Origin of the sequence: Mesorhizobium sp. M0119, assembly GCF_040322615.1 — a bacterium.
Taxonomy (GTDB): domain Bacteria; phylum Pseudomonadota; class Alphaproteobacteria; order Rhizobiales; family Rhizobiaceae; genus Mesorhizobium.
On record NZ_JAMYTU010000017.1, the window covers coordinates 1 to 114,876 of the forward strand.

Genomic DNA, 114,876 nt, shown 5'->3' on the forward strand with positions numbered 1-114,876 from the left:
ATCTTCTTCCATCACAAGGTGTCCACCTATTTTGGTGGACACCTCATGCATCAGAGCACTCAACAGCAAAAGGTGCGGGGAAATTCGCGCTTACCCTTGAGGATAGGTTCTTCGCTTCAACTTTAGTTGGCGACGCTCTTGATGCCAGATGCGACCGCTGCGTTATCAGCGGATTGGGTTATGCTGTTGAAAAGGACACACGCACTTTCTTTTTTGCGGAAATTGAACCCTAAGCAGGATTTGTCGTTTGCACATTGCAGTATGCAGTCTGGATATCGGAGCGGAGAGGTCCAATAGGCGTTGCCAGAAATTTCCGTTTTTGTGGCGAACACCAAATTCGAGTAGCGCAAATTGCTCTCGACCACTTTTTTTGCGGCCATGATCGACTCTTCGCTTTTGACCAGTAGCGATGCGTCCCCTTTCATGAAACAAGCTCGAAATTTTGTGTTATAAGTAACCGCTAGACACCTGAAGTCGGTGTCGCAGGCGGTTTGACACTGCTCAGAACTCACGTTCCTAATTGGCATATCCGGCAGGTCGTTTCCGATCGCGTCCCACCCGGACACGACAACAAATCCACTATCTGGATCGACCTCTGTCGCAGGAGTTTCTGCGGGGACAGTTGCGGCCTGCTCTCGTGACGAGTCAGGAATGATGTCTGAAGACGCAAATGTGCGACCATCCAGCCACGCGCATCTTGTTGCAAGATCGACGGCGGATGAATCATTAAGGCCGACCAACTGAAGCGTCTGAGCAGCAGCGCCAGGCCCGGCTGGTGGCGCTGTCGGTGCAGAACGAGCTGCCAATGATACATTTACGTCTACGCCGTTCACACTCCGCCGAGAGTAACACCACGCTCGGTCCCAGGTTTGGTCGTTCTCATCCTTGAAGTGGTGACCTGTGATTAACTCCCAAGTGGTGCCTTGGAACTCGACGTTCTTGGTGGCGAACTTGTTGAAGTCGACGGTCACCACGTCAGGCTTGGTAGGGACGTCAGCCTGGGGCGCCTGCTCCTGAGTTGGCTTTGGAGTTGGAACAGGAATAGGCGGCTCATCTTTTGGGGAGGTGAGATCGCTTGGCTGCTCTATGATCGGCAAAGCCGCCGGCTCCGGCAAGGTTTTGTCCCATAGACCAAGATTGATGCCCAGCCCAATCCCGACCGCCGCCACTGCAATGGCTCCGCCAGTCGCCATTCGGCGAAAGGCGGTCGCTCGGGCTGTCTTCTCTTGGGCCGCGGCTTGAGCCTGCAAGGTTGGAATCGCTGACCTTTTGACGGCGAGATCGACGGCTTGCTCAAGCAGGGTGGTATTATGCCGGACGAGCACTTTTGCGACCCTTCATTGATACCGTCACGAGGTCTGAGACCTCAGGCGGCAAATCCTGGTCGAGGGCCTTGCGAAGGACTTCGGGATCATCGGTGAAGAGCGGAACATAGAGGATCTCTTTGACCACCTTTTCCACAGGCACCTCAACCCGCTTCTCAACCTCTTTCTCGACCATAACTTCGATTGGTACCTTAATCGTTCGAATTCGGCGCCACCGCCAACTCAGAAGCATTCTGCGGAGCAGCCTGGAAGTCTTGCTGTCTGAATTGTCCTCTTCTCGGGCGGCAATGCGCTGGAGCGCTAGAGCGACCATTGCCGTAATTGGTCCCGCGAGCGCGGCGATGAGCGCGAGCGAGCCGAACCAAATCACAGAGATTATTCCGGCCTGTGCCTCAGTCACCAGTTCAGGTTTGCTGCCGTACCACCGTGAGGCAATACGGCGGACCTGATCTGTCCGCGCCATTGGGATCCGCTCCTTGGCCAAGGCGCTGAGGGCTTTGGCAATCTGGTCCTGTCTGACCTGGTTTTGCGCCGAGGTGTTTGCCTTGTTGGCTTCTGCCGCCTGGGCATCTGCGAGCCGTTTGCCCGCTTCATCCAATCGACGCTGCCAAGCCGCGGCATCACTATCGCGCGTTTGCTCCAGAGACGAACGCCTATCGACAAGCTTCTGCCTCTGGTCAGTAGTCATAGGAGGGCTATTTGCCCGCAAACGATCGAAATTTTCGCGCAGCGCAGCAATCTCTTGATCGAGCGGCTCAATCCGAGTGTCGAACTTGGTGATAATTTTCGTGCGGGGGTTGGCAAGTTTAGCCACTTCCGATTCTAGCCTGCGTGCCGAGTCGCTGTCGCCTGAATCGCGCGCCATCTTGATACGTTCAACAAAGCTGTCGCGTTGGCGCTCAAACTGATCGACAGCGTCTTTAACTTCGCGATCACGCTGTTGAATCAGCGCCGATCGAACAGCATTTTTCTCATCCACTTGATCGCGAACACGCGAGGCCTCTGGAGTAAGGGCTGTCGTTCCCTCCAATTCCGCATTGGCCTCGGCAATTTGCGACTGAGAGGTCGCACGCGATTTTTCTGCAAGAGAGGTCAGCTGCTCAATTTCGGAACGGGCTTGATCGACCTGATCGGCTCTTCGACCAAGTTCGTCAGCAGAGGCGAGCTTTGTCGCTTCCTGCTCAAGGGCATCAATCTTGTTTACGAGCTCCTCATAACGCAGCTGACGCAATGCGCCTGCCCTCTCCATCCCCATAAAGACAGTTTCGAAAGTGATGCCTGCAAGAACCAGGAGGAAGACCAAGATTATGGGCTTCCAGAGCCAAGACGCGCTGAAAAGCAGTGTAGCTATCGGTATCTTGGTGAGCTCCGCGATTGCCACCATGAGAAAGGGTGCACTGGCGAGCGTCAAATCCATTGCAGTGACAGACTCGCTTGCAGAAAACGCTTGTACGCCTAATGCTACACCTGTCGTAAGACCAATCGCTGCGGCCGCAATCTCTAGGGCCCAGGCACCACGGTAGGTCCACTGGCCATAGCTTGCCAGCTTTTGACTCATCACAGTCTGCATTTTACTCGCCCCCCCGACAGGGCAACATCACGCCTTGATCGCCTGCCAGCATACATTTAACGGTTTTGAAAGTCTTAGTTAAGGCGTCTCTCCTCTCTATTGTCGCAATAACTTTTTCTGCCCTTCAGATATAGAATACCTCGTCAAAAAAATGGGGTTAGCAGACCGCGTCGCCCATGCATGGTTTTCGTTGGATCGGTGTAAGCGGAAAGCCGAACAGGCCGTAGCGCGCTTACTCCGTTACATTTCAGCTAGCAGAGTGTTTCGCATGCGATCCCATCCTTGTCGCGATCGAGTTTTCCGCCCCATGAGCAGTTTTGCAGGTACCAGTTGGCTTCGTCGCAGGAACCGATCTGCTTGCACGTTCTCCGCGGCTCGCAAGAATAGCCGCTCTGCGCGACCAGCTTACGGCTGATGATGCCCAGCGGGCGACTCGACGGCGCCGCGCCGTCGGCGTGCGCAGCGCGCCATTCCCAGGGTGCCTGAAACGTCCCGGCCCACAGGCCGATCTTTGAGGCTTGGGCTTGCGCCTGCTGCCCCCCATAGGCGCCCTGGCTGTAGTGAGGCCAATCCAGCGCCTGGCCGTGCTTGACCATCCAGGCGGCCACGCCCGCGCCGTCGGCGCGCCGACAATCGCCGACAAAGCGGTGGTAGCGGTCCCACGTCACGAATGTGCATTCGAGCGGCCTCGACGCGGCCAGGAAAGTGTCCAGCGCTTCGGCCGATCGCCGGCCGCAAGGATACTCGGCGCCATTCGCATCGCGGCACAGCTGCCGGCCCTCTGGCGCGTCGATGCCGTTGAAGCGGACGCGCTGGCCGTGGATTTCGATCGTATCGCCGTCAATGACGGAAGCGACACCGGTAAGCGAGGCGGGCGCCGCCCTTTGTGGGCTGGCCTTTGATGCATCGTCGCTACGTTGCGCGCCCGACGGCGCCAGGAAGGCGGCCACCGCCGCCGCTGCCGTAAGACCGAGCATTGCCGGCACGCTCGCAAGTTGGCGCCGCCACAGCTTGGCACCGGTGGGTCTCTGCCACCGATTGGATCGATATTTGCGGTATGGCCTGCTCATCCGCTACGCCGACCAGCCCGGCCATGCGCTGTCGACCATGGGCAGGCCGGCGCAATAGTAATCGTCAACGAACCGCCCGGTGGACCGGTCGCGGCAGCGCCAGATAACGCTGTAGTTCTGGCCATAGAATTGGTCCCACGCGACGCCATAGGTTTGTGGTGGCGGTGGCCGGTAATATGTTCCGCCTCCATAGCCGTTGTTGGCAGCGACACCCACAGCTGCGCCGCCGACAGCCGCGATCGCTATGCCTGTCGCGACAGCATTGTCGGTTTGCACAAGCCTGGTGCACCTCTCTGCTGTTGCGCCCCTGCGCACTAGAAGGGCCGCTACCCTGCTACGATACTGTTCGTCCGTGCTGCTGGCGAGAACGTGACATAGCGCAACGGTATTCATTGCCGTGAGATCGCTGTCCGACAGGACAGCGGTCGTAGAGCAGCCGCTGACGCACAGGGCTGCACTTGCGATGAGTGCTCCAATTTTCATGTGAATCCCCCAAACAAATATTGGGGCGAGTCCGACCTAGAAGTCCAGAGTTTTGTTTTTCACTTTGCTACGATTCACAGCATGCTGCGGCTAGCTGGCATCCACTGCAACCAACCCTTCCGCCGGTCGTTGACTGATGCTGGGTTGATCTCAGCCACTCCAGAACTTGCCCGCTGGCTCAAAACCGGCGGGCTTTTTTTCCGCGACGCCGGAAGGCTCTATCTCGCCGTATGTTGTGGTACATCGGCACGCCGTCATCGGGCCGTGCCGTTGACCGAGGTGGTCCCTCCGCCATGGTCGGCCGGCGCAGCCTTGACCGTCCGCGCGGGCCATCCCAATCAAGCCCGCTGGCTTCGGTCGGCGGCTTTTTATTTGATGCCCGGCGCCGTCGGCTTGGATCTAGATCCTCGCCAGTGCCGGATTGAAGGTAAGCTGCGGCGGTATGATCGCACTTCGCGCGGGACGGACCATTGGTGTGCAGCAAGAGCGCCGAGTTCATTCGGCCAAGATTCTGCACTAGGCCGAGGTAGGTGAAGGCAGATAGCTATCCGGTAATCGCTGAGATATTGGAGATAATGTTCCCCCATGGAGGTGTGTACCAGTATTATAAGTTTCCAAACTTCATGTACGAACGCCGTGGACGAGCTGCTGTGTGCGCTTGCCGTAAATCGCTTCCGCGAGTTCACAGTCGGAGGTTGGCTAGGACCCTAACGCGAGAGCTTCAACGGCCCCCTTCGCGATGAACTCCTCAACGAGACGCGGTTCACGTCCCTGGCCCAGGCCCGCGCGAGGCTCAATGTATGGCGCGCCGATTACAACGGCGCGCGTCCGCACTCGCACATCGGATGGCAGACACCCAACGAATGTGCATCGACCTTCAACCCGCGACGGTCGCTCGCGCTGCGCAACGTGAAACGCTCCGCGCCAGCACCCGTCGCGTCCACCGGCCATCAGGGCAAATCCACCCCCGGAAACGAACTCACGACTGGATAGAATTGGGGGAAACGTCAGGGCGGCCATAACTTTGCAGTCTTCAGACGCGAGGCGGCCTACAACAGCGCTGCCCACCATGCTTGTGGCCCGCGACCCACACGGCTTTTCCCTTCAGATCGTACATTATGCTTCCTTCATGATTACCGATGTCTGCATGACCTTGAGGTCTTCCCGCACCATTTCCGCGGCGAGCTCGCGCACGGATGTCTCATGCACCCAGCCGAGCTTCTCCTTCGCCTTGGTGGCATCGCCCAGGAGAAGATCGACTTCCGTGGGGCGGAAGTAGCGTGGGTCTACCTGGACTAGGCATCTGCCGGTCTCGACATCATAGCCCTTTTCGTCGACTCCCTCACCACGCCATTCGAGCGCGACGCCGACATCTTCGAAAACCCATTCGACGAATTGGCGGACAGGGGTCGTCTTGCCCGTCGCCAGCACGTAATCATCCGGTTGATCCTGCTGCATCATCATCCACATACCACGCACGTACTCACGCGCATGGCCCCAATCGCGTTGAGCATCCAGATTGCCGAGATAAAGCTTGTCCTGCTTGCCGAGGTAGATAGCAGCGGCGGCGCGGGTGATCTTGCGCGTCACAAAAGTTTCGCCGCGCAGTGGGCTTTCATGATTGAAGAGAATGCCGTTGGAAGAATGGATACCATAGGCCTCGCGATAGTTGACCACGATCCAGTAGGCGTAGAGCTTGGCGGCGGCGTAAGGGCTGCGCGGATAAAAGGGCGTTGTTTCGTTCTGCGGTACGGATTGCACGAGGCCGTAGAGCTCTGAAGTCGAGGCCTGATAGAAGCGGGTCTTGTCCTTCAGACCGAGGAGGCGGATCGCCTCAAGAAGTCGCAATGTTCCGATACCGTCGGCGTTTGCTGTGTATTCCGGCGTTTCGAACGACACCTGGACATGGCTCTGAGCGGCCAAGTTGTAAATCTCGTCTGGCTGGGATTCCTGAACTACTCGGATGAGATTAGTCGCATCAGTGAGGTCACCGTAATGCAAAATTAGGCGCGGATCGGGATCGTGCGGGTCTTGGTAGATGTCTTCGATGCGACCCGTGTTGAAGGAAGAGGAACGTCGCTTAATCCCATGAACGACGTAGCCTTTTTCCAGCAGAAGACGGGTAAGATAGGCACCATCCTGTCCCGTTATGCCCGTAACCAGAGCAACTTTCCTGTTCTCGCCCATTTTCTTCCTGCTCTATTATAGTTGAAGTTTCGACTCCGGCTCGCCACACCGCCAGCAAACTGCGGCCCGCCCCATACCCTATGATAGGATTTCGACAGATGCGGCGCGGAGCTCGTCATTGACAGTGTCAGCCAGCGAGCACACCTGCTCCTGCTTGGAGGCATAGCAAAACAGAGTCTCGCCGCTAACCTGCCTAAGTCGCACATGCGGCCTGAGTGCCGAACTCAGCTCACGGGGTGAGCGACATAGATTTCAATCACGTCGCACCCGATTTGCTCATCAATCAGCGAGTGAGGACGCACGTCCGTTCTCAAGCACGCAGGTCGGTTGCATAGCCGCTCCGCTTCTTCCACGAAGTGGGTGGCCAGTAGAATCGTCTTGCCCTGCGCCAACAGGGCACGTAGCCATTCCCAGATAAAATGGCGGGCATGTGGGTCCAAGCCGACAACTCCACCTTACCGCTCTCTTGCGCTAACCAAGTAATCTTAATCATTGCCTGCTTCAGCGTCTTCTAATGGAAATTGTTTTGATCAGTGAAATCGATTGTTTGGATGAGGTGCATCCATAAAATGGATTGTTTGACAGGGCAGCGCGGCACATCGGCGGCACAAAGTCGTGGGCGCGAGGTTTCGCTCCGCGCGAAGACAAAGTTCGTGGCAGTCGGGGGCTTTGGGCGAACCGCACATTTGAGACGGCGGCGAAAAGCCGGGTAGGGCATTACGTATTGACCTCCAAGGAATTTCGGGCGCGCTAGCCCGAAAACGGTAGCTGGGCTTCAACGATGGGGGGACGAGGCGACCATCAAACTGTGTTTCATACTGTAGGCGATCGCAGTGCGGCGAATTTGAACGGCCGCCTTTGCCAGCCCTCGCCATCGCATCCGGCTACAGGTGCCGAAGATCTTCTCGATCCGAGTACAAATTCTGTGGATCGGTTGGTTCCAGGCGTCGAGCTTTCGGCCTCGTCGCGCCCCCACAGCGGTTGCGACGATGCGCGGCCTTCCACCCTTGGCGCGCACCGCGTCGCCGAGATGATTGCCTCGGTAGGCGCTGTCGGCAAACACTTCGCCGGGATTGTCGGGCAGAGCATCAGGAACGGCGTTGCCGTCCTCGGTGTGGGCGCCGTGACGGCGATCTCCTCGACAAGGGCCGTATCGGCGTAGGCACCGAAATGGGCTTTGAAGCAATGAAACGCTGGTCGGCGCTTGTACTTGACCCAATGGCCCTCTTCATCATCTTCGCTGGCCGAGGCGATGATCGCCGCATCGACAGGCGTGCCGATCTTCACCTGGATCGCTGAACTGGCGGGTGATCTCGGCGAACAACAGGGTCATGAACCTCAAGGGCCTGTCGAAAACGGACGAGAGCGGGTTCGCACAGGTGTCGGCTCCGACACCGAGAACCCGCAGAACCGTCGGAACGATCCTCCACATGGCTGCAGACGCCAAAATTCCTCTCTCGGCCGTCGTCGCACAGCATCGCGTGCCAGTCGCTCAGTCCGGCCGGATCGAAAGCTATCCGGTCGACACGAGTTGCGCCATGTTGGCGCACTTGAAAGCGTCAGAGGGCGCTGTGTCGCATCTTTCGATGGGACCGGACGCCATGATGGCCATAAATGACGTGGATGGCCTGCGCCTGACATTCGACGGCTGGCGGGTCCTGCACATCCGTCCTTCAGGAAACGCCCGCAAATGACATGTTACGTTGAGGCAGTTAAGAATTGGACTTGAAAAAGGGACTTTGTGGACTGCCTCGAACGGCTGTTTCGCTTAGCAAAGCGCGGCCTCGCGTCAGCAGAGGCCCATCGTCAAGGAATGCCTTAGTATCCAACACATGGATGGGCCACATCCACGCAATCAATTTTACAGATGTCGCCCGGCGCATTAGAGAACGCTGAATTTAACCGGAAGCGGGAGTACCCGGCGTCAAGATTTGCGAGCGTCACAGAGATAAGGATAGGCAGTGCAGAGGGAGCTCTTCTGCCCCACGCGCAGCCTCTACCAAATCGCCCGGCGTAACGGTCGACTAGTATCGATTAAGAGATCCCAAGCCAGATGCAACCTCGTCTCTGAAACGAAATTTCCGAAAATGCAGGTCAGTGGATTGGTAAAGCGCAGGTTCGTCGTCTCTCAGAGGCGTACTGGGTTCGGTGATTGTCTATGGTCGCTGGCGGCCGCTTGGCGCTACGCTCAGCGGTCGGGACGAACGCTAGCCGTCGACTGGCGCGGGTCCTGCTATCTCGACCAACCCTTCACAAATGCCTTTCCGGTGTTCTTCGAACCGATCAATGACATCGCTGGCGTACCGGCTATTTGCGACGACCGGATCAACGACTTTTCCTTCCCGGGTCCATTCTTCCCGGAGTGGTGGAATAGGCCAGCGATCGACTGCCTTTACCGCCCAGATGAGCAGATTTTCCAAGAGCGCGACGAGTTGGGCGAGCTCTTTCAGGCCGAACACGATGTCGAAGCGAACACAGTAGTGTGTGACGCTTGTTTGATGTGGCGCTGCGATGAGGATGCCGAGCGGCAGGTCTTCCAGAGTGTCAAGCCTCGGTCTGAAATTCAAACACGCATAGATGCCATTTACCAAGAATGTTTTGAGGGGCACAGCATCATCGGGGTTCATGTTCGACATGGTAACGGTGAAGACATCATGGACCATGCGCCCTACTGGGCCGATCCGGAGTTCGCCGTTCGACAAGTGTGCACTGCGGTTGATAAGGCTAAAGCGTTACCGCACCCCAAGCCTGTGCGGCTGTTCTTGTGCACGGACAGCGCGCAAATCCTGGATCACCTGTCGGCCAAGTTTCCCGATCTTCTCACCGTCCCCAAGCATTTCCGATCCGATCAAGACGGCCCCTTACACACTGCAGCACTTGGGATGGACGGCGCAATTTCCGCCCTCGTTGAGATGTATCTTCTCGGGCGCTGCGATACTGTAATTCGGTTTCCTCCGACGAGCGCCTTTACACGATATGCACGCCTTTTCGTACCACGCGTAATTGAGTTCGATCTGAAGGAGCCAAGTCGTTTGATTTTGATAGAAGACAGCCAAAGAATCTCTGGTCTCAGTTAAGACCCGCCCCCTGCACAATTCGGCGGATGCAACCAACAGGCATAGTTGAATGTCCATTTCTCATCGAGGCCACGGAAGCGTCGTACGATACCGATAGCGTCGTCATCTGAGGCCGTTCGGCAACGCGCCAGAACTTCGCCGTTACTCGGAAGCCGCAGACCAAGCCAGAGCGACGGCGATCGTGACGCTAACGCTCGAAAGGGCGCGGGCAATCACTCCAGAGACGAAATCGAGGTTGTTATATGAAAGTGGTTCCCGTCATCATCAGCGGCGGAGCCGGATCGCGGCTATGGCCCGCCTCAAGGCAATCGCACCCTAAACCTTTCCTCAAAGTGGCAGACGGGCATTCACTGATGCAGCACACTGTGCTGCGCGTCGGTTCGATAAAGGGCGTAGTGGAACTCGTCGCCGTGACATCTGGGGAACACCTCTTCCTTACCAAGGACGAGTTCGACGAACTAGATTCCGTGGTCCTGCCACGCACCTTTCTGCTCGAGCCTGAAGGCCGGGATACGGCCGCAGCCGTTGCGGCAGCCGCCATCCATGCCAAGGCAACGCAAGGCCCTGACGCGATTCTATGCGTCTTCCCAGCCGATCACATGGTTGGCAACCTGCCTGCATTTTTAGACGTCATGTGCCGGGCCATCGAACATGCGAAGCTCGGGCGGATCGCCACATTGGGCATCACCCCAACCAGACCGGACACGGCATTCGGCTATATCGAAGCGGATGGTGAGAAAGTCGTCCGTTTCGTTGAAAAACCGGATCTGGACACAGCCAAAGCCTATGTCGCGTCCAAGCGCTTCTTCTGGAACGCCGGCATTTTCTGCTTTAGCGCACAAACCATGCTCGACGAGATGGCATCGCATTGCCCCGCGGTGATCCGGGCCGTCTCCGACAGCTACGAGAACGGGCGCTTCAGTCAAGGCGAAGGCTTTGCCAAAATCGAACTCGCGCCTGAGCATTTCGGCTCCGCCCCGCGAATCTCGCTCGACCACGCTGTCATGGAGAAGACGAACAAACTTGCCGTGGTTGCCTGCGACATGGATTGGAACGACATCGGATCCTGGAACGCAATGGCCGATTTGATCGCCCCCGACGAAAGCGGGAACAGGATACGCGGCGATGTGCATATGGTCGACACGACCGGCAGCTATGTGAGCTCCGACAAGCGCGTCATCGGCACGGTCGGTGTCAGCGATCTGGTGATCGTCGATTCCCCGGACGCTTTGCTTGTCGCATCCCGCGACCGCGTTCAGGACGTCAAGAAGCTGTTCGAGGGCCTCAAGGCTTCAGGACATGAAGCTCACCTGGTCCATAGCACGGTACACCGGCCGTGGGGTACCTACACGGTTCTTGAGGAAGGCGAGCGCTTCAAGATCAAACGCATCGAGGTGAAGCCCGGTCGGCGGCTGAGCCTGCAGATGCACTATCATCGTTCGGAGCACTGGGTCGTGGTCAGCGGCTCCGCGAAAATCGTCAATGGCGAGCAGGAGTTGTTCCTGGCGACAAACGAATCAGCCTACATCCCCTGCGGCCATAAGCATCGGCTGGAGAACCCAGGCAGAATTGACCTGGTGATCATTGAAGTGCAGAGCGGCGATTATCTCGGCGAGGATGATATCGTTCGCTTCGACGACGTATATGGTCGAACGTAGATTTCACCCGCGCATGACGAGAACGGTCAACGTGTCGCTGACTAATTACCACTAGGAAGGCCGTCTGCCCACTCAGGACCGGATACTTGTGGAATCGGGAATTGACCAAGGCAGCGGCGAATGACCGCAATCGGCATCAGGGTGGGACAAATCAACCGGAAAAGACCGGAGAGCATAGTAACGCAACACAGTCCCACTGTCGAATAGCCTTTGATAGTTCTGACTTTCCAAGCACCCTCAGGGCCCACCAAAATTATATCAATGGCTTATGGCCGACTTCGCTCTGAAGTGGGCCAAATCGACCTCGCTGTCCCCGCAGCACTCAGTTTGATTGTTTTCGCATGAAAACGAGCAAGGACAGGGGGAGGGCGATCTTGTGCTGGCTTCTATGTCCAATCTTGCTCCTGTTCGTCGTCAGGTTGTGTGCAGCCCATGGCGCGGCTATCGCGAGGCTGGAAGGCCTCCGATCGATAGGTGCGGCGAACGGCGGCAACGAGGTGCGAATAGGATGGCTGAGCGTATGATCGAGAATACCGCAGCTGCGGTCTAGCGCGAAATGCAGCGTCTGTGACTCATCGGTCATTGCAGCGCGATGAACCGGAAATCATGACCCTAAGCCGCCCTTCATCAGCCCACCAGCGCCCAGAAGAAAGCGAAGATCCGTCACAATGCCTACCTGTACCAAGGCTTCAAGCAGTTCACCGCGAATGTGAAGACCGCCAGCCATTGCTTCTTCATTTTCGGCCATTCGCTCGCTACGAAGGACGACCACATCCTTAACCGCATAGCGCGTGGCAAGTTTCGCAAGCTCTGTGTTGGCATCTATGGTGAACCAGCATCCGCGGATAACCAGCAGATCATGAACCACGCGAACGAGCTAGCGGTGCAGCGCAACGAAAAATCGCCGCTTGATGTCGCCTTTTATGATGCTGCTACAGTTCATGTCTGGGGTTTCGGCTTAGAAGCGGAATGACTGCCAACCAGGTCATCGAGCCGGAAACTGACCGGCCGGTCGGCCCAAAAATGACATTCAGTTGCCTCCAGCCTTTCGACACGAGCCACTTCACGATCTCGCGATTGCCAGCTAGCGGCTTGTTGCTCGAGCTGCGCGATCCTAGTCTGTGGTCGCTATGCCTCGGCAATAAGAATCCGGTTCCTAGCCGGGCGGAGGCGCAACGAGATAGCCAGCTCAGGACAAGGAGAGCAAACCATGGTCGCTTTTACCCTCAATGGCGAGGCGCGAACACTCGACGTCGATCCAGAGATGCCGCTGCTCTGGGCGATCCGTGACGGCATCGGACTCACAGGAACGAAATTCGGTTGCGGCCTTGCCCAGTGCGGCGCTTGCACGGTTCACGTTAACGGCATGCCGACGCGCTCGTGCCAGACCGCAGTCGGCGACATCGAAGGAGCCTCGATCACCACCATTGAGGGCGTGTCGGGCAAGATCGGCGAAACGGTCCAGGCCGTGTGGGCCGAGTTCGACGTACCTCAATGCGGCTATTGCCAGTCTGGCCAGATCATGTCGGCCGTGGCCCTCCTGACAGAGACGCCGAAGCCGACGGACGATGATATTGATTCGGCGATGAGCGGCAATCTCTGCCGCTGCGCCACCTATCATCGCATCCGCGCGGCCATCCACGAGACCGCCAACCGGCTGGAGACTTGAGGCATGTTGCAGTTTCTCCCGAAGCATAATGCCGTGGGGCCCACGCGGCGCCAGTTCCTCCTCGGCACGGCCGTCACCACCGCGGGCTTCGCCGTGGGCTACCGGCTAATGATGGCCGCGCCCGCCAACGCACAAACGACGCCTGCAGCGGTCCAGGCGAACCCCTTCCAGACCTATGTCGAGATCACACCGGAGAACCGAATCGTCATCCACTCGTCGCAGTTCGAGATGGGACAAGGCTCCTATTTCGGCATCGCCACCCTGGTTATGGAAGAGCTCGACGGCGCCTGGGCGCAGGTCCACGTGGTCGGCGGATATGGCAATACCGCGCTCTACGGCAATCTCGCCTGGGGCGGGGCCGCGCAGGGAACCGGTGGCTCCACGTCGATGAGCTCGTCGTGGGAGCGCTACCGCAAGGCGGGTGCTGCCGCACGGGCCATGCTGGTGGCGGCCGCGGCGCAGCGGTGGGACGTGCCAGCCGGCGAGATCACAGTCGCTTCCGGGGTCGTGTCGCACGCCTCAGGGATGCAGGCGCGCTTCGGTGACCTGGCTAAAGCCGCAGCGGGAATGCCGGTTCCCGACGACGTGCCGCTAAAGCCGCGCGACAAGTGGGCCCAGATCGGATCGGACAGCCTCAAGCGCTACGATTCCGCCGGCAAGACCAATGGCGCGCAGACCTACACGATCGACCTCAAGATAGATGGACTCAATACGGCCGTTATGATCCATCCGCCGAAGTTCGGCGCTGAGATCGAGAGCTTCGACGCCTCCAAGGCCAAGGCACTCGACGGCATTGTCGATGTCGTCCAGACGCCGCGCGGCATTGCCGTGGTCGGCAGGGACATGTGGACGGCGCTCAAGGGCCGCGATCTCGTGGAGGTGACCTGGAACGAAGAGAAGGCCGAAAGGCGCGGCACGGCCGAGATCATGGCCGAATACACTAAGGCAGCAGACGATCCGGGCGCGGCCACCGCGCGCGACGACGGTAACACTCCCGCAGCGTTGGCCAGTGCTGAGAAAGTCATCCAAGGGCACTACGAATTCCCCTATCTTGTCCATGCTTCGATCGAGCCACTCAACGCGGCCGCCCGAATCAACGAAGACGGCACCATCGACGTCTGGGGCGGACACCAGATGCCCGATCTTTATCAGGCGGCTGCCGCTCAAGTAGGCGGCACCACGCCGGACAAGGTGAGGCTGCACGTGATGAAGACCGGCGGCAGCTTCGGCCGCCGAGCGGTCTCGGACGCAGATCTCATTATCGAAGCTGTTTCCACAGCGCGTGCACTGGGACCCGGCAAGCCAGTGAAGGTGCAGTGGACCCGCGAGAACGACATGCGGGGTGGGCGGTACCGGCCGGTCTATGTGCACGCAGTCAAGGCGGGGCTCGACAAGGAAGGCAATGTCGTCGCTCTCCATGACCACATCGTGGGCCAATCGATCGCGGGCGGTTCGCCCTTTGCGGCGATGATCGAGAACGGCATCGATCCGACCTCCGTGGAGGGCGCCACCAACCTGCCCTATGCGATCCCGAACCTGAAGGTCGAGCTGACCACGACGGACGTGAACATCCCAGTGCTGTGGTGGCGTTCGGTAGGCTCCACCCACACCGCTTACGCAATGGAAACCCTGATTGATGAGCTCGCCGCCGCTGCGAACCGTGATCCGGTCGATTTCCGCTTGTCGATGCTCGGTCACCATCCACGGCATGCCGGCGTGCTGAAATTGGCTGCTGAGAAGGCAGGCTGGGACAAGCCTCTGCCGGAAGGCCGTTTCCGCGGCGTGGCCCTGCATGAAAGCCTCTCGACCTATGTCGCCGAGGTGGTGGAGATCACCTTCAACGATGCAAATGATTTCAAAGTCGACCGCGTCGTCTGCGCGGTAGATTGCGGCACCGCGATAAATCCTGACCAGATCCGCGCTCAGATGGAGGGCGGTATCGGCTTCGGGCTAGGCGCGATCCTCCAGGAGGAGCTGACCCTGACGGGCGGTGTCATAGACCAAGAGAACTACGACACCTATACGCCGCTCAGGATCGAGCAGATGCCGCGCGTCGAGGTGCACATTATGCTGTCCGACGAGCCGCCCACGGGCGTTGGCGAGCCCGGTGTGCCGCCGATCGGCCCGGCCGTCGCCAACGCGCTACGGGCGGCGACGGGCAAGACGATCCGCAAGCTGCCGATCATAAAGAACTTGTCAGCATAGCCGGGAATGACACCATGAAAACGGCCGCGATGAAGATCGCGGTCGTAGGTCGTTTTTGAACGCCTCCTGACAGGCGATCACCTCCATTCGATCAATTTCCGGCGGCTGCCCGGTCCAATATCCGGTTTAGAGACGGTAACCCGTGTTCTGAACGACCGCAGACGGTCGTTGGTGCTGGTAGCACTGAAGAACCGCTTTCGAGACGCAAATGCCGCACGCAAATGTCTCGAAAGGGTCACGCTAGAGACTTTTGTACCACCTATTGCATGTCTGCTATCGCTTTCTGGGCGCGAGAAGCGGCCGGTCCTCTGACGGCCCCATAACAGGACATTGATGTCTTCGCGCTGAGCGTCAGCAGTTGGCTCTACCGCGACCTTTCTCAGGAAGGCTGCACACCGACGCGATCTTCCTTTCACCTTGCGCAAACCTCCCTTCCGAGTGAGGCGTTCAGTGCGTCGGCTTGGTGGACTGAGGCACTTCTGAGTGGGACAACAACATTGAAAAATATTGGAAAAGATTTGAATGCTCTGAAGTCCCACTGATCTCTTACCAATTGATTTTTATGGCTTTCTGAATACCCTCCGGGCCCACCAAAGTATTGGATTTTATTGCGAAAAAGTGGCCTCGGCCCAAAATGTTTTGGGCTCATTATGGGCCCAACAAAAAAAGCGGCCGATAAGCCGCCCTGCACCGGTCCGATTGAAACCATTCATTTGATGACGCATAGCGGTGTCCGCTGCTTTATAGCGTCGCGTTTCGCCTCCCGCTTGTTGATGGCGGGGCGATGTCGACGGCCATCCGCTTCTTGTTGGCCTTCCGTACGTACGCGTCCGTCACCGTCATCGAGGAATGTCCCATCGCTTCCATAATGGCGCGTGCCTGGATGTTGCATTCGGCGAGATACGTGCCGAAGGTGCGGCGCAGACGGTGCAAGGTGTAGCCGTCCGGAATGCCGGTCTGCTTGTTCCAATGTGCCATCATGCCGGTGATGGCGACCGCAGCAGCATTCGGTAGTCGCCGCTCCCTTGGGGGCCTTGGTCCTAAGATAAGATCTACGCCGGAACCGTGCTAGGATGGCCGCCACGCGGCGCGACTTGTCGTGCTTCAAAGCGCTCGGGAACGATTGTAATGCTCAATCCAATCTCCATAATGGCAGACCGGCTCGGCGATTATCTGTCAGAACTCTATCTCCAGTATTTCTCGCATCGCAATCCGGAATATGCGAGTTACATAGGCGGGGCGGCCCGCCTTGTCCTGGAGCGCATCGGCAATTCGAACGCGCTCTATCACAACATCGAGCATACACTGATGGTTACGCTCGCTGGCCAGCAGATCATCCGCGGCCGGCTGCTTTCGGAATCCCTGATTCCCGATGACTGGCTGCATTATACCTGCGCGCTGCTTGTCCACGACATTGGCATGGTGCACGGCGTATGCCAGGGCGACACCGAGGACAGCTTCGTCATTAACGACCGCGGCGACCGCCATACGCCACCGCGGGGCGCCTCCGACGCGGTTCTTGCGCCCTATCATATCGAGCGCGCCAAGATCTATGCGCGCCAGCGTTTTGCTTCCTCGAAGTTCATCAACGAGGAGCGCATTGTCGAGTCGATCGAGATGACGCGCTTTCCGGTGCCGAACGATCCGGCCTACCAGGTCACCAACACCGAGCCGGCGCTGGTCAGGGCCGCGGACCTGATCGGCCAACTCGCTGATCCCTTCTACCACCGCAAGCTGCCGGCGCTGTTTGCCGAGTTCTCTGAGATCGGAATGGTGGAAAAGCTCGGCTGCAAGACCGCCGCCGATCTCGGCGCCATCTTCACCGATTTCTTCACGCTGCAGGTAGAGCCCTATATCGGCGACGCGATCCGCTATCTGGAGCTGACGACCGAAGGCAAGCAGTGGATCGCCAACCTCCACAGCAACCTCTTCCAGTCCGGGCATCGCCCGGCCAGGATCGGGCCGTTCCCCGGCGTGTTGTAGCCGACCTCGGCGAGCCTTTCGGTGTAACTTAAGAGCCCGGGATTGTTTCCTTTTTCCACCTGTGCCAAGCCGGCATCCGGCGGCTGTCGACGAAGGTGAACGCCGGGTCGAGCTGCCTTGCCACGATCGCGAGAAGGCGAAATGCTCAACATGCCGCATTTGGGGTTCTCGACGGCATTGAGGCTTGCCCGGACCGGAATCCGGACGAAACCCTGATGGCGAACCGGTTGAGATTGGCCGATGAGGTTCGGCTGGCCTGTTAGCTCAGGCCGGAAGGCGAGCTTCGCGCCCGACGCCTGGTACTAGACGAACCGACATGATGATCACCAGCCAGCTTGGCGCTTCTGCCGCGTCGCGTTGCGGCGTCCGATATTTCAGTTTTCCGTCGCGATCCCATGTCGTCTTTTCTCCGAAGCTGACCTTCGCGGAACCAATTGCAATTGTCCGGATCGGGTCATTGTCGGTTGTGGGCTGTCTGTTCACTTTCCCGGACATCTGAGTTCACCGTTGGTGATGAGCATCGCAGCGAAAGTAAGCACCTTTGCGCTTGCCTTGAAGGCATCCTATTCTGGAGGGTAGTATCCGCTCGTGGGCATAGAATGTCGGTACTGCCTTTCTTAAGAATTTACGCGCCGCTCAACGCGCTGCTGGCTGCGACTGGGCTTGTGGCGGTGGCTGCGCTCACGACACCGGACATGTCCGGACGAAGCAGACTGGCTTTGGCTGCCGTGCTCGCGGTCATTTGGGGCGTCTATCTCCTGGAACTGGCCGAGACGCTGCTCAAGCGCCGGGCGGGAGACGTTCGGGACAGGACGGCGGCAATCGCCATAGATGTGCTCGCGGTTTTGGTTCCGCTAGCCGCATTTCTGCTCGTCGGCACGCCCGACTGGAGCCTCTACTGTGCTGTCTGGCTGCTGAAACCGCTGCGCGACTCGACTTTCTTCCCGCTGCTGGGCAGGATCCTGACCAACGAAGCGCGTAACCTGATCGGCGTCACCACGGTCTTCGGCATCGTTCTATTCGGTGTTTCGCTCGCGGCCTATGTCATCGAGCGCGACGTCCAACCGGAAAAGTTCGGCAGCATCCCCCAGGCAATGTGGTGGGCGGTGGTCACGCTGTCCACCACCGGCTATGGCGACGCTATTCCGCAAAGCTTCGCCGGCCGCGTCCTTGCCGGGGCGGTCATGATGAGTGGCATCGGCATCTTCGCGCTCTGGGCTGGCATTCTTGCCACCGGCTTTTATCAAGAAGTCCGTCGCGAGGATTTCGTCCGTAATTGGCAATTGGTCGCCGCCGTGCCGTTGTTTCAGAAGCTCGGCCCGGCCACACTAGTCGAGATCGTGCGCGCATTACGACCTCGCATCGTGCCGGCGGGCGCTGTGATCTGCCGCAATGGCGAGACCGGTGATCAGATGTTCTTCGTCGTGGAGGGGCGCGTCAGCGTCGCGACGCCGAACCCGGTGGAGCTTGGCCCTGGCACCTTCTTCGGCGAGATGGCGCTGATCACCGGCGAACCGCGCTCGGCGACCGTCAGCGCCACAACGGTGGTCTCACTCCTGTCGCTGCACTCGGCGGATTTCCAGATGCTGTGCAGCAGCAGCCCGGAGATCGCGGAAATCATCCGCAAGACCGCGCTCGAGCGGCGCGGCGCGGCACCTAAGGGTTGACCGTACTAGACTAGGTGTTCGTCAGGAGGAGGATGCGCTGCCAAGACTGCCAATTGCCTGCCGATGGTGGCTGGCTGGAACTACATGGTGCGGCTCTATCGGCCACGCGCGGAGGTTCTGGACGGTACGTGGAAGTTCGGTCATTCAGAGGGCCGCAACTGTGCTTGCGCTATCATATCAGAAAAACATAATGTAAGCCGCGTCTGGCCATTGAGCGCGCCCGCGGCGCAGTCGGATTGGCCGCTATCCATCGGGTGGGCATGTGGAGCACGCAAAGGGAGGACAAAATGAGACTGGCTCAGTCATTTGCATTTGCTGCTTTGCTGCTTCTTTCCTCTGCATTGTCTGCGGCCGCCCAATCGGCTCGCGAGGACATCGAAGCGGCGTTGACAAAATTCATGGATGCCTTCAACAGCGGAAACGCGGCAGCGGTGGGTCAGATGTATACGGACGATGCCGCCCTGCTGCCGCCCGACAGCAAGCGCATCGATGGCCGCAAGCGCGTGGAAGAATTCTGGCAGGGCGCAATCAAGGCCGGGATGAAGAATCTCACCCTAAAGGCGCTGGAAGTGGAAGGGAGCGGGAATCTCGCCTACGAAGTTGGCGCATTTACGCTCGGTGTGCCGAGCAAAAGCGGCGACCCCTCCACCGTCGCAGGCAAGTACATTGTCGTCTGGAAAAAAGGCGACGACGGGACATGGCGTCTGCATCGGGACATTTGGAACTTGGGTGCGGCCCGATAGGGATGCCGTGACCCCTGAGACCGGGGAGGGCGAAGTGTCCGACGAACCAATTACCGTTCTGATGGTCAATGAGTATCCTGACTACATTGATGCACAAGTATGGGCTGCTGAGCTAAAAAGCCGTGTGCCGCAGCTGGAGTTCAGGCTCTGGCCAGACGCCGGGGACAAAAGTGACATAGATGTTGTGCTGATCGACATGACCTCGCCCGGGAGGCCGCCAGCGGCGGTGATGACCAAGTCACGCTCGCCGGCGCGGGAGTTCACGACGGTGATCATTTGGGCGTAACTGGGAACAGGCTGGCGACGTCAGGCAAGACCGTCCGGCTGCAGTTAGGAAGTTAGTCGCGACCCACGGCGGACCGCCCCGTGCGCGCGCGCGGCGTACGCAAGCTGCATAGCCTCAGTCCCCGGATGTGATCAGAGCCGCTCAGCCCGGATTTTCAGGATCTGATACAGCATGTTCCGAATTCGCTGCCAAACGGTCAGCCGCTTGGTCATGCCTTCCCCTCCTGTTCATCGCAGATGCCCCGGGCTGCCGCTCAGATTATCTGTGCTGCCAGCGCCACGCCGACCAACGACGTGCCGACCCCTGCCGTGCGGAAGGCTCCCGGCCAACGCCGAAGTGTCAGGGCGGCCAACGCGCCGGTCGCGTGAAGAGCCGAGGTGGCGACCACGAAGCCAACCGCATAAGCGATGCCGCTGGCAGTCTCGGGAATTTCGACGCCGTGGGCATTGCCGTGGAAGAGGGCGAAGAGGGCAGTCAGCGAGGCAGCCACAGCGAGCGGAAACGGCTTGGCAAGCATCATCATGGCGCCGAAGACTACCAGCGATAGCGCTATGCCGGTTTCCAGTGAGGGCAGGCCGATGCCGGCGATACCGAGCAGGGCGCCAGCGATCATCGCCGAGACAAAGCACGACGGCACGATGATGATCCCCCTGCCGCCGGCGCGAGCGGCAATGATGCCTACAGCCATCATGGCAAGCAGGTGGTCCATACCGGCCAGCGGGTGCTGAAGGCCGTCTACAAACCCATGGGCATGAAAACCGCCGCTATGGGCGAAGGCCAATGAGGGGATGAGGGTTGTGGCGGCTGCCAAGGCGAGTCTGCCGAAGAATGAAAGCGTTCTGTTCATGGTTCTGGACCTGTTTGATAGAGGTGCGATCGGTTCAAGGCCGGTGCTCATTGTCCGGCCCCTGGCATGGTGAATTGTGCGGCGCCGGACCTGTCGGCCAGAAGCCGCGCCTCGCCGAAGTCGAGGGGTCTTTGTCCCCTGCCGTCATGGTAGACGAAGGCCAGGCGGCGCCGGCGCGACGTCAGTTTCGCGGGCAGCGGGTGATAGGTGACGCCAGCGCCGCCGATCATCGGCATGACGGCGCCGACATCGACCATGTCCTGCGTCTCGACGCGCAGGAGATGCAGCCGCATGCCGTCGGCGGTTTCGCCGACGAAGGGAATTCCGGCGAGGCGCAGGAAACTGGAGGGGTCTGGCGCCCGCGAAAACCCTTCGAGAAACGCGATCTCGACGAGATCGAGATCCGTCGCCCGCGCGTCGGCGGGTTCGGGCGCATGGTCGTGCGGTAGATGCGGTGTCTGCCATTGCAACGGCTTGCCGGCCGGGCCGTTGTGACCGACCGGGTGCGGATGGTGATGATGACCGTTCGGCCCGTGATGGTGGCCGTCGCCATGGTCATGGCTGTGGTGATGATGATCCTCATGCATGGTTAAAAACTCGTCGGCTTGTCGATGATGGATTTGTGCTTGCCGAGATTGCCGTGCGCGACCATCGAGCCGAGCGCCTCGACGACAACCCGCACGCCAAACAGCGCCGTGATGTCCGACGTGTCGTAGGGCGGCGACACCTCGACCACTTCCAGTCCGCAGATGCCGGGCGCCGACACCAGCCCGAGCAGCTTCAGTGCCTCGCGCGGCAGGAAGCCACCGGGCTCCGGCCAGCCCGTACCCGGCACGAAACCGCAATCGATGCTGTCGACATCGAAGGAGATGTATACGGCGTCGGTGTCCTTCCATGCGAGCTCGAGCGCGATCTCCGCCGCCTTCTCCAGCCCCATCTGTTCGATATCGGAAATCGTCAGCACGTTGGTGCCGCGCTTCCGCGCCTCGGCGACGCCGTAGCGGGGCACCTGCCAGCCGCCGATGCCGAGCTGCACCAGATTGGTGGCCGAGACGTTCGGCAAGTTGGTTGCCCAGTACCAGGGCGTCGTGTGCATGCGTTCGTCGAGATCCTTTTCCTGGATGTCGATGTGGCGATCGAAATGGATGATGCCGATGCGCTTGGAGGTCACGTCGGCAATGCCGCGCACGCACGGAAACCCGATCGAATGGTCGCCGCCCAGCATGATCGGCAGCGCGCCGGACGAGGCGACATGGCTGACGCCCTTGGTGATCTGGTCGAAGCTCTTTTCGAGATTGGCGGGGATGGTGAAGACGTCGCCGGCGTCGCAAAGCGTCATCTGCTCGCGCAGGTCGACACCGAGCTCGTAATTGTAAGGCGTGTAGAGCGCCGAGATGCGGCGAATGCCTTGCGGCCCGAAGCGGGTTCCGGGCCGGTAGGTGGTGCCGCTGTCGAAAGGAATGCCCATGACGGCAGCGTCATACCTGCCGACATCGCGGACGTTCTCGACATAGGGCGCCTTGAGGAAGGTGTTGATGCCGGCGAAATGCGGCAACTCGCCTCGCGCGAATGTCGGGATCGACTTGTCGATGATCGAATCCGATCCGGGCAGGCCCATGTCGAGTGCCCATTTCTGTTCCTTGCGCCAGCCATCCTCGGGCAGCTTTCCTTCCGCCTCGATCGACTTCCAGCCCTGCATGTCGCGGATCTCGAAGTTCGGATGGTGGAAGCGTTGGCGTGGCTGGCGGTCGGTGAGCCCGGCGCGGCGATACCGGCGTTCTGGACTATCTCTGTGCATGAAAACCTCCTTCACGACGCCGTCGTCGCGATTGCGCTATCCAGTCGGGTCGTCCCGACCATCGCGGCCACTTCGGCCACGTCTCGTGCGGAAGCCCGGTGCTTGCGGTCGAGCTTCAGATCGTAGGTGATCGTCGCGCCATAGGCGGACGGGAACTGGGGGTCGTGGCGCACCTTGTCGAAGACGAGCACGCGGGTGCCGAGCTTGAATGCCTCGCCTATATCGTGGGTGACCATGACGACGGTCATGCCTTGCTCGGTCCATAGCTCGATGAGCAGCTCATGCATCTCGGCACGGATGCCGGGATCGAGCGCGCCGAAGGGTTCGTCGAGAAGCAGGATCTGCGGCCGGCCGAGCAAGGTCTGCGCGATCGCCAGCCGTTGCTGCATGCCACCCGACAGCGAAGCCGGATAGAGGTCGCGCGCATGGGCAAGCCCGACCCGTTCCAGCATGGTTTCGGCCTCTTGCCTGGCGCTTTTGCGCCTGGCGCCGAAGACGCGGCCGAACGGTCCCCCCGAACGGAAGTCCTCGACCAGCAGCAAGTTCTGCAGCGCGGTCAGATGCGGAAACACGGAATAGCGCTGGAAGACGATGCCGCGCTGCGGCGTCGGCTCCGGCACGATCGGCTGGTCGCCGACGACGACCACGCCGCCGCTTTGCTGTTCCTGGCCAAGCAGGATGCGCAGGAACGTCGATTTTCCACAACCGCTGGCGCCAACCAGCGACAGGAATTCACCCGCTTCGGCGGAGACGTTGACCCGTTCCAGCACGCGGGCGTCGCCGTAGCTCTTCTCCAGCCCATGGACGAGGATCCGGCTCATCTGGTCCGCACCGGATGAGCCCAGGGCGAGATGATGTGAGAGAGCCGCACGAGTAGCCAGTCGGTCATCACCGCAAGCAGCGTGATCCAGGCGACGTAAGGCAGGATGACGTCCATCGACAGATAGCGACGAACGAGGAAGATGCGGTAGCCGAGCCCCTCGGTGGAGGCGATGGCTTCTGCCGCGATCAGGAACAGCCATGCCGGCCCAAGCGCCAGCCGTACGCACGTGATGAGACGCGGCATCACCTGTGGCAGCACCAGCCTGAGCACCATGGTCCAGCTGTTGCCGCCGAGCGTCTGTGCCTTGGCGACGAGCTCCGGCGGCAATTCCATCACCCGGTTGGCGATGTCGCGCACCATGACCGGCGCGACGCCGAGAGCGATCAAGGTGATCTTGGCCGTTTCGCCGAGGCCGAGCGCAATGAACAGGATCGGCAGCAGCGCCAGTGGCGGGATGACGCAGACAACTGTGACCAAGGGCAGCAGAAAGGCCCTGACGCGCGGGATGAACCCTATGGCGACGCCGAGGCTGAGCGCCACCAGCGTGGCCATGCCGACTCCGGCGAACAGCCTGATCAGGCTGGCATAGGTGTCGGCCCACAGGATCAGGTCGCCGGAGCGCTTGTCCGGCACCGTCGCCAAGTCTGAAAAGGCCGACCACATCTGTGCAGGGGAGGGCAGCAGCTTGTCGCTGGGATTGACCGCCAGCCTTTGTGCCGAAGCGAAGAGATAGGCAATCGCCACGGCGGCAAACGGCAGCGTCCCAAGCAGCAACGCTCTGCCGCGCGAGACCGTCGCGTTGATGAGGCGAAGCCGCGCTTTCGGCCTGCTAAGTTGCAGGCGTGCGACTTCGGGGCCCACCGCGGCCTGCGTGATGCCGGTTCCTCTGGCTAGCATGTCGCGCTCCCGCGTCAGAGCGTTCCGCCCGCTGCCTCTGCCATAAAGGCCGGATCGAAGCGCAGCTTGACGTTGTTGACGTCGCCCAGCGTCGAGCCGTCGGGGAAGCTCATGCCGATCACGTCGACGCTCGGCGCGTTGGTACCAAGAATGCCGTGGCTGAACAGGAAGTTGCGCACCAGATCCATGGTCTTCGGCAGTTCGGCGCCGTTGGTGAATGCGACCGCCTTGGCCGGCTCGAAGAACATCGCCGTTGATGCAAGCTGAGCGTCGAAACCGGCAAGATCCGTACCCGATGCCTTGGCCATCTCTTCCTTGGCCGCCTTGCCTTCGGGCGTGCCCGAGGTCATCAGCGCCATGGCTTCATACCATGCACCGACAAGCGCCTTGCCCAAGGCCGGATTGTCCTTCAGCGTCGCGGTGTTGACGACCATCATGTCGATGATCTCGCCGGGAATCTCAGTCGAATCAAATACCTTGTGGGCGCCCGGCATGGCGGCGATTTCCGAGACCAGCGGATTCCAGGTGACGACGGAAGTGACATCGCTGGTGCCGTAGGCAGCGACCATGTCGGCATCAGAGGTGTTCACCACCGTAATGTCCTTTTCGGCCAACCCCACCGTCTCCAGCGCGCGCGCAAGTAGGTAATGTGAGACGGAAAGCTCGACGAGATTCACCTTCTGGCCGGCAATATCCTTGAGCGCGGCCTTGTTCTTGAGGATGACCGCGTCGTTGCCGTTGGAGAAATCGCCGACGATCAAGGCCGTCGTGTCGACACCGCCGCCGGCCGGGATCGAAAGCGCATCCATGTTGGTCATCGAACAGCCGTCAAAGCCGCCGGCGGTGTACTGGTTGATGCTCTCGACATAGTCGTTGATGCGGGTGATCTCGACATTGATGCCGTATTTGTCGGCCCATTTCTTCATGATGCCGCTGTCCGAGAGATAGCCCCACGGCATCCAGCCGACATAGATCGACCAGCAGATCTTGAAGTCTTTCTTCGGCGCCGCTTGCGCGGCTGCGATGAAGGGGAGGCTGAGTGATGCGGCTAGGATGATTGCGGCCAGTTTGCGAAGCATTGCATACCCCTGTTTGCGATCCGGATTGCGTCCGAACGTCTGTTGGGGGGTTCACGGAGCGCGCATCCGGGAGAGGTTCGCGCCAGCAAACCCGTGCAGGGTTCTCCCGGGATTTTGGCCCGCCGTGTTCCGCCGGATGCCTCAATGCATCCCAAGCGGTCGCGTCTCTTGGACCAGCACCGTGATCGACACGGCCGGAACCCTAGACGCTCTGCACGTGAATAACGAAGCAAGGGGCGTGCCAGTCCGGAAAGCCGTCCTGAGGCGGCCTTTCCCCGGATTTGCAGGCAATCGCGTTATGCTGATGCCACAAAAGTCATCGCAACGCCGACGGATTAGGCAAAGAAAATCTAGCGTCAACCAATGTGAGCCGCCTTGTGCCCTGGGGAACTCCGCTGAGAAAATGGCACCCTGCCCCATAGTCGCCCCGCACATATATCCCCAGTAGGGACACGTTCGGGGAGGGCGTGAGAGCGCGCGGCGGATCCGGATGCCTATTGGCGCCGATCCATGTGACGACTGCGCCCAATCGTGCAAGGGCAATTCGTGAAATAAGCGCGACTGCAATGGTGCTAGGCAAGCCCGATCGCGTGTCGGGAGGCAGTTGTGAAAGTTGCGATCATCGGACCAGGCTCGCTCGGGAAGGCCTTGGCGAAATGTCTTGGCCTCGCCGGGCACGAAATTCGTCTCAGCTTCAGTCGCGACGAAGGCAAGTTGCGCGCAATCGCGGCAACCCTCCGTGTCGGCTTCGGTGCCCCTGACGAAGTAGCGAGATGGGCCGACGTAATTGCCCTGGCGACGCCATGGCCGGCTCTCGAGTTGGCGATGGACGCGCTTGGCGATTTGTCCGGCAAGATCGTCTGGGACAATACCAATGCAGTCGCGCCTGACCTTTCCACGATGCTGCTAGGCACTACGACGTCGGTAGGCGAGGAGGTTCAGAGGCGCGCGCGGGGCGCGCTTGTCGTCAAGTGCATTCCGACCTTTGCCGAATTGCTTGACAGGGATGATCCGCGTCTCAACGGCGATCCAGTGACGAGCTATGTCGCCGGCAATGACGCAGATGCCAAGGCGGCGGTTTGCCGGCTTCTCGCCGATCTGCCGACAATGCCGGTCGATGTCGGCGATCTCACGGCCTCGCGCCTGATCGAGCCGATGATGCTGCTATTGGTCCAGCTCGCCTATCGGCACGGGATGGGGCCGACAATTTCCTTCAATCTCATTCGACAGGACGGAACCGGTTCATGACTGATTATCTACCCGCGCGGCGCAAGGCGATTCCAGTAGGACGCCTGCTGATCGATGGCCAATGGCGCGATGTCGTCAGTGGCGAGACTTCGACGACTTTTGATCCGACCACGGAGGCGGCGATCACCAATATTGCGATGGCGGGCGTCACCGATACGAGCGATGCCGTCGCGGCCGCGCAGCGGGCTTTCGAGCAAGGACCCTGGGCGCGGATGCATCATGAGGAGCGCGCCAAGATCCTGTTTCGCATCGCCGATCTGATGGACGAGCGGGCCGAGGATTTCGCTGTGCGCGAGGCGATGGATATGGGTATGCCCTATCGCGATTTCCGCGATATCATCATGCCGCACTGCTCGGGACTGTTCCGCTTTCACGGCGGGCTCGCCATGAGCGCGATGGACGGCGCCTATCGTACCAGCTACGAACCAAATATCAGGATCCTGACGCAACGTGAGCCGCTCGGCGTGGTCGCTGCGATCACCCCGTTCAATTTTCCCCTCGCGCTGTCCTGTTCGAAAATCGCGCCGGCACTCGCGGCGGGTAACACGGTCGTTCACAAGCCTGCGACCGACACGCCCCTGACGGCCCTCGCCTTGGCGCAAGTGATCCTCGACGCGGGCGTGCCGCCAGGCGTCTACAATCTCGTCACCGGCCCGGGCGGCACCATCGGCGACGCGCTGGTCAACGATGCCCGCGTCGACAAGATCGCCTTTACCGGGTCGACCGCCGTCGGCCAGGGCATCATGCGCAACGGTGCCGGGACGATGAAACACCTGACCATGGAGCTCGGCGGCAAGAGTCCCAATATCGTTTTCGCCGATGCCGATATCGATGCCGCGATACAGGCAGCCTTCTGGGGCATCTTCTGGAACAAGGGCGAAGTCTGCGTCGCCGGATCGCGCCTGCTGGTCGAACGCGCCTGCTATGACGAGGTCGTCGAGAAGCTGAGCGCCATGGCGAAGTCGGCGACGCTCGGCGATCCGCTGGACCCTGCGACGATGATCGGGCCGATCGCGTCGCGCGGCGAGTATGACAAGGTCTTGAGCTATGTCGAAGAGGGCAAGCGCACCGCGCGACTGACCGCGGGCGGCGGCACCTGCCAGATCAACGGCAAGGGCCTCTTCATCGAGCCGACCATCTTCGCCGATGCGACCAACGACCTAAGGATATCGCGCGAAGAGATTTTCGGCCCCGTCCTGCCGGTGATTCCGTTCGACAGCGAGGAGGACGCGATCCGGATCGCCAACGACACGAGCTACGGGCTCGCCTCGGGCATCCAGACCGGCGATCTCGGCCGCGCCTTGCGGCTCGCCGACCGGATCAAGGCAGGCACGGTGTGGCTGAACTGCTGGCACAAATACCATCCTAATGCGCCGTTTGGCGGCTTCAAGATGAGCGGCTATGGCCGCGAGCAGGGCCGCGAGGCGTGGGAAAGCTACACCCAATACAAGACGATTTGGGCGAATCTCGTCTGACCAAGTGCCTGCTACCGCCAAGAATAGGGATCAATCATGGCCTATATCACTACGATCGACGTCCTCGGAATCACACCGAAGGAGTACCGCGCAATCCTTGATGAAATGGGCGTAGAGCTCCGACCCGAACCGGGGATCTATCTGCATTTGACCGCACCGATTGAGGGCGGCTATCGCGTCATCGAGGTGTGGGATCATCGCGAGGGATTCGAGGCATTCATGCAGGCGCGGTTGGCTCCGGCGGCGGCGGCGATCGGCTTGAATCGAGAGATGAAGGTGACGATCGAACCGCTTTACAACATCTTCGCGCCCAGGTTGGACGAGCTGCCGCCGCTGGTCGAGGACGCGTTTTTGCGCCCAAACGCTCCCATTTCGGCCTGATATCACGCATGTCGGTCCGCGATCCCAACCCGATCGACCCGCTGCATCCAAAGCGGGTCGCAATGGTCCTTTCAAACCCGGCTGTGTCAACCACCACAGGCTGGCCGGTCGGGTTTTGGTGGAGCGAGTTAACTCATCCCTGGCTCGCCTTCACGGAGCGCGGATACGAAGTCGCGATCTTCTCGCCTGAGGGCGGCAAATGCGAGGCGGATGCGTTGAGCGACCCGCGCGATCCGTCCGGCTATTCGGATACGGATCTGATCTCGCTCGGTTTCCTGTCGACGCCGAAACTGGCGGCGCTGGTGGAGACGACACGGCCCATCGCAGAGCTGTCGGTCGACGCGTTCGACGCGATCGTCGTCGCTGGCGGCCAAGCGCCGATGTTCACCTTCCAAGGTGCGACTGAGTTGCAGCGGCTGTTCGCCAACTTTTTCGCGGCCGGCAAGGTCGCGGCCGCCTTGTGTCACGGCGTCGCGCTGCTGCGTTACGCGCGCCTCTCAACCGGCGAGCTGCTCGCCAAAGGGCGCACTGTTACGGGGTTCGCCAATGTCGAGGAAGACTTCGCCGACAATGCCGTCTGGGAGATGGGCGCTCTGCCGCACGGTGCGCATCTGATGCCATGGCGGATCGAGGATGAGATGCGTGCGCTCGGCGCGAACTATGTTCAGGCCGGGCTGTGGCGCGATTTTGCCGTGCGCGACGGCAATTTGATCACCGGCCAGCAGAACTTCTCCGGAGCGGCGACCGCCCGTCTTGTCATCGAGGCGCTCGGTGGCTGAGGACCAAAGACCGCTCCTGCCGGTGAAGTCGGGAGTCAAACTCGCCGTCAGGACGGCGATGCCAAACGACATCGGCCCAATAGGATCCGAAGTCAGTCCAGGAACTCCACGTCAAACAACCGCCATCAGCAGCGAGGGTGAACCATGGCCGTAGTGACGACACTTGATATTGAAGGCCTGACGGCCGAAGATTATAGCCGCATCCTCGATCGGATCGGCGTGGAGAAACGGCCCGCTGGCGGCATCTACCAGCACATCGCGCATGCCACCGACGATGGCTATCGCATCATCGAGATATGGGACGACAAGGCAGGCCTGGAACTCTTCTTGCAGGACACATTGTTTCCCGCCGCACAGGAACTGCAAATTCAGCGTGAAATGACCATTATGACTCAGACACTGCACAACATCTTTGTGCCCCGGATTGGTGAACTGACTGCCCTGGCAAATGATGCGCCTGGTGGACCAGTCAAACGGGCAAAAGTGTAGGCGTCAAGGATCGAGGATGCGGCGATCGATCATCGAAGTCCTGCAGGAACTTGCGTCCGGACGCCCGGTACAACGATGGTGACTGCGGCAAATGCAAAGAGGTTGTTCTTTCCTGCCGGCGACTATCGCCATGCGCCGGCCGGAGTCGTTCAGCTGCGTGTGATTCGCAGCGGTTCATCCTATGCAGAGATCGATCTTGGCCGCGGGCTGCGGCGCGTCTTCACCCGCCCCGGCGACCTGCTGCTCAGCCTTCCCGAGCGTGCCACGCGGTTCAAGATCGAGGAGCCGCGCGAGCTGACGATGATCACCGTTGACTCCGCTCTGGCGTCAAGGCTCCTGGTATCCGCAGGCGGGACCCCCGAGGACCTGGTAATCCTGACCGATCGACCGATACGCGATTCGCTGGTGGCCGAGTTGTGCCGACGCCTCGAAGGCGACCCGCCAGCCAACCCCATCGTCCGCGAATGGACGCTGGGCCTGGTTTTCGCGAACCTGCTCCGTCTCGGGCATGCACGTCAGCGGCAGCAGAAGTCTCCGGTCCTAACCTCGCAGCGGTTCGACCGGGTTCTCGCTGCGATTGACGGCGATCTGGAAAAGGGGGTGTCGATCGACCATCTTGCCGGAATCGCGGGAATGCCACGACGCGCCTTCACCGCCGCCTTTCGCGAGGCGACGCAATTGCCGGTACATCAATTCATTTTACGCCGCCGCGTTGATCGCGCGGTCGAGCTTTTGGAAAATAGCGATCTGCCGCTGGCCGAGATTGCTCAGCACGCGGGTTTCACTCACCAGGCCCATATGAATCGCGTCGTGACCCGATTGAAAGGGCTGTCGCCAGGCCGGCTGCGGTCTCGCAGGCGCGAGGGCTGACTTGTGATCTATTCCAGCATCAGGATTCGAATGGCGGAGACGTGATTTGCTGAAACGTCCGTTGGCTAAAATGCCCGACAGTTTGCGTGCAGAGCTCGAGGCCGCAAATCTGATGCCTGCTTTCAAGCAACGGCCTCCCTATCAGCGTAATGATTACTTGCATTGGATCGAGCGCGCCCGTCACCCGGAAACACGCCGAAAGCGCATAAATCAGATGATTGACGAGCTTACGAAGGGAGGAATCTACATGGGCATGCAACAAGAGCTGGCATCGCCGCGAAGCTAGCAGATCGGTCAACGATCATTTTCCAACCCGTGGCTTATCGAGATCGGGTGCTTTCCGGATTAATCTTCATCGGTTTCCCCGCGCTTTTGCGCAGAGGATGCAGAGAGCCAATAGTGACAATCGAACCTATCCTCCATTTTAGTTTGCGGCGGGTGGCCTTATGATCGTGACATCGCAAAGCAACAACGTGCTCGGCAGCACGTCGGGACGGTGGCGCGTCTGGTCGCTCTCGGACGGTTACATCGAGATGTCGGCGGACCTTCTGCGAGACCCGCAGGATAATCCGGTGCCGCAAGCTCTGCAGGCAGAGCCGCTTCGCCTGTCTGTCAATTGCTTCGCGCTCGCAGGTCCAGGCGTTGACGGCGTTCTGATCGACAGCGGAGGAGGGGGCTGGGCCCCGACAGTGGGGTGTCTTGAGCAGGCCATGGCGGAAGCCAAGATCGACCCGGCTTCGATCACGGTCTTGGCGCTCACCCACGCCCATCAGGATCATGTGCACGGACTTTTGACCCCCGACGGCCGAGTGCTCTTTCCAAACTTGAAGGCGATCGTAATTCCCGAGGCGGCTGTGGAGGGCTTTTTCGCTTACGCGCACCTTGCGCAGTTCCGGCCCCTGCTGAAGCCCGTCCAGAATGGCGACCAGGTGGGTGAGCGATTGAGGGCGGTCGCCCTGCCCGGTCATGCTGCCGGTCATACCGGCTACGCGTTCGACACGGACGAGGACCGTTTCCTATTCTTCGGGGACATCGTTCATGTGCCGGCCTTGCAGTTCGGCAATCCCGCGTTCAGTTGGGGCTATGACGACGATCAGCTGACCGCGCGCACAACCCGCCTAAAGGTTTTCAGTGACGCGGCCGAGGCGGGGACGTGGATCGCCGGCGCGCACCTTGGCTGGCCGGGCATCGGTCGCGTGGTGCGTCAGGGCGAAGCATACGGCTATGAGCCGGCAGAAGGACGAGTGACCGGATAGGCAGCGTGGTGCTGACCGGTTATACCGCTCTCTCCGCCCAAGGATCTCGAGCAGCGCGCCGCACTCCGGCGTCCTCAACGCCGGCGGCACATCGTCCAACCAACCAAAATATCTGATTCTTGATCCACTGGCGGCCGATCGACGCCCGAGGCCTACCGGATCGGCGTCTCGCCGCGAAACAGCGGCTGGTGCGCCCGCATCAAGGCAGCGATCCGGTCGGCGACTTTCCGTACCGGCGGGGAGTGACGTTCCTCGTGATGGGTGACGATCCATTGGTCGGTTTCGAGTTCGGGGATAGGGTGAGCGACGCGAACCAGCCGCGGATCGCTGTCACCGACGAAGCACGGAAAGACCGAAAGCCCGGCGCCGGCGGCCACCAGTTCGCGCACCGAATGGGTGTTGTTGCCGCGTACGGCGATGCGGTCGCCGTGATGGGCCTGCAGCCAGCGCGCCGAGGCAATGTTTGCGCCTTCGCCGGTGACGCCGACGAACAATCCGGCGGCGATGCCGTTGATCAGGTGGCGTCCGGAATAAATGGCGTGGGCGACCTTGCCGCTCTGACGGCCGGCCAGCCACTGCTCGGTCGGGCGCTCGCTGCGGATACCGATGTCGGCGGCACGGCGGCCGATGTCGACCCGGTCGGTGGTGGTGACAAGCTCCACCCTTATGCCGTCATCGACCGTCCAGATCTCGCCGATATGGGCGGAAACGAAGGCCGAGGTCCATGGCCCGGCCGAGATGCGGACAATGCGGTCGGGCAGATTTCCCTCGCGCCAGCGGGTCAGCGACTGCATTGCCGCCTCGACGTCTTCGGCGCGCCGCAGCAGTTCTTCCCCGACCGGGGTCAGCCGATAGCCGGTCTGCTGGCGCACGAACAGAGGTTCGCCGATCTGCTTTTCGAGCGCGGTGACGCGTCGTCCAAGGGTGGCTGCGCTGAGGCGCGTGGTTCCCGTCGCTGCGCTCAAGCCACCCAGCCGCGCAACGTCGAGAAACAACCTGAGATCGTCCCAGCCGATATCCATTTTGCAGAAATGAAAAACTCCTTGCGACCGTGGCTGTAGCGCGAAGCGAGCACCACGCGCAAGTATGGAGGCGTTGGACAATCCTGCTTGGCGGGGCGTGACAAGCGCCTCGGCTGGCCAAGAAGCGAACTCAACCCTTTCGATCGCGCATGCGATTGGCGCAGATGCTTTGCGCTTTCGATCAACCCAGGCGCGCGGGCATTCTGCGGGCCAAAGGAGACGATCATGTTGGATGAACTTCGATACCGTTTCGCCCGCTGGATTGCCTATCGCCAGACGCTTGCGAGCTTGAGGCAGGCCCGGGACAGCACACTGGCGGATGCCGGCATTTCTCGCGAAGAGATCCGCGAGCGTGCCCGCCGCGCCAGCTTGCGTCGTTGAGGAACCGGGCATGCAGATGATGATGCTTTGCGATGGCCGCTCGGTACCGCGCATCGGCATCGGCACCTGGGCGGCGGGTGGCCCCGCGCGCTGGCGTGACACGGCGACAGTCTATGGCGAGGTCGACGATGTCAGGTCGCAAGCCGCGCTGGCGATGGCCTATGAGATCGGGGCGCGGGTGTTCGACACGGCTGCCGCCTATGGCGCCGGCAATGCCGAACTGATCCTCGGGCGGGCGTTGAAGGGTAAGGACGAAGCCGTCATCGTCACCAAGGTCGGCTATTTCGGCGATCCCGAAACGCGCAAGATCGCACCCGAGGATGCCTCTGCCGCGGCGATCCGGACATCGATCGACAATTCGCGGCAGCGCCTGCAGCGCGATTGTATCGACGTCGTGCTGCTACATATCAACGAGTATCCGATCGAGCGCGCCGGCGAGGTGTTCGATACGCTCGGCCTGTTGCGCCAGGAGGGCAAGATCGGCGGCTTCGGCTGGAGCACCGATCACCGCGAAAGGCTTGCCGCCTACGCGCCGCGCGAGGGGTTCGTCGCCGTAGAGAACGACTTCAATGTGTTTACCCCGGCGAACGAGCTGATGGCCGTTGCGGCGCGCGAGAACCTCGTCTCGTTCAGCCGGCTGCCGCTGGCAATGGGGCTGCTCACCGGCAAATACACGCCGGCCATGCGGCTGCCCACCAACGATGTGCGCGGCGGGAATGCCGAATGGATGGTGTTTTTCAGGGATGGCGCCGCCAACCCGCACTATCTGTCAAGGCTCTCGGCAATCCGCGACCTGCTCACCTCGGGCGGTCGCACGCTTGCGCAGGGCGCGCTCGGCTGGATACTCGCCAAGTTGGCAATCGCCCTGCCGGTTCCCGGCTTCACGCGGCCCGAGCAGGTCGAGGACAATCTCGGCGCGCTGGAAAAAGGGCCGCTGCCGGCAGCGGTGATGGCCGAGATCGACACCGTGCTGAAAATTGCCGAGACTGCTTAGAGTGTGGCGAATCCGAAATTCGCATTGGCGATAAGCGGCCAACTTCGATCTGTCGGATGTCCGCCGGTATCGCATCTTCCTTGGTCAAGCTTCCGTGGCGCAATTGAACAAAGACGGAGCGGCGGACACGACTCGAGTCGAAGGTCCGCCGCTCCGGTTTTTAGATCAAAGAGTGGTGCTGCCACGGAAGATGGGTGGCGAGCTGCGCTTGAGCTGCGCCGTCGACCGCGTCGCTGTCGAGAGAGAGCGACCCGGTTGAGCTGTCAAAGATGATGTGGTGGGAACCATCATCCGTGGCCGTACCAGCAGGGGTAGCATGCAATGAAAGCCCGCCCGACTTAAGCTCGGTAAGAGCGGATTGATCGAGGTGGAGCTTGTCCTGGAGCTTGCTGAAGTCGAAGGCATCGTTGCCTCCGTGACCGGACATGATCTCGGCGGCGGCGCCGTTCTTTGCCTGGGCGCCGACATTTTCATCGGGCTGGACGGTTTGCGCGAACCCTGGGCGGATCAGGCTGGTTGCCGTCTTGTCGGATGGGTCGTTGGTCGGGAGAAGCTCCGAGCCCGCCGAAAGAGAATGGCTCAACGCAGCCAACAGGCGGCCAACGCCGCCGTCCTCGCTTACCTTGTCGCCGGCATTATCGTGGTTGGTGTCCGTCGTGCTGCCGTCGCCGGCGAGGAGGTGCGACAGCGCGGTCTTGGTGTGACTGCCATCGCTGGTGGTAGCGCCGGAAGCGGCGGCATCAGTCGATCTGCCATTGCCGGCGAGGAGGTGCGAAAGCGCGGTCTTGCTATCACTGCCATCGCTGGTGGTGGCGCCGGAGGCGGCGGTGTCCGTCGAACTGCTATTGCCAGCGAGGAGGTGCGAAAGGGCGCTCTTGCTATCACTGCCATCGCTGGTGGTGGCGCCGGAGGCGGCGGTGTCCGTCGAACTGCTATTGCCAGCGAGGAGATGCGAAAGGGCGCTCTTGCTATCACTGCCATCGCTGGTCGTAGCGCCGGAAGCGGCGATCGGAGTCGAAGTGCTGTCGCCGGTGGCGTCATGGGAAGGGGCAGTCACAGTCGAGCTGCTATCGCCGGTGGCGGTGTCGGAAGGGGGCGTCGCGGCAGCACTAGCGTCGCTGGTGGCGTGGGAAGGGGCAGTCACAGTCGAAGTGCTATCGCCGGTGGCGGTGTCGGAAGGGGCAGTCGCAGTCGAAGTGCTGTCGCCGGTGGCGTCATGGGAAGGGGCAGTCACAGTCGAGGTGCTATCGCTGGTCGCGGCGTCGGAAGGGGGTGTCGCGGTAGCGCTGCCGTCGCTGGTGGTGGTGTCGGAAGGTTCGGCTCCGGTGGTAGCGAGGTTGTGCTCCCGGAAAACGGCTTGCAGTTCGGACGAGCTTTCAAGCGCGGTGTCGCCGTTCTGCGTTCCCCATTTATAGGTGTAGTCGAAGCCGGGCGTCGGCACCAGTGCGGCCCAATGATCGATCATGGTTTGCATCTGTTCGGGGGTGGGCATGACCTGTCTTCCGCCGTCGGAAGTCTCCCAGTTACCGCCGCCAAAGGCCTGATAGACCGGAACGATGTTGTTAGCCGGGATGCCGGATTTCACCGCTGCAGCCACGGCTCGATCGATCATGTCGTAGTCGACCGTGTCCGTTCCCGTGCGCACCGGATAGGGGTCTATGCCGAAATAGTCGATATGCGTGTTGGCCGGATTGTAGGTATTCGTAAAATCCGGATTGGTCGGGGATCCCATGTTCATCATGGTGATGAAGGTCTTGGCGCCTGGAAAATGCTCATGGATCCAGTCGGATTCCGCCTTCAGGTTCTCAGCGGTTGCATAGGTGCCCCACCTGCCGGTGGGATCGGGCTCGTCAACAAGATAGAACCCAAACACATTCGGATTGCCAAGGAAGGGGGTCATTTTCTCGATGAAGGATGCGGTTACGCCCTCATGCTCATTGAGATACACCAGACCCTTCGTGCCATCCGGCAATGCATCGACCTGGCTAGCATATTGAACGTCGGCCAAATTGAAGCCGGCGGTTGCAATTTCGGTGGCGGAACCACCCGAGGTGTAGTGCAGAGTTGCCATCCAATATTCCTTTTTTCTCGTTCGATAGCGCCCGAGGCCTACCTACTAGAGGGTGTATATTAGCACCAAATCACATACAGACACCCATTGATAGAATCATTGACCGTTTGTAGGAATGCTGCATGCATTGTGGCTTATTTTGACAAAACCGATTGTAGACAAGAAATTTATCGCTTTCTGAGGTCACAATCCCGGCGGAATCGCGACATTATTTTGAAGCAGCTGTAGATTCGCAACTCATGACGTTTGATTACGGGGACGTTACATTATTGGTCTGTTTTGATTTATAAATTTACCTTGCGAGATGAAAATAAGACAGACGTTAACCTAAGAGCCAAGCCGCTCCGCAGTCTCACTGCCGCAAGCAATTAGTTGTGGACAATTCGTAGGCATCTGCGCGCTCATCATCTTATATCGGTCGGCAGATCTCCGTGATCGAGATCAAATCAATGTAGGAAACCGCTCAAGGTGAGAATAGGGGCGGTTCCCAGTCGGAGCGCCTGCCGCACTCGCTCATGAGGAAGACTTAAGCGACGTCAAAACTGTTCGGCCGACGTTTATGAGCGAGGGACAACTGCCGAATGACTGCCGGGGTCGCGGTGCCTGGTCCCTGCTCTCGCGCTCAGGTAATTGGCATTCCCGATTTATCTATCCCTGATCTGCGAAGGGGCGGTTTGCGAAGCTATGGCCGCTATTGCGCAGAGGATCTGATAGCGGCCTAGGGATCTGGTACTCGATTCCAGGTTCAGATGGGATCTGACCGTTCGTTGCCGAGAAGAATCGAATAAGAGTAAAGAGACGAGAAAGTGCATACCGGATTACTCGCGAAGCCGTTTTGCTTCGTCATGCACCGTGCGATGAGCTTCTATTTCACTGAGATGCACTAGCCCGTTCAAGGCACGGAAGCGGTCGAGAACCGCGCCGAGTAAACTCGGTGGCGGGCAGAGTCAAGCCACCCTTCAATGATGCCCTGCTAGCGAACCCGCTGGGTGACAAGGTTGAGCATCAGCCCGAATGGGCACCCGCTTTGGAAAAATCCGGTGCTTGAACAAAGACGGAACGGCGGACCGGCTCGAGCAGAAGGTCCGCCGTTCCGGGTCGTTCAGATCACAAGAAACGAACCTGCTGCAAGCGACAGACCTGGAGAGAGAGTGGCGAACTGTATTTGAGCTGCGCCACCGATCCCGTCGCTGTCGAAAGAGAGCGCCCCGGTTGAGCTGTTGTAGATTATATGGTCGGAGCTGTCATGCGCGGCCGTGCCAGCAAAGAAAGCATCGGATGAAAGGCCACCCAATTTAAGCCCGGCAAAAACGGCGTCGTCGAGCTGGATCTTGTCCTGGAGCTTGTTGAAGTCGGTGATCCTGTCGATATTGCCGGCCCCAAGAGCACTGTTGAACACGAATGCATCATTGCCCCCGTTACCGGTCAAGATGTCGGCACCTCGTCCGCCGTTGATTACATTGGCGCCGGCATTGCCCAGGATGGCTTGGTTAAGCTCATTGCCAGTGAGGTTGATTGCTCCCGTGCCGGAAGGATTTGTGGTGGCAAGAAGCTCAACCTGCGAGCCGGCCGAAAGAGCATAGCTCACCGAGGAAAATACCCTGTCGGCCCCGCCGCCGGCCGCCTCAACCACCCTGTCGCCGGCATTGTCGACAAGATAGGTGTCGTTGCCGCCATAGCCGGTCATGGTGTCGGCACCACCCATGCCGTTGATGTAATTGGCACCGGCATTGCCTTGTATGGTCTGGGCGAACTCGTTGCCGACGAGATTGATTGCGGCCGTACCGGAGGGGTTCGTGGTCGCAAGAAGTTCGACCTGCGAGCCAGCCGAGTGTACAAGCGCAAAGCTTGCCGAGGCGAACACCCTGTCTGTACCGCCGCCCACCGCCTCGAACACCTTGTCTCCGGCATTGTCAACATAATAGGTGTCGTTGCCACCATAGCCAGTCATCGTGTCGGCGCCGCCGAGGCCGTTGATGACATTGGCGCCGGCATTGCCCTGGATAGTCTGGGCGAACTCATTGCCGGTTAGGTTGATTGCCGTGGTGCCGGACGGGCTGTTGGTGGCAAGAAGCTCGATCTCCGAGCCGGCCGCAAGAGCATGGCTAACCGAAGCGAACACTTTGTCGGCACCGCCGCCCGCCGCCTCAACCTCCTTATCGCGGACATCCTCAACATAATAAGTGTCATTGCCGCCATAGCCGATCATCGTGTGGCCGCCGGCGCCGTGGAACACATCGTCGCCGCTGGTGCCGTATAAGGTGTCGCTTGTGTCGACGGGAGGCGGTTCGGTCCCGGTGGTAGCGAGGTTGTGCTCCCGGAAAACGGCTTGCAGTTCCGGAGAGCTTTCAAGCGCGGTGTCGCCGTTCTGCGTTCCCCATTTGTAGGTGTAGTCGAAGGCAGGTGACGGCACCAGTGCGGCCCAATGATCGATCATGATTTGCATCTGTTCGGGGGTGGGCATGACCTGTCTTCCGCCGTCGGAAGTCTCCCAATTACCGCCGCCGAAGGCCTGATAGACCGGAACGATATTGCTAACCGGGATGCCCGACTTCACCGCTGCAGCCACGGCTCGGTCGATCATGTCGTAGTCGACCGTGTCCGTTCCCGTGCGCACCGGATAGGGGTCTATTCCAAAATAGTCGATATGCGTGTTGGCCGGATTGTAGGTGTTCGTAAAATCCGGATTGGTCGGGGATCCCATGTTCATCATGGTGATGAAGGTCTTGGCGCCCGGAAAATGCTCATGGATCCAGTCGGATTCCGCCTTCAGGTTCTCAGCGGTTGCGTAGGTGCCCCACCTGCCGGTGGGATCGGGCTCGTCAACAAGATAGAACCCAAACACGTTCGGATTGCCAAGGAAGGGGGTCATTTTCTCGATGAAGGATGCGGTTACGCCCTCATGCTCATTGAGATAGACCAGGCCTTTCATGCCATCCGGCAATGCGTTGACCAGCGAAACATACTGAACGTCAGCCAGATTGAAGCCGGCGGTTGCGATTTCGGTGGCGGATCCACCCGATGCATAGTGCAGAGTTGCCATCCAATATTCCTTTGTCTCATTCGATAGCGCCCCGGAGCTTGCCTACTAGAGGGTGTATATTAGCGCCAAATCACATACCTGCAGGCTCTGATAGAATGGTTGATCGCCAATAGGAGTGCTGCACGGAAGGAGAAATCTAAATAGAGATATTCAATGATATCAAGAATATCATCGCTTTCAGTCCGTATATCTATCAAGATTATCTGATTTAATTGGAAATCGGTAGTTTCATGATCTAAAAAGGTAGCTTGCGTGTTGCGGAATTGAATTGTGAACTAATTTTTTATTTAGCTGTTAACTTGCCAATTTACAGATCAGACGAACATTTAATCTAAGAGCCAAGCCCCTCCACAGTCTCATTGCCGCAACCAATTAGTTGTGGACAATTCGTAGGCGTCTGCACGCTTGTCGCGGGATATCGGTCGGCAGATCAGGTTTCCGACATCGGGAGGGGTCGAATCGGCTTATCCGCTGGTCGCAGGAGGCAAGTCGCGTCGGGCGTTGTGGCTGAGGGGGGCTGATCATCATGCCTGGTAGCACGCGGACCGGACAGGGAGCTTAGGAATCCCAGCGCAGAGCAGCCGTACAGCGCACGACTGTCGGAAGCGCTTTCTTCGCTTGTCTTATCAGTGGCGAGTCCGGCTTGGCAGAACTCCCTTGAGTTCGAGGCGCAATTCATCCGCGTACCAACAAGGTGCCGCCGAGGTGCTTCGCGATATGCGTAAGGCCGTGATCCCAATGCGGTTTACCTCATTCAAACAGACGAGGACAGTAGGCAAGCCTCCTCCTACCGTACCCTTTCACGCGCACAGAAGTAACGAAGCAAAACCATGAAAGCAGATGCGAAAGGCAGTTACTTCACGCGACCGAAACACGGCGCACGGACGGGAGCTTCGGGATGAATCCGCATCTCGTTTGTGTGGGAGGCGAAGATCACGCCCTGAGAATTCCGTTCCTAATGTCGCTGCGCGAAAGCGGCTTCCGGGTCACTGCAGTTTCGACCGGTGATGAGGCCGCGTTTTTGCGGCATGGCATTCCGCATCGCCGCTACGGTTTCGATCGATTTGCCAGCGGCAGTGGCGAGTGGACCGCCGTAAGAGCGATTCGGAAACTGGTTGCGGAACTCCGGCCTGACATCATCCAAAGTTTCGACACCAAGCCTAACCTGCTGGCGCCGTTTTCGGTGCGCGGAACGGTGCCGGTCGTGCGCACGATCAACGGCCTGGGCTGGACATTCTCCTCGCTGGAACCGCGGGCTCTGGCCTTGCGTCCAATGTTTTGCGGATTGCAATGGCTTGCCTCCTTCTGGACGGCAGCGACGGTGTTTCAGAATCGGGACGATGAGGCTTTCTTCAAGCGCTTTCGATTGATTGAACCCGGCAGCGGAAGAGTGATCCGCAGTTCTGGCATCGACGTCGATGCGTTCGCCATGGCGAGGCATCTTGCTCCGCCGGCAACGAAAATGCGCCAGGAACTCGGGCTCCAGTCAGCAGAGATCGTAATTTTTGTGGGCCGGCTGACCCGCCAGAAGGGCATCCCGGTACTGCTTCAAGCAGTCCCCCGCGTCCTTTCTAAAAGGCCTAATGCTCGTTTCGTGCTTGTCGGCCCTTGGGAGTCCGAAGGTCCATTTGCAGTCGACAAGTCGGAAATCGATCGACACGCTCCTCATGTCATCGCGCTTGGCCCACGGCGCGATATTCCAGCCCTTCTTGGCATGGCAGACGTGTTCGCCTTCCCCACACAATATCGAGAAGGAATCCCGCGCGTCCTGCTCGAGGCAGGGCTGGCGGGATTGCCCATCGTCGCCTCAAAGATGCCGGGCTGCAATGAAGTGGTCGAGGATGGATGGAACGGCTACCTTGTCCAGCCGCACGACGCCGATGGTCTTGCATCTCGAATAGTTGACATCCTGTCCGACCGCGGCCACGGAAAAGTCATGGGCGGTCGTTCTGTCGAACTCGTCCGGGAGCAGTTCGCGCTGCCGCGGGTGGTGGCCCAATATTGCGATCTGTACAAAAATATCCTTGGCGCCAAATCTCACAGCGATCTCGCCCGACCGGCGTCTCCGATCTTGTTTGGAGAGGGTGCTGCGAGAAGCAGATTGGATGTGAGCCGATGATCCGGGACGCGATCCTGGCCTGCGGCCTCGCAATGACCTATGCGGTGCAACTCGACATTCCTGGATCGCCCTTGGGGATTGGCGAACTATTCCTCGTACTTTGGATCATGCTGTCGATTGGGCGCGTACTCGCCGGCGGTCACCTGGAGACCAGGCCGGCGCTGACACGCCTTGTGAGTTTCTGGACGATCATGGCGCTTGCTCTCGGGGTCGGCACCGTCGTCGGCTATCTGACCACAGTTCTATATCTGACGGGCCTGATGCACGATACGATGGCCTACCTGCTGTTGGTTGGCATTACCTGCCTTGCCGCTGCAGAACCCGAGGCTGATCGCCGTCTGCGTCGTACCGGCTGGTGGGTTGTGGGCATCGCGAATATGGCCCTTGCCATTCAGCTGGGACAGGGTTGGGGCTGGATCCCCCGAGCTGGCGTCGATCCCTGGTACTGGGACCGCTTTCGTGGCTGGTCGCATAATCCAAACCAGCTCGCGCTCTACTGCGCAATCTTTGGCCCCCTAGCCTTGCATCTTGCGACCACCACCAGCAACCGATGGGGCAGGTTTCTTGGGATCGCCAGCTTGTTCCTGACCTTCTATGTCGGGAGGCTGACAAAGAGCGATACCTATTTGTACACCAGCATCCTGACCTGCCTGACATTCCTCGGGCTGCGGATCAGGACATGGCTCAAGACCGGTGGCAACGGGATCAGCTTTTCACGGCAAGCCGTCCTCCTGTTGCTTGTCGGTATCCTTCCGTTGGCGATGGCGATAACCCCCTATGCCGTAACGGAGGCGAGCGTCCTCGAAAACTTCGCCAAGGGCCTGACCAAGGACAAGGGCGGCGAGGCTACTGCGGAAACCGCCGCGCTCCGCGTGCATCTCTGGGACGAAGCGTTGGAGAAGGGCGCCGAATCCGGATCGCTTGGCCTTGGTCCAGGTCCGCATCTCGAGCGCCCATCAGTGTTCGACTCGCAATTTCTGGAACGACCCTTCGAGGCTCACAATACGATCCTCGACCTGTACACTCAAGGTGGTCTCATTGCGGTTCTGGCGCTGGTCTGGATCGTCGGCGCCGCCATCATGTCGGTGTGGCGTGCGAAGCTCGACGCGCTGTTAGCGCTCGTGGTGTCAATCATCATCTTCGGGATGCCGCACCTGATCATCCGCCACCCGATCGTGTGGTTTGCGCTGACCATCTGCCTTGTCGCCGGTACGCCGAAAGCAGTTTCTGCAATCTCCAACAATCCGGGGTAATGGTATGTGTGGTATTGCCGGAATTCTTCTTGCATCCGATTCAGCGGACACGAGGCCGCTCAGGGCAATAGAGCAGATGACGGCCGCACTTCGCCACCGCGGTCCGGATGGCGAGGCATTCTGGGTAAACTGTGAATCGGGTGTCGCCTTCGGTCACAGGCGGCTGGCCATCGTTGACCTATCGGAGGCTGGCCGTCAGCCGATGCATTCCGAAAGCGGCCGATATGTCATCACATTCAACGGCGAAATATACAATTTCCGTGATTTGCGCCGTGAGCTGGAGAGTACAGGCCATCATTTTCGGAGCGCCAGCGATACCGAAGTCATGCTCGCCGCAGTTGAGAGTTGGGGCCTCGAAAAAGCACTCACGCGTTTCGCCGGCATGTTCGCTTTAGGATTATGGGACCTTAAGACAAGGACGCTCCATCTCGCCCGCGACCGAATGGGCAAAAAGCCGCTTTATGTCGCCTCAACACGCGATGCACTTGTTTTTGCTTCCGAGTTGAAGGCGATCAACCGTTTTCCAGGGTTTTGCCAGGAGCTCGATATCGATGCGGCCGCGGCAATGCTTTCGAAGGGATGGGTACCGGATGACAGCTGCATTTGGCGAGGCGTATTCAAGCTGCCGCCGGGTTCGGTCCTGTCGGTAACGGCCGCTGAGTTCTCCGGGGAACGCAGTGTCGCCTCCCTGTCGCATCGCATTCGACACTGGTGGTCGCTGGCCGAAGCCGCCACGAAAGGGCGGACGGAGCAGGTCGCCGGCAGCGACGAGGAACTCACCGATGAACTGGACGGCCTGCTTCGGCTTGCCGTTCGGGAGCGCATGATCGCTGACGTCCCGCTGGGGGCCTTCCTGTCGGGCGGAATAGACAGCTCGACGGTTGTGGCCCTGATGCAGGCTCAATCGGAAAAGCCTGTGCGCACGTTCACGATCGCTTTCGGAGAGGGCGGGTTCGATGAGGCTCCCCACGCCGCGGAAGTCGCTCGGCATCTGGGCACCGACCATACCGAACTCCACCTTTCGGCTGCCGTAGCGCGCGACGTCATTCCAGAACTGCCGCAGATCTGGGATGAGCCTTTCGCTGACGAATCGCAGATACCAACTCTGCTGGTGGCGCGGCTCGCCCGCCGGCACGTTACGGTGGCTCTGTCGGGCGACGGTGGCGATGAATGCTTCGCCGGCTACGCCCGCCACTTCATGGCGGCCCGTCTGCGACGACAGCATACTCTGCCGTCAGCACTGCGTCGGGCGCTCGCGGCAGGCACTGGGTTACTGGCCCGTGCAGCCCGTCACGATCTCGTCGGCAAGCTGCCGCTTTCGGAGGGTGCACGGCATGCGCTTCGGGGGGATCGGCTGAATCGCCTAGCTCAGCTCCTCGCTGCAGCCAATGAGGACGAGTTGTATCGGCGGCTTACGGGATCATCGACCGAGAACCTGAGCCTCCACCAGCCACCCTCATCAATTCACGTCGAGCACCGGCTTGATGGGCTGCTGTCCCGGCTTTTGTATGACGATATGGCCGGATACCTGCCCGGGGATATATTGGTGAAGCTGGACCGCGCCAGCATGGCCAACAGCCTCGAGGGGCGGTGCCCGCTGCTCGATCATCGTGTTGTCGAATTTGCCTGGCGCCTGCCGACGAATACGAAGGTTCGTAATGGCAAAGGCAAGTGGATCCTTCGTCAGTTGTTGCGCCGGTACGTTCCGCAGCGGCTGATCGAGCGGCCGAAGCAGGGTTTTGATGTTCCCATAGCAGTCTGGCTGAGAGGCCCGCTGCTCAGTTGGGCAAACGATCTTGTCGCCGATATGCGCTTGTCCGGAGACGGGATTTTCGACCTTGCGGAGGTCGATGCGTGCTGGCGCGATCACGTTGATGGCAGGCACGACCATTCTCGCAAATTGTGGCCCGCTTTGATGTTCCAGGCCTGGCACAACGAGGCAAGGCGGCCATCGCCGCCCGCAACGGGTTCTCGCGTGCCCGAACTTACAGGAGATTAAGATGGAAGGGTCCATAGTTAGCCGCATCCACCTTCCGCACGTTAACGAAATGCACGTGCCTGCGCGCGAAATCGCTCCGCGCATGAAACGTCCGCTACGCGAACAGATGGACACGCAAACCCCGTTCCATCAGCTCCTCGTTACCCTGGCAAGAAAAAAATGGTTCCTGATGACCATGGTCGTCAGCGGCGGCGTATTAGCCGCGCTTGCCGGTCTTGCACGGCCTGCCCTGTATGAAGCCACCACACAGGTGATCGTCGACGCACCCAGCAGAGCGGGACCTGCCGGCGGCTTGGTCTCTGCTCAGGATGCGGTGGATTCCAGCATTGACGACCATATAACGATGCTCTCGTCGCAAAGCCATCTGCGAAGCGTGGTGGCAGCGTTGCGCAAAACGGACGCTCTCAACAGTACTACAAAGGTTGACGCTGGCACCGAAAATTCTGCTGCTAACCCTGCGGGCCTTGAGCCGCCGAAGTTGCGCTCGGGTACAGCCGATCTGCTGGCCAAAATTTGGCCGCGAAGCACTCCGGCGGAGCCAGATGCGGCTGAACTCAAGATACTGCGCAAGGGTATAAGGATCGGCCAGGAGCTGCGATCGAGGGTCATCAGTGTCGGCTTCACCGATCACGATCCGGCGCGGGCCGCCTTGATCGCCAACACGTTCGCCCAAGTGTATATTGGCGATCTGGCGAGGAAAAGCCAAGCATCGGACAGACTGGAACTTGAATCGATAGTTGCCGGACTTCCAGCTACACAAAACAGTCTCGCAGAAGCGACCGATCGTCTTGAGAGGTATCGGCTGAGCCATGGCGCGGTCGACCAAGGTGCAGCGGACAATGCCGCCAAAGAGATAGTCGAACTTACCCAGCAAATCTCCTTGTCGAAAGCGGATCTCTCCGCATCGGAATCTCGACTCCAACACATTCAGGACTTGCGAAAGCGGGGCGCGTCGGTTGCCTCGATCGCCGAAGCCGTCGGATCACCCGTGCTGGCCGATCTCTTGGCACGCCAGGCCAACGACACGACAGATGAGGACGTCACAGATGCGATCGACCGTCAGATTGACCAAGAAATCGCCGGCGCCGCTGCCGAGGCCAACATCTATCGCTCTCAGATTGCGGCGCTGCAAAAGCGCAAGGATGTCCTGGATGCGGTCGTAGCCGATACAGCCGGCCGGCTTTCCGGATTGCGCGCTCTCGAGCCGCAGGTCAGCATCCTGACGCAGCGCTACAATGACCTTTTGACCCGGCAACAAGACTTGACGCGGCGTATTGCAAGTCCATCCCCCGGAGTCAGGCTTCTCTCAGCGGCGTGGCCCCCTACCAATCCAACGACTCTTTCGCCAATATTTCTTATTCCGCCCGGCATGGTCGTGTTTGGCCTGATTGGGGGGATATTCATGCTTGTCCGCCAACGCTTCGATAGCACCTTGCGCGGAGAGGCCGAAGCTGAAGCAGCGCTCAAGGTTCCGTGCCTCGGGCTAATACCCCAGGCTGCCACAACGCACGCGAGGCGACTGCAGCAGCTGGTTTCAGGCCAGCAGGAGTCCAGATACAGCCGCGCCGTGACGGCCCTGCTTGTCGCCGCGGCGCCCCAACGGGCGAGGGATTGCTCGAACATAATCTTGATAACATCCTGCGGTGAGGATGATGGCAAGACCGAGCTCGCATGGAGCATGGCCTTGGCGGCCACCAGACTTGGAGGGCGAGTACTCTTCATTGATCTGGACCGTACGGACCGCCGCCTCACAGGCGAGTTTGTGAAGGAATTCAGCGCACGTAAGCCGCACAATTTTTTCGGAGACTATATCAGTGACCGTTGTGCACTGCACGATGCGACAGCTGGAATGTCGGCAATCGGAATCGATTTCATGGCGCTCGCACCGTCGGAGGATCTGCTGCCGTTGCTGTCCAGTGTCGATGGCTCCCCTTTCAAAGATGAACTGCACTCGGTCTATCGGGTGGTCATCATAAATGGACCGCTGGGGCTTGAGGGACCAGAGGCCAGACTCCTGACAGGCTGGGGTGACGTGGTTCTTTTCGCCGTTCGCTGGGCGAAAACGCGACGCGGCATCGCGCGAGGCGTTCTAGACCTGGTTGCGGGCGATACGCCAGCTTCGGTTCCCGTCGCAAGCGTTCTCACGAAGGTCAATCTCAGGAAGCACGCCGGTTACCGGTTCGGGGACAGCGCTGATCTCTTGCTGGAGAGGGCATGACGAGCTCGGCTTTTATTGTCGGGTACTTCCCACCGCCGCCTGGTTGAAAATCACCGCTTTAGGCGCTGCGCCGATCGACTGCCGGCGCGGGCCAGCAGCCGGGGTTGCCGCGGAGAGGTCCATCCGGAGCGTGGGTCCGAAGTGTCACAACGGAACCTACTGGCCAGGAGCCGCCGGACGGGCATTCATGAATTCCGGAACCCACACCTGAGGCGACGCCCCTGACGCCGTCCTTCGTCTGCTTGGCAGGTCCCGCAGCCTGGTGGTGTCAAAATCACCTTCCCGCTGCAAGCGGCGTGGCGCACCGCTCATTACTGCTTGGCTTGGCGATGAATCCGTAGCGCAGGTGACGAGACTTTGTCGATTTTCGCCCAGAGTGCGCTCCCGCCCATCGTAGATGCGTTCCTGATGGCGTATGCCCATGCCGGCAAGCGTGACGGTGAAATCGCAAGGGCAGTCAAACCTTGCGCCATTCGTTGCGCTTTGCTTCGCGGCAGGGCCCGCACGAACTCACTCACACTACCTGGTTTTTGTCCCTTTCGCAAAAAGCTGTGGACGATGTCTTGCTTCAGGAATTTGGCGAGATTGAATGGCTCGCGCTCGCATTTGCTCAATTGCAAGCCGTGCCGCCGACATATGGCATCGAAGGCTTCTTTCGTCCATCGGCCAATGTGGTTTGGTGGCATGTCTACGAGCGAGCCGTGAGACTCCATATAGTACGTTCTGTTTTCATTTGGCACGGCAATGAAGGCAGATCCTTGCGCGTTCAGAAGATATTTTAAGCGAGCAAAAACCTCATCCACTTGGTCCATATGCTCGAAGACCTGAAACATGAAAATAAAATCGAAGGCCTCTTTCATAGAATCGAAGCTGTCCTCCCGAAAATCGCTCGCAAAGGTCTTGAAGCCTTTTGACGCCAAAACTGATCGCGCCGTTTCGTTGTAGTCGACCGCAGAAATATCCGAAGTATGGAAGAATTTGTTGTTGATGCGGTCGAGAAAATACCCGAACCCCGATCCCACTTCGAGAGCAGTCTTTCCGCCAGTATTCAGGCCCGCGAGCTCTTCGATTGTCCTTGCATATTCCCATTTCATAGTTGGATAAGAAGGGTACGCCCAGGCTAAGTTATAAAACTCAAAGCCTCCGGCGACGAACGGATCTGCGAAACCGAATCCGCAATCTGCGCATTTGCGAATGTCGCAAGTGTTACTGCCCCAGAGATCCGACAGGTGGCTTGTTAACTTTCGAGAGCGATCGGGGTCCTGACGCGGATTGATGAAATGTCGAGAGGCCTCGTCTGCTGTCACTTCGAACAATTTTGCGGTTGATACACTGCCACACGCCGGACAAATGGTCATCTCGCTATCCCCAAAAGCTGGACGAAGGAACGTCGCCTTCGACGGTATAGAATGCACACCGGCCGGCCCGCCGCGGGCGCTCGACGCCGCCGCCACGCTAAATTCGTCTCCGGCTACGCAACCGGCCCAGTCTCGGGCGGATCGCGAACACGTAGGTAAGAATGTGCTGGCTCGCAATTTTCATAACTGATGGGCGAAGAATTTGGATAGCATCTTGGATCGTCGCTCGCCAGGACTGCTGGTGGAATCTGCTAGGAATACGAGCAACCCGCAGCGCCCGTAACAAAGTCTCGGGGCGAGGGAGGTGTTTACGATCCTGAATTAGATTCCAGTTAAGCTCTTTGACAGCAAGAGTTACTTGATCAACTTCATCGAAGCTCTTGGTTGTAGTGATGCTCGGGTGATTCGTCGCGTCGTAGAAGATCAAGCCGTCATTTATCGCGACCATGTCTCCGTGGCATGCCAGGTCGACAAAGAACAGCTGGTCGACTCCGGCCGGGATTGAATTGTGTGCGCGCATCAGGCAACCCGCGTGAATGACGTCGCGGTTGATCAACAGCGTCGACGGGATGATCCCAAGGCTCCGCGTCGTACGGACCAGATAGAGGTCCGTTAGGCATTGCTGGCTCGAGTAGACGGAGATCCGTTGTCGCCCTTGCGGTGGCAATCGGAATTTCATCCGATCGTCCTCGATTATGTTCGCGGCACAGGTCATGAATGCAGCCGAGGGATGCTTGGTTGAAACCTCGGCAAAGGTCTTGAGTGCGCCTGGGGCCAGCCAGTCATCGTCATGGAGCAGCTTGATCCATTTTCCGACGCAAGCGAGCATGGCGTTGTTGGTATTCTCGACCTGACCCCGGCCACGGCCGTTCTCGACAATTCGGATGCGAGGCTCGGTCCGTGCATACTCGGCCACGATTGCCCAGGTCGCTCCCTCTCGGCCCTCGTCGTCGCTGACGACCAGCTCCCAACTGGCAAAATCTTGACTCAGAATGCTATCCATCGCCCGGCGGATCGTGTCCGGTCGGCGAAAGGTTGGGATGGCAACTGAAATGAAAGGGCGCAGTCGCGAAGCATCAGCGCGATGATGTTGGTCAACCACATCGGTCGTCAGAAGCTGATCAAGCTGCGATTGCTTCATGGTGTTTTTCCCTCGAGATGATGACTCTGCTTTGGTATGGCGGCTCCCACTGGTTCGACGTCGTGGCGGAGAAGATACAGAGAGGCCGCCGTTTTCAGTGCAAACCCGACGGCGCCCCCGGCCGCCATCAGATAAATGACTTTGAGTGGTTCCCAACCTGCCTCAGCACCGGCGAGTAGCGGGCCAAATACAAGCGCCGTCCGCGCGCCGTCGACGAGAAGTCGTACCTCTTGCCGCCGCAGAAGAGCTGGGACATCTTGAAGCGGTGTCGACAACGCCTGCGTAGCACCCATGAACGCCAGCGCGGTCATAATGTCTGCGGCGGGGACCCAGGGCGCGCCCAGGAGGGGAACGACGATATATGGCGCGGCTAGGCCAAGCGCTAATATTGGCAATGCAGTGAGGCCGGCTGAAAGCATCAAGAGGCCGTGCGCGGTGCCGAGCAAATGGGCGCGACTGCTGGTTTTGTTCGCCTCAGATACAAAAACATTGCTAAGCGGGTTGGCGATCAGCGTGACGGGTGCGGTCACCAGCCGTGACGCAACTCCCAGGTAACCGGCAAAAGCGGCGCCAAACAGCGAACCAACGAGTATTGCGGGAAGATTAATGATGGCGAAACTCGCTAGGGCCGAGGGAATGTCGAACAACGGAAACTTGTATTCTCGCCTGGCGACGGCAAAGACGGTCCGCCACGGCGCTCGGGCGATGCCGCCTATGTCCTTCCTGCTCAGAATCCGAGAGCCGAGGATTCCGATAAAGATGAATTGGCTCAGGATATGAGCATGCACCATCGCCTCACCTCCGAAATGGGCGAGCCCAAAAGTTAGTTGCAGCAGGGCCATGGTCACCGGCAAAATCAGGCGGCCGAGGGCGAAGTCGCGTAGCAGGCCTACGCGCAGACTCCAGCAGTTCATTGCTTCGACGAGACCGGCGCCCCCCATCCCAAGTGGAACAAGCCAGGCGAGGTGGCCAACCCGCGCTGGAGCGATGCTCGCCCACAGCAGTCCTGCCGCAAAGGCTAGGACACTCGTTACCGAGACAGCCAGGAGAATGAGCTTAACAGTCACGTATGCCTGCGCACTGTCCTTGACCCCATAAAGGGAGGCCTCGAAACGCAGTGCTGCGATCGCACCGAGGATGTTTACGATCGACAGGTAAATCGTGAAGATCCCGAAATCTGCCGGGGAATAGAGCCGGGCCAAAACGGGAATAGCGGCGACGAGGGTCAGCTGGCCGGCAATCGCCATGGCCGAAACGCCTCCTGCCGCGCGAAGAATACCGCCGATCGGGCTTGGAGGAACACGAGTGATTATTTTCTCGACCGTAGGAACCGTCCTGGATCTCAGAAAGTAGCTTTGGGACATGAGCTCGCGATTCCGAGGAGGCAAAATGCGGTTGAGCAGAGCTTACGATGGGGCCCGAACGTCACCATCATCCATCTGAATGACATTGTTCGGCAGAACGCGGATGCGGCGAATTCTTTGTGCTCCGTGCCAAGTACAACTGCAGTCTCTGAATTGAGATCGCTCATTGGAATTGCCCGCGATGAGCCGATTCTGCGAGGATCGCGCGGGCATCGATGACCGGAAATGTCGTCGTTACGCTATGCGGCATCAGCTTGATCTTTTGACCAGACCAGCAGCCGCGACCAGGATAGCGGACGCGTGGATCCGTCGCTCCGATAAGGCGCGGATTACACGGTGGCCTCTACATGCATCAACGTTTGTTGCCATATGCTGGCCGCGGCATCTGTTCCATGAAAGTCCCGGTACCATTCGACAAAGCGTTGCACTCCGTCCTCAAGCCGTGTCGTCGGGACGAAGCCGACGGCCTTGCGAAGATCGCTGACGTCGGCGCGTGTCTCCAGAACGTCGCCAGGCGGCAACGGCACATCCACGCGAAGCGCCCGGCTGCCAAGGGCGGTCTCGATGATCGAAATCAGCCGGTTGATCTCCTCGGGCCGGTCGTTGCCGATATTGTAGACGCGATACGGCGCGGAACTTGTAGCAGGGTCGGCGGTGCAAGGGTCCCAATGCGGATCGGGCCGCGGCGGTGCAGCAAGTGCTCGAACCACGCCCTCAGCGATATCGTCGATATAGGTGAAGTCTCGCCACACGCGGCCGGCATTGGCTACTTCGATTGGGTTCCCCTCGATAATCGCACGCGTGAACATGTAGACCGCCATGTCGGGCCTGCCCCAGGGGCCATAAACGGTGAAGAAGCGCAGTCCGGTCACGGGCAAGCCGAACAAGTGACTGTATGAATGCGCCATGAATTCGTTTGAACGCTTGGTTGCGGCGTACAGACTGACAGGATGATCGGCGCCGTGATGCTCGGAAAACGGTATGGTTCGATTTGAGCCGTAGACGGAGCTCGAGGAGGCGTAGACGAGGTGACTAACACCGAAGTGCCGGCAGCCCTCAAGGACGTTGAGAAACGCCACTATGTTCGATTGCACATAGGCATGCGGGTCAACTAGTGAATGTCGCACGCCGGCCTGAGCCGCGAGATGCACAAAGTTTGAAGGTCGAACTTCTGAAAACAGCAACTGGACGCGCGCCGCATCCGCCAGATCAATTCGCATCGGAGTGAAGCCGGACTCGGCACAGAGGCGCGCAAACCGCGCTTCCTTGAGTCGTGGATCGTAGTAGGGGGTGAAATTGTCGACACCGATGACTTCGACACCCATACGCAAAAGCCGCAAGGCGACGTGGAAACCAATGAAGCCTGCCGCGCCGGTGACGACGATCGGTCCGGTCCGTGCAAGTCTCTTCACCGCGCGGTCCGAACGCGATCGAGCGATTTCCACCTTCTCCGCTGCGGCAAGAACAGACTCGCTGCATAGATCGTTGTCCAACTTGTCGCCTTTCGAATCCGTTCGACAGTACCGAATTGCCGGTCCGGGATTGCGGCTTCCGATATTTACGCCGGCGCATCGAACCTGGTGGAGTGCCCAATGCGGTGCACAACCTGCCAAGTCATGACACTCCTACTCGCCCCAACCAAATCCCGGGCGGATGCCGACGTCCGGCGATTGTGTCCAAGTGACCGGCCCTTATGGCAGGACCGAAATACGCCCAAGAAGGGCCACCAGTTCCGCCTGGCGTTTTGTTTCGGTCTTGGCGAACAGCGAGGCAAGCTGGGAACGGATCGTGGTGCGGCTGAGACGCCAGCTGCGAGCGATCTCCAAAGGTGCGTCGCCCTGAGCCAAGCGCAAGGCGAGGTGCGTTTCTGCGCTCGTCAAGCCAAACATTCTTTGCAACGTGCGAGGATTTGGCCCAGATCTGTTGTCCCGATCCAGCAACGCCACAATGCTCGTTCCGTCGGGAGCGATAACGCCGTTCTCGTTCAGTATCACCGGCCGGTCGCCCCTGCTGCGGATCACGACCCAGGACAACGAGCCCGGCAGGAATTGGCCCGGAACATTCGCGATCAGCCGCCTCAGGGCGGCCGTAAGTCCGCTCGCCGTGTCGGCCGCTTCGCCCTGGCGCTCAAGCGTGGTTTGGGCGGCTGCGTTCCACTCGACTACTTTTCTTTCGCGATTCAGCACAAGATAGCCACAGCCAATGCGATCAAGCACGCCGGTTATGGATTCCAGACTGCGGCCTTTTGGTTCCCCGAGCCTTGCGTCCAATGGATCCGATGCACGATCGGGAAGGTGACCAGAAGAGGGTCGCGTATTCCGCGCCTCAAAATCATACTTGGTCCTCGTAGCAATGTACCGATTGCTCGAAGAAGCATCGACCTGTCTATCGATCAGATTCATTTTCTACCCCTAACCCAAAAGTTTCACACGCCCGAAATAAGTAATCGGGATTCAGACAGTCTTCTATGTTTAGCTGGATTCTAGTCTTCTATGCGCTGACGGATGATATGTGCATCACCACCTTGAAAACTTAGTATGATCTGACAGTTCTAAGGCAGCTCTTAGGCCCCGCTGCATCCGATAAAATGCGCGCTATGATAGCGGTATGGCAATCCGGCAGTGGTACTAAGCTGTACGTTTTTTGCTCTAGTCTCGACGGGCTAGTCAGAAGGTTGTAGTCTGTGTCCATGAGCTCGCAGTCGCGCAGGTCGAATTCGAACCCGTCAGGCAGATTGCTAACTCATATTGCCTCTGCATCGGTATTAGCTGCCACACTGATATTTGAAATAAAATCGTCGGGCTATATTGGGCAAGGCGCCAGTTTTCTGGAATTTGTTCCGGCTATTATTATTATCGCCTATCTCGAAGATCGCGTACCTGCGCTCGCTGCGACCATTCTGATGGTGGCTGTCGGCCTGTGGGCACGAGGACACGATCAGATCTCAAATGGAGATTGGGCACGCGCAATCCTGCTTCTGGTTTCGGGCGGGGTGATTGCCATGACGTTCCATCGCCTTCGGCAGGACTTGCGTGAGTTGCTGGAAGTCGCCGAGGCCAGGCTCGCTGCCGTCGAAGCGACCGAAAGCCGCTATCGTTGGGCCTTCGAACGTGCTGCCATGGGATTCGCGAACACCAACGAGAAAGGCGAGTTGCTGCAGTCCAACAAACGCCTTTGTGAGATGACCGGGTACAAGGAGGAGGAGCTTGCCCAATTGCAGCTCGATACGCTCGCCCATCCGAACGACCGGCACACCTTGGCGCAGTTGCTGGCGAGGCTGGGCAATGACATTTCTTCGTTCGTTTCGGAGGTGCGTCTGTCACGAAAGGACGGTACGGCATTCTGGGCTCGTCTAACGCTTTCTTCGTCCGTGCCCGAGGGGGTTCTTTCGGAGAGTATCTTCGTGGTGGTCGATGATATTTCGGACCGACGAGCTGCTCACGAAGCGCTTCGGGCTCAGAAGGAATGGCTCGACCTCGCCCTGTCTGCTGGACGCTTGGCCACGTGGCGGATCGACCTTAAAGACGGGACAGTCACGGGCTCCGACACGTTCTGGGACATTCTCGGCCTGGCCCACGCCAATCGCCGCCGTTTAGAGGAACTATCAGCTGTCGTTCATCCGGCGGACTGGCCAAAGCTGGCGGCATCGAGAAAGTCCGCACCATCGGTCACGGATTACGATGTTGAGATACGCGTCCGCCGACCGGACGGACATATCCGCTGGGTTGCCCTGCGCGGAAGGGAGGAAAGACATGACGATGGTGGACAGCGGCTTGGAGTGGCTGCCGACCTGAGCGAGAGACGACAAACCATGCTGCTGCGCGCCGCGGCAAAGAAGCGGGAGCGTATCATGCTCGAACAGCGTCATAGATTCGGCAATGTTTTCGCGGTGATCACGGCGCTCGTGAAGATGGTCGATGTTCCCGGAAACAACGTCGCCAAATACAAGGAAATGCTGATCGACCGGATACGCGCGCTCGAGGCAACCCATCTGCTCCTTTCACGCAACGGCAGCGTATCGGGCGCGATAAACGATCTCGTTGCGCAAGAGTTGCACCCTTATATGGGAACACGCGCCATATCGGTCAGCGGTCCTTCCGTGGCGATGTCGGGAGGCGCCGCCGAGAGTTTTGCAATGATCGTTCACGAGCTTGCCACCAATTCCATGAAATATGGAGCGCTTGGCGATCCAAAAGGCCGAATCGACGTAAGCTGGACGTTCGCACCTGAAGACACAGGCAGTGATATTGTGTTCGAGTGGGTGGAATCAGGGCGGCGCCGGACCTCAAGCGTAGTCCGTCATGGCTTCGGTTCCATGATAATCGGAGTGGATGGATCGCCGCTTGTCGGTCACTCTCCCAAGCTGGAGATATCGGACCAAGGGTTGCGGTATTCGCTGCGGCTGTCACGCAAGGAAATCGGTTCGTAGTGCAGTGCTCCAATCGGAAAGCAGATATCAAAAGGCGGGTCGCTGAGCGGCCTTTGAGATGCGCAGGGTTCCTTCCAAGAATGTCGTTGGCCCAAAGCTGCGCCGCGGCATTGGGATATGCAGTAATATGCATGAGGAGTCTCATGAGGAGTCTTGGGACGCCGTTTGCACGTCCAAAAGGACGCGCGGCGTTCTAGCTGGCATGTCTCGAAAGCCAAGTCTTCAGCATAACGGCAGCCTCGGTCCGATTGCGTACCCCCAACTCACGCAGAACCGCAGCAGCGTGGATTTTCGTGGTCGCCTCCGCGATTTCCAGATCGCGCGCAATTTCCTTGTTCGAATAGCCTTCCGCCATCAGCTTGAGGACTTCCTTTTGCCTCGAGGTCAGCCTGCCAAGGTTGACGCCAGCGGTACGCCTCTGTGGGCTTTTGTCGTCGGAATGGGTATGCGCGTGGGTTGTTTGCGTTGCACCCGAGCGTGACAGAAGTGCAGGAACATAGATGCGGCCGGAGAGGATTTCGTTGACGGCCAAAACAACCTCTTCGTCCGTCTGGGACTTTACGATGTAGCCGTGAAGCCCGATCGACAGAGCCGTGAGTATTTCCGAGCGCGAATCGTTTCCCGAAACGATCGCAAATCGCGTGTCCGGATAGGCAGACAGAATCCCGCCGAGCACTTCTTGATTGAACAGGCCCGGCATATTCAGGTCCAGGATCGCAAGATCCACGAACGATTGCTCTGCCAGCAAACTGAGCACCGCGTCGAAACAAGACGCTTCAAATATCTCCACACCTGGAATGCCTGCGGTCAGTGCCAATCGCAAGCCGCGACGATACAAGCCGTGATCGTCGGCGATGACGATTCGATACATTGAACTACCCCAACGCCTATCTGAATGGATTGAACGGTGATGGCCTGAAAGTCGTGGCCATCCACTCGTCGATTCATCCAGCCGACGCTGCGGCACCCCGAACACCGCAAACGCCAGATTTCTAATATAATCTTAAATGACGGGAAACGCTCCTCTTTTTTTTGCCCCTTATGAGCGAAACCCGCCGAACGTCATCGAACATACGTTCTGACCTTTTGGACAGCTGACAGACCGGTCGGTCGTTCAGCACTGCTATAGGTCTAAAGACATAGAACAGCAAAACGGCTGAATTGTTACCATTCGAATGCACGACGACATCCACCCTGACGGCCACATACCATCCAGATGCAATGTCCGGATCAGGGGACAGTGGGGAAATCTCACCGGTCTTCTACGGGAAATCTCACCGGTTCTTCTGAGGGGACAAGAACGCGTTTCCCGGGTGCTGACCAGGGCAGGATAGCCGGCCCGTGACGACAGCGTTCAGGCCGAATGAACAAGGGAGGACCAGGATGAAAGCGGTTATTCAATGTGGAGGAATGGGAACACGCCTCCGCCCCTTCACTTCGGTCTTGCCGAAGCCGCTCATGCCGATCGGCGCACGGCCGGTTCTCGAGATGCTTCTGAAATGGTTGCGACGCAACGGTATTCAGGAAGTCTATATTACAACCGGGTATCTCGGCCACTTGATCCGCACCGTGTGTGGAGATGGCTCGCAGTGGAACCTGAAAATTCGATATACGCAGGAGATGGAGCCGCTTGGCACCATCGGGCCGCTGTCTTTGATCAGGGATGAACTGACGGAGCCATTCATCGTTCTCAATGGCGATGTCCTCACGGATCTAAGCCTCAGTCGATTTGTAGCAGCGCACCGTAAGCACACCGATCCAGTGACGATCGCAACAGCCTGTCGCCTGATCAAGATGGATTTCGGCGTCATCGACGAAGTCGACAATACCGTGCAGGTCTTTCGCGAAAAGCCGACGCTCTCGCATTTGGTCAGCATGGGAATTTACTGCATGAACCCGGACGTTCTGCAGTTTATCCCATCCGGCATACCCTTTGGGTTCGACGACCTGATGCTGCAGATGATGCAGAACGGCACGACCGTGCACGTGTACAAGCATGAGGGTCTCTGGCTCGATATCGGGCGCGTCGACGACTTTCAGAACGCACAGACCATTTCCTGGGAAGACCAGTCGGCGTCGATCGAGGTCACTGCGACGGCTGCATGACGAAATCACGAGCCCGGTCCCACAGTTATCAGTCTAGGAGGTTGTGATGCTCTTGGTCAGTGCCCCGATCTTGGGTGTGCCGGAGAAGACTGCTTTGACCAAGGTCATCGACAGCGGCTGGCTGACCATGGGGGAGCAGGTACGAGCCTTCGAACAAGCTTTTGCCGACGTGCATGGCGCGGAGGATTGCGTCGCGGTCAGCTCTTGTACCGCAGCACTTCATCTCATTTTGCACGCACTTGGTATCGGACCGGGCGACGAGGTGCTGGTGCCATCCTTGACTTTCGTGGCGACCGCGAATGCGGTCCTCTATGTCGGTGCGACGCCGGTCTTCGTCGACATCGAGTCAGCCGACGTGCCGCTGATGTCGATCGTGGAAGCCGAAGCGAAATGCACGACCCGCACCAAGGCAATCATTCTCGTCCATTTCGCCGGCTACCTCGCCGATCGGGAACAATGGCAGAGGTTCGCCCGTGCCCGGGGGCTGCATATCGTCGAGGACGCGGCGCATGCGCCGGGCTTGAAGGAGGTGGGGACATTTGGTGCCGCGGCCGCCTTCAGCTTCTACGGCAACAAGAACATGACCACGGCGGAAGGCGGGGCTGTGATCGCCAGGGATGCCGGTCTGCTCGAGACAATCCGCCAGGCGCGTGGACATGGGATGACCACCGGGACACGTCAAAGGCTGAACAGCCGCACCCCTCAGTATGATGTCACCATGCTCGGATTCAACTATCGCATGGATGAATTGCGGGCTGCGATCGGACTGGTCCAGCTGCAAAATTTGCAGGAGTGGAATGAGATCAGGCGTATCCTGGTCATGCTGTATCGCCGTCTCATAGCCAAGCATTGCCCGGCCGTGACCATCCCGTTCCACGAGCCGCGGACGTCGGCCTACCACATCATGCCTATCCTTTTGCCACGCTACGCCGACAGGCAAGACGTCATCGACGCACTGCGCGCGCAAGGGATACAAACCACTATCCACTACCCGCCGGTGCACCAGATGACGCTCTATCGTGAGCTTATTCCCGGTACTCATTTACCGCGCACTGAAGATTTCGCGCAGCGCGAGCTGACGGTACCGCTGCATCCGCAGGTCACAGCACCTTTGGTCGAAACGGTGGTTGTCGCTCTTGCCGCAGCGGTTAACAGTTGCGCCCAGACAGGAACAGCCGCATGAATGCCCTGGACCTAGCCATTCACCGGCCTAACGTCTCGAGCGCCGCCCATGGGTCTGTGAGACGAGCAATTGATCTCGTCGTTGCTGCGGCCGCGGCGATCGTCTTCGCTCCGCTGATGCTGCTGATTGCCGTGGCGCTGCTGCTGGAAGGTGGTCGGCCCATCTTCTTTACGCAGACCCGCGTCGGGGCCGGTGCTCGCCCATTCCGCATGTACAAGTTCCGCAAGTTCAGCGTGCAATGCGATCCCGGTGGCTTGGCGCTGACCATGGCCTATGATAGCCGCATGACGCCGGTAGGACGGTTCCTCGCCGCCACCAAGTTCGACGAGCTGCCGCAGCTTTGGAACGTCTTCAGAGGCGAGATGGCAATCGTCGGGCCCCGCCCGGAGAGCCTTGTCTTCGCCGATTGTTTTCGCGGGAGCTTCGAGGGTATTTTACAATACAAGCCAGGCTTGCTGGGTCCAGCCCAGGTCCTCTTCCGGAATGAAGCGCATTTTTATCCGGGATCCGTGGACCCGCTACTGTTCTACCGCGAGGTTCTGTTTCCTGCGAAAGCCAGGCTCGACCTTTCCTATTATCCGCAGCGCACAATCGTCTCCGATGTCGTGTGGATGGTGCGCGGGCTGCTGGCGGTGCTTGGCGTCGTTTCGCCGCCGCCGATCGGAACTTGAGAGCAGGCGGGACATCCGCGCTCTCGTGGATTTGCAAAGTCAGTGCCTCACGTCATAGGGGGAACGCTTGGGTCATGGCATACAAGGGCAGGAAAGTTCTGGTTACGGGTGCCGATGGGTTCATCGGTTCGCATCTCACCGAAGCACTCGTCCGTAGCGGTGCCGACGTCACGGCGGTGGCTCTCTATAATTCGTTCGACAGCCACGGCTGGCTGGACGATTTACCGGACACCATACGAAGCCAGCTGAACCTCATCCGAGGCGATGTTCGCGACAGCGCGTTCCTTAATCGGATCGTGCGTGGCCAGGCGGTCGTGTTTCATCTCGCCGCACTGATCGCTATCCCGTATTCGTATGCGGCCGCCCAGTCCTATGTGGAAACCAACATCCTGGGCACGGTCAACGTCCTCGAAGCGGCGCGCCAATGGGAGACTGAGCGTGTGGTGCACACCTCGACAAGCGAGGTCTATGGCACCGCGCTGACAATGCCTATCAGCGAATCCCACCCTTTGCAGGGACAGTCGCCATATTCGGCATCCAAGATCGGTGCGGACATGATGGCGGAGTCCTACGCCAGATCGTTCGACATCCCCGTGGTTATTATGCGGCCGTTCAATACGTACGGCCCACGCCAAAGTGAGCGGGCCATCGTACCGACCATCATACGTCAGGCTCTCGACAAAAAATGCCCGGCGATCATGGTGGGAGACACAAGCCCGATCCGCGATCTTACTTTCGTGGAAGACACTGCGGCGGCGTTTTTGACCGCAGGTTCGGCCGAGCTCGAATTTGGCCATGCCTACAATGCCGGAAGCCAGCGCGCTGTGACGATCTCGGACATATTGGATCTGGTGATCGAATTGAGTGGCTGCAAGAAACCGATTCACCGCGACGAGCGCCGCCTGCGGCCGCAGAATTCCGAGGTGCGTGCCTTGCTGGCCGATTCTTCGCTCCTCGAAAGCAAGACTGGATGGCGCGCCCAGACCAGCCTGCGCGAAGGCTTGGAGCGGACCATCGGATGGTGGCAAGGGCGCCTCAGCGAAGGCCGAGTGCGACACGAAATGGGCTACATGACATGACCTTTCGCCCGCGTGGGTTGGCTCCACTGTTGATTGCGGCTGCCTTGTCGTTGAATTTGTCCACGGCCGGCGGCCGGCAAGACAGCGCGCCGACACAGTTTGTCGCGCCAGTGATGATGGATCTGCCCGATTATCTCCAACCCGCGACGGATCCAGCCTTCGGGACAATTTTCATGCGCATTACCAAGCCTGGCGCTCTTGGCAATGGCGTCGTATGCGAGAAAAAATTTTGCAGCCACCGTTATTCCAGCTCGCAGGCGTGGAATTCAGACCAGAGTCTCCTCCTCATCACCAACGGCTGCAATGGCATGTGCTTTTTCGACGGGCAGACCTATGTCCCGCTTTTCCGTCGCGCTCGATCGGCTGAATGCGAATGGCATCCGCAAAATGCCGATCTGATGATTTGCGTTCAGGACCGGAAAATTTCGACCTGGGCGCCGCGGACCAATCGCGAAGACGTGCTGTTCGTGTCGCCGAATTACCATGGTCTTCAGTTCGGGCCGTCCAAAGGCAATCCCAGCCGTAACGGCGATCGCATAGCAGTGCGCGCAATCCGTGGCGATGGTGCGATGGTTGTCTTTGCCTATGATCTCAAGCAGCGCCGGAAATTTCCGGACATCGATCTTGCCCAGCTTGCCGGAACCGTCAGCGCCTGCTCGATCTCCCCGCTAGGAGCGAATATCCTGTGCTTTCAGAACGTGAAGGAAGACACAGAACAGCGAGCTGTTTTCTCCGTCGACGGGACGTTGCGGCAGAGATGGACGGACCATCATCGGCCCGGCCATGGCGATATGACGGTCGATGAAGACGGCAGCGAAGTTTTCGTGGGCATCAGCAAATCCGACCCCGACAAATATCACGTCATCAAAAGGAGACTGGTCGACGGGAAGGTCACCTCGCTTATGAAGTTTGGCGAAGCCGAGCATGCGTCCGTGCGGGCACTGGACAGGAGCGGCTGGGTGTTCGTGAGCTATGGCGGCAATCCCGATGAGATCTCTGCCAATCCCGACTGGGCGCCATATGCGCGAGAGGTGATCGCGCTGCGCCTCGATGGTAGCGGTGAGGTTCGACGGGTCACGCAAACCCACAACGTCCCGTCCGACTATTGGAGCGAAACCCATGCCTCGCCGTCCCCCGACGGCTCTCAGGTAATCTGGTCGAGCAACTGGGGCGTGCCTGGCGGGCCGGTCTACGAATTCATCACCCGTCTCGATTGGCCGGAAGAGCCGCGGTCGAACCAGAAGGAGATTGCCGCCAATGGTCCTCGTTAATCGAATCCTTCTTGTCGTGCTCGGTATGCTGGCTACCGTGGAAACGGCCGCTGCAGCGGAAGCGCGGGTTGCTTATCGACTTTCCGCGGGCGATACCGTCGAGATAGGAATTGCCTCCATCTCTGAGCGAACGCAACGTGCGGTGGTCCAGATGGACGGCACGATCGCGCTTCCCGAAGTCGGGATGGTTTCGGTGGGCGGCCTGACTCCGGCCGAATTGCAGACACGCATGCAGACGATCTTGCCAACCAAGATATTCCACCAGCGGCTGCCTGACGGGCGGGAGCAAATGATCGTCATCAAGCCGACAGACGTGACCGCCGTGGTTGCAGAGTACAGGCCGATCTATGTGACCGGCGACGTGCTCACTCCCGGACAGCAGGCCTACCGCCCGCTGATGACCGTGCGGCAGGCGATTGCCGTGTCAGGTGGTTTCAGCCTTTTGCGGTCCCGGGCAACCCAGGTTGGCCCCGATCCGGTGGATCTGCGGCGCGATTATGAGTCGCTTTGGGGGGAATACACGAGAGACTATTTTCACAGCGCCCGTATCCGCGCCGAACTTCAGGGTAAGTCGACTTTCGACATGCAGCCACCACAAGGGTCGCCTTTGCCGGCAAGTTTTGCGTCGGCGATCGCGCAGGCCGAAGCAGAAGGTCTGAAGCTCTCCTTGGACAATTTCCAGAAAGAGCAGAGCTTTCTCGATAAAAGTGGCAAGGATGCTGCTGCACAAACCGAGACCTTGCTCGAGCGCGAGAAGGCCGAAGCGGATGGGGTGAAGGCGGACGAAGACGAGCTGGCGCGCGTAAGAAAAGCGTTTGAGTCGGGAAATCTAACCAATACCCGGCTCGCCGATGTCCGGCGCGCTTTGGTGCTCTCTTCCAGCCGGGCACTCGAAACCTCGGTTGAACTAATGAGAGCACGACGTCAGCAGGACGATTTTGCCAGACAGCACGAACGCAATGACAACCAAAGAAGGATCGGTCTGCTGACCGAGCTGAAGGATACCAATGTGCGTCTTGCCGACGTCAGCGCAAGGCTTCGCGCCGCGAGCCAGAAGTTGCAGCCCACGGGAGCTGCCGCCCTGCCGTTGCCGGTTGCCGGCGAAAGGATCCAGGCCGAGGTCACGATCATTCGCAAAGTCGACGAAGAATGGCGGAAACAGCCGGCCCAAGAAGACACTGAGGTCATGCCGGGAGACACGATCGAGGTCAGGTTCAGCAGCGCTCTCGAAAACGCGGCGACCCGATAGACCGGGCCGCCGTACTGCCGGTTGAGTTTGGCAACCGCTTTACTGCCTGAAGGCTCTGGAAAACTGGTCGGTAAGGGGCTTCATCAAGTAGGACCAGACACTGCGCTCGTCGGTTCTTATGTGGACTTCGGCGGGCATACCGGGTTTGAGTATTTTCTCTCCTGTCAGGCAGGTCGCTTCATTGTCGACGTCGATGCGCGCCGAAAAATAGGAAAGCTGGCGTTGCTGATCCTTGATCAAATCTGCTGAGACGCGGTTGACCGAGCCTTCGCAAGCAGGTGTGGTGCCGGCGTCGAACGCCGGAAAACGGATCGACACCTGCTGTCCGGGATGAATCTCATCGATACGCGACGGCGGAATCGAAGCGTCGACGACAAGGTTGTCGGAATCGGGCACAATCATCATGAGCACCTCTCCAGCGCCAATCACGCCGCCGACGGTGTGGACCGAGGATTCTTGTACCGTGCCCGATTGCGGGGAACGAATGTCTGTCCTGCCGAGTTCGTCTTCGGCCACCACCTTGCGCTCACTGAGTTCGGTCTGCTTGGCTTCCGTTTCGCGAAGTTCGTTGGTCACGTCGCTCCGCATTTGTTCGTCGAGTTGAAGCACCTGCAGGTCCGTTTCACTGATGTGAGCTTGTACCTCAGCTATCGCTGCGACAAGGCGTCCCGATTCGCCGCGAGTCCGGGTCTTCTCCAGGCTGACATTGCTCAACCTCTCCTTGGACACCAACTTCTTTGCGTAGAGAGATTCGACATCTGTAAGGTTCTTGGTCAGCAGATCCAGAGACTCGTCCGTCGCAGACTGCTGCGATTTGAGGCCATCGATCTGACGTTCCAGCTGCTTCGCGCGGCTTTGCAATTGTGCCTTCTGGCCAGCCAGCGCCGCAGCACGACTTTCAAACAAGGCACGCTCGCCACTGACAAGTGCCGCCACTTGCGGGTCACCCATCTGAGCCCGAAGGTCGGGCGGGATCTGCATTTCCGGCAGACCCTGGCGCTCGGCCTCCAGTCGGGCCAGACGAATGGTGGCGCGATTGAGATCCTCGGTGATTATCTGCAGGTTTGCTCGGGTCAATGTGTTGTCCAGCCTGACCAACACGTCGCCGGCCTTCACATGATCGCCGTCCTGCGCGAAGATACCGCCGATGGTGCCGCCGGTTTGATGCTGGACTTTTTTTATGTTGCTTTCGACCACCACAGTCGCAGGCGCAATCACCGCGCCGGCAATCTTGGTCAATCCCAACCAGAGCCCTCCGCCAAAGATCAACAGCAAGCTGGTTGCCAGGCCCAAGAGCAGATTGGCCCGGATGCCATCCGGATCCGGCTTCGTCTCCAACGAACGGCTCTCGCCACCGGCGGCGACGTATGACGACACGATAACGGTAGAGCGATACTTCACATATGCCCGGCTGCACCTCTGTGCGGCGGAACGACAATTCGCTGCCAGGCTCCGGACCAGATTACCCCAGGATAGATTGGCCCGAATGCCATCCGGCTCCGGCCGCGCCCCGATCGGCTGGCCTTCGCCGCCAACCGCAGCATATGACGACATGGTCACGTTAGACACTAAGCAATACCTCACGCATGCCCGCTTGCACCGTGCTGCAGCGGAACGACAATGTTTGGCTTGTCCGGACGCGGGAAGGGCCGGACCACATTTGCCAGAACGTCTTCGCGCGAGCCGAACGAATGGAGCATCCCGTTCGACAGGACGAGTACCTGATCGATGTTGACGAGAGCGGAGGGGCGATGCGCAACGACGATCACGATACCGCCGCGCTGACGCACTGCCAGGATTGCGCCGGCCAAAGCAGCATCGCCGTCTGCATCCAGATTGGAATTTGGTTCGTCAAGAACGACGAGGAATGGATCGCCGTAAAGTGCCCTGGCAAGCCCGACGAGCTGCCTCTGCCCAGCCGAAAGGGCCGCGCCGCCTTCTCCGATGCGTGTTTGAAAACCCTGCGGAAGACGCATGATCATCTTGTCCACGCCCGCAGCCTTGGCAGCTGCCAGCACGCCTTTTGCGTCGCTTTTGCCGCCGAACCTCGAAATATTGTCGGCGATCGTCCCGTCGAACAGCTCAACGTCCTGCGGCAGGTAGCCAATATGAATGCCGAGCAGTTCTGAGTTCCACTGATCGAGCGAGGCGCCGTCCAATCTTACCGTGCCACGAAGCGGCTTCCATGCCCCGACCAAAGCGCGCACGAGCGTGGTCTTGCCGGAGCCGCTCGGGCCGACGACCGCCAACCCTGCGCCTCTCGCCAAGCGGAAGCTTACATTGAAGATGGTTGGCTTCTGCAGACTTGGTGGTGCGACGGTCAATTCTTCGACCGCAAGCTCCGCCTTTGGGCGCGGCAGTTCCATTGTCTCTTGCTGGCTAGCAAAGGCGTCCAGTGCTGCCGCCAGCTCGGAATAGCTTTTGCGGGTTGCCAGAAACCCCCTCCAGTTTGCGATGGCCACATCGACCGGCGCCAGTGAGCGGCCCAGCAAAATGGACGATGCGATGATCACGCCCGGCGAGGCCTCGCCCCCGATCACAAGGTAGGCACCAAGCCCCAGCACACATGATTGCAAGGCCATTCGAAGCGTCTTCGACAGTGAGCTCGCTGCGCCGACGACGTCGGAAAGCCGTTCCTGGTTCTTCAGATAAAGATGACTGACCTCGTTCCAGCGCCGGCTAAGCGGAGCGGACAGGCCCATCGCCTGAACAACCTCTGCGTTGCGGCGGCCGGAATCGGCCAGAAGCCGCTGTGCTACGAGTGTTTCAGATGCACGAGCCGCGGGTTTGCGGCCGATGATCTCGGCAACCACCGTCAAAAACACAACGGCGCATGCGCCGAGCGTTGCCAGCACACCAAGCGCCGGGTGCAGCAGATAGATGACCACCATATAAAATGGTATCCAGGGAGCATCGAATAAGACGGTCGGCCCCAGTCCGGAAAGAAAGCCACGTAGCTGGTCCAGATCACGAAGCGGGTGTACCCGGTTCGCATCCGGCCCGGCGACGAGGGGCAGGGAAAGCGAGGCTGCGAACGCCTTTTGCTGAAGATTTTTATGCAGGCGGCTGCCGATGCGGACTAACAGGCGAAGCCTCACGAAATCGAGGAGCCCATAGGCCGCGTAAAGTCCCAGCATCCCGACTGTAAATCCGATAAGAGTCGGCACGCTCTGCGAAGGCAGCACGCGGTCGTAGACCTGGAGCATGTAGACGGAGCCGGTCAAGGCGAGGATATTTATCAATCCGGAGAAAACGCCTACGCCAACGAGGCCGTGCACACAGCCGAACATTGCGGAGCGTAGATCGAGCGAGCGCCCTTTGGTTGACTTCATGATGTGCGCTCGTTGACGCGAAATTGCCGCGCAATCTCGTCGGTTCTTTCGATGAGGGACAAACTTTAACCTTCCGGGAAGCAGCAGCTCCGCCCCGCTGCTGGAACATTACGAATTGCTTACATACGTGCCTTCTTTGATTAAAATGTAGCAAAATCGTGACGCCAGGCTGAGAATTCGGCAACTGGCTCGCCAGCCTGGGGATAACTGGGTCGAGTAAGGAGATATTCCTAATCATGACACCGCGCAGAAGCTTATGGTCATCTTCGTAGCATCAAGGCTTCAAAGCGTCTGGGGAGGGATGGGTTTTGATTTTGTCGATCGAGAGTTAAACGATTTTGAGATACACTTCATCGGTACGCCATTGTCGGCCACCAACGCCGGCTAATACGGGAAGGCGAGTGTCGTGAGCGAAGAGATCAATGTCGCCGATGCCTATGGCAGGGGCCGCAGCACCTTCATGGGATTGCAATTGCTGGTCTCGCCCGGTGCGCTTGTTCCTCGGCCGGAAACGGAACTGCTCGGCAAGGCCGCTCTCGATGCTCTGAGCCAACTGAACTTACCGGTACCTCGCGTTATCGACATGTGCTGTGGGGCGGGTAATCTGGCGTGCGCCATCGCACACCACGCTCCCACCGCGCGCGTGTGGGCAAGCGATCTTACCGACGGATGCGTGGAGGTCGCGCGCCGCAACGTCATCCATCTTGATATGGAGGAGCGGGTAACGGTGCTTCAGGGCGACTTATTCAGCGCCTTCTCCGGCCTGGAGCTTGACGGCACGATCGACGTGATCGTTTGCAACCCGCCCTACATTTCCGAAAAACGGCTCGAGGGCGACCGTTCGCATCTGGTCGAACTCGAGCCGCGTGAAGCGTTCGCAGCCGGCCCCTACGGCCTGAGCATCCATATGCGGGTGCTCAAGGAGGCGCCGCGATATTTGCGGCGCGGAGGCATCCTGCTTTTCGAGGTCGGGCTTGGCCAGGACCGACAGGTCATGAGTTTGCTCGAGCGTTCCAAGGCTTATGAGAGTATCCGGGCAGTTACCAATCCAGCGGGCGAGGGCAGGGTGGTTGTGGGACACACAAAAGCGCAGGCATAAGCACTGCAGTCGCGGCAGGCTTCAGACACGCTGTCGCGGCTTAACGGCCGGGGACTTGAAACAGAGCTGCAAGGTTTTCGGGAATCAGTTTCTCTTGCGCATGACGTATTGCGCAATTCCCTGGATGGAATCGAGGTTCTCGGGCAGCAACTCGCTGTCTTCGACCGTGATGCCGAAGGTCTCCTCGATGAAGCCGATAACCTCGAGCACCCCCGTCGAGTCCACGATGCCCTGGTCGAGAAGCGAGGTGTCGCTCTCCAGGCTCTCCGGATCGGCTATATAGAAATTCGAGGCCAGGAAAGCGCGAATTTGTTCGCTGCAGGTATCGGTTCTATCCTTGGTAGATAACATTGATTTCGCCTCCGGTACAAAAGATGAATGCTGATCAACTTCGCCCTGGTACCGACTCATGACAGGGCCGTTTTTTTGAGTTTGCCCGTGTCGGTCATCGGCAGACTGGGTACGATGACGATGGACTTCGGAACCATGAAGTTTTCCAGCCGTCTCTGGCACTCTTTCTGCAACTGCTTTTCACCGATCATGCTTCCCTGCTCCATCACGACAAACGCCTTCACTGCTTGCCCGAGCAGCTCGTCCGGAACACCGATGACCGCGGCTTCCCGTACGCCCGCAATGTTCATCAGCACGTTTTCCACCTCCTTCGGCGCTATCTTCTCTCCGCGCGATTTTATGATCTCGTCGCCGCGACCGACAAAGTAGAGGTAGCCCTCGGCGTCCATCCGGCAGTAGTCGCCCGTGTACAGGACCTGCTCACCCGGCAGCGGGCCGGGCTTGAGCTTCTTGGCTGTCGCCTCCGGCTTGCCCCAATAGCCCTTCATCACCGTCGCTCCGCGGATGACGAGCTGACCAACGACGCCGGGGCCGACCCGCCTGTCATGCTCGTCGACAATCCACATTTCTGTATTGGGGATGGCGATCCCGACGCTCAACGGCTTTCGCTCCAGATCGTCCGGCGGCAGGTAAGTGCAGCGCTTGCATTCGGTAAGGCCGTACATCGAATAGATACGGGCGCCAGAAAACAGCTCCTGAAGCAGGAGAATGTGCTTGAGCGGCAGGGCGGCCGCAGTGTTGGTGACGTAGCGAATGCTCGAAAAATCCTGATCCCTGAGAGACTTGAGCTCCCCGAGTGCGGCAAAGATGGTCGGTACGCCGGGAAAACCCGTCACCCTCTCTTGCTTGATCAGCCCAAGGATCTGCGCCGGGAAGGCGAACGAACGCTCAAGCACGAGGCGGGCGCCGGCGCCGAATGCCATGATCATCTGGTAAAGACCGTAGTCGAAGGCGAGGGGCAGGACGTTGAGGATCACCTCGTCCTCGGCAAGCGCCAGGTATGAGGAAATCGAGGCGCACGCGGCAATCATGTTTCGGTGCGTCAGCATCACGCCCTTGGGTTCGCCCGTCGAGCCGGACGTATAAATGATCGCAGCGAGATCGATATCGATGCAGCGGTGCGCGGGCGGCGTGCTGCGGGCTGCCGCGACCGCAGTATCCCAGCGCACAGCATGCGGCAGTTCTTGCAGGTCGTTGCGTTCGATCGGTCCGGAGACGATCATGCGGCGCAACGATGGGCAATTCCGCGCCGGCTCCCTGAAAATCGAGTGCAGGTGTTTGTCGGTGATCAGTGCCGTCGGGCGGCAATCGTTGAGCAGATAATCAAGCTTGTCGCTTTTGGTGAGCGGATTGACGATGCACACCACGGCGTTGGCCTTGAGCACCGCCCAGAACGCGACGACAGCCTCGACAGTGTTGTCCGCGAAGATCACCACCCGATCGCCACGTGTGATTCCAGCCTCGGTCAAATTATGCGCTATGGCGTTCGAGCGCATATCGAGATCGCCATAGGTGACACGTTGGTTGCCGCACACCAGGGCCACCTTGCCGCCGAGCCGGCTGGCAGAGTGGGTGAGATAGTCGTGCAGGAGCGGTACGGCGCCATGCATCACGCGAGCACCTCTTCGCGATGCACGCGGTCGATGTCGATGCTGAGCTTGAGCGTGCGAGCCCCACTTGGCCGGCTCGCGATAAATTGCTGATGGAGAAGCTGCGTCGACAGCACCCCGACCAGCGCCATATTGTCGGAGTTGGACAGGTCGCCGCCGCCGGCGCTGGCCTGGCACTTGCTCAGGAGCCGGGTAACCGACTTAGGATCGAAAACGTTCGCTTCGCGCAGCGCGGACTCCGAAAGTGCTTCGCGAATGTAGGCCGGTGCGCCCTCTGCGACGAAGCAAAGCGCGTTGGGGGCCCGGTAAGGCTGCTTCTTGCGGGTGACGATTTCCGACGGCACGATCGGTTGCGCCACGCGCTTCAGCACATGCTTCTCATCGAGCACGCGCAGCTTGTAGGCGGCCGGAAGCGAATTCGCGAGCCTCACGAGTTCATGATCGAGGAACGGGAAGCGCCCCTCGACGGAATGAGCCATCAGCATCCTGTCCCCTTGTGAGGAAAGCAGGTATCCCGACATCAGCGTCTGGATCTCGATATACTGGTCCTGCGCAAGAGAGCCCCATCGCGAAAACTCCGATGGCAGGCGGGCAAGCAGCTCGGACACGGCGTTGCGGCGCTCCGTTTGGGCGCGCATGTCTGCCGAAAACAGCCGCTTGATAGCGCTTGTGGTACGCCAGCGCGTGCCATGCGCAAAACCAGGCGCGTCACAGGCGTGGATGTCGCGCCCGAAGAACTGGCGTGCCATCGCCTGCTGCTGCACCGGCGAGCGGCTGAGATAGGGATAGAGGCGCTCCAGCAGCCGGGAGCGTCGCGTCGAGGCGGGCTGGCGTCCCCAGAAGCGGCGGACCTTGCCCTCGCGGAACAAATCGTAGCCCGCGAACATTTCGTCGGCCCCTTCGCCGGTCAGCACGACCTTGATGCCATGCTGGCGCACCAGTCTCGAGAGCAGGAACAGTGGCGCCGGCGCGGTCCTAAGGATTGGCCGCTCGGTGTGGTAGATTACCTCAGGGAAGATGCCAGCGATATCGCTGCGCGAAACAACCACCTCATGGTGGTCACTGCCGGCCACGCCGGCAACCAGGCGCTGGAAATGCGTCTCATCATACTCGGCGTCGGCAAAACGCAGCGAGAAGGTCTGGAAGCGCTCGCCCGCGAAGCGTCTCCCCAGCGTGGCGATCAGTGAGCTGTCGAGCCCGCCGGACAAATAGCAGCCGACCGGCACGTCGGCGCGTACTATCCTGAGCGCCGTCGCGGCCTCCAGGGCGCTGCGCACTTCCTCCACCGCGTCATCAAGCGAGCCGCTGAATTCATCATCGCCGGGTGCGCCAACCTCTGGATAGCCAGGCTTCCAAAAAGCCCGCTCGCGAACGACGCCGCTGTCATAAATGCGGACATGCCCCGGCGTGAGTTCGCTTACTCCTCCAAACACGCCTTGTGGCGGCGCGACAGTCCAAAGTGTAAAAGTCTGATCGATGCCGGCTGGATCGAAGGCGCGGGGTATGTCCGCATCGGCCGCGAAAATGGCCTTCACCTCGCTGGCGAAGTAAAGCTGTCCGCCATGCTCGCAAAAGTGCAGCGGGCAGATTCCGAACCGATCCCGCGACAAGACGAGACGACCCGCCACGGAGTCCCAGATGGCGACTGCCCACTGCCCATTCATTCGTTCGAAGGCGGCCTCGCCCCAGGCATGATAGGCATGGACGATGACCTCGGTGTCGCTGCGTGTGCGGAAGCGATAGCCGAGCGCGACCAGGTCTTGTCGCAGCTCGACGTAATTGAAGATTTCGCCGTTGAAGACGATCCACATTGTGTCGCCCGCGCCGGCGAGTGGCTGCTGGCCGCTCGCGAGATCGATGACGGACAGGCGGGCATGCGCCAATCCCGCACGTCTGTCCCGGTAAAGGCCGCGCTCGTCCGGGCCGCGATGCGCCAGCGCGCCCACCATGCGCATCAGCGCATCCCGGGAAGGGGGCGCCGCGGCGGTGCTCAGCGACACAATTCCGGCGATGCCGCACATCGCCTAGCCCTCGCCCATTGAACTAGCCCTCGCCCATTGAAGAGGACACCAGCGGCCGCGCGTGAAGATAACGGGCGGCGCGCCGCTTGCTGTCGATATCCTTGAAAACCTTCTGAACCTGCACCACGGTCAGGCCGGTGGCCTCAGCGACGTCTTCGTTGGCGATCCCGTGGTTCAAGCCGTAGAGGCACAGATCCATCAGATAATATGGAAGCGCGAAGTAGAACTCCTCCTGACTCTGCGCCAGCGAGAAGGTGTCCGTGGTGGGCGGTCTGCGCCGGACCTCTTCCTCCACCCCAAGATATTCGGCCAACTGGTAGACCTGGGTCTTGTAGAGGTGAACGATTGGCATCAGGTCGGCAATTCCGTCGCCCTGCTTGACGAAGAAGCCCTGGTCGTACTCCAGGCGGTTCGGCGTGCCCGCTACCGCGTAGTTGAGGCGGTCGGCATGGTAGTATTCGGTCATCTTGCGCAGGCGCTGCTTGTAATTGGTTGCAGCGACGATCTGCAGGTAGGCGGCCGACGGCAGACGCACCGTGTCGGTCTTGCCTTCAGGGTCCTGAACCGTGAGGCGCGTGATGTTGAGACCGTTGCTCTCGAGAACCGAGGCGAGCACCAGCTTGCATTTCCAGCCGTCCCCATATTCTGGAACGACAGTCTGGATTGCTTCGGTCTGCCGTCTATAGGCGCCGATCGCTTCAAGGGCCGGCGTTATCTCCTCCAGGATCGTATCGATACCAAGTTGTGCGGCAACAGTGCGGCCGAGCCTTAGCGAGTCGCCGGAGGAATGGCGCTCCGGCATGAATATCCCGAGGACCTTGTCTTTCCCAAAGGCGCGAACACACAACGCCGCAACGACTGAGCTGTCGATGCCGCCTGAGAGGCCGACAACCACCCCTCGACGTCGCAGCGTGCCAAAGACCTGCTGGCGCAAGATCTGGACGATGCGATCGACTTCCGCGCCAGCGTCGAGCACCAGCGCGTCCTTGCCGAATGTTGAGATCAGGTCGATGGCTTGTACTCCAGTTTGCGAGACTCGGTTGGCGAATAGGTCTGCGCCACCGCTTTCTCGATAAGGGGACGGTTGGTGGCGAGGTGAGGCTCTATGACCAGATCGATGTGGGTGCCGACGATCGGAATCACATCCAGATGGGCGAAAACGCGATCCCAGCCGATGGCCAGAGTCATTCCGGGTCGAGCACAGCGAAACAGGGTGCCGGTGATCGGCAGCGCCGGCTTCGGCTCCGTCAGCCATTGGAAGAAGGCCCGCGCCCGCAAAACCTCCTGCAGTTCCAGTTTGGTTCTAAAGCTCGTCGCATTGAACTGTCCCTGAGCGTAGCGATCGAGAAGCTGGACCAGTTGCGCCTCTCGCCGCATTTTCACGGCGACTTTCGCGAGGGCGCGGCAAGCCATCCGGTAAGCGGATACGCGGTTGGTCCGGATTCGATTGAATGTGCGCGTAAACGTCTCCAAGTAGGCGCTTCGCTCGCCGACGAGGCTGGTGTCGAGGATGCCGACGAACTTTACGGTTCGCCCCGCGGCCAGCAGCCGCGCCGCAACTTCGAAAGCAACAGCGCCACCGAGCGAATGGCCGAGAAGTCGTACATGGCCCGACGGTTGAGCGCGGCGGATCTGCTCGACGGCGGCATCGGCCATGTCGGCGAGGCTGTTTTGTCCGCGCAGTATCAGAGCCAGAGCCGGATACCTGATCGGGGCAACGCGGGTGACCTTGCCCATCGCTGCTGCAAAGGCAGCAAGGCTCGGGCCATAGCCGACGGATCCCGGGAACAGAAAAAGAATGGGAGGGTTGTGCTTCTCGGCGCGCGCGCTTTGATCGCCTGTCTGGGCAGATACGACCGCCTTGACCATTTCGTCCAGACTCATCCCGACGGTGAAGGCCTCAAGACCGAGTTCCTGCCCGATGGCGCTTTCGATTTCCATGACGCAGTGCAGCAGCTTCAGCGAATCTCCTCCGGCGTCATCCCAGCGCCCTGCCGCCACGCGCGTATTGAGAATGCTGGTCCATGCCCGCTGGACGACCTGCTGCGCCGTCAGCTTGCCTCGCGGCTCGAGCGGACGCGCGGTCGCTGCTGTCTCTCTGGCTGAAAGATCCATCTCTGCAAGTGTCGTGATGTCGGCTTTGCCGCTCGGCAGACGCGGAATCTCGGCGATCGTGTGCAACCGCAAGGGACGCAGCGGCGGCGGCAGATTGGTCCTTACAAGCTGGCGAAGCTCGTCCGAAAAGGTCGCTTCGGCCGAGCCCCGAGGAACAACAAAGGCGACAAGCTCATTCGCCGCAGCCACGATTGCCACAGCATCCGCAACAGAGGGTGCGCAACGCAGCACCCGTTCGAGTTCGGCTGGCTCGACGCGTCGACCATTGATCTTTACCTGGCGCCCCTTGCGACCGACGATGTGCAGTAGGCCTTGATTATCAAGTCGAACGAGGTCACCTGTCGCGAAAATCCGAAGGCCTGGATCGTCCGGGTCTGATGTTGCCGGGACAACCGCCCCGTCCTCCCAATGGCCAAGCAAGACATACGGGCTCCTGATCAGAAGCTCTCCTCTGCGGCCCGGTTGAACGCGGCGGCCCGTTTCGTCGACAATTGCGAAGGTGATTCCAGGCAGCAGCCAGCCAACTGGAACCGAATCTCCATGCTCCGGCCAGTCTCGCGGCAGGAACCATTGCGCGCCGGTGGTCTCGGTTGACGAGTAACCGATCTGGATGAGGCACGTATCGGAGACGGCCTTGCGCAGCAGGGCGATGTCGGTCCAGGGCACCTTCTCGCCACCGATCCGGGCGACTCTAAGTGAATGGAACGCTTCAGCAGGTCCGTCTGCCATGAGCGCGCGAAGCAGCGCCGGCACCAGATAGGTGATTGTCACGCCTTCGGAACGCACCAGGCGTTGAACGGCGCGCAAGCCGATCGCTTCGACTTCGACCAGATGCAAGGTGGCGCCAGTGAGAAGGGCTGCAAGAATTTCCCGGCACCCCGCGATTGTGGCGGGTCCCGTCAATGGCAGGAAAACATCATCCGAGTTGATGTGGCATGCATCGACATATTGCTGGACCCGGCACAGCAAGCTGCGCTGGCTGTTAACGATGCCTTTGGGCCGGCCCGTGCTTCCTGACGTATAAAGCACGATGGCGGGCGCATCGACAGATACGGAATAAGACTGAGGCACTTGCCCAGCCTGCGAGGCCGCGCTGGCGGACACATCGATCCAACTGACCCGGTGAGGCAGACCGTCGGGTCGGCCGTTGCCCTCGCCCAGGACAGCTGAGAGCCGCGCCCCGGCCACGATTTCAAGAATCCGCGAGCTAGGATCTCGCGCGTTCAGTGGCACCGAAGGCCGTCCAGCCGTCATGCTTGCCAGCATGGCGATGGGATACCAGGCCGAGTTGGCCTGAAGAATACCTATCGCCTGTCCGTCTGGGACGGCCGCCGCGATCTGGTAGGACAGCGTCTCAACTGACCGAAGAAGCTGGGAATAGGTCAGACGATTGGCGCCGTCGCTGATTGCAAGCTTGTCGGGGTACTGGCGGACGATACTTCTCAGGTGCTCGAAGGCGGCAATGTTGGTAAAATCGGCGCCCAATCTTTGAAATGGGCGCAGTGCGGGACCACCCTGATCCAGTGCGTATTGTGAGACACTTGACCAACTATTGGAGGTCGCTGTCTGACAATCCACCGCTAGATCCTGATCCGCGATTTCTGATCCCAAATATGCCGAAGACATGAGTTGCCCACGCTAAGATTAGGGTCACTTATCGCCCCCCGCCCCAATCTTTTCATCGATCATTCTGATGATGCCCTGATCTTCCCTCAAGGACGCTTGGTTAGTCACTTCGCCTGTTTCGCAAGCCGCCGGCCGAGCCAATCATTCCGGGCTCGCTGGGTGCTGTGGTGCGCATGACGCAGCGAGCATTGGCGTTTGTACCAAGTTGGCAACACCTGTTGCACACATGCCAAGGCGGGATCGAAGACCAAGGTGGGATCGAAGACGGAATTTGCCGCTATTCAGGCATTATTCAGCATATTGCCTATTCTGTGTTTGTCCCGGGCGATACCGGCGACGCTTCGGTGTCGGAATAGCTGCCGGGGACGAAACAATATGCATAGATCTGTCCCCGATTTTCGTCAGTCACACGGATCCAGTCCTTTTCCCATTTTCGGAAGGTAATATGTCCATCGGTCACCATGGCCGCAGCTCTGAACGGACTCGGCGCGTTGACGACGCGCACCGAGATCACATCGTCGCCGTCCATACGCTCGACGAGATACGTCTGCATGAAAGCCTCCCGCTAAACCACCCGAACTTTAACGGCCGCTAATGGTTTCGGTTGCAACGTGCTTGGCGAAATTTGGGGGGACACGTTCCATACCTGCAGGCACCGAATTCCTTCGCACTCGGCGTCGACCGCGCTGGTCTCGCCTGTCGTCAACGGTTCGCGCGCCCTGAGCGTCGGGACCAAAAGAAGCTCAAGACAGCTCAGCGCGCTGAGATATCGGCCGGATGGCACAGCGCGCAGCCTGCGCGCCGCCCAGACCGGCACCATCGCCGCGCCGATTTCGGACGTCACCACCCCCTTTTTCGCCGAGTTCGTATGCGGAGTGGAGGACGCGGCCCACCAGCGCGCCGAGCGCCATAATATTCTGCTGTTCAACACCGACGAGAAACACGGCACGCGAAGCGCGCGAGATCGACCCGGTGCTGGAGCGCCGCATCGACGGCATCGTCATGGCACCGGCGGCGGCAACGAGGAGTTGCTCGCCGACCTTGCCGAGAGTGGACTGTCATTCGTCTTCGGCCACCGCAGGCTGAAGGGCGTGGTGCTGGAATGTCAATCGTATTTGGCCAGGAAGCGACCGACGGCGGCGAGGCAGTCGTGCTTTTCCTCGACATGCGGCATGTGGCTGGAATTCGGGAAGACCAGGCCTTCGACGTGCGGAATACGATCGAGAAAGGGCTGGACACAGGTCTCGGTCGCTTCGTCGTAGAAGCCGCGAAAAACCAGGGTCGGCGTCTCGATCTGATGCAGGCGGTCGACGATGGTCCAGTTCCGCATCGTGCCGATGACGTGGAACTCATTAGGGCCGTTCATGGTGTGATAGACGGTCGGATCTTCCTCGATTGCTGCAAATGTCCGGGCGACCTCCGGCGGCATTGGAACGATGCGACAGACATGACGGTCGTAGAAAGCCTGCGTCGCCGCAACATATTCGGGGTGATCGGTGGTTCCCGCCGCTTCATGCCGGTCGAGCGCACTTTGAACATCGGCTGGCAACTCGGCGCGCAATTGCCGGGCTCCTTCCACCCACAGCGCCATCGAGGCCAGTGAATTGGCCAGGATCAACGCTTTGAGCCCCTCAGGGCGGCGCACGGCGTGCTCGGCCGAAAGTATGCCGCCCCAGGACTGGCCGAGCAGGGCATAGTGGCCGGCGATGCCGAGATGGGTGAGCAGCGCATCGAGTTCGCCAACGAAGAAATCGACGGTCCAGAAGTCGCCGCCCTTGTCCCGCAGATGGGTCGACTTGCCATTGCCGATCTGATCGTAGTGGATGACGGCTCGCCCGGTTCCGGCAAGCTCCTTGAATGAGTCCACATAGTCGTGCGTGCAGCCCGGTCCACCATGAGCGACGACCAGGGGCAGCTTGCCCGACCCGAGGTCCCCGGTCACACGGTACCAGGTGCGATAGCCCTTGTAGTCGCTAAATCCTTCGGTGATCGCATGTGCCGTCACAGTCCAGCTCCGCATCATGGCGCGGCAGGAGCCACTTTGGTGCGCCCCTCCCAAGCCTTGTTTGCGGCCGACGGTACTAAGCGGCCCGGCGCATTTACAGCTAGCACTATTTATAGGTTCGCCGGTTACGGGTTTGCCCGAGGCGAGGCTGATCGCCCGCAGGTCGAGAGCCTCAATGCTCCGGTTCAAGCAGCCGGTAATGGGCGGCGAGCGCGATGGCATGGAAGCGATTGCGCGCGCCAAGCTTTCGCTTCGCCGCGTTGAGGTGCAGCGTTGCGGTCGGTACCGCGCGGCCAATCTCACGCGCGACCTGCTTGGCCGTCAGTCCGGCAGCGGCCAGGCGCAGGCACTGGCGTTCGCGCGACGTCAGATGGACATGTTGGCAGGTGCGGATTCCGGCGTCGAAACCGGCGTAGACGGAGTCATGGAGCAGATGACCCAGATCGCCGATCTCGGCGATGAAGGGTCTGGCTTCGAGCTCGAACCCGGCCTCCGGATCGGCACGGATCGCGGTGAAGGTGGCGAGATCGCCGCCGGCAAGGCGAATGGGTACGGTGACGCCGCAGGTCATCCTGGTGTCAAGCAAATAGCTGACCACAGGATCGTGCTTGGACTGGAGTACGCGCTGCATGACGGTGCTCTGAACGCCGCTGTGCGACCAGAGAAACGGTCTCGATACGGTGAGCGCGGCCTCCTGCACCGGGTCAAGTTGATAATATCCGCCCTTGCACCAGAGATCCTGCATGTCGCGCGGCACGTTGCGCAGAGCCATCAGCGAGGGCGTGATAAGCTCGCCCTTGTGACTGACCGGCACGGGCGTATAGTCGTAGATGAATGCAGTGAAACCGATCGGCTCCAGCACCTCCGTTGCCACGGCCATGGCAGCGTCGATGCTCATTCCAGTTCGGAACCGGCTCTCTAGATCGCCTGGAAGGCTTTGCATCCGGCAAGCTTACCCGCTGATGATTGCTTGTCAAATAGCCATGTCGGCCGGCTGCTCAACAAATAGGCGGCGATAAGCCTGTCCGACCCTATCTATCTTAATAGCTATCCCGTCCGGCTTCGCTCGCCGTAGTCTTTTGCGATTGGGCGAAGTAGCGGACGCCGTTCGCAAACCCAGCACTGTTTTCAGCGGCGCGATGGTCGATCGACCGGGTCCAGCGCGGCAAAAGCCGACACGCCTCCATGAGGGAACAAATATGCGACTCCAAAAAGCATTTACAGCGTTGATACCCGGGCTGGCTCTGCTCGGCGTGACGATGATGTCGCCGGCCTTGGCCACCGAGGGCAAGCCAGGCGGCACACTCCGACTGCTGGCCAATGCCGCGGCAGGCACCGCCGATCCGCACATCATTACACGCTGCAGTATTTCCAGATCAATTATGTCCTCTACGATGGCCTGGTGACCTACAAGAAGGCCGGGGACAAGACGGGCTTCGAGGTCGTCGCGGACCTGGCGGAGAGCCTCCCGCAGGTCGAGAACGGCGGCAAGACCTATGTCTTCAAGCTGCGCAAGGGCATCAAATTCGCGGATGGCTCGGATGTCACCACGAAGGACGTGGTGGCTTCGTTCCAGCGCATCTTCAAGATCAGCGGGCCGACGGCCGGCACCTTCTACAAAGGCATCGTTGGTGCGGATGCGTGCTTGAAGGCGCCCGCGACATGCACCCTCGACGGCGGCCTGTCGGTTGACGATGCGGCCGGAACCATTACCTTCAAACTCGTCCAGCCGGATGCCGAGTTCCTGCAGAAGCTGGCCGTTCCACACGCGTCGATCCTGCCGGCGAGCGCGCCGCTCAAGGACGCCGGCACCGATCCGATTCCGGGCACCGGACCCTATATGATCGCCAGCTACGACCCCAACAAGCTGATGAAGATTGTGCGTAACCCTCATTTCAAGGAATGGAGCAAGGAAGCGCAGCCGGCCGGATATCCGGACGAGATCGACTATGAATTCGGCCTTACCGACGAGGCGGCGGTGACGGCGGTCGAGAATGGCCAGGCGGACTGGATGTTCGATCCGCCGCCGTCCGACCGTCTCGCCGAACTCGGCACCAAATATGCCAAGCAGGTCACGGTTCACCCGCTGACGGCGATGTGGTACGCGCCGATGAACACCAATCTGGCGCCGTTCAACGACATCCGCGTTCGCCAAGCCGTGAACTTCGCGATCGACCGCGCCGCGATCGTCAAGCTGTTCGGCGGCAGCAATCTGGCGCAGCCGGCCTGTCAGATTCTGCCGCCGGGCTTCCCGTCGTTCGCAGCCTATTGCCCGTTCACCGCCAATCCGGGTGAGAAGTGGTCGGCGCCGGATATGGACAAGGCCAAGCAATTGGTCGCGGAATCGGGAACCGCAGGTCAGGAGGTGACGATCATCACCGAGGACACCACGGTCTCCAAGGCGATCGGCGTCTACCTGCAGGATGTGCTCAACCAGCTTGGCTACAAGACGTCGGTCAAGCCGATCTCGCAGAACATACAGTTCACCTACATCCAGAACACCAATAACAAGGTGCAGATTTCGATCTCGCAATGGTTCCAGGATTACCCGGCGCCGTCGAATTTCCTGCAGGTCTTGTTCAGCTGTGCCTCGTTTACGCCGGGCTCCGACGCCTCGGTCAATATTTCGGGGTTCTGCGACAAGTCGATCGACGAATCGATGGACGAGGCAGAGGCAGCCACCATCGCCGATCCGGCCAAGGGCGCGACACTCTGGACCGCCATCGACAAGGCCGTGACGGACAAGGCTCCGGTCGCTGTCCTGTTCACGCCAAAGCGCGTCGATGTGATCTCTTCCAGGCTGAAGAACTTCACCTTCAGCCCGCAATTCTACTGGATTGTCAGCCAGTCCTGGGTGGAATAGCCGACCGGAGCCAATGCGACGGAGTGCCGCTGGCTCTCCGTCGCATTTCCTTTTCCGGCGGATCAGCGCATCTTCGAGGCCGCGATTTTTCCTAGGCAATCCTGTTCATGGTCAATGTCATTGCGGACCAGCCCGCCATCCCGGTTCGCCGGGCCACCGATGGCCCGTGGCGCACCGCTTGGCGCAAGCTGAAAGGCGATCGTTCGGCAATATCTGCCTTCGCCGTGCTCGTCGTCATCGTGATCGCCTCGCTCGCGGCACCGCTTTATGCGCGATACGTCTCCGGCACCGATCCATTTGTGACCAATCTCAATGGCGAGATCATCGTCGATGGGGTGACCCAGCCGGTGCTGCAGCCCTCCACCGAAGGCCTTGGCCTGGGCATGACGCCGATCGGGCCGACCTGGCGCATCGGCCCCTATATGCTCGGTGCCGACAACCAGGGCCGTGACGTCGCGGCGCGGCTGCTTTACGGCGGACGGGATTCGCTGTTGATCTCGGGTGCTGCAGCCGCGCTGTGCCTTGTCCTCGCGACGTTTCTGGGGGTCGTTTCGGGCTTCTTCGGCGGCATCGTCGACATCGGCCTGTCGCGCATTCTCGACGTGCTCTGGGCCTTTCCGATTTTCCTGTTGGCGATTTCGTTGTCGATCGTGCTGATTGCGCAGAGCATCCAGATCGGTCCATTCGAAATCCGCTCCGGCAGCCTGTGGCTACCGGTCTTCAGCATCGGTATCGTCTATGTGCCCTATGTGGCGCGGCCGATCCGCGGCCATGTCCTGACCTTGATGCATGCCGAATTCGTCACCGCTGCGATCGGCCTGGGCGCGTCGCCCTGGCGCATCCTTTTGCGCGACATCATGCCCAATGTGGTGACCCGCATCATCGTTTTCGTGCCGTTGATTCTGGCGCTCAACATGATGACGGAATCCTCGCTGTCGTTCCTGTCGATCGGCGTGCAGCCGCCGGATGCCAGCTGGGGCACGATCATCCAGGACGGCCAGGGCCTGCTCTATTCGCGGCCGGTCGTGGCACTGGCGCCGGGGCTAGCCATTGTCATCACGGTGCTGGCCCTCAACATTCTGGGCGACGGCGTGCGCGACGCGCTCGATCCGAAATCCTCACCGAGGGGCGTCTAGTGGTTGCCGCGCTCGGCTTCCGGCTTGGCCAGATGGTGCTGGTCATGTTCGGCATCAGTGTCGTCGCTTTCCTGATCTTCTTTGCGACGCCCGGCGCCGATCCGTCGGCGCGCATTGCCGGCCGCAATGCTTCGCAAGAGACATTGATCCAGGTGCGCCACGATTTCGGTCTCGACCGGCCATTGCCGGTGCAATATGGGCTGATGATGAACCGGCTTTTCGTCAGCCGCGATCTCACCTCCTTCGTCAATCGCGGGCAGCGCGTCATTCCGACCGTGATAAGCGCCATTCCCGTAACGCTGTCGCTGGTCGGTGGCGCGGCAGTGCTGTGGGTGCTCGGCGGATTGATCGTCGGGGTGATCGCAGGCGCAACGCGCGGTACATTCGTGGATCGGGCGCTGATGATCCTGAGCTTGATAGGCGTGTCGATCCCGGTCTTCTGGCTGGGCGAGGTCGCCAACCTGCTGACGCAAAGCCGCTGGCACGACAGCTGGCTGTTTTCCTGGGTTCCTCCGCTCGGCTACATCCCCCTGACCGAGAACCCCTGGGGCTGGTTCAAGGCGCTCGTCATTCCGTGGTTCACGCTGGCAACCCTTTATGTCGGCCTCTATGGCCGGGTGCTGCGGGCAAGCCTGATCGAGATGATGCAGGAGGATTTCATCCGCACCGCCCGGGCCAAGGGGATCGGCGAACGCCGGGTGCTGCTGCATCATGGCCTCAGGACCTCGCTGGTCGCATTTGTTACCATGTTCGGCCTTGATTTTGGAGCCCTGGTCGGTGGCGGCGCGCTGCTGACCGAAGTGGTCTTCGGACTGCAGGGCGTCGGAAAACTGACCTACGAGGCGCTGCAGACGCTCGATCTGCCGATGATCCTGGCCACGGTGATCTACGCCGCCTTCTTCGTGGTGATGGCTAACTTCGTCGTCGACGTGGTCTTCGTCTTCATCGACCCGAGGGCTCGCGATGTCGGCTGATGCTCCTCTTCTGGTGGTCAAGGACCTCACCGTCTCCTTCCGCAGCGACGAGGGCCTGGTGCGCGCGGTGGGAGGTGTTTCGTTCTCCGTCGAGCAGCGCGAGATCGTCGGTGTGGTTGGCGAATCCGGTTCGGGCAAAAGCCAGACCTTGCTCGCCATTATGGGGCTGATCGACAGCCCCAACGCTATCGTCTCCGGTTCCATCCGTTTCATGGGACAGGAGCTGATCGGACTCAACCGACGTGCGCTCGATGCCATTCGCGGCCGCCAGATCGCGATGATCTTCCAGGATCCGATGTCGGCACTCACCCCGGTGCATACGATCGGCAACCAGATCGCCGAGCAGGTGCGCGCGCATGAAAAAGTGTCGGCGAAAGCGGCACGGGCGAGGGCCGTGCAATTGCTGGATGCGGTCGGCATCGCAAATCCGGATCGGGTCGTCGACAACTACCCGCACCAGCTTTCCGGCGGCATGCGCCAGCGTGCGGTGATTGCCATGGCGCTCTCCTGCAACCCGGCGCTGCTCGTCGCGGATGAACCGACCACAGCCCTCGATGTTACCGTGCAGGCGCAGATCCTCGAACTGATCGGACGATTGCGCGACCAGTTCGGCTCCGCCGTGATCCTGGTCACGCATGATCTTGGCGTCGTCGCCGAAGTCGCGGACCGGGTGCTGGTGATGTATGGCGGACGCTTTGTCGAGGAGGGCGGCAAGAGCAGCGTGTTCCGGGCGCCGCTGCATCCCTACACATGGGGCTTGTTCGGCTCGATCCCGCCGATGGAGGGACCACGTCCAGCCCGGCTCGCCGCCATCCCGGGGATTCCGCCGTCGCTCTCCAACCTGCCGAAAGGCTGCGCCTTCGGCCCCCGTTGCGCCTTTCGCCAGGACGCCTGTCTGGTCCAGCTGCCGATCATGCAAGGCGAGAGCCATCGCGCCGCGTGCCTGTTGCCGGAGACAACGCGCAGACAATTCGCTGTCCAGAGGGCTGGCGGCGTGGAGATGCAACGATGAATGCCGTGCCGCGCCCGCTGCTTCGCGCCGGGGATCTGTCGAAACGTTACAGCGTCGGCCGCTCGATCTTTCCGGCGCAGCGCCGGACCGTGCATGCGGTCGATACGGTGTCGCTCGACATCTGGCCCGGGGAAACGCTCGGCATCGTCGGTGAGTCCGGTTGTGGCAAGTCCACGCTTGGCCGGTGTCTGGTGCGTCTGACCGAAATCAGCTCGGGGTCGCTGGAATTCGAGGGCCACGACATCAGCGACGCTTCCCAGCGCCAGCTTCGTCCGTTGCGGCGGCAGATGCAGATGGTCTTTCAGGATCCCAGCGCTTCGCTCAATCCGCGCCGGCGGGTCGGCGATCTCCTGGCCGATCCATTCCGCATCCATGAACGCCTCTCGGTATCGGAAATGGCGGACCGCGTGGCCGACCTTCTGCGCCGTGTCGACTTGTCGCCCCAGCACGCATCGCGCTATCCGCACGAATTCTCCGGCGGCCAGCGTCAGCGTATCGGCATCGCCCGCGCGCTGGCGCTGCGGCCACGGCTGATCGTGGCCGACGAGCCGGTCTCGGCGCTCGACGTGTCGATCCAGGCGCAGATCGTCAATCTGCTCGCCGACCTGCGCGAGGAGTTCAACCTGACCTATGTGTTCATCGCTCACGACCTTTCCGTCGTGCGCCAGATCTCGAGCCGTGTGGCGGTCATGTATCTGGGATCGATCGTGGAGAGCGGGCCGACCGACGAGGTCTTTGCGGCGCCCAGACATCATTACACCGCAGCGCTGCGTTCCGCCGTGCCGGTACCCAGCATCGACCGGGTGCGGCGCGGGCGGCTGGTGCTCAAGGGTGACCTGCCCAGCCCGATGAACCCACCCTCGGGGTGCCGGTTCCACACCCGCTGCCCAGCCGCCACCTCCCTCTGCCGCAGCGAGCGTCCGCTTCTTCAAAGCATCGGCGATGGCCGCCTGGTTGCATGTCATCATCCAGCCGAGGGTTGACGATGGGAATTCTCGGTCAGCGATATCGGATCAGGACCGTTCAGCCGTAATCGTTGCTTCGGCGAGAATAGAGGCCGATCTGGACGGCGCACGATCCGACGCTATGTTGCGCTTCGGCGGTGCGCGGCCGGCATCGCAAATGCCTAATACTAAAGTAACTGTTCTCGCGTTGCCGAGCGATGCTACGATTTGAGGGACGGGCATAAGCGGCCGTAGAGCGCTGCGTGATTTTGCGCCGGAGAGGATGGAATGTGGGAGGCCACTCTTCCGTGCCGCAGCAGGCAGCCGCCGATATGTTGCTCGGTTGTCGACCATAAGGGAGGAAGTCACCAATGAAGATATCGTACCTGGTCTCGGCCGCGCTTCTTGCAGCGACTGCGATGCCTGCCGCAGCCGCCGAGATTTCCGACGGCAAGGTCAAGATCGGCATTCTCAACGACCAGTCGGGCGTCTATGCCGATTTCGGCGGCAAGTGGTCGGTCGAGGCCGCCAAGATGGCGGTCGAGGATTTCGGTGGCAAGGTGCAAGGTGCGCCGGTCGAGATCGTCAGCGCCGACCACCAGAACAAGCCGGACATCGCCTCCAACATTGCGCGGCAGTGGTATGACACCGAACAGGTCGATTCCATCATGGAACTGACCACCTCCTCGGTGGCGCTCGCCGTCCAGGGGATTTCCAAAGAAAAGAAGAAAATCGACATCGTCACCGGCGCGGCGACCACCGAGCTAACCGGCAAACAGTGCTCGCCCTATGGCTTCCACTGGGCCTACGACACGCATTCGCAGGCAGTGGGGACCGGTGGCGCTCTCGTCCAGCAAGGCGACGACAGCTGGTTCTTCGTCACAGTCGATTATGCATTCGGATATTCGCTCAAGGAGCAGACCGCAAAGTTCGTCGAGAGCCATGGCGGCAAGGTAGTTGGCGAGGTGCGTTACCCGCTCGGCTCGACCGACTATTCATCCTTCCTGCTGCAGGCGCAATCGTCGGGCGCCAAGGTCATCGGCCTGGCGAATGCCGGCCTCGACACCTCTAACTCGATCAAGCAAGCGGCCGAATTCGGCATCGTGCAGGGCGGCCAACGTCTTGCAGCACTTCTGTTCACACTGGCCGAGGTGCATGGGCTCGGCCTCGAAGCGGCGCAAGGCGTGGTGCTGACCGAAGGTTTCTACTGGGATCGCGATGACAAGAGCCGCGATTTCGCCCAGCGCTTCTTCAAGCGCACCAACCGCATGCCGAACATGATCCAGGCCGCCACCTATTCGGCGGTGACCCAGTATTTGAAGGCGATCGACAAAGCCGGCACCGATGGAACCGAGGCGGTCGCCAAGGAATTGCATGCGATGCCAGTGAACGACGTCTTTACGGCAAACGGCAAAGTGCAGGCCGACGGCAACATGGTTCACGACATGTATCTTTATCAGGTCAAGTCGCCGAGCGAGAGCACCAAGGAGTGGGACTATTACAAACCGCTCGCCACGATCCCCGGTAACGAGGCGTTCCTGAGCCCCAAGGAGAGCGGCTGTCCCACGGCTGGCGAGTGATTGGCGCACCGATGGAACCGCCCGAACCGAGTGAGCCGCGGGTGGTGCTTTCCGCCCGCGGTTTGCGGCGCGACTTCGCCGGTTTCGTCGCGGTCAGGAATGTCGATCTCGACCTCTACCACGGCAACATCCACGCGCTGATCGGACCCAACGGCGCCGGCAAGACTACCGTCTTCAACCTGCTCACCAAGTTCCTGCCGCCGACCAGCGGCAGGATCGAACTGCTCGGCCACGACATCACCCGCACCTCGCCGGCCAAGGTCGCGCGGATGGGCCTGGTGCGCTCGTTCCAGATCTCGGCGGTGTTTCCACATCTCAGCGTGCTCGACAATGTGCGCGTTGCGCTGCAGCGGCCGGGCGGGCTCAGCGTTCAGTTCTGGCGCTCGCTGTCTGCGCTCGATCGATTGACGCCGCGCGCCGAGGAGCTTTTGAGGTCGGTCGGCCTCGACGATGCCAAGAACAGGCCCGCCGCCGATCTCTCCTATGGCAGGAAACGCGTGCTAGAGATCGCCACGACGCTGGCGCTCGACCCGAAAGTGCTGCTGCTCGACGAGCCGATGGCCGGCATGGGGCATGAGGATGTGCGCACAGTTTCCGACATCATCCGCTCGGTCGCCAAGGAGCGCGCGGTGCTGATGGTCGAGCACAATTTGACTGTTGTAGCCGATCTTTGCGATTGGATAACCGTCATGCAGCGCGGCGAAATCCTTGCCGCCGGCGACTACGCCACGGTCAGCCGCGACGAGCGGGTGAGGATCGCCTATATGGGCACCGCCGATGAGTGACGCCGCGCCGCTTCTCGCAGTCCGCGGCCTCAACGCCTGGTATGGCGAGAGCCATGCGTTGCACGGCGTCGATCTGGAGGTCTTTCCAGGTGAAACAGTGACGTTGCTGGGCCGCAACGGCGTCGGCAAGACCACGACATTGCGCGCCATTATCGGGCTGATCCGCCAGCGGACCGGCCAGATTTTTTTCGACGACAAGGATCTGATGCGCCTGCCGTTGCACCGGACCGCGCATCAAGGCCTTGGCCTGGTGCCTGAGGAACGCGGCATCTTCGCAACATTGACCGTGGACGAGAATCTGGTTCTGCCGCCGATCGTCGCCGAGGGCGGCATGAGCGTGGAGGAAATATTCGATCTCTTCCCCAATCTGAAGGAGCGACGCAACAGCCCCGGCACCAGGCTGTCGGGCGGCGAACAGCAGATGCTGGCGATCGCGCGCATGCTCAGAACCGGCGTGAAAATGCTGCTTCTCGATGAGCCGACCGAGGGACTGGCGCCGGTCATCGTGCAGCGCATCGGCGATCTGCTGGCGACGATGAAAAAGCGCGGCATGACGATCCTGCTGGTCGAGCAGAATTTCCGCTTTGCCAGCCGCGTCACCGACCGTTTCTACCTGATGGAGCACGGCAAGGTCGTGGCGGGCTTTGCGGTCGGCGAACTTCCGGATCGCATGACGCTGCTGCATGAAGTGCTGGGTGTATGATGGCGCCATGACGATGATCTTCGGAATACCCGTTCAGGCATTCCTCGGCCAATTGCTGGTCGGCCTCATCAACGGCTCGTTCTACGCAATGTTGAGTCTGGGCCTGGCTGTCATATTCGGCCTGTTGCGCGTCATCAATTTCGCTCACGGCGCGCTCTATATGCTCGGCGCCTTCATCGGCTACCTGCTTCTCACCCGGTTCGGCATCGGCTACTGGCCGGCTCTGATCGTGTCGCCGCTGATCGTCGGCGGCTTCGGCGTCGTGGTCGAGCGCCTGGCGCTGTCGAGGCTTTACGACATCGACCCGCTCTACGGTCTGCTTTTCACCTTTGGCCTCGCGCTCGTGCTCGAAGGGGTGTTCCGTTACTACTATGGCGTATCGGGAAGTCCTTATTCCGTGCCGCCGCTGCTCTCCGGGGGAACCAATCTCGGCTTCATGTTCCTGCCTAATTACCGCGGCTGGGTGGTGGTCGCCTCGATGATCGTCTGTTTCGGCACCTGGGCGCTGATCGAGAAGACCAGGCTGGGCTCCTATCTGCGCGCGGCAACGGAGAACCCCGGCCTGGTGCAGGCTTTCGGCGTCAACGTGCCGTTGCTGCTGACCCTCACCTACGGCCTCGGCGCCGCTCTTGCCGGGCTTGCGGGGGTTCTCGCCGCGCCGATCTATCAGGTCAGCCCGCTGATGGGATCTGACCTCATCATCGTCGTCTTTGCCGTCGTCGTGGTCGGCGGCATGGGATCGATCCTCGGGGCGATCGTCACCGGTTACATGCTTGGCCTCGCCGAAGGCCTGACCAAGGTTTTCTATCCCGAAGCCTCCAATCTGGTGGTCTTCGTCATCATGGCGATCGTGCTTCTGGTCCGGCCAGCCGGCCTGTTCGGAAGGGATGCCTGAGATGGCCGAACTCTCACTTCGCGAGACGCGCGCCAAAAGTTCGGTATGGCTTGAATGGACGCTGGTGGGGCTCGGCATCCTGGCGCTGCTGGTGGCGCCTTTCTTCGTCTATCCGATCTTCCTGATGAAGATGCTGTGCTTTGCGCTGTTTGCCTGCGCGTTCAACCTTCTGCTCGGCTACACCGGGCTGTTGTCCTTCGGCCATGCGACATTCTTCGGCGGGGCGGCCTATTTCACCGCATACGCGGTCAAGGTCTGGGGTTGGCCGCCGGAAGCGGGCATCCTGCTCGGTGTCCTGGGAGCCGCGCTGCTCGGCCTTGTGATGGGCTTCTTTGCCATCCGCCGGCAAGGCATCTATTTCGCCATGATCACGCTGGCGCTGTCGCAGATGTTCTTCTTCTTCTGCGTGCAGGCGCCGTTCACCGGAGGTGAGGACGGCATCCAGGGCGTGCCGCGCGGCAGGCTGTTTGGAATGCTCGACCTGAACGGCTCGATCAACATCTATTATTTCGTGCTGGTGGTCTTCCTGATCGGCGTGTTCGCCATCTGGCGCATCATCAACTCGCCTTTCGGCATGATCCTGCGTTCCATCCGGGAAAACGAGAGCCGGGCCATTTCTCTGGGCTATTCCGTCGCCAACTACAAGCTGGCGGCTTTCGTCATGTCGGCAACATTGGCCGGGCTGGCCGGCGCGCTCAAGGCGATCGTTTTTCAGTTTGCCACGCTCACCGACGTCACCTGGCAGATGTCCGGCGAGGTGATCCTGATGACGCTCCTCGGCGGCATCGGCACCATGGTCGGGCCGATCATCGGCGCCAGTCTGATCGTCGGCCTGGAAAACACGCTCGCCACCTCGAGTTTTCCGGTGACCATCGCCACCGGCCTGACTTTCATGGTCTGCGTGCTGGTTTTCCGGCGCGGTATTGTCGGTGAGGTCTATGCGCGGTTTCTCGGCCCAAAGGGTGACGCGAAAGACTGAACGGCTCAGTTCCACCTCGCTAGGCGATGCGTAAGCCTTGCGCATCGAGAAGCACGCAGCCCAGCGGATCGAAGCAGACTTCGACCGTTTCGCCTTCACGCAGCGGCTGGCCATCGATCAGCGTGTTGGCGCGCACCAGCGTGCCGGCGCCGATGTCGATCTCGTAGACCGCATTGCCGCCGAGATAGGAGGTCGAGACTATCCGTCCCGCCAGCCTGTTGGCAGCACCGGCGGTACCGACGGTGAGCTTCTGCGGGCGAACGACGACGGTGACCGCGCTGCCAATCGCGAGCGCCTTCGGCGCGGCCGCCTTTACGACGTGGCTGCTGGCCAGCGCGATCGTCGCCATCTTTCCGTCCATCACTGTCACGCTGCCGGGCAGCATGTTGGCCTTGCCAAGGAAATTGGCGACGAATGCGGTGGCCGGCTGGTCGTAGACCTGCGCGGGGGAGCCGATCTGCTCGATCAGGCCGGCGTTCATCACGACGATGTGGTCGGACATCGACAAGGCTTCTTCCTGGTCGTGCGTCACGAAGATAGCGGTGATGCCCGTCTCCCTCTGGATCTTCTTGATCTCGACGCGCATGTCCTCGCGCATATTGGCGTCGAGCGCCGACAAGGGCTCGTCCAGCAGCAGCACTTCCGGCTCGAAGACGATGGCGCGGGCCAGTGCGATGCGTTGCTGCTGGCCGCCCGAGAGCTGTGACGGCAGCTTTGTCTCACTGCCGGGCAGCCGCACCATATCCAGCGCCTTCTTGACCCGGCGCACGATTTCCGGTTTCGGCACGTTTCGGTATTTCAGGCCGAATGCGACGTTGTCGAAGACGTTCTTGTGCGGAAAGAGCGCGTAGTTCTGGAACACCAGACCAATGTTGCGCTTGTAGATCGGGATGTCGTCGACCCGCTTTCCGCCGATCGAGATCTGGCCACTGGAGATGTCGACCAGGCCCGCGATCGATCGCAGGATCGTCGTCTTGCCGCACCCGGACGGCCCCAGCAAGGTGACGAAACTACCCTTGCGGATCGCCAGTGAAAATTCGCGCACGGCGGCGAACTTGCCGTAGAAAATATCGATGTCGCGAAACTCGACCGCAGGCTTTCCTATCGGCTGCCGCGCGCGCGGGGCGGGCGGGTCGCCCGCAGCCCCGGCCGAAGCCGGCCGGGGCTGGTCGTGGCTGTTGTCGTCATGCACCTTTCGACACCCTGTCCCATTGCTTGGTCCAGGCGTCTTCGTTCTTCGCCCAGTAGAGCGGATCGGCGAAGGTCAGCGATTTCATCGATCCGGTCGGGTCGAAGGCCGGAAGCGCGGCGATCTTGTCGGTCAGCTTCACCTTGGTGGGGTCAAGGGATGGCGGATAGTTCTGGCCCTCGGCGACGGCGATCGACGTGGCTGGATCCAGCATGAAGTTGATGAGCTCCTCGCATTCGGCCATGGGCGATCCCTTGAGCACCAGCATGTCCTCCATCCATGCGTATGAGCCGGCAGGGACGAGATAGCCGATCGGCTGGCCCTGCTGCTGCAGGGCGGCGACACGTCCTGACCAGGCGTCGGTGACGACGATCTCGTTGCGCGACAGGAGGTCCATGAGTTCCGCGCCGGAACTCCAGAATTTCTTGGCCAGGTCGCGGGTCTCGCGAACCTTGGCCCAGACCGCATCCATATCCTGGATGTTGTTGGGGTCCTGTTTCGTCTGCAGCGCCGCATACCAGACGCGCGTCGTCATATCGGCGTAGCCGCCGATCTTGCCGGCATATTTCGTGTCGGTAAGCAGGTTGGCGCCCTTTTCTTTGGCTTCCTCCGGCGAGATGACCTTGTTGTTGTAGGCGATGCCGGTGGTGCCGTAATCATATGGCACTGCCGACAGCTTCGGCGTGATCTTGCGGAACGGCTCGATCATGGCGGTCAGCACATTCGCCATGTTTGGAATGTTCGCCTCGTTGATCTCCGAATTGAAACCGCCATTGACGTATTTGATGTAGTAGTTGACGCCGGAAGAATGGACGATCTGGAAGTCGCCTGGTTTCGAGGTCTTGATCTTGGTGATGATCTCGTTCTCGTCGCCAAAGGTGCCCTGGACGACCTTGACCTTGGACTTGGCGGTGTAAGGCTGGAACGCGTACTTGTCGATCGCCTCCTGCACCACGCCGCCCCATCCGTCGAAGCGCACTTCCGAAACCGCGGCCAGCGCCCGTCCCATCCAGGGCAGGGAAAGCCCGGTGGCGGCGGCAGCGGCGGCCGTCAGCGTCAGGAATGATCGCCGGCTGATGTCGCCATTGGCATAGCGTTCGTTGAGCCTCTCCAGTCGTTTGGTGGTTGTCAGTTTCATTTCCATTCTCCCATTTTCATTTTCACTTGCCTGCTTTGAACCAGGTGAGGCTTTGCAGGATGAGCCCGCCAGCCAAGGGAATGCCGACCGTCAAAAGGATCATGACGGTTCCGAGCGCGTTCACCTCGGGGCTGATCGAGATCTTCAGCATCGAAAGGATTTGCGTCGGCATGGTCTCGACGCCCGCCGGCCGCCAGAACAGGCTGGCCGAGGTGTTGTCGAACGAAATGGTGAAAGCGAGCAGAACACTGGCAAGCACTGCGGGAATGAGCAGCGGCAGCGTGATTTCGCGGAATGTCGACACACGCGGCGCTCCGAGCGACAGTGCCGCCTCCTCATAGGAACGTTTAATGCCGACCATGCGCGCCTGGACGATCAGCACCACGTAGGGGAGCGTGAGCAGAATGTGGCCGAGCACCAGAAGCGTCATACTGCGCGGCTGGTCGACGGCTTTGATCATGACCAGCAGGCCGACGCCGAGTATCGTTTCGGGGACCAGCGCGGGAAGAATGACAAGCGTGTTGATCGCCTGCTTGCCACGGAACTCGAAGCGCACCAGCGCCAATGCCGCCATGATGCCGAGCAGCGTCGTCACCGTCGCCGTCACCAGGGCAATCCACATCGATGTCCGGAAGGCGTCGAGAACCGGCTCGTTGGTGAGCAGCTTCTCATACCATCGCAGGCTGAAGCCGGTGAGGGGAAAGCCGCCGAACATCGAGGCGTTGAAGGAAAGCACGACCGTGGCGATGATCGGCGCGAACATGAAGACATAGACGCACACCGTGATCGCGCCGGTCAGCCGCCACGCCCATCTGCCTTCGCGATCGGGATGATCCGCTCTCATGCACTGAGACCCTTCATGATCTGCGACAGGCCCATATAGCGGCTGTAAGCGGCCGCGGCCGCGCCGAGCAGGACGAACAGGACGATGGAAAGCGTTGCGCCCATCGGCCAGTTGAGCTGCCCCATGATGGTGTCGTAGATCAAGTTGCCGAACAGCGCGTCGCGGCTTCCGCCGAGCAGCTGCGGCGTCACATAGGAGCCGGCCGCCAGCACGAAGCAGAGCAGCAGCCCGGCGCCCAGCCCCGGCATCGATAGCGGCAGGGTCACTTCGCGGAACGCCTGCGCGCTGGTGCAGCCCATCGAGCGGGCGGCGGCGATCAGCGTGCGGTCGATGCTTTCCAGGCTGACATAGACGTTCAGGATCATATAGGGCAGCAGAAAATGCAGCAGCCCCATGATGACGGCGCCCTCGGTGTAGAGCATCGGCAACGGCTCGTTGATAACCCCCAGCCTGATGAGCACGACGTTGATCAGCCCCTGTTCGCCGAGAATATGGATCCACGAGAATGTCCGGATAGTGAAGCTGATCCAGAACGGCACGATGAGCAGCAGCAACAGCAGCCATTTGTGCCTGAAAGTCGTGGCCCAGATGAAATAGGCGGGGAAATAGCCAAGGATCGCGCAAATCACAGCGGTGATGGCGCCGACGCGAACGGTCTTCCAAAGAAAGCCGTGATAGTAACTATCGGTGAGGAATTCCTTCCAGTTGTCGAAGGTCAGCACCGCCGACTCCACCCCCGCGGTGACGAAGGTGAAAAACGTGTAGACCGTCATCATCGCGATCGGCAGCAGCAGAAGCAGGGTAAGCAGCAAAAGCACAGGCGCGACGAGGACCCAGGCCAGTCGCTGATCGTATAATTTCCACCCTTTGGTCACGACCCGTCCAACCGCTTTGAGTGCAAGCCGCCATCACCGGGCTCGGCTCCGGACTAGATTGGGCGATCGGCGTTCAGGTGTCCACTCTGCATATGGCTCCTGCACAAATTCTGTGCAGGCCACCGCGCGACCACCGGCCCTGCTGGATTCAACAAATTGCCCGGGGTTCTGCCTGCGCATTGATAAAATCAGATATCCCGATATACAGGATAATTTCGGATATAGATTTTGCATGGGTCGGGCAATTTCATGAGTCGCAATTTTCTGGTGATTGAACCTGAGGAAGGCATTGCCGTGCTCAAGGGGCTTGCCTCCTCGGCGCGTATCTCGATGCTGAAACTGCTGCATGAGAAGGGGCCGATGAATGTCAACGAAATCGCCGCCGTGCTGTCGCTGCCGCAGTCGACCGTCTCGACCAACATCCAGGTGCTGGAGGATGCGGGGCTGATCCGCACCGAGAATCTGAAAGCGAAGAAAGGCAGTCAGAAAATCTGTTATCCGACGGCCGAAGAAGTGCTCGTCGTGTTCAAGAGCGAATATCGTGCGGTCAAGAACGACGCGATCGAAGTGTCGATGCCGATCGGGCTTTACACCGGCTTCGAGGTTACCGCGCCCTGCGGCCTTTGCTCGCCGGACGGCATCATCGGTCTGCTCGATGTTCCCAACACTTTCCTCGATCCGGACCGCATGAAAGCCGGTCTGCTATGGTTCACGCGCGGTTTTGTCGAATACCAGTTCCCCAACAATGCCAAGCTCGCCAATGCCGAGATCACCGAACTCGAAGTGGCGATAGAGCTGTCCTCGGAAGTGCCGGGCACCAGCGCCGATTGGCCCTCGGACATTACGCTGACAATCAATGGCGTCGACGTCGGCACCTGGACGTCGCCGGGGGATTTCGGCGACAAGCGCGGCGTCTTCACGCCCTCCTGGTGGAAGCTCAAGGGCTCGCAATACGGCAAGTTGAAGAACTGGCGAATTGCCAATGACGGCACCTATGTCGACGGCCTCAGGATTTCCGAAACCGGCCTCGCCGCACTCGATCTGAAGAGCCATCATTCAATCCGCATCCGTATCGGCGTCAAGGACGACGCCAAGCGCCCCGGCGGGATCAACATTTTCGGCAAGGGCTTTGGAAATTACGATCAGGACATCCTGCTCAGGATCAGAACTGGTTGATATCATGAAACCGGGTTCTGAAGATAACTTAGCAATTTCAACCAGTTGGCTTTCTGCTATGCAAAAGCGTTCGTCTAATTGTCCTACATTTGGGTATTTTGGCTTGACGAAGGGCTGCCAATCCCGCTTTGATATCGGGCAAGATGATTTAAATCATCGTTTGTGATATCGATGGGAGGAATGCATGAAGGCAGCCGTTACGGCTCATCCGCATTATGTTGTCTCGGAAATCGATCCGAGGCTCTACGGATCCTTCATCGAGCATCTGGGGCGGGCAGTTTACACCGGCATCTATGAGCCCGGCCATCCGACAGCGGACGCCAACGGCATGCGTCAGGACGTCATTGATCTCGTCAGGGAACTCAATGTTCCGATCGTCCGCTATCCCGGCGGCAATTTCGTCTCGGCCTACAATTGGGAAGACGGCATTGGCCCCAAGGAACAGCGCCCAGTCCGCCTCGACCTTGCCTGGCACACATCGGAAAGCAACGAAGTCGGCCTGCATGAATTTGCCGATTGGTGCACCTGCGCCAACACCGAGATGATGCTTGCCGTCAATCTCGGCTCGCGCGGCCTCGACGAAGCCCGCAACCTTCTGGAGTACGCCAACCATCCCGGCGGCAGCAAATGGAGCGACAAGCGCATCGCCAACGGCCGCAAGGAGCCGTTCGACGTCAAGCTCTGGTGCCTCGGCAATGAAATGGACGGTCCCTGGCAGATCGGCCACAAGACCGCGGACGAGTATGGCCGCCTCGCGCATGAGACGGCCAAGGCCATGCGCGCCTTCTCCAAGTCGCTCGAGCTGGTGGTCTGCGGCTCTTCGAATGCCAAGATGCCGACCTACCCTGAATGGGAAGCGACGGTTCTCGACCATACCTACAACGAGGTCGACTACATCTCGCTGCACATGTATTTCGACAACGAAGCCAACGACGCTCCGAACTATCTCGCCATGAGCGAAAAGCTCGACGGCTACATTGTCTCGGTCGCCGGCGTCATCGACTATATCAAGGCCAAGAAGCGCTCCAACAAGCAGGTCTACATCTCGTTCGACGAATGGAACGTCTGGTACCATTCCAAGGAGCAGGACAAGAAGATACTTGGCGGCAGCGACGGTTGGCCGTTCGCCCCGCCGTTGCTCGAAGACATCTATAATTTCGAGGATGTGCTGCAGGTCGGCCTGATCCTCAACACATTCATCCGCCGTTCCGATGTCGTCAAGATCGCCTGCCTGGCACAACTGGTCAATGTCATCGCGCCGATCATGACCGTTCCGAATGGCCCGGCATGGCGGCAGACGATTTTTTATCCCTATCTGTTTGCTTCTAACTATGGCCGCGGCAATGCGCTGGATCTCAAGGTGGAAAGCCCGACCTATAAATCCAGCGTTGCGGGCGACGTCGGCTATGTCGATGTTGCCGGCGTGCACGACAGGCAAACCGGCCACGTCACCTTCTTCGCCGTCAACCGCCATTCGAGCGAGGCAATCGAAACAGTGGTCGACCTCTCCGGCTTCGGCGCGGCGGAGATCGTCGATCACCGGGTGATGGCACACGCCGATCTGAAAGCCGTCAATTCGGCCGAAAACCCTGGCAATGTCGGCCCCAGGAAGGGTGAGGGAGCCTCGCTCGTCGGCGGCAAGCTGAGCCTGTCGCTGCCGGCCTATTCCTACCAGGTCATACGCCTGAGGCTCTGAGTTCAGGCGGATCATCGAGACAGCGCAAACGCTGAGGAGGAGCGTCGACGTGACGGCCGATATCGAGATCAGGAACGTGAGCAAGCAGTTCGGTGCCATGACGGTGCTGGATCATCTGTCGCTCTCCATAAGGGCACGCGAATTCATCGTGTTCCTAGGGCCGTCCGGTTGCGGAAAATCGACGCTTCTTCGAATGATCGCCGGTCTTGAAGCTGTCGATAGCGGCGAGATTGCCATCAACAACGAGCGCATCGATCATTTGCCGCCGGGCAAGCGCGGCATTGCCATGGTGTTCCAGTCCTATGCGCTTTATCCGCATATGACGGTGCGCGACAACATGGCCTTCGGGCTTGCGAATATCGGCGTACCAGGCAAGGTCATCGAGGCGCGCATCAACGAAGCCGCCCGCATCCTGGAAATGCCGCATCTGCTCGATCGCAAGCCGGGCCAGCTCTCCGGCGGTCAGCGCCAGCGCGTCGCCATCGGCCGTGCGATCGTCAAGGAGCCGAAGGCCTTTCTGTTCGACGAGCCGCTCTCCAATCTCGATGCGGCGTTGCGCACCCGTACCCGCATCGAGCTTGCCCAGCTTCACCAGCGGCTGCAATCGACGATGATCTTCGTCACCCATGACCAGGTCGAAGCAATGACGCTGGCCGACCGCATCGTCGTCATGAACAATCGCAAGATCGACCAGATCGGTACCCCGATGGAGATATACGAGCGCCCGGCGACCAAATTCGTCGCGGGTTTCGTCGGCGCGCCGGCGATGAACTTCGTCGATGCGACACTCGACAGATCGGGCAAGAACGCCACGGCCAGATTTGCGGGCGGCATACCGGTGCAGACCGAGATCGCCTCCAGCCAGTTGACCGATGGCAAGTATACTTTCGGCATCCGTTCGGAAGACGTGCGCATCGTTGCCGCCGGACAAGGCAATGCCGACGGAGTCGTCGATGTGCTCGAGCGGCTCGGCGAACGCACGCTGATCTACGCGCGGCTGGGCGATGGCCAGCAGATCGTCGGCTCGGATGCCGGCAACAGCCGCGTCGCCGTCGGCGACAGAATCGGGCTCGCCTTCGACGGCCAGAAATCGCATCTGTTCAACGAGACCGGCCGCGCCTGGCATGCGAGGGAGGCCTGAGATGGCTGACCGGCCGGCGATGTCCCCGACCGCGACGCTTGCTGTCGGCGTCAGAGCCCCTACCGCCGACATCTATGCGCCGCAATGGCGAAATTTCATTTTCGTTGCGCCATTCTTGTTCTTCTTCACCACGCTGCTGCTCTTCCCGCTGCTCTGGGGGATGTGGCTGAGTTTCCACAAGGCCGACACGTTCTCGTCCGGAGATTTTGTCGGTCTCGGCAATTACGCCAGGCTGTATCACGACAAGGTCTTCCTGCAATCGATCTGGAACACCTTCTACTTCGTGCTTCTGACGGTGCCGACGCTGGCGCTGATCGGCCTTTTCCTGGCGCTTTGCCTCAACCGCCGCACGCGCACTGCCGCGGTTTTGCGGACGCTGTTCTTTTCCTCCTCGGTGCTGTCGGTCACCATCGTCACGCTGATCTGGCGCATCGTCTTCATTCCGAATGTCGGCCTGTTGTCGACGGTCTACGGATGGTTCGGCGCAACGGCCCCGGCCTTCATTTCCGATCCCAGCCTGGCCATGATCGGCATCGCCATTGCCACCATCTGGTGGTGCATCGGCCTGCCGATGATGCTCTTTCTCTCGGCGCTCCAGCAGATTCCGCAGGATATTTACGAGGCGGCAGCCCTGGACAATGCCAATCGCTGGCAGACGCTACGCTCGATCACGCTGCCGTCGATCAAGCGGACCTTCATCCTGGTGATCATCATCCAGATCGTGCTGCAATTCCAGCTGTTCGGCCAAGCCTGGCTGATGACGCGCGGCGGTCCGAACAATCTGACCAAGCCGATCGTGCTCTACATCTACGATACCGCATTCCGTCGCTGGGATCTCGGCCTGGGTGCCGCGGCATCGGAAATCCTGTTCATCCTCATCCTGATCGCGGCCATGGCCCAGTACCTGGTGACACGCAGCAGGGGAGACCAAGCATGAGCGCTCCAGCCACTTCCATCAAGGGACGGGCATTTGGCGACCATGTGCTATTAGCCCTCGTCATCCTGCTTTCGATCGTCATGATCGCGCCGGTTCTGTGGGTGATCGGCCTGTCGCTCAAGGACAATACGGAGCTGATGGCCGATCCGAATTCGGTGTTTCACGCGCCCTATACGCTGAAGAACTACATCAACACCGTCGGCACCTCGTCGGTGTTCATCTGGGTGCGCAACAGCATCATCGTCTCGGGCGGATTGACGCTCGGCACGTTGATCCTGTCGTCGCTCGCCGGCTACGGCTTTGCACGGCTGAATTTCCCCGGCCGAGACGTGCTGTTCGTGATTGTGCTGTTCGGCCTGGCGGTCCCGGAACAGGCCGTGCTCGTCGCCCGTCATCAGATCTTCAGCATGCTGAAGTTCCACAACACCTATCAAGGGCTTATTCTGCCGGGCCTTTCAGCTCCGTTCGGCGTCTTCCTGATGACCCAGTATTTCAAAGCCATCCCGAAGGAGCTGGACGAAGCCGCCATGCTCGATAACGCCAGCCGGCTCAGGATTTTCTGGAAGGTGCTTCTGCCGCTCACGCTGCCTGCGCAGGCAACGCTCGGCATCTTCACCTTTCTCGGCGCGTGGAACGACTACTTCTGGCCGCTGATTTCGGCGACGAGGAAGGACATGTTCACGCTGACGGTCGGCATGGCCTCGACCCAGACCAATTTCGCCCAGTCCGAAGGCATCGGCTTCCTGATGGCACAGGCGGTGTTTGCCGGTGCACCGATCCTGATCGTCTACCTGTTCTTCCAGAAATACATCGTCACGGCGGTCTCCGGCGCTGCTGTGAGATAACGAAGATTGCCTGACGGCCGGGGGGAATGCGCAGCAATTGAAGCACGAAAGCCAATCCAGGGTGGAGCGGCGGAAACTCAGTAGGAGGAACTGATATGAAACTGAAGAAAATACTGTTTGCCGCAGTCTCTGCGGGCGCAATGATGCTCGCAAGTCCAAGCTTCGCGGCCACGGAACTGAGCGTGCAGCGCTTTTTCGGCGCCTGCGATGCCGATTTCGGGACCAACACCGATCCCACCAAGGCCGTTGGCGAATGCGGCATCATCACCTCGCTGATCAACAAGTTCAACGCCGACAATCCCGATGTCCATGTCAACGTCACCACCGTGGAATGGCCCGGCTATGATCAGCTGACCGCGCAGTTCGCTTCAGGCGACGCTCCGGACATCGTCACGATCCATGAATCCGTACTGTCGGATTATCAGTCGAAGGGCCTGTTGATGCCGCTCGACGATCTCTTGAAGTCGGTCAGCGTGACACCCGACGCCTTCACCGACGCGGCGCGCAATGGCGCCACCAAAGACGGCAAGATCTACGGCCTGCCGATCGACAGCTGGACGATGCTCTATCACGTCAACCTGGATCTTTTCAAACAAGCCGGCCTCGTCAATGCCGACGGCACGCCGATTTTTCCAAAGTCGCCCGAGGAACTGCTCGCCCAGGCCGAACAGTTCAAGCAGAAGACGGGCAAGCCTTATTTCGTCCAGAACCTGGCCAATGAGACTGCACTCTACACACGCAACCTCTACACTTATCTTTTCCAGCAGGATTCCGATTTCTTTGCGGATCCGAAGCATGTGAAGTTGAATACGCCGGAAGCCAAGAAGGTGGTCGAGATGTACAAGGCGATCTTCGAGAAGGGCTACACCACCAAGGATCTCGATTATGGCGGCTCGATCAACGCCTTCCTTGCCGGCGAGGGTGGCGTCCACCTTAACGGCACCTGGGTGGTCGGCGATTACAACGCCCAGTCCGAAACCAAGGGTACGGCGCTCAACAAGGGCGGCTATGCGGTCTATCCGTATCCGCAGCTGTTTGGCGGCACCCACGCGCAATATGCCGACGGCCACACCTGGGCCGTGTCGCAGAAAGACCGCACGCCTGAACAGATCGCGGCGATCGGCAAATTCCTGAAGTTCTTCGCCGACAACGACTTTGAGTGGTCGCGCACCGGTCACCTGCCGGCCTATAAGGCCGTCATCACCTCGGACGCCTTCAAGGCCCTGCCGCATCGCAACACGATCTCTGCGGTCGCCGACCTCGGCAAGCCGCTGCCGTCCGCCGTACAGCGTCAGTTTGCGATCCAGGACATCATCGGCGAAGAGATGAGTGCAGCAATCAGCGGCCAGAAGGACGTCGACACCGCCCTTGCCGACATGGAAAGTCGCGTCAACGAATTGCTCGCCAACATCTGACCACGGGTTTCGAAAGGCCCTCCCAAGGCGCTCCGCGGCTGGAAACGGCCGCGGGGTTTTGGTGAGGCAGTGGTTATTATCCTCGAGTGACTTGGCGGTGGCGACCGGTCAAACACGCCAACCACCATGCCGCAACCTCGGCAGCAGCCGACGCAAGCCCTGACTGAAGGATTCCGCTAGAACGCCGCGGCCATGGGCATTGCGACCTTGTTGGGGATCTGGATGTCGATCTCCAATCTCGAAGTCGTTTCGCCGTGATCCATGCTCACCTGCAGGAAATCCTGATCGACCTGAACATGCCGGGCGATCACCGCCATGATCTCCTCGCGCAGCACGGAGACGAGATCGGGCTGGTTGCGGCTTCGACGCTCGTAAGCCAACAGCAGTTGCAAGCGCTCGCGCGCCACAGGCGCGCTGCCGCGGCGCTTGAAGATATCGAGCAGGTTCATGCTGCCCTCCTTCCCAACAGCCGGTCGAGGAGGCCCCTCCGCTCGAAAGGCAGAATGACCGGCAGGTCCTCGCCCTCGAGTCTTCTTGCCGCGTCGATATAGGCGCGTGCGGCGGGGTTGGTGTTTTCGCTGAGCGTAACCGGCGCGCCCACATTGGATGCGCGCAGCACGTCCTGGCTCTCGGGAATTATTCCCAGCAAGGGCGTCGACAGGATCTCGAGCACGTCATCGATGCTGAGCATCTCGCCGCGGGCGGCGCGCGCAGCATCGTAGCGCGTGACGAGCACGTGTTTGGCAATCGATTCACCTTGCTCGGCTTTCATCGTCCTGGAGTCGAGCAGGCCGATGATGCGATCGGAATCGCGGACCGAGCTCACTTCCGGATTGGTGACGATTACCGCCTCGTCGGCAAAGCGCATGGCAAGTTGCGCGCCCCGCTCTATGCCGGCGGGGCTGTCGCAGAAGACGTAGTCGAAAACCGAGCGCAGCTTGTCGATGACATCGGCGACGCCTTCCTCGGTGAGAGCGTCCTTGTCGCGCGTTTGCGAGGCCGGCAGCAAGAACAGCGTTTCGAGTCGCTTGTCACGGATCAGCGCCTGCGAGAGCTTGGCGGTTCCCTGAATGACGTTGACGATATCGAAAACAACGCGCCGCTCGGCGCCCATGATCAGATCGAGGTTGCGCAGGCCGACGTCGAAATCGACGAGGGCCACCCGCTTGCCGGTTTTCGCGACCGCGGCGCCGAGAGCGGCCGTCGAGGTCGTCTTGCCGACACCCCCTTTGCCGGATGTGACAACCACTACCTTGCCCATATTTGTGCCTCCAATGTTTTGTTAGTTGAGCGGTGCGACGCAAAGCGCGCCGTCCTCGAGAAAGGCCTGTACCGGCCTTCCTCGCGAGGAGGCGTCCATTTCCTCGGCGGTGCGGTACCAGCCGTCCACCGCCAGAAGTTCGGCTTCGTTTTTCCGGCAAAAGATGCGAGCCGCGGAATTTCCCGTGGCGCCGGCGAACGCACGTCCACGCAGCGTGCCGTAAACGTGGATCGATCCTCCGGCGATGATCTCGGATCCGGAACTGACGGAGCCGACAATGACCACATCGCCATCGGGATGAAAGATCGACTGGCCGGAGCGGATCGGTGCCTTGATCATCAATGAGTTCGGCGCCTGCGGCTCTTCCGTCTTGGCCTCAGCGGCGGCCTTCGGGTCCGGCTGCACGTAAAGCGCGTCAGCGGTGGCCTCCTTGGCGCCAACGAGGAGCGGCGGCAGATCGGCGTCGAAACCAACATTGCCATCGGCCTCGATCGCGTAGATGCGAATCCCGCGCTCCGCGAGCTGTGAGACCAGATCCCGCATCTCGCCCACCTCGGGCTTGAGCATATTCAGATCGAGCACGACCGGACGGCCGGCAAAGAACCCGGGAGAGTTTTCGGTCCAGTGATCGAGGCTTTGCAGCCATTCCCCTAAAGGGGCCTCAGGGGTGAGGGTGAAGGCTACAAACGAGCGCGCTCGAAAGCGTATGGACTTGTTTTGGATGGGAGCGACGCAGGTCACAGAGGCGAGTCCTTACTGATTGGTTAAGGCTAGCCCGGCATGGTTAACGAAAAGTTAATGGCGGCTTCCCGAGGCGTTGGCGGAGGCATTCTTTTTGCCTCCGATCGCCCCGCCGGCGCCCTGCTTCCGATGCACGACGAGGTTCTCCTCGCGGCTGCCTGGAGGCGTCTCAGTTCACGAGGCCGGCCGACCAGTATACGATTGTCATGAACGCCGAGCCTATTAAGGAGTCCTCGACTTGACTACCATTGCCAAGAAGTCCGTCGCGGATCGCGGTCGTGCTACCTATGACCTTGGCGCGACGGCCATCTTTGCTTCCAAATCAGACCCGCGCTTTCACTATTGCCTGTATGTGCCTCCCGCGGTTGGGGAAGGGGCCAAAGTCGACCTGATGGTCGCCGTCCATGGCACCGGCCGCACCTCTTTTCTTGGATTCCGCGACGCGTTTTCCGAGTTCGGGCGCTGGAACGGCTGCGCCGTTTTGTGTCCGCTGTTTCCAATCGGCGTTCTCGGGGATGATGCTCGCAGCGGGTACAAGTATATCCTCGAGGGCAACATACGCTACGATCAGGTGCTGCTCGCCATGGTTGAGGAGGTCAGCGCCAAATACAGTCAGGATTGGAGCCGCTTTGCCATGTTCGGATTTTCCGGCGGCGGGCATTTCACGCATCGTTTTGCTATCCTGCATCCCGACCGGCTCTGGGCGGCCTCAATCGGTGCGCCAGGCTCGGTGACCTTGCTCGATCCGACGCGTGACTGGTGGGTGGGCATTCGCGATCTGCCGGAGAAGTTCGGCACCACCTTCGATTCCGCAGCGCTGGCAAAAGTGCCTTTCCAGATGATCGTCGGCGACGCCGACCTGGAGACTTGGGAAATCACTCATGTCCAAGGCAGCGCCCATTGGATGCCGGGTGCTAACGATGCGGGGCGAACACGGCCGGAACGCCTCATGGCATTGTGTCGATCGTTCGAGGCAGCGGGTGCGCGCGTGCGCTTCGATTTGCTGCCAGGCGTATCTCATGAACGGGACGCGGTTCTCGATTCGGTCAAGGATTTCTTCGCCCAACAACTCAAGGAACGACGGAACGCCTCACGATGAATCGTTGCGCCGCAGCCCGTGAAGAGATTACGGCAATCAAAGCCCGACCACGTCGATCGCATCCAACCGCGACCCTGCTGCGGTGCGCGACGACTAGAGCAAGGCTTCGTACTGATCGCCAATCTTGTCGACTGTGAAATCCGCCGCCCTGCTTTTCAGCACGGCAGCAGGGGTGGGGTGGTCCAGCATCTCGGCCATCGCCTCCGTCAGGGCTTCGGCGTCACCGACCGGCACCAAGGTGCCGAAACGGCCGTCACCGAGTATCTCGCGCGGGCCATGCGGAGCATCGGTGGAGATTACGGGGACACTAGCAGCCATGGCCTCGACCAAGACGTTGCCAAAGCCCTCGCTGGTGGATGTAAGGACGAACAGATCGGCTGCGGCATAACAGGCTGCGGGATCGTTGACGTAGCCGGCAAAGAGTACGTCCTGGCCAATGCCGATCTGCTCGGCATAGGCGTGCAATTCGGCAGCCAGCGGACCTTCGCCGAAGATGACAAGCCGGGCAGGGCGGCCGGCGCGCAGGGCAGCGAAGGCCCGCAGCAAAGTCCGGTGGTCCTTGACCGGCACGAGGCGCCCGGCGGTGGCGATGACCGGGCCATCGCCTATCGCCGCCAACGCTGCCTGCCAGGCATAGGAATTCCTCTGCGGTGCTTCAGCCGGCGGCAGCGGGTTGTTGATGACGACGACCTTCGATTCCGGGAAGCCGCGGGCGATGATGTCACGGCCAACACCCGCCGAAACGGCGATGGCTTTGGTTGCGCGCGCTGCAACCAGCGCGGAAAGCCAGATCGCCAGCCTCGCGCCGAGGCCGCTGGCAGGCAGCGAGGCGGCGGCGTGGAAGCTTGGAAAGAATTTTGCCCGGCTTCTGGCCAACATGAGTGACAGCGCCATCACCAGATTGGCGAATTCCGGGGCGCTATAGACCGCATCAGGATCAAGGCGGCGGAACAAATTTGCGCTTCGCACGATGCCTTTCAGCGTCGCCGACTTGGCATAACCCTCGCCTCGCAAGAGAAGGCTGAAGTCGACCAGATGCACGGCAGCGGAGCGCAGCGCGGCGTTAGGGCCTTGCGCGTTCCAGGTAAACAGCGTGACCTCGTGGCCACGCGATGCCAGTTCATTTGCCATCAGGACGAAGACACGTTCAGCGCCGCCGCCCCTCAGGCTGGCGATGTGGAAAACGATGCGCTTCGCCATGCCCTGCTTCAGGCTCGGCTGGCGGCAAGGACTGATCGGTTCGGCGGCCGGCGCATGTCGCGGATGATGCCCATGCCGATGGCCAGCAGCATGCCCAGGGCAAAGCCGGCGAACGCTCCGGCGCCTGCCACCAAGGCAGGGCGCGGTGGCCAGGAGCGCCCTGGTGGCGGCACCGCGGTCGAAATCACCTGGACGTTTGTGGTGTCGATCTGCTCGCGCTCGCTGATTTGGCGCGCACGTGACAGGAAGCTCTCATAGACCGCTCTCTTGGACGCGGCATCGCGTTCAAGCTCACGCAGGGCGACTTCGGACTCGCTGTCGGTGAAAACATTGCTCTTCAGATCGTTCATCCTGGAGTTGAGAGAAGCCAACGAGGCCCTGGCCTTGTCCAGGCTGGCCTTTGCCGTGCCGACGGTGCGGGAGAACTCGGCCCGGAGTTGCGAGTTGACGGTCTCGAGCTCCGTCCTGAGCCTGACAATCGTCGGGTGGCGCGGACCGAAGGTCATCGACTGTGAATCGATCTGCTGCCGCAGGCTGTTTGACCTGTCGCGCAGCGCTGCGAGCGCTTCCGAAACCGTGGGGTCGGGATTGGCCCCATTGATACCGGAGGCAACCAGGGCGTCGTAGCTTGCCTGCGCGGCGATGACACGCGATTGCGCATCGACGATTTCCCCATTGAGCTGCGTCAGCGTCTGCGAACTGACGAGCTGGCCATTGCTGGACGACAGGTTGTGGCTGCGCCTGTAGCTCTCGACCTTCTCTTCGGCAGCTTGCACGTCGCTCTTGAGTTGGCCAAGCCGGCTGTCAAGGGCAGCCGCGGCACGGCTGGCGCCGGCAGCTTCGGCCTTGGCCAGTTCTTCCTGGAAGTTTTTAACTATGGCCTGCGAGATCAGGATCGCCTTGGCGGTGGTTTCCGCAGATACCGAGAGGGTTGTGACAAACGAGGTCGGGTCCGCGGTGGCGTCTACCCGGTCCGCCAGGTTCTTCAAGGCGATAAGCCTCGGGTCTGGCTTCGCCACAGCGCCAGACGAGGATGTGCCCCGGTCCGGATCGAAAAATTCTGGATCGTGAGTCAGGTTCAGTTCGTCCACCACACGGGAAAGCACGTTGCCCGAGGTCAGGATGCGCTGCTTGCTGCGCGTGCTGAGCAGCTGGCTATCGACCTGGCCCGGTTGCGAGTAGAGGTCGTTTTCCACAACCTGCAAATTGGATGGATTGATGAGGACCTCCGTCGTGACGGTGTAACGCTGCTTGCTCAGCAATGCATAGGCGCCGCCAACAATGCCGCCGATTACCGCCAGCATGAACGCCAGGGCGAGGCCGGCCCGCAGCCATACGAACAGGCGTCGAAAATCGAGCTCGAGAAAATCGCCGATCTTGTCCAGGGTCACCGTCGCGACCGGCTCTGGAGGTTGCGGCGTCACCGGCGCGGAGCTTAGCGCCGCGAATGGGCCATGCTGCTGCAGCAATGCCCTGCGCCGTGCATTGGCGATACGCTCGAATGCACTGTTGTTGGAAGCCGTCGCGGCGATAGGGGGTGTGCCGGAACCGGCAGACATGGTGACAACCCTTGTTAAATCATTACGCTTGGCCTGCTCTACAGAAACATCGTTAACATCTTATTTTCCAAGTTGGCCCATTTTACTGTTCATACACCCCGTCCGTCCGGCGGACGTTGAAGGGATTTCGTTGCCCAGAATGCCGTTCGAATATCGCCATTTGGATGGGCCATGAGCTATCCCGCTGCCGTTTCGGAACGAGTGTTGTCCAGTCGAGCGCGCCGTCAGAACGCGCTGTCGCTGCTGTTTTTCCTGTGCGCGGCGTTCGCGCTCCTGCTTCGCTTTACGGTGTCGCCGCAGGTGATGAACATGGTCGTCGACTATACGGCCCAGGGAGGCTCGTTCTACGAAAAGCTGCATTTCGGCACCTATGCGATCATCCTGCTGCTTCCTATCGTTCTTTTCAGCCGGCCGTTTCTGCTGCACGGCGACGAAATTGGAATATTCAAGGCGTTGATCCGCTATTCGGTGCTGATGTTCGTGCTGGTGCCCTATCTGTTCGTTACCGGCCGTGCGGGCTCCTCCGGCTTCATCATCGATACCTATCTGGTAGCCGGCGCCACAGGCCTGTTGATGCTGGCATTGAATGCAGAGGTGCGGCGGGCGTTGGGAGACGTCGTGCTTGGAATGGCGATCCTGAGCGCTGTCATCGGCACCATCGAGGCGGTGACTCAACATCGGTTGTTGCCCTATGGCTTGAACGAACTGCAATTCAGGCCAACTGGCCTGTCGGCCCATCCGCTGGCACTGGGCGCGCTCTGCGCCACAACCATCGGATTCGTGCCGCTGACGCACTGGCGCATCTGGGTGCGGGTCATGGCGATCTTCCTGTTGTTCATCGGTTGCGCTGCGTCAGGCGCTCGCGCTGCGCTGATGCTCGCCACGGCGGAAATCGTCATTCTGCTGCTGTTCGTGCCCTGGCCGGGCCTATCGCTCAAATACGAGCGGCAGGCCAAATCTGTCGTACTGATGTTCACCGTCACGGGTGGCGCGGTGCTCGTGGCAGTACTGTTTGCGGGTGGTCTGCTGAATCGGTTCAGCAACACCATCTTCGACGAAAACTTCATGGCCCGGGTGACGATTTACCAGGTATTCGGACTGGTCAGCTGGAACGACATCCTGTTCGGCATGAACGTTGACGACCTGCTGGCGATCGTCCGGCAGAAGCTGCATCTGCCCTACATCGAAAGCGCGCCGGTGGTAATTATCTTGCTCTTCGGCCTGCCCATAGCCCTGCTGTTTATAGCGCTGATATTCTGGTTCGTCTTCCGGCTGCTGCGCGGGGCGCCGCTGCCGGCATGGATCGGCACTATAACGTTCTTGCTTGCCGCGCTGTCAAATAACGCGCTTTCGTCAAAAACGCCGGATATGACGATCATCGTGGTGTTGCTGCTTGCCTACAGGAACCAGCCCTACAGAAACCAGCCGGAGAGCATGTCTTCGCTCGCTGCATTCCAACCTGAAGCCGGCTGAGATCCGTTAAGCACGGGCCTCAAATCCGGTCAGCCGGCGCTGTCCACGACCTCGACATGGCCCGCGCGGTTGAGCGTGTGGATGCCCGCCCGAGCCCATGCCGTCCCGGGATCGATTGGCTGGGGCAGTTCGAAACGGACGTCGAAATCATCAAGCCGATCCAGTCGCATCAAGCCCAGGCCGCCGCCATAGGCTCTCGAGCCGTTTTGCACCGGCAACAGCAAAGCGTCGCCCTGGCGGATAAAGGCGCCGCCCGGCCGAGTGGCCGAGTGATCGACGGCGACCGGATTGAGCGCGTGCGCAGCCCAGGGCCCACGCAGCGCCGGAGCGGAATAGACGGCCATCGTGTCGGATGCGCTGCCGTGACCGAACCGCTCAGTCCCCAACAGCCAGAAGCGGCCGTCGGATTCGAGCAGCGTGGCGTCGTTGAAATCCCTGTCCGTCATCAGCACCGTATCGCGTACCCAGCGATCCGGAAACTGCACCGCACGGTAGAGCACCAGTTCTCGCGCCGTAGCGCTTTCAGGGATCATGAAAATCTCGCCGGAGTGAGCGAACACCTGCGGATATGACAGGTGATGCGCTTCCTCCAGCACCATTTTCGGCACGCCGAAAGTGCCGTCGGTGCCAAGTTCGGCGACAGAAATCACGCCGCGGCCGATCGCGTAGGGGAACTCCTCGACAAAAAGAAAGTGGCGGCCGTCGCGCTCGAGAACGAACGGATCGGCGTAGAATCGCTGCCCGTCATCGGCAAGCACGGTGAACGGCTTGCCATCCAGTTGTCCGGTTTCGGCGACGCCTGGACCGTCGATCAGCCGGTAAGCAACCTGCCAATAGAAGGGGCGCCGACCACGTCGCAGTTTTTGCACGGCGCGGTCAACCAATCCCCTGACGAAAAAGGGCAGATAGTGCCTGATAAACCCGCCTTTCTGCAGGGGCGGCGCCGGGCTCTCGGCAATCGGCGCAAGTTTGCCCGTGGAGAAGCGGGCGACACATTGGGCAATCAGGGAGATGGTGCCGGCGAGCAGGTCGTTGCTGGTTCGGGAGAGCCAGAGCCGATCACTGATCATCGGCCGCGCCCTGGCGACGGCAACGCCGTCGAGGCGCGCGGTGAGTTCGGGCAACCGCCCGCTCGCCAGCATCTCGGTCATGCCCGCGGCAAAGCTGCTGTGGCCGCAAAATTCGAGCGTCAGGACAGGCATACCCCGTCGTGCGGCGGTAGCGGTGAGATCGACCATAAGATCGACTGGGCTGGTATCGCCGGACGGCAACGGCCCGGAACGGCTTGCCAGTGAGGGGCCGAAGCGCCGGCCCTCGAGCGCCAGCACATTATCCATCCCGCGCGAATTGGGTTCAGGCGTCGGCGCGCGGCTACTCGAAACCGCATGTCCAGCCGCACTCAACCGCGCCAGAAGCTCATTTTCCCAGCGCCGGGATGCGTTGGCGTGGCCGATGATTAAAATATTAGTCAATCCAATATATTCTTTTTCAAGACTATTACCATAGACTACTTGTCAGCCCAACCTTTCATAAGAGTTAATCCGGGAGAACGCGGCCTTGGTTGTTAATCATATATTAAGAATTGAGATCACGAAGGCGCTGTCCGGCGCTATTATGGCTCTTGCGGGCAATAGTCGGCATGTCCCGAGGGCTGCAGGCGACCAGGATCAGCGATGAACGTCCTTTCACGTCCAAAACTGCCGTCCAGGCAGAAACTGCTGATCGTGTTCGGCACGAGGCCGGAGGCACTCAAATGCTTTCCAGTGGCGCGTGCCGCCCTTGCTCATCCAGGCTTCATCACCGAAATATGCATTACCGCCCAGCATCGTGAAATGGTCGACCAGGTTGTCGAGCTGACCGGCCTGCCTGTGCATCACGATCTCAACATCATGCAACCCGGCCAGTCGCTGTTCGACGTGACCTCGCGCGTGCTCCTGGGCATGGCCGAGGTGCTGGACAAGGCGAAGCCCGATATCGTCATGGTACAGGGCGACACCACCACGGCGATGGCCGCGGCTCTGGCTGCCTTCTACAAGCGTATCCCGGTCGCTCATGTCGAAGCAGGATTGCGCAGCCACAACATCAACTCGCCGTTTCCTGAAGAACTGAACCGCAAGATTGCCGGCAACATCGCCACCTGGCATTTTGCGCCGACCGTTCAGGCGCGCGACAATCTCATCGCCGAAGGAAAGGCCGAAAGCACCATCTTCGTGACCGGCAACACGGTGATCGACACGCTGTTGCATTTTTCAAGCGCGATCGATGCCGACAGGCTGATGAACGCGAAGCTCGCTGCCCGCTTCCCCTTCCTCGACCCTTCCAAGAAAATGATCCTCGTCACCGGCCATCGCCGCGAGAATTTCGATGGCGGCATCCAGCGCATCTGTACGGCGTTGACGGGATTGGCGGCGCGCGGAGACGTGCAGATCGTCTACCCTGTCCATCCAAACCCTAATGTGAGCTCGGTGGTCAACGCAGAGCTGGAAGGCGTGCCGAATATCCATCTGGTCGAGCCGCAGGATTATCTGCCGTTTCTGTACCTGCAGAAGCAGAGCTATCTGGTGCTTACCGATAGCGGCGGCGTGCAGGAAGAAGCGCCTTCGCTCGGCAAGCCGGTGCTGGTGATGCGCGAAAATACCGAGCGACCCGAGGGGATCGTGGCCGGCACCGCCCGTCTTGTCGGGACCGATGTCGAGAAAATCCTGTTCAACGCCAATCGCCTGCTCGACGATCAGGCTGCCTATCGCGGCATGGCGGAACGACACAACCCATATGGCGATGGCCGGGCCAGTAACCGGATTGTTGAGGAACTGCTGCATCATGGCTGAAATCAAAACCGTTTCCGTAATCGGTATGGGCTATATCGGCCTGCCGACCTGCGCCATTTTCGCCAGCCGCGGGCTCAACGTCATTGGCGTCGATGTCAACGGAGCGGTGGTCGAGAAGGTCAACCGCGGTGAAATCCACATCGTCGAGCCGGACCTTGACGGCCTGATCCAGAAGGTCGTGGCTAACGGCAAGCTCGTGGCCTACAGCACGCCGCAGCCGGCGGACGCCTATATCATCGCCGTGCCGACCCCGATGACCCACGACCATAAGCCGGACGTGACCTACGTGCTCGCGGCGGCACGAAGCATCGCCCCGGTGCTGAAGCGGGGAGACCTTGTGGTGTTGGAATCGACATCGCCGGTCGGAACCACGCGTATCATGACCGGGCTGCTTGCCGAGCTGCGGCCTGATCTCAAATTTCCTGTCCAGCATGGCGAAGACGCCGATGTGCTGGTTGCCTATTCGCCCGAGCGCGTGCTGCCGGGAAAGGTGCTGACCGAGCTGATCAACAACGATCGCTCGATCGGCGGATTGTCCCGCAAGTCGTCGGAACGGACCGCGGCACTCTATTCGACCTTCGTCACCGGCGACCTGTTCATGACAACGGCCGAAAGTGCTGAGCTGGTGAAACTGACGGAGAACGCGTTCCGCGACGTCAACATCGCCTTTGCCAACGAGCTTGCCGCAGTGTGTCAGGACCTGTCGCTCAATGTATGGGAAGTGATCGATCTCGCCAATCGGCACCCTCGCGTGAACATCCTCCAGCCGAGCCCGGGCGTTGGCGGTCACTGCATTGCGGTCGATCCATATTTTATCATCGACGCCGCACCCAACAGCACGCGGCTGATGGCTTCGGCACGCCGGATCAATTCCGAGCGGCCCATGTCGGTGGTCAGGGATATCGAGGCCTTGCTCGACCCCTCCCGCAAACAGACGATTGCCTGTCTTGGCCTCAGCTTCAAAGCCAACATCGACGATTTGCGCGAGAGCCCGGCCGTCGAGGTGGTGAAGCTCCTGTCCGATATCCCCAATGTGAAGATCATTGCGGCTGAACCCAACACAAATTCGCTGCCGCGTGAGCTCGAGGGCAGGGGCATTGTGTTCACCGACGCACTTTCGGCCATCGACAAATCCGACATCGTCGTCCTCCTGGTCGACCATCGGCAATTCAATCTGGTCGACCCCGAAGCGCTCAAGGACAAGAAGCTCGTCGATACGAGGGGTCTGTGGACGTGGCGCAAGGCACGCAAGCCCGACGCCCGCATCGAAGGCAAGAAACCAGAGGTCGCACAAGTGACGCTTGCAAGGGAGCAGGCCGCATGAACGCGCACGCCCCGGCATGGGCGCAGCATTCCCTGTTGGCGTCACGGCGCCGGGAGTTCCTTGGCGCACCTGTCCATGCGCTGACCATGACCGAGACGCTGGCCATCGCCGACGAGGCGATGACCCTGCGGCGGCCGCTGCATCATGTGGTCGTGAACGTCGCCAAGCTGGTGACCATGCGCCAGAACGCCGAACTGCGCGAGGACGTGGCAGGGGCGGACGTGGTCAACGTCGACGGCATCGGCGTGCTTTGGGGCGCTCGTCTGTGCGGCGTCGCGCTGCCCGAGCGGGTGGCGGGCGTCGACATCATGATCAATCTACTGAGCCTCTGCGCGAAGCGTGGATTCAGGCCGTATCTGCTGGGGGCCGAACAGCACGTTCTCGACGCGGTTGTAGCGAGACTTGCCAGGGACCACCCGAGCCTCAGCATAGCGGGAACGCGCAACGGCTATTTCAAGCCGGAGGACGAGGCCGGGATCGTTGCGGCGATCAACGCCTCGGACGCCGACTGCCTGCTGGTGGCCATGCCGACACCGCGCAAGGAGCGCTTTCTCAAACGCTACCGCGATGAACTCGCCCCAAGCTTCGTGATGGGCGTGGGCGGCAGTTTCGACGTCTATGGCGGCAAGGTTGCCCGTGCACCGAAGCTGATACAAGCGACCGGCCTGGAGTGGCTGTTCCGTGTTGTGCAGGAGCCGCGACGCTTGTGGCGCCGCTACTACGACACCAACACTGCCTACGCCGGGCTGCTGTGCCGGGAGTTCTGGGAGCGTCGCTGGCGCCGAAACGCCGGTTTATAGGTTCGCGCTCCCCCACAAAACAGCCGTTGGCCCTGGACTTCGCTTTATGCGATCCGTAGCCGCGCCCGCAGCTGGGCGACGAATTGCGTCGCTGCCACGGGGTGGAACAACGAGGTCAGCCCGAAGAAAACCGCAGCGCCGGTGGTGCCGCCGGCGACAAGCGAGAAGATCGCCGGCACGTCGCCCACCACCATGCTGGCAAGCTTGGCGGCCACCCCCGTGCTGACCGAGATGACCACGGAAACACCGATGTCGCGCCACGGCACCGGCACCGGCGTGAGCCGCTCGCTGATGATAATGCAGGTTATGGAGCCCACCACCGAGCCGCCCGCCAGCGCCAAAGCGGCGCCGATCTCCGCCATCGGGGGGATCAACAGCAGGGACAATGCGATTGTTGCCACCGAGCCGAAGAGATTGGCGATGATCAGCAGCCACGGCCGCTTGTGCGCGTGCACCACGACGCCATAGACGAAGCTGGTGAGGTTGGCGCACAGCACGCTGAAGGCAATGATCGGAAACAGCAGGCCGAAGCGGCCGTGATATTGCGAGGGCAGCATGAGCTCGGTGATATCGCCGCTGAGCGCGACCAGCATCGCTGCAATCGGCAGGCAAAGCCGCATCATCAGCGCCATCAGCTGCGATAGCAGCCGGCCCGACGCCGCGGGCCCGTCCTCGTCGAACCGGCTGACCACCTCGGGAAAGGCGCCCATGTTGATGGCGTTGGCGACCATGTCGATCGGCTGGCGGGCCAGGGCATAGGCTGCGGCGAAGATCGCTACAGCGCTGGCATCGTAATAGATCTTGAGGAACAGACGCTCCGCGCTGTTGAGCCCGAAGCCCACCAGCGCCATGATGACCAGCGGCACACCGAGCGCAAAGAAGTCCCTGTGGGTGAAGCGCGGCGGACCGGTAACGACCCGTCGGTATGCCATGATCCCCGCCACGATGCCGGCAATCAAGGCGCCGAGGCTCGAGCCGAGCGAAACCGTCAGAAAGCTATCCTGGAAGACAAGAATGGCGCCGATCGGCAGCGCGAGTTGCAGCAGGGCACGCAGGGCTTCTAAGATCGAATAGACCGAATGGCGCTGCTGCATCTGCAGCACCGTCAACGCGAAGCGGCTGATGGATCCGGCGACCAGATAGCCGCAGACCGCGATCGCGAACTCGACCCAGCGTTCCGGCACGACCACCGCCGACGCGCCTACCGATATGACCAGCGCCAGGGCCGTGGTCGCAAGCAACACCTGCCCGGCCAGCATCAGGCTGCCGCGGCTGACCTCGCCCTTGCCGCCCAGCCTGAGCAAGGCGATGCGCAGCCAGTTGGTGACGGCAATGTCGGTCATTTCACCGACGGTCACCACCAGGGTGAGCAGGCCATACTCGGTCTGGTCGATCAAACGCGTCACGACGACCAGCAGGAGCAGCGCCGAAATTCGCGTCAGCAGGATCGCCGGAGCATAAATGAGCGTGGAACGGAGCAGCAAGGGCGTGTCCCTGGAAAACTCACCTTCGACTAGCCGCCGACTGGCGGGAAATCCAGCACGATGACGGCGAAGGGTGAACAGATTCAGTTTGAACTAAAAGATTTGCCGTAAACCTTATCGGGAACGTTTGCTTTGCAGTTACCCGGTCTGTGTTATTCAGAGTACCATCATGTTGCAGCGCCTCATATCCGATCGAAAAATACATGTCCTGGTCGCGACGCCGTCGGGCGTTTCGGGGCAGGGCGGCATCGACCGGATCATGGGGGCGCTGAAACAAGAGTTCGAACGGCAAGAAATTGCCGACATCGATGTGTGCTTCCTTGCCAGCCGTGGCCCGGGCCATGTCGGACTTTCGATCTTCTATATGCTCGGCTTTTGCTTACGGATGCTTAAAGCGCGTCTGGCTGGACGCGCCGATGTCATTCATATCAACATCTCAGTTTCCGGCAGCACCTACCGCAAGATGGTGATCGCCGCCTGCGCACGGCTGCTGTCGATACCCTATGTCCTGCATTTGCACGGGGCGCAGTATCAGACATTCTGGAAAGCCGACCGCGGTTTCATAAGCCGCCGAATCAAAGCTCTGTTCGAGCATGCCGATCGGGTGATCGTTTTGGGCACGCTTTGGCGCGATTTCGTCGCCGACCGGGCGCCGGGCGCTGCCGGCAATATCGTGATCGTGCCCAATGCGACCGAAGTCCCGTCGCTGGCGCATGTCGGCGGCGGCGACCATGTGCATATCCTATTCCTGGGCCGCATCGGCGACCGCAAGGGCGTACCGCAATTGCTGGAGGCACTGCACCGCATGAGCCCCGTCAAGAATTGGCGCGCCACGATTGCCGGCGATGGCGAAGTCGAGGCGGCACGGACAAAGTCAGCCGCGCTGGGGATTGCAGACCGGATCGCCTTTCCGGGTTGGGTGGGACCTGACGATGTCGCATCGCTGATCTCTTCGGCCGATATTCTGGTTCTTCCCTCCTTCGCCGAAAATCTGCCGATGTCGGT

The 114,876-nt window shown here is 60.2% G+C and carries 100 protein-coding genes, 2 pseudogenes and 1 riboswitch (1 of these 103 only partly in view); of the genes and pseudogenes, 56 read left to right on the top strand and 46 right to left on the bottom strand.

What is annotated here, in order from left to right; translation table 11 throughout:
• Positions 1-122 precede the first annotated feature (122 nt).
• The 4 genes from NKJ40_RS17290 to NKJ40_RS17305 all read right to left on the bottom strand — a co-directional run bounded on the left by NKJ40_RS17290 (position 123) and on the right by NKJ40_RS17305 (position 4,241).
• Positions 123-1,325, bottom strand: a complete 1,203-nt coding sequence (locus tag NKJ40_RS17290) for a PAN domain-containing protein (RefSeq protein ID WP_352467049.1) — start codon at positions 1,323-1,325, stop codon at positions 123-125.
• Positions 1,309-2,895 (bottom strand): hypothetical protein, encoded by a 1,587-nt coding sequence (locus tag NKJ40_RS17295; protein ID WP_352467050.1) that lies wholly within the window; start codon positions 2,893-2,895, stop codon positions 1,309-1,311. Before NKJ40_RS17295 ends, NKJ40_RS17290 begins: the two co-directional genes overlap by 17 nt.
• Before the next feature lie 251 nt (positions 2,896-3,146).
• Positions 3,147-3,845 carry a thermonuclease family protein gene (locus NKJ40_RS17300; protein WP_352467051.1) on the bottom strand — a complete coding sequence of 233 codons (699 nt, stop codon included), beginning with the start codon at positions 3,843-3,845 and terminating at the stop codon, positions 3,147-3,149.
• Between the two features lie 123 nt (positions 3,846-3,968).
• A complete protein-coding gene (locus NKJ40_RS17305) occupies positions 3,969-4,241 on the bottom strand; it encodes a hypothetical protein (RefSeq protein WP_352467052.1) in 273 nt (90 codons plus the stop codon).
• A 921-nt stretch (positions 4,242-5,162) separates the two neighbouring features.
• On the opposite strand from NKJ40_RS17305, the pseudogene NKJ40_RS17310 reads away from it, so the two are divergent.
• A pseudogene (locus NKJ40_RS17310) lies at positions 5,163-5,441 on the top strand (integrase core domain-containing protein); the annotation flags it as partial.
• 123 nt (positions 5,442-5,564) lie between these two features.
• Here the strand turns inward: NKJ40_RS17310 and gmd are convergent.
• From gmd to NKJ40_RS17325, 3 genes and pseudogenes are all read right to left on the bottom strand, one after another.
• On the bottom strand, positions 5,565-6,635 hold the full coding sequence (gene gmd, locus NKJ40_RS17315; protein ID WP_352467053.1) for a GDP-mannose 4,6-dehydratase: 1,071 nt from the start codon (positions 6,633-6,635) through the stop codon (positions 5,565-5,567).
• Between the two features lie 141 nt (positions 6,636-6,776).
• Positions 6,777-7,078, bottom strand: a pseudogene (locus NKJ40_RS17320) (nodulation factor ABC transporter ATP-binding protein NodI); the annotation flags it as partial.
• Between the two features lie 370 nt (positions 7,079-7,448).
• A complete protein-coding gene (locus tag NKJ40_RS17325) occupies positions 7,449-7,922 on the bottom strand; it encodes a hypothetical protein (protein WP_352467054.1) in 474 nt (157 codons plus the stop codon).
• A 44-nt stretch (positions 7,923-7,966) separates the two neighbouring features.
• Between NKJ40_RS17325 and NKJ40_RS17330 the strand changes: the two genes are divergently transcribed.
• From NKJ40_RS17330 to NKJ40_RS17355, 6 genes are all read left to right on the top strand, one after another.
• On the top strand, positions 7,967-8,329 hold the full coding sequence (locus tag NKJ40_RS17330) for a hypothetical protein (RefSeq protein WP_156937465.1): 363 nt from the start codon (positions 7,967-7,969) through the stop codon (positions 8,327-8,329).
• Between the two features lie 393 nt (positions 8,330-8,722).
• The gene (locus tag NKJ40_RS17335) at positions 8,723-9,712 is read left to right on the top strand and encodes a nodulation protein NodZ (protein WP_352467055.1); all 990 of its coding nucleotides are present in this window, start codon (positions 8,723-8,725) and stop codon (positions 9,710-9,712) included.
• 242 nt (positions 9,713-9,954) lie between these two features.
• Entirely contained in the window at positions 9,955-11,370 is a 1,416-nt protein-coding gene (locus NKJ40_RS17340) for a mannose-1-phosphate guanylyltransferase/mannose-6-phosphate isomerase (protein ID WP_352467056.1), read from the top strand.
• Between the two features lie 676 nt (positions 11,371-12,046).
• Positions 12,047-12,343, top strand: coding sequence for a DUF4917 family protein (locus NKJ40_RS17345; protein ID WP_352467144.1), 297 nt, complete (start codon positions 12,047-12,049; stop codon positions 12,341-12,343).
• Between the two features lie 237 nt (positions 12,344-12,580).
• Positions 12,581-13,039, top strand: a complete 459-nt coding sequence (locus tag NKJ40_RS17350) for a (2Fe-2S)-binding protein (RefSeq protein ID WP_352467057.1) — start codon at positions 12,581-12,583, stop codon at positions 13,037-13,039.
• 3 nt (positions 13,040-13,042) lie between these two features.
• A complete protein-coding gene (locus tag NKJ40_RS17355; RefSeq protein ID WP_352467058.1) occupies positions 13,043-15,244 on the top strand; it encodes a xanthine dehydrogenase family protein molybdopterin-binding subunit in 2,202 nt (733 codons plus the stop codon).
• A gap of 741 nt (positions 15,245-15,985) precedes the next feature.
• Here the strand turns inward: NKJ40_RS17355 and NKJ40_RS17360 are convergent.
• The gene (locus tag NKJ40_RS17360) at positions 15,986-16,225 is read right to left on the bottom strand and encodes a tyrosine-type recombinase/integrase (RefSeq protein ID WP_352467059.1); all 240 of its coding nucleotides are present in this window, start codon (positions 16,223-16,225) and stop codon (positions 15,986-15,988) included.
• A 147-nt stretch (positions 16,226-16,372) separates the two neighbouring features.
• Between NKJ40_RS17360 and NKJ40_RS17365 the strand changes: the two genes are divergently transcribed.
• Positions 16,373-17,227, top strand: a complete 855-nt coding sequence (locus NKJ40_RS17365; protein ID WP_352467061.1) for a metal-dependent phosphohydrolase — start codon at positions 16,373-16,375, stop codon at positions 17,225-17,227.
• Positions 17,228-17,491: 264 nt separating this feature from the next.
• On the opposite strand, the gene NKJ40_RS17370 is transcribed toward NKJ40_RS17365, so the two are convergent.
• Positions 17,492-17,722 (bottom strand): hypothetical protein, encoded by a 231-nt coding sequence (locus NKJ40_RS17370; protein WP_352467062.1) that lies wholly within the window; start codon positions 17,720-17,722, stop codon positions 17,492-17,494.
• 104 nt (positions 17,723-17,826) lie between these two features.
• Here NKJ40_RS17370 and NKJ40_RS17375 point away from each other — a divergent pair, with 104 nt between their 5' ends.
• The 3 genes from NKJ40_RS17375 to NKJ40_RS17385 all read left to right on the top strand — a co-directional run bounded on the left by NKJ40_RS17375 (position 17,827) and on the right by NKJ40_RS17385 (position 19,923).
• Positions 17,827-18,894 carry a cyclic nucleotide-gated potassium channel gene (locus tag NKJ40_RS17375; RefSeq protein WP_352467063.1) on the top strand — a complete coding sequence of 356 codons (1,068 nt, stop codon included), beginning with the start codon at positions 17,827-17,829 and terminating at the stop codon, positions 18,892-18,894.
• A 287-nt stretch (positions 18,895-19,181) separates the two neighbouring features.
• Positions 19,182-19,637 carry a YybH family protein gene (locus tag NKJ40_RS17380; RefSeq protein ID WP_352467064.1) on the top strand — a complete coding sequence of 152 codons (456 nt, stop codon included), beginning with the start codon at positions 19,182-19,184 and terminating at the stop codon, positions 19,635-19,637.
• A gap of 34 nt (positions 19,638-19,671) precedes the next feature.
• Positions 19,672-19,923, top strand: a complete 252-nt coding sequence (locus tag NKJ40_RS17385; protein WP_352467065.1) for a hypothetical protein — start codon at positions 19,672-19,674, stop codon at positions 19,921-19,923.
• 253 nt (positions 19,924-20,176) lie between these two features.
• Here the strand turns inward: NKJ40_RS17385 and NKJ40_RS17390 are convergent, their stop codons facing one another.
• Genes NKJ40_RS17390 through NKJ40_RS17415 form a run of 6 tightly spaced genes read right to left on the bottom strand, consistent with a single transcriptional unit; the run spans position 20,177 to position 25,367 of the window.
• Positions 20,177-20,770 (bottom strand): HupE/UreJ family protein, encoded by a 594-nt coding sequence (locus tag NKJ40_RS17390; protein WP_352467066.1) that lies wholly within the window; start codon positions 20,768-20,770, stop codon positions 20,177-20,179.
• Between the two features lie 47 nt (positions 20,771-20,817).
• Complete coding sequence (locus NKJ40_RS17395) at positions 20,818-21,357, bottom strand: hypothetical protein (RefSeq protein WP_352467067.1); 540 nt, start codon at positions 21,355-21,357, stop codon at positions 20,818-20,820.
• Positions 21,358-21,359: 2 nt separating this feature from the next.
• A complete protein-coding gene (locus NKJ40_RS17400; protein ID WP_352467068.1) occupies positions 21,360-22,568 on the bottom strand; it encodes an agmatinase family protein in 1,209 nt (402 codons plus the stop codon).
• An 11-nt stretch (positions 22,569-22,579) separates the two neighbouring features.
• Positions 22,580-23,389, bottom strand: coding sequence for an ATP-binding cassette domain-containing protein (locus NKJ40_RS17405; RefSeq protein WP_352467069.1), 810 nt, complete (start codon positions 23,387-23,389; stop codon positions 22,580-22,582).
• Complete coding sequence (locus NKJ40_RS17410) at positions 23,386-24,288, bottom strand: ABC transporter permease (RefSeq protein WP_352467070.1); 903 nt, start codon at positions 24,286-24,288, stop codon at positions 23,386-23,388. The genes NKJ40_RS17405 and NKJ40_RS17410 overlap by 4 nt, the downstream gene beginning before the upstream one ends.
• 14 nt (positions 24,289-24,302) lie before the next feature.
• Positions 24,303-25,367: a putative urea ABC transporter substrate-binding protein gene (locus NKJ40_RS17415; protein WP_352467071.1), complete on the bottom strand. Its 1,065-nt coding sequence runs from the start codon at positions 25,365-25,367 to the stop codon at positions 24,303-24,305.
• A 101-nt stretch (positions 25,368-25,468) separates the two neighbouring features.
• Positions 25,469-25,584, bottom strand: a riboswitch (guanidine-I (ykkC/yxkD leader).
• A 389-nt stretch (positions 25,585-25,973) separates the two neighbouring features.
• Here NKJ40_RS17415 and NKJ40_RS17420 point away from each other — a divergent pair.
• From NKJ40_RS17420 to NKJ40_RS17455, 8 genes are all read left to right on the top strand, one after another.
• Positions 25,974-26,615: an NADPH-dependent F420 reductase gene (locus NKJ40_RS17420; protein ID WP_352467072.1), complete on the top strand. Its 642-nt coding sequence runs from the start codon at positions 25,974-25,976 to the stop codon at positions 26,613-26,615.
• Positions 26,612-28,090 carry an aldehyde dehydrogenase family protein gene (locus NKJ40_RS17425; RefSeq protein WP_352467073.1) on the top strand — a complete coding sequence of 493 codons (1,479 nt, stop codon included), beginning with the start codon at positions 26,612-26,614 and terminating at the stop codon, positions 28,088-28,090. The genes NKJ40_RS17420 and NKJ40_RS17425 overlap by 4 nt, the downstream gene beginning before the upstream one ends.
• A 36-nt stretch (positions 28,091-28,126) precedes the next feature.
• A complete protein-coding gene (locus NKJ40_RS17430) occupies positions 28,127-28,471 on the top strand; it encodes an antibiotic biosynthesis monooxygenase family protein (RefSeq protein ID WP_352467074.1) in 345 nt (114 codons plus the stop codon).
• A gap of 8 nt (positions 28,472-28,479) precedes the next feature.
• Positions 28,480-29,250 carry a type 1 glutamine amidotransferase domain-containing protein gene (locus NKJ40_RS17435; RefSeq protein ID WP_352467075.1) on the top strand — a complete coding sequence of 257 codons (771 nt, stop codon included), beginning with the start codon at positions 28,480-28,482 and terminating at the stop codon, positions 29,248-29,250.
• A gap of 144 nt (positions 29,251-29,394) precedes the next feature.
• Entirely contained in the window at positions 29,395-29,739 is a 345-nt protein-coding gene (locus NKJ40_RS17440; RefSeq protein WP_352467076.1) for a hypothetical protein, read from the top strand.
• Between the two features lie 75 nt (positions 29,740-29,814).
• The gene (locus tag NKJ40_RS17445) at positions 29,815-30,609 is read left to right on the top strand and encodes a helix-turn-helix domain-containing protein (protein WP_352467077.1); all 795 of its coding nucleotides are present in this window, start codon (positions 29,815-29,817) and stop codon (positions 30,607-30,609) included.
• A 46-nt stretch (positions 30,610-30,655) separates the two neighbouring features.
• Entirely contained in the window at positions 30,656-30,895 is a 240-nt protein-coding gene (locus NKJ40_RS17450; RefSeq protein ID WP_352467078.1) for a YdeI/OmpD-associated family protein, read from the top strand.
• Positions 30,896-31,055: 160 nt separating this feature from the next.
• Positions 31,056-31,865, top strand: a complete 810-nt coding sequence (locus tag NKJ40_RS17455) for an MBL fold metallo-hydrolase (protein ID WP_352467079.1) — start codon at positions 31,056-31,058, stop codon at positions 31,863-31,865.
• A gap of 152 nt (positions 31,866-32,017) precedes the next feature.
• On the opposite strand, the gene NKJ40_RS17460 is transcribed toward NKJ40_RS17455, so the two are convergent.
• The gene (locus NKJ40_RS17460) at positions 32,018-32,887 is read right to left on the bottom strand and encodes a LysR family transcriptional regulator (protein WP_352467080.1); all 870 of its coding nucleotides are present in this window, start codon (positions 32,885-32,887) and stop codon (positions 32,018-32,020) included.
• Between the two features lie 225 nt (positions 32,888-33,112).
• Here NKJ40_RS17460 and NKJ40_RS17465 point away from each other — a divergent pair, with 225 nt between their 5' ends.
• Positions 33,113-33,268, top strand: coding sequence for a YjiS-like domain-containing protein (locus tag NKJ40_RS17465; RefSeq protein WP_352467081.1), 156 nt, complete (start codon positions 33,113-33,115; stop codon positions 33,266-33,268).
• A 10-nt stretch (positions 33,269-33,278) separates the two neighbouring features.
• Positions 33,279-34,262 (top strand): aldo/keto reductase, encoded by a 984-nt coding sequence (locus NKJ40_RS17470; protein WP_352467082.1) that lies wholly within the window; start codon positions 33,279-33,281, stop codon positions 34,260-34,262.
• Between the two features lie 160 nt (positions 34,263-34,422).
• Here NKJ40_RS17470 and NKJ40_RS17475 read toward each other — a convergent pair whose 3' ends face one another.
• The gene (locus NKJ40_RS17475) at positions 34,423-36,333 is read right to left on the bottom strand and encodes a serine-rich family protein (protein ID WP_352467083.1); all 1,911 of its coding nucleotides are present in this window, start codon (positions 36,331-36,333) and stop codon (positions 34,423-34,425) included.
• A gap of 1,102 nt (positions 36,334-37,435) precedes the next feature.
• Positions 37,436-39,265, bottom strand: a complete 1,830-nt coding sequence (locus NKJ40_RS17480) for a calcium-binding protein (RefSeq protein ID WP_352467084.1) — start codon at positions 39,263-39,265, stop codon at positions 37,436-37,438.
• A gap of 1,009 nt (positions 39,266-40,274) precedes the next feature.
• Between NKJ40_RS17480 and NKJ40_RS17485 the strand changes: the two genes are divergently transcribed.
• Genes NKJ40_RS17485 through NKJ40_RS17500 form a run of 4 tightly spaced genes read left to right on the top strand, consistent with a single transcriptional unit; the run spans position 40,275 to position 46,965 of the window.
• Positions 40,275-41,495: a glycosyltransferase gene (locus NKJ40_RS17485; RefSeq protein ID WP_352467085.1), complete on the top strand. Its 1,221-nt coding sequence runs from the start codon at positions 40,275-40,277 to the stop codon at positions 41,493-41,495.
• Positions 41,492-42,748, top strand: coding sequence for an O-antigen ligase family protein (locus NKJ40_RS17490; protein ID WP_352467086.1), 1,257 nt, complete (start codon positions 41,492-41,494; stop codon positions 42,746-42,748). Before NKJ40_RS17485 ends, NKJ40_RS17490 begins: the two co-directional genes overlap by 4 nt.
• Positions 42,749-42,752: 4 nt before the next feature.
• Positions 42,753-44,747 (top strand): asparagine synthase (glutamine-hydrolyzing), encoded by a 1,995-nt coding sequence (gene asnB / locus NKJ40_RS17495; protein WP_352467087.1) that lies wholly within the window; start codon positions 42,753-42,755, stop codon positions 44,745-44,747.
• Between the two features lies 1 nt (position 44,748).
• On the top strand, positions 44,749-46,965 hold the full coding sequence (locus NKJ40_RS17500) for a GumC family protein (protein WP_352467088.1): 2,217 nt from the start codon (positions 44,749-44,751) through the stop codon (positions 46,963-46,965).
• Between the two features lie 311 nt (positions 46,966-47,276).
• On the opposite strand, the gene NKJ40_RS17505 is transcribed toward NKJ40_RS17500, so the two are convergent.
• The 5 genes from NKJ40_RS17505 to NKJ40_RS17525 form a co-directional block, all read right to left on the bottom strand.
• Positions 47,277-48,419, bottom strand: a complete 1,143-nt coding sequence (locus NKJ40_RS17505) for a class I SAM-dependent methyltransferase (RefSeq protein ID WP_352467089.1) — start codon at positions 48,417-48,419, stop codon at positions 47,277-47,279.
• A gap of 1 nt (position 48,420) precedes the next feature.
• Positions 48,421-49,464, bottom strand: a complete 1,044-nt coding sequence (locus NKJ40_RS17510) for a glycosyltransferase family 2 protein (RefSeq protein ID WP_352467090.1) — start codon at positions 49,462-49,464, stop codon at positions 48,421-48,423.
• Positions 49,461-50,711: a lipopolysaccharide biosynthesis protein gene (locus tag NKJ40_RS17515; protein ID WP_352467091.1), complete on the bottom strand. Its 1,251-nt coding sequence runs from the start codon at positions 50,709-50,711 to the stop codon at positions 49,461-49,463. Before NKJ40_RS17515 ends, NKJ40_RS17510 begins: the two co-directional genes overlap by 4 nt.
• 446 nt (positions 50,712-51,157) lie before the next feature.
• Positions 51,158-52,240, bottom strand: coding sequence for an NAD-dependent epimerase (locus NKJ40_RS17520; protein WP_352467146.1), 1,083 nt, complete (start codon positions 52,238-52,240; stop codon positions 51,158-51,160).
• Positions 52,241-52,519: 279 nt separating this feature from the next.
• Positions 52,520-53,230, bottom strand: coding sequence for a helix-turn-helix transcriptional regulator (locus NKJ40_RS17525; protein WP_352467092.1), 711 nt, complete (start codon positions 53,228-53,230; stop codon positions 52,520-52,522).
• Between the two features lie 287 nt (positions 53,231-53,517).
• Between NKJ40_RS17525 and NKJ40_RS17530 the strand changes: the two genes are divergently transcribed.
• Complete coding sequence (locus tag NKJ40_RS17530) at positions 53,518-55,257, top strand: sensor histidine kinase (RefSeq protein ID WP_352467093.1); 1,740 nt, start codon at positions 53,518-53,520, stop codon at positions 55,255-55,257.
• 193 nt (positions 55,258-55,450) lie between these two features.
• On the opposite strand, the gene NKJ40_RS17535 is transcribed toward NKJ40_RS17530, so the two are convergent.
• Positions 55,451-56,128: a LuxR C-terminal-related transcriptional regulator gene (locus NKJ40_RS17535; protein ID WP_352467094.1), complete on the bottom strand. Its 678-nt coding sequence runs from the start codon at positions 56,126-56,128 to the stop codon at positions 55,451-55,453.
• A 512-nt stretch (positions 56,129-56,640) separates the two neighbouring features.
• On the opposite strand from NKJ40_RS17535, the gene NKJ40_RS17540 reads away from it, so the two are divergent.
• From NKJ40_RS17540 to NKJ40_RS17565, 6 genes are all read left to right on the top strand, one after another.
• On the top strand, positions 56,641-57,363 hold the full coding sequence (locus NKJ40_RS17540) for a nucleotidyltransferase family protein (RefSeq protein WP_023675619.1): 723 nt from the start codon (positions 56,641-56,643) through the stop codon (positions 57,361-57,363).
• A gap of 46 nt (positions 57,364-57,409) precedes the next feature.
• Complete coding sequence (locus NKJ40_RS17545; RefSeq protein WP_352467095.1) at positions 57,410-58,546, top strand: DegT/DnrJ/EryC1/StrS family aminotransferase; 1,137 nt, start codon at positions 57,410-57,412, stop codon at positions 58,544-58,546.
• Positions 58,543-59,217: a sugar transferase gene (locus NKJ40_RS17550; protein WP_352467096.1), complete on the top strand. Its 675-nt coding sequence runs from the start codon at positions 58,543-58,545 to the stop codon at positions 59,215-59,217. Before NKJ40_RS17545 ends, NKJ40_RS17550 begins: the two co-directional genes overlap by 4 nt.
• A gap of 74 nt (positions 59,218-59,291) precedes the next feature.
• Positions 59,292-60,296, top strand: coding sequence for an SDR family NAD(P)-dependent oxidoreductase (locus NKJ40_RS17555; protein ID WP_352467097.1), 1,005 nt, complete (start codon positions 59,292-59,294; stop codon positions 60,294-60,296).
• The gene (locus NKJ40_RS17560; protein WP_352467098.1) at positions 60,293-61,567 is read left to right on the top strand and encodes a hypothetical protein; all 1,275 of its coding nucleotides are present in this window, start codon (positions 60,293-60,295) and stop codon (positions 61,565-61,567) included. Before NKJ40_RS17555 ends, NKJ40_RS17560 begins: the two co-directional genes overlap by 4 nt.
• Positions 61,554-62,816: a polysaccharide biosynthesis/export family protein gene (locus NKJ40_RS17565; RefSeq protein ID WP_352467099.1), complete on the top strand. Its 1,263-nt coding sequence runs from the start codon at positions 61,554-61,556 to the stop codon at positions 62,814-62,816. Before NKJ40_RS17560 ends, NKJ40_RS17565 begins: the two co-directional genes overlap by 14 nt.
• Positions 62,817-62,855: 39 nt before the next feature.
• On the opposite strand, the gene NKJ40_RS17570 is transcribed toward NKJ40_RS17565, so the two are convergent.
• Complete coding sequence (locus NKJ40_RS17570) at positions 62,856-64,385, bottom strand: HlyD family type I secretion periplasmic adaptor subunit (protein WP_352467100.1); 1,530 nt, start codon at positions 64,383-64,385, stop codon at positions 62,856-62,858.
• A gap of 11 nt (positions 64,386-64,396) precedes the next feature.
• Positions 64,397-66,148, bottom strand: a complete 1,752-nt coding sequence (locus NKJ40_RS17575) for a type I secretion system permease/ATPase (protein ID WP_352467101.1) — start codon at positions 66,146-66,148, stop codon at positions 64,397-64,399.
• A gap of 406 nt (positions 66,149-66,554) precedes the next feature.
• Here NKJ40_RS17575 and NKJ40_RS17580 point away from each other — a divergent pair, with 406 nt between their 5' ends.
• Positions 66,555-67,247 carry a N5-glutamine methyltransferase family protein gene (locus NKJ40_RS17580; protein ID WP_352467102.1) on the top strand — a complete coding sequence of 231 codons (693 nt, stop codon included), beginning with the start codon at positions 66,555-66,557 and terminating at the stop codon, positions 67,245-67,247.
• An 84-nt stretch (positions 67,248-67,331) separates the two neighbouring features.
• Here NKJ40_RS17580 and NKJ40_RS17585 read toward each other — a convergent pair whose 3' ends face one another.
• The 9 genes from NKJ40_RS17585 to NKJ40_RS17625 form a co-directional block, all read right to left on the bottom strand.
• On the bottom strand, positions 67,332-67,598 hold the full coding sequence (locus tag NKJ40_RS17585; protein ID WP_292653750.1) for an acyl carrier protein: 267 nt from the start codon (positions 67,596-67,598) through the stop codon (positions 67,332-67,334).
• Between the two features lie 56 nt (positions 67,599-67,654).
• Complete coding sequence (locus NKJ40_RS17590; RefSeq protein WP_352467147.1) at positions 67,655-69,208, bottom strand: class I adenylate-forming enzyme family protein; 1,554 nt, start codon at positions 69,206-69,208, stop codon at positions 67,655-67,657.
• Positions 69,208-71,229: an asparagine synthase (glutamine-hydrolyzing) gene (asnB, locus tag NKJ40_RS17595; protein WP_352467103.1), complete on the bottom strand. Its 2,022-nt coding sequence runs from the start codon at positions 71,227-71,229 to the stop codon at positions 69,208-69,210. The genes NKJ40_RS17590 and asnB (NKJ40_RS17595) overlap by 1 nt, the downstream gene beginning before the upstream one ends.
• Before the next feature lie 22 nt (positions 71,230-71,251).
• Positions 71,252-72,235 (bottom strand): NAD(+) synthase, encoded by a 984-nt coding sequence (gene nadE / locus NKJ40_RS17600; RefSeq protein ID WP_352467148.1) that lies wholly within the window; start codon positions 72,233-72,235, stop codon positions 71,252-71,254.
• A complete protein-coding gene (locus tag NKJ40_RS17605; protein WP_502903727.1) occupies positions 72,232-74,970 on the bottom strand; it encodes an AMP-binding protein in 2,739 nt (912 codons plus the stop codon). The genes nadE and NKJ40_RS17605 overlap by 4 nt, the downstream gene beginning before the upstream one ends.
• Positions 74,971-75,274: 304 nt before the next feature.
• Positions 75,275-75,523: a hypothetical protein gene (locus NKJ40_RS17610; protein ID WP_352467105.1), complete on the bottom strand. Its 249-nt coding sequence runs from the start codon at positions 75,521-75,523 to the stop codon at positions 75,275-75,277.
• A 190-nt stretch (positions 75,524-75,713) separates the two neighbouring features.
• On the bottom strand, positions 75,714-75,974 hold the full coding sequence (locus NKJ40_RS17615) for a hypothetical protein (RefSeq protein ID WP_352467106.1): 261 nt from the start codon (positions 75,972-75,974) through the stop codon (positions 75,714-75,716).
• Between the two features lie 101 nt (positions 75,975-76,075).
• The gene (locus NKJ40_RS17620; RefSeq protein WP_352517227.1) at positions 76,076-76,990 is read right to left on the bottom strand and encodes a proline iminopeptidase-family hydrolase; all 915 of its coding nucleotides are present in this window, start codon (positions 76,988-76,990) and stop codon (positions 76,076-76,078) included.
• Positions 76,991-77,147: 157 nt separating this feature from the next.
• Positions 77,148-77,873 (bottom strand): LuxR family transcriptional regulator, encoded by a 726-nt coding sequence (locus tag NKJ40_RS17625; RefSeq protein WP_352467108.1) that lies wholly within the window; start codon positions 77,871-77,873, stop codon positions 77,148-77,150.
• 301 nt (positions 77,874-78,174) lie between these two features.
• Between NKJ40_RS17625 and NKJ40_RS17630 the strand changes: the two genes are divergently transcribed.
• From NKJ40_RS17630 to NKJ40_RS17680, 11 genes are all read left to right on the top strand, one after another.
• Entirely contained in the window at positions 78,175-78,381 is a 207-nt protein-coding gene (locus tag NKJ40_RS17630; RefSeq protein ID WP_352467109.1) for a hypothetical protein, read from the top strand.
• Positions 78,378-79,838: an ABC transporter substrate-binding protein gene (locus tag NKJ40_RS17635; protein WP_352467110.1), complete on the top strand. Its 1,461-nt coding sequence runs from the start codon at positions 78,378-78,380 to the stop codon at positions 79,836-79,838. The genes NKJ40_RS17630 and NKJ40_RS17635 overlap by 4 nt, the downstream gene beginning before the upstream one ends.
• Positions 79,839-79,945: 107 nt before the next feature.
• Positions 79,946-80,974, top strand: a complete 1,029-nt coding sequence (locus NKJ40_RS17640) for an ABC transporter permease (RefSeq protein ID WP_352467111.1) — start codon at positions 79,946-79,948, stop codon at positions 80,972-80,974.
• Positions 80,974-81,948, top strand: coding sequence for an ABC transporter permease (locus tag NKJ40_RS17645; RefSeq protein ID WP_352467112.1), 975 nt, complete (start codon positions 80,974-80,976; stop codon positions 81,946-81,948). The genes NKJ40_RS17640 and NKJ40_RS17645 overlap by 1 nt, the downstream gene beginning before the upstream one ends.
• The gene (locus NKJ40_RS17650) at positions 81,938-82,960 is read left to right on the top strand and encodes an ABC transporter ATP-binding protein (protein ID WP_352467113.1); all 1,023 of its coding nucleotides are present in this window, start codon (positions 81,938-81,940) and stop codon (positions 82,958-82,960) included. The genes NKJ40_RS17645 and NKJ40_RS17650 overlap by 11 nt, the downstream gene beginning before the upstream one ends.
• Positions 82,957-83,943, top strand: a complete 987-nt coding sequence (locus NKJ40_RS17655) for an ABC transporter ATP-binding protein (protein ID WP_352517213.1) — start codon at positions 82,957-82,959, stop codon at positions 83,941-83,943. Before NKJ40_RS17650 ends, NKJ40_RS17655 begins: the two co-directional genes overlap by 4 nt.
• Before the next feature lie 332 nt (positions 83,944-84,275).
• Positions 84,276-85,484, top strand: coding sequence for an ABC transporter substrate-binding protein (locus NKJ40_RS17660; RefSeq protein ID WP_352467115.1), 1,209 nt, complete (start codon positions 84,276-84,278; stop codon positions 85,482-85,484).
• Between the two features lie 11 nt (positions 85,485-85,495).
• Positions 85,496-86,269: an ABC transporter ATP-binding protein gene (locus tag NKJ40_RS17665; protein ID WP_352467116.1), complete on the top strand. Its 774-nt coding sequence runs from the start codon at positions 85,496-85,498 to the stop codon at positions 86,267-86,269.
• Positions 86,262-86,972: an ABC transporter ATP-binding protein gene (locus tag NKJ40_RS17670; protein ID WP_352467117.1), complete on the top strand. Its 711-nt coding sequence runs from the start codon at positions 86,262-86,264 to the stop codon at positions 86,970-86,972. The genes NKJ40_RS17665 and NKJ40_RS17670 overlap by 8 nt, the downstream gene beginning before the upstream one ends.
• A 7-nt stretch (positions 86,973-86,979) precedes the next feature.
• On the top strand, positions 86,980-87,867 hold the full coding sequence (locus tag NKJ40_RS17675) for a branched-chain amino acid ABC transporter permease (RefSeq protein ID WP_352467118.1): 888 nt from the start codon (positions 86,980-86,982) through the stop codon (positions 87,865-87,867).
• A 1-nt stretch (position 87,868) separates the two neighbouring features.
• Positions 87,869-88,846, top strand: coding sequence for a branched-chain amino acid ABC transporter permease (locus NKJ40_RS17680; RefSeq protein ID WP_352467119.1), 978 nt, complete (start codon positions 87,869-87,871; stop codon positions 88,844-88,846).
• A gap of 19 nt (positions 88,847-88,865) precedes the next feature.
• On the opposite strand, the gene NKJ40_RS17685 is transcribed toward NKJ40_RS17680, so the two are convergent.
• From NKJ40_RS17685 to NKJ40_RS17700, 4 genes are read right to left on the bottom strand one after another with little or no spacing between them, the layout of a single operon-like run.
• On the bottom strand, positions 88,866-90,038 hold the full coding sequence (locus NKJ40_RS17685; RefSeq protein ID WP_352467120.1) for an ABC transporter ATP-binding protein: 1,173 nt from the start codon (positions 90,036-90,038) through the stop codon (positions 88,866-88,868).
• On the bottom strand, positions 90,031-91,173 hold the full coding sequence (locus NKJ40_RS17690; protein ID WP_352467121.1) for an extracellular solute-binding protein: 1,143 nt from the start codon (positions 91,171-91,173) through the stop codon (positions 90,031-90,033). Before NKJ40_RS17690 ends, NKJ40_RS17685 begins: the two co-directional genes overlap by 8 nt.
• Before the next feature lie 22 nt (positions 91,174-91,195).
• Entirely contained in the window at positions 91,196-92,017 is an 822-nt protein-coding gene (locus tag NKJ40_RS17695; protein ID WP_352467122.1) for an ABC transporter permease, read from the bottom strand.
• Positions 92,014-92,892, bottom strand: coding sequence for an ABC transporter permease (locus NKJ40_RS17700; protein ID WP_023675645.1), 879 nt, complete (start codon positions 92,890-92,892; stop codon positions 92,014-92,016). Before NKJ40_RS17700 ends, NKJ40_RS17695 begins: the two co-directional genes overlap by 4 nt.
• Before the next feature lie 249 nt (positions 92,893-93,141).
• Between NKJ40_RS17700 and NKJ40_RS17705 the strand changes: the two genes are divergently transcribed.
• The 6 genes from NKJ40_RS17705 to NKJ40_RS17730 all read left to right on the top strand — a co-directional run bounded on the left by NKJ40_RS17705 (position 93,142) and on the right by NKJ40_RS17730 (position 100,102).
• On the top strand, positions 93,142-94,068 hold the full coding sequence (locus tag NKJ40_RS17705) for an ArsR/SmtB family transcription factor (protein WP_352467123.1): 927 nt from the start codon (positions 93,142-93,144) through the stop codon (positions 94,066-94,068).
• Between the two features lie 184 nt (positions 94,069-94,252).
• On the top strand, positions 94,253-95,764 hold the full coding sequence (gene arfA, locus NKJ40_RS17710; RefSeq protein ID WP_352467124.1) for an arabinosylfuranosidase ArfA: 1,512 nt from the start codon (positions 94,253-94,255) through the stop codon (positions 95,762-95,764).
• Positions 95,765-95,813: 49 nt separating this feature from the next.
• Entirely contained in the window at positions 95,814-96,905 is a 1,092-nt protein-coding gene (locus tag NKJ40_RS17715) for an ABC transporter ATP-binding protein (protein ID WP_352467125.1), read from the top strand.
• Between the two features lie 19 nt (positions 96,906-96,924).
• A complete protein-coding gene (locus NKJ40_RS17720; RefSeq protein WP_352467149.1) occupies positions 96,925-97,842 on the top strand; it encodes a carbohydrate ABC transporter permease in 918 nt (305 codons plus the stop codon).
• On the top strand, positions 97,839-98,687 hold the full coding sequence (locus tag NKJ40_RS17725; protein WP_352467126.1) for a carbohydrate ABC transporter permease: 849 nt from the start codon (positions 97,839-97,841) through the stop codon (positions 98,685-98,687). Before NKJ40_RS17720 ends, NKJ40_RS17725 begins: the two co-directional genes overlap by 4 nt.
• Before the next feature lie 95 nt (positions 98,688-98,782).
• Positions 98,783-100,102 (top strand): ABC transporter substrate-binding protein, encoded by a 1,320-nt coding sequence (locus NKJ40_RS17730; protein ID WP_352467127.1) that lies wholly within the window; start codon positions 98,783-98,785, stop codon positions 100,100-100,102.
• Between the two features lie 176 nt (positions 100,103-100,278).
• Here the strand turns inward: NKJ40_RS17730 and minE are convergent, their stop codons facing one another.
• The 3 genes from minE to minC are packed head-to-tail and all read right to left on the bottom strand — an operon-like array spanning position 100,279 to position 102,104.
• A complete protein-coding gene (gene minE, locus NKJ40_RS17735) occupies positions 100,279-100,551 on the bottom strand; it encodes a cell division topological specificity factor MinE (RefSeq protein WP_023677151.1) in 273 nt (90 codons plus the stop codon).
• Complete coding sequence (gene minD / locus NKJ40_RS17740; RefSeq protein ID WP_254819515.1) at positions 100,548-101,363, bottom strand: septum site-determining protein MinD; 816 nt, start codon at positions 101,361-101,363, stop codon at positions 100,548-100,550. Before minD ends, minE begins: the two co-directional genes overlap by 4 nt.
• A 21-nt stretch (positions 101,364-101,384) precedes the next feature.
• Complete coding sequence (minC, locus tag NKJ40_RS17745) at positions 101,385-102,104, bottom strand: septum site-determining protein MinC (protein WP_352467128.1); 720 nt, start codon at positions 102,102-102,104, stop codon at positions 101,385-101,387.
• Positions 102,105-102,342: 238 nt separating this feature from the next.
• Between minC and NKJ40_RS17750 the strand changes: the two genes are divergently transcribed.
• The gene (locus NKJ40_RS17750) at positions 102,343-103,203 is read left to right on the top strand and encodes an alpha/beta hydrolase (RefSeq protein WP_352467129.1); all 861 of its coding nucleotides are present in this window, start codon (positions 102,343-102,345) and stop codon (positions 103,201-103,203) included.
• Between the two features lie 93 nt (positions 103,204-103,296).
• Here the strand turns inward: NKJ40_RS17750 and NKJ40_RS17755 are convergent, their stop codons facing one another.
• Together NKJ40_RS17755 and NKJ40_RS17760 are read right to left on the bottom strand one after the other, a co-directional pair.
• Positions 103,297-104,403 (bottom strand): glycosyltransferase, encoded by a 1,107-nt coding sequence (locus NKJ40_RS17755; protein ID WP_352467130.1) that lies wholly within the window; start codon positions 104,401-104,403, stop codon positions 103,297-103,299.
• An 8-nt stretch (positions 104,404-104,411) separates the two neighbouring features.
• Positions 104,412-105,962 carry a GumC family protein gene (locus NKJ40_RS17760; protein ID WP_352467131.1) on the bottom strand — a complete coding sequence of 517 codons (1,551 nt, stop codon included), beginning with the start codon at positions 105,960-105,962 and terminating at the stop codon, positions 104,412-104,414.
• Positions 105,963-106,133: 171 nt separating this feature from the next.
• Here NKJ40_RS17760 and NKJ40_RS17765 point away from each other — a divergent pair, with 171 nt between their 5' ends.
• Entirely contained in the window at positions 106,134-107,435 is a 1,302-nt protein-coding gene (locus NKJ40_RS17765; RefSeq protein WP_352467132.1) for a VpsF family polysaccharide biosynthesis protein, read from the top strand.
• A gap of 29 nt (positions 107,436-107,464) precedes the next feature.
• On the opposite strand, the gene NKJ40_RS17770 is transcribed toward NKJ40_RS17765, so the two are convergent.
• Positions 107,465-108,907 carry a glucosamine inositolphosphorylceramide transferase family protein gene (locus tag NKJ40_RS17770; RefSeq protein WP_352467133.1) on the bottom strand — a complete coding sequence of 481 codons (1,443 nt, stop codon included), beginning with the start codon at positions 108,905-108,907 and terminating at the stop codon, positions 107,465-107,467.
• Between the two features lie 201 nt (positions 108,908-109,108).
• Here NKJ40_RS17770 and wecB point away from each other — a divergent pair, with 201 nt between their 5' ends.
• The 3 genes from wecB to NKJ40_RS17785 are packed head-to-tail and all read left to right on the top strand — an operon-like array spanning position 109,109 to position 112,387.
• Complete coding sequence (gene wecB, locus NKJ40_RS17775) at positions 109,109-110,263, top strand: non-hydrolyzing UDP-N-acetylglucosamine 2-epimerase (protein WP_352467134.1); 1,155 nt, start codon at positions 109,109-109,111, stop codon at positions 110,261-110,263.
• Positions 110,256-111,587 carry a UDP-N-acetyl-D-mannosamine dehydrogenase gene (gene wecC, locus NKJ40_RS17780; protein ID WP_352467135.1) on the top strand — a complete coding sequence of 444 codons (1,332 nt, stop codon included), beginning with the start codon at positions 110,256-110,258 and terminating at the stop codon, positions 111,585-111,587. The genes wecB and wecC overlap by 8 nt, the downstream gene beginning before the upstream one ends.
• Positions 111,584-112,387, top strand: a complete 804-nt coding sequence (locus tag NKJ40_RS17785) for a WecB/TagA/CpsF family glycosyltransferase (RefSeq protein WP_352467136.1) — start codon at positions 111,584-111,586, stop codon at positions 112,385-112,387. The genes wecC and NKJ40_RS17785 overlap by 4 nt, the downstream gene beginning before the upstream one ends.
• 44 nt (positions 112,388-112,431) lie before the next feature.
• On the opposite strand, the gene NKJ40_RS17790 is transcribed toward NKJ40_RS17785, so the two are convergent.
• On the bottom strand, positions 112,432-113,871 hold the full coding sequence (locus NKJ40_RS17790) for a lipopolysaccharide biosynthesis protein (protein ID WP_352467137.1): 1,440 nt from the start codon (positions 113,869-113,871) through the stop codon (positions 112,432-112,434).
• A gap of 169 nt (positions 113,872-114,040) precedes the next feature.
• Here NKJ40_RS17790 and NKJ40_RS17795 point away from each other — a divergent pair, with 169 nt between their 5' ends.
• On the top strand, positions 114,041-114,876 hold the 5' portion of the coding sequence (locus tag NKJ40_RS17795) for a glycosyltransferase family 4 protein (protein ID WP_352467138.1). The gene runs 283 nt beyond the window's last position; only the first 836 of its 1,119 coding nucleotides appear in the window; the start codon lies at positions 114,041-114,043; its stop codon lies off the right edge, out of view.

What these genes read in the sequence shown, in the direction of transcription:
- NKJ40_RS17720 (WP_352467149.1), top strand. Translation starts at nt 96,925, where the DNA reads ATGTCCCCGACCGCGACGCTTGCTGTCGGCGTCAGAGCCCCTACCGCC.
- NKJ40_RS17655 (WP_352517213.1), top strand. Translation starts at nt 82,957, where the DNA reads ATGAATGCCGTGCCGCGCCCGCTGCTTCGCGCCGGGGATCTGTCGAAA.
- arfA (WP_352467124.1), top strand. Translation starts at nt 94,253, where the DNA reads ATGAAGGCAGCCGTTACGGCTCATCCGCATTATGTTGTCTCGGAAATC.
- NKJ40_RS17625 (WP_352467108.1), bottom strand. Translation starts at nt 77,873, where the DNA reads ATGAGCATCGACGCTGCCATGGCCGTGGCAACGGAGGTGCTGGAGCCG.
- NKJ40_RS17725 (WP_352467126.1), top strand. Translation starts at nt 97,839, where the DNA reads ATGAGCGCTCCAGCCACTTCCATCAAGGGACGGGCATTTGGCGACCAT.
- NKJ40_RS17695 (WP_352467122.1), bottom strand. Translation starts at nt 92,017, where the DNA reads ATGAGAGCGGATCATCCCGATCGCGAAGGCAGATGGGCGTGGCGGCTG.
- NKJ40_RS17390 (WP_352467066.1), bottom strand. Translation starts at nt 20,770, where the DNA reads ATGAACAGAACGCTTTCATTCTTCGGCAGACTCGCCTTGGCAGCCGCC.
- NKJ40_RS17400 (WP_352467068.1), bottom strand. Translation starts at nt 22,568, where the DNA reads ATGCACAGAGATAGTCCAGAACGCCGGTATCGCCGCGCCGGGCTCACC.
- minE (WP_023677151.1), bottom strand. Translation starts at nt 100,551, where the DNA reads ATGAACCTGCTCGATATCTTCAAGCGCCGCGGCAGCGCGCCTGTGGCG.
- NKJ40_RS17610 (WP_352467105.1), bottom strand. Translation starts at nt 75,523, where the DNA reads ATGCAGACGTATCTCGTCGAGCGTATGGACGGCGACGATGTGATCTCG.
- NKJ40_RS17430 (WP_352467074.1), top strand. Translation starts at nt 28,127, where the DNA reads ATGGCCTATATCACTACGATCGACGTCCTCGGAATCACACCGAAGGAG.
- NKJ40_RS17465 (WP_352467081.1), top strand. Translation starts at nt 33,113, where the DNA reads ATGTTGGATGAACTTCGATACCGTTTCGCCCGCTGGATTGCCTATCGC.
- NKJ40_RS17590 (WP_352467147.1), bottom strand. Translation starts at nt 69,208, where the DNA reads ATGCATGGCGCCGTACCGCTCCTGCACGACTATCTCACCCACTCTGCC.
- NKJ40_RS17445 (WP_352467077.1), top strand. Translation starts at nt 29,815, where the DNA reads ATGGTGACTGCGGCAAATGCAAAGAGGTTGTTCTTTCCTGCCGGCGAC.
- NKJ40_RS17460 (WP_352467080.1), bottom strand. Translation starts at nt 32,887, where the DNA reads ATGGATATCGGCTGGGACGATCTCAGGTTGTTTCTCGACGTTGCGCGG.
- NKJ40_RS17620 (WP_352517227.1), bottom strand. Translation starts at nt 76,990, where the DNA reads ATGCGGAGCTGGACTGTGACGGCACATGCGATCACCGAAGGATTTAGC.
- NKJ40_RS17525 (WP_352467092.1), bottom strand. Translation starts at nt 53,230, where the DNA reads ATGAATCTGATCGATAGACAGGTCGATGCTTCTTCGAGCAATCGGTAC.
- NKJ40_RS17705 (WP_352467123.1), top strand. Translation starts at nt 93,142, where the DNA reads ATGAGTCGCAATTTTCTGGTGATTGAACCTGAGGAAGGCATTGCCGTG.
- NKJ40_RS17380 (WP_352467064.1), top strand. Translation starts at nt 19,182, where the DNA reads ATGAGACTGGCTCAGTCATTTGCATTTGCTGCTTTGCTGCTTCTTTCC.
- NKJ40_RS17560 (WP_352467098.1), top strand. Translation starts at nt 60,293, where the DNA reads ATGACCTTTCGCCCGCGTGGGTTGGCTCCACTGTTGATTGCGGCTGCC.
- NKJ40_RS17475 (WP_352467083.1), bottom strand. Translation starts at nt 36,333, where the DNA reads ATGGCAACTCTGCACTACACCTCGGGTGGTTCCGCCACCGAAATTGCA.
- NKJ40_RS17755 (WP_352467130.1), bottom strand. Translation starts at nt 104,403, where the DNA reads ATGGCGAAGCGCATCGTTTTCCACATCGCCAGCCTGAGGGGCGGCGGC.
- NKJ40_RS17415 (WP_352467071.1), bottom strand. Translation starts at nt 25,367, where the DNA reads ATGCTTCGCAAACTGGCCGCAATCATCCTAGCCGCATCACTCAGCCTC.
- NKJ40_RS17370 (WP_352467062.1), bottom strand. Translation starts at nt 17,722, where the DNA reads ATGTCCGGGAAAGTGAACAGACAGCCCACAACCGACAATGACCCGATC.
- NKJ40_RS17545 (WP_352467095.1), top strand. Translation starts at nt 57,410, where the DNA reads ATGCTCTTGGTCAGTGCCCCGATCTTGGGTGTGCCGGAGAAGACTGCT.
- NKJ40_RS17440 (WP_352467076.1), top strand. Translation starts at nt 29,395, where the DNA reads ATGGCCGTAGTGACGACACTTGATATTGAAGGCCTGACGGCCGAAGAT.
- NKJ40_RS17530 (WP_352467093.1), top strand. Translation starts at nt 53,518, where the DNA reads ATGAGCTCGCAGTCGCGCAGGTCGAATTCGAACCCGTCAGGCAGATTG.
- wecC (WP_352467135.1), top strand. Translation starts at nt 110,256, where the DNA reads ATGGCTGAAATCAAAACCGTTTCCGTAATCGGTATGGGCTATATCGGC.
- minD (WP_254819515.1), bottom strand. Translation starts at nt 101,363, where the DNA reads ATGGGCAAGGTAGTGGTTGTCACATCCGGCAAAGGGGGTGTCGGCAAG.
- NKJ40_RS17665 (WP_352467116.1), top strand. Translation starts at nt 85,496, where the DNA reads ATGGAACCGCCCGAACCGAGTGAGCCGCGGGTGGTGCTTTCCGCCCGC.
- NKJ40_RS17630 (WP_352467109.1), top strand. Translation starts at nt 78,175, where the DNA reads ATGCGACTCCAAAAAGCATTTACAGCGTTGATACCCGGGCTGGCTCTG.
- NKJ40_RS17585 (WP_292653750.1), bottom strand. Translation starts at nt 67,598, where the DNA reads ATGTTATCTACCAAGGATAGAACCGATACCTGCAGCGAACAAATTCGC.
- NKJ40_RS17405 (WP_352467069.1), bottom strand. Translation starts at nt 23,389, where the DNA reads ATGAGCCGGATCCTCGTCCATGGGCTGGAGAAGAGCTACGGCGACGCC.
- NKJ40_RS17480 (WP_352467084.1), bottom strand. Translation starts at nt 39,265, where the DNA reads ATGAAAGGCCTGGTCTATCTCAATGAGCATGAGGGCGTAACCGCATCC.
- asnB (WP_352467103.1), bottom strand. Translation starts at nt 71,229, where the DNA reads ATGTGCGGCATCGCCGGAATTGTGTCGCTGAGCACCGCCGCGGCGCCC.
- NKJ40_RS17760 (WP_352467131.1), bottom strand. Translation starts at nt 105,962, where the DNA reads ATGTCTGCCGGTTCCGGCACACCCCCTATCGCCGCGACGGCTTCCAAC.
- NKJ40_RS17535 (WP_352467094.1), bottom strand. Translation starts at nt 56,128, where the DNA reads ATGTATCGAATCGTCATCGCCGACGATCACGGCTTGTATCGTCGCGGC.
- NKJ40_RS17395 (WP_352467067.1), bottom strand. Translation starts at nt 21,357, where the DNA reads ATGCATGAGGATCATCATCACCACAGCCATGACCATGGCGACGGCCAC.
- NKJ40_RS17410 (WP_352467070.1), bottom strand. Translation starts at nt 24,288, where the DNA reads ATGCTAGCCAGAGGAACCGGCATCACGCAGGCCGCGGTGGGCCCCGAA.
- NKJ40_RS17360 (WP_352467059.1), bottom strand. Translation starts at nt 16,225, where the DNA reads ATGATGGCACATTGGAACAAGCAGACCGGCATTCCGGACGGCTACACC.
- NKJ40_RS17680 (WP_352467119.1), top strand. Translation starts at nt 87,869, where the DNA reads ATGGCCGAACTCTCACTTCGCGAGACGCGCGCCAAAAGTTCGGTATGG.
- NKJ40_RS17340 (WP_352467056.1), top strand. Translation starts at nt 9,955, where the DNA reads ATGAAAGTGGTTCCCGTCATCATCAGCGGCGGAGCCGGATCGCGGCTA.
- NKJ40_RS17765 (WP_352467132.1), top strand. Translation starts at nt 106,134, where the DNA reads ATGAGCTATCCCGCTGCCGTTTCGGAACGAGTGTTGTCCAGTCGAGCG.
- NKJ40_RS17565 (WP_352467099.1), top strand. Translation starts at nt 61,554, where the DNA reads ATGGTCCTCGTTAATCGAATCCTTCTTGTCGTGCTCGGTATGCTGGCT.
- NKJ40_RS17640 (WP_352467111.1), top strand. Translation starts at nt 79,946, where the DNA reads ATGGTCAATGTCATTGCGGACCAGCCCGCCATCCCGGTTCGCCGGGCC.
- NKJ40_RS17675 (WP_352467118.1), top strand. Translation starts at nt 86,980, where the DNA reads ATGACGATGATCTTCGGAATACCCGTTCAGGCATTCCTCGGCCAATTG.
- NKJ40_RS17510 (WP_352467090.1), bottom strand. Translation starts at nt 49,464, where the DNA reads ATGAAGCAATCGCAGCTTGATCAGCTTCTGACGACCGATGTGGTTGAC.
- NKJ40_RS17375 (WP_352467063.1), top strand. Translation starts at nt 17,827, where the DNA reads ATGTCGGTACTGCCTTTCTTAAGAATTTACGCGCCGCTCAACGCGCTG.
- NKJ40_RS17485 (WP_352467085.1), top strand. Translation starts at nt 40,275, where the DNA reads ATGAATCCGCATCTCGTTTGTGTGGGAGGCGAAGATCACGCCCTGAGA.
- NKJ40_RS17515 (WP_352467091.1), bottom strand. Translation starts at nt 50,711, where the DNA reads ATGGCGATTGCCGGCCAGCTGACCCTCGTCGCCGCTATTCCCGTTTTG.
- NKJ40_RS17615 (WP_352467106.1), bottom strand. Translation starts at nt 75,974, where the DNA reads ATGACGATGCCGTCGATGCGGCGCTCCAGCACCGGGTCGATCTCGCGC.
- gmd (WP_352467053.1), bottom strand. Translation starts at nt 6,635, where the DNA reads ATGGGCGAGAACAGGAAAGTTGCTCTGGTTACGGGCATAACGGGACAG.
- NKJ40_RS17785 (WP_352467136.1), top strand. Translation starts at nt 111,584, where the DNA reads ATGAACGCGCACGCCCCGGCATGGGCGCAGCATTCCCTGTTGGCGTCA.
- wecB (WP_352467134.1), top strand. Translation starts at nt 109,109, where the DNA reads ATGAACGTCCTTTCACGTCCAAAACTGCCGTCCAGGCAGAAACTGCTG.
- NKJ40_RS17605 (WP_502903727.1), bottom strand. Translation starts at nt 74,970, where the DNA reads ATGTCTTCGGCATATTTGGGATCAGAAATCGCGGATCAGGATCTAGCG.
- asnB (WP_352467087.1), top strand. Translation starts at nt 42,753, where the DNA reads ATGTGTGGTATTGCCGGAATTCTTCTTGCATCCGATTCAGCGGACACG.
- NKJ40_RS17425 (WP_352467073.1), top strand. Translation starts at nt 26,612, where the DNA reads ATGACTGATTATCTACCCGCGCGGCGCAAGGCGATTCCAGTAGGACGC.
- NKJ40_RS17355 (WP_352467058.1), top strand. Translation starts at nt 13,043, where the DNA reads ATGTTGCAGTTTCTCCCGAAGCATAATGCCGTGGGGCCCACGCGGCGC.
- NKJ40_RS17295 (WP_352467050.1), bottom strand. Translation starts at nt 2,895, where the DNA reads ATGCAGACTGTGATGAGTCAAAAGCTGGCAAGCTATGGCCAGTGGACC.
- NKJ40_RS17575 (WP_352467101.1), bottom strand. Translation starts at nt 66,148, where the DNA reads ATGAAGTCAACCAAAGGGCGCTCGCTCGATCTACGCTCCGCAATGTTC.
- NKJ40_RS17335 (WP_352467055.1), top strand. Translation starts at nt 8,723, where the DNA reads ATGCAGGTCAGTGGATTGGTAAAGCGCAGGTTCGTCGTCTCTCAGAGG.
- NKJ40_RS17330 (WP_156937465.1), top strand. Translation starts at nt 7,967, where the DNA reads ATGAACCTCAAGGGCCTGTCGAAAACGGACGAGAGCGGGTTCGCACAG.
- NKJ40_RS17660 (WP_352467115.1), top strand. Translation starts at nt 84,276, where the DNA reads ATGAAGATATCGTACCTGGTCTCGGCCGCGCTTCTTGCAGCGACTGCG.
- NKJ40_RS17350 (WP_352467057.1), top strand. Translation starts at nt 12,581, where the DNA reads ATGGTCGCTTTTACCCTCAATGGCGAGGCGCGAACACTCGACGTCGAT.
- NKJ40_RS17650 (WP_352467113.1), top strand. Translation starts at nt 81,938, where the DNA reads ATGTCGGCTGATGCTCCTCTTCTGGTGGTCAAGGACCTCACCGTCTCC.
- NKJ40_RS17365 (WP_352467061.1), top strand. Translation starts at nt 16,373, where the DNA reads ATGCTCAATCCAATCTCCATAATGGCAGACCGGCTCGGCGATTATCTG.
- NKJ40_RS17690 (WP_352467121.1), bottom strand. Translation starts at nt 91,173, where the DNA reads ATGAAACTGACAACCACCAAACGACTGGAGAGGCTCAACGAACGCTAT.
- NKJ40_RS17500 (WP_352467088.1), top strand. Translation starts at nt 44,749, where the DNA reads ATGGAAGGGTCCATAGTTAGCCGCATCCACCTTCCGCACGTTAACGAA.
- NKJ40_RS17670 (WP_352467117.1), top strand. Translation starts at nt 86,262, where the DNA reads ATGAGTGACGCCGCGCCGCTTCTCGCAGTCCGCGGCCTCAACGCCTGG.
- NKJ40_RS17490 (WP_352467086.1), top strand. Translation starts at nt 41,492, where the DNA reads ATGATCCGGGACGCGATCCTGGCCTGCGGCCTCGCAATGACCTATGCG.
- NKJ40_RS17470 (WP_352467082.1), top strand. Translation starts at nt 33,279, where the DNA reads ATGCAGATGATGATGCTTTGCGATGGCCGCTCGGTACCGCGCATCGGC.
- NKJ40_RS17455 (WP_352467079.1), top strand. Translation starts at nt 31,056, where the DNA reads ATGATCGTGACATCGCAAAGCAACAACGTGCTCGGCAGCACGTCGGGA.
- NKJ40_RS17555 (WP_352467097.1), top strand. Translation starts at nt 59,292, where the DNA reads ATGGCATACAAGGGCAGGAAAGTTCTGGTTACGGGTGCCGATGGGTTC.
- NKJ40_RS17540 (WP_023675619.1), top strand. Translation starts at nt 56,641, where the DNA reads ATGAAAGCGGTTATTCAATGTGGAGGAATGGGAACACGCCTCCGCCCC.
- NKJ40_RS17550 (WP_352467096.1), top strand. Translation starts at nt 58,543, where the DNA reads ATGAATGCCCTGGACCTAGCCATTCACCGGCCTAACGTCTCGAGCGCC.
- NKJ40_RS17730 (WP_352467127.1), top strand. Translation starts at nt 98,783, where the DNA reads ATGAAACTGAAGAAAATACTGTTTGCCGCAGTCTCTGCGGGCGCAATG.
- NKJ40_RS17435 (WP_352467075.1), top strand. Translation starts at nt 28,480, where the DNA reads ATGTCGGTCCGCGATCCCAACCCGATCGACCCGCTGCATCCAAAGCGG.